General features: G+C 71.9%; 91 protein-coding genes and 1 pseudogene (1 of these 92 only partly in view). 40 read left to right on the top strand and 52 right to left on the bottom strand.

Going from position 1 to position 115,343, the window contains the following annotated elements; all coding sequences use genetic code 11:
* Positions 1–41: 41 nt before the first annotated feature.
* From ACZ6KO_RS01325 to ACZ6KO_RS01305, 5 genes are all read left to right on the top strand, one after another.
* Complete coding sequence (locus ACZ6KO_RS01325; RefSeq protein WP_469298526.1) at positions 42–476, top strand: hypothetical protein; 435 nt, start codon at positions 42–44, stop codon at positions 474–476.
* A 92-nt stretch (positions 477–568) separates the two neighbouring features.
* On the top strand, positions 569–1,120 hold the full coding sequence (locus tag ACZ6KO_RS01320) for a glycine-rich domain-containing protein (RefSeq protein ID WP_469298523.1): 552 nt from the start codon (positions 569–571) through the stop codon (positions 1,118–1,120).
* Positions 1,121–1,153: 33 nt separating this feature from the next.
* Complete coding sequence (locus ACZ6KO_RS01315; protein ID WP_469298520.1) at positions 1,154–1,360, top strand: hypothetical protein; 207 nt, start codon at positions 1,154–1,156, stop codon at positions 1,358–1,360.
* Positions 1,361–1,500: 140 nt separating this feature from the next.
* On the top strand, positions 1,501–2,892 hold the full coding sequence (locus tag ACZ6KO_RS01310; RefSeq protein WP_469298517.1) for an MbnB/TglH/ChrH family RiPP precursor modification enzyme: 1,392 nt from the start codon (positions 1,501–1,503) through the stop codon (positions 2,890–2,892).
* Positions 2,889–3,893, top strand: a complete 1,005-nt coding sequence (locus ACZ6KO_RS01305; protein WP_469298513.1) for a TIGR04222 domain-containing membrane protein — start codon at positions 2,889–2,891, stop codon at positions 3,891–3,893. Before ACZ6KO_RS01310 ends, ACZ6KO_RS01305 begins: the two co-directional genes overlap by 4 nt.
* A 246-nt stretch (positions 3,894–4,139) precedes the next feature.
* Here ACZ6KO_RS01305 and hemQ read toward each other — a convergent pair whose 3' ends face one another.
* Together hemQ and hemG are read right to left on the bottom strand one after the other, a co-directional pair.
* On the bottom strand, positions 4,140–4,853 hold the full coding sequence (hemQ, locus tag ACZ6KO_RS01300; protein ID WP_469298511.1) for a hydrogen peroxide-dependent heme synthase: 714 nt from the start codon (positions 4,851–4,853) through the stop codon (positions 4,140–4,142).
* A 23-nt stretch (positions 4,854–4,876) separates the two neighbouring features.
* Positions 4,877–6,376, bottom strand: a complete 1,500-nt coding sequence (gene hemG / locus ACZ6KO_RS01295) for a protoporphyrinogen oxidase (protein ID WP_469298509.1) — start codon at positions 6,374–6,376, stop codon at positions 4,877–4,879.
* A gap of 138 nt (positions 6,377–6,514) precedes the next feature.
* On the opposite strand from hemG, the gene ACZ6KO_RS01290 reads away from it, so the two are divergent.
* Both ACZ6KO_RS01290 and ACZ6KO_RS01285 read left to right on the top strand, forming a co-directional pair.
* Positions 6,515–7,645: a DUF4349 domain-containing protein gene (locus tag ACZ6KO_RS01290; RefSeq protein WP_469298505.1), complete on the top strand. Its 1,131-nt coding sequence runs from the start codon at positions 6,515–6,517 to the stop codon at positions 7,643–7,645.
* 136 nt (positions 7,646–7,781) lie between these two features.
* Entirely contained in the window at positions 7,782–9,167 is a 1,386-nt protein-coding gene (locus ACZ6KO_RS01285; protein WP_469298503.1) for an FAD-dependent oxidoreductase, read from the top strand.
* Between the two features lie 21 nt (positions 9,168–9,188).
* On the opposite strand, the gene hemE is transcribed toward ACZ6KO_RS01285, so the two are convergent.
* Positions 9,189–10,253, bottom strand: a complete 1,065-nt coding sequence (gene hemE / locus ACZ6KO_RS01280) for a uroporphyrinogen decarboxylase (RefSeq protein WP_469298501.1) — start codon at positions 10,251–10,253, stop codon at positions 9,189–9,191.
* Between the two features lie 90 nt (positions 10,254–10,343).
* Between hemE and ACZ6KO_RS01275 the strand changes: the two genes are divergently transcribed.
* From ACZ6KO_RS01275 to ACZ6KO_RS01250, 6 genes are all read left to right on the top strand, one after another.
* Complete coding sequence (locus ACZ6KO_RS01275) at positions 10,344–10,994, top strand: DUF3000 domain-containing protein (protein ID WP_469298498.1); 651 nt, start codon at positions 10,344–10,346, stop codon at positions 10,992–10,994.
* A gap of 377 nt (positions 10,995–11,371) precedes the next feature.
* Entirely contained in the window at positions 11,372–12,034 is a 663-nt protein-coding gene (locus tag ACZ6KO_RS01270; protein WP_007267191.1) for a helix-turn-helix transcriptional regulator, read from the top strand.
* 150 nt (positions 12,035–12,184) lie between these two features.
* A complete protein-coding gene (locus tag ACZ6KO_RS01265) occupies positions 12,185–13,468 on the top strand; it encodes an HRDC domain-containing protein (protein WP_469298495.1) in 1,284 nt (427 codons plus the stop codon).
* Positions 13,469–13,714: 246 nt separating this feature from the next.
* Positions 13,715–14,935: a thiolase family protein gene (locus tag ACZ6KO_RS01260; RefSeq protein ID WP_401454053.1), complete on the top strand. Its 1,221-nt coding sequence runs from the start codon at positions 13,715–13,717 to the stop codon at positions 14,933–14,935.
* Entirely contained in the window at positions 14,932–17,061 is a 2,130-nt protein-coding gene (locus ACZ6KO_RS01255) for a 3-hydroxyacyl-CoA dehydrogenase NAD-binding domain-containing protein (RefSeq protein ID WP_469298491.1), read from the top strand. Before ACZ6KO_RS01260 ends, ACZ6KO_RS01255 begins: the two co-directional genes overlap by 4 nt.
* Before the next feature lie 153 nt (positions 17,062–17,214).
* The gene (locus ACZ6KO_RS01250) at positions 17,215–18,264 is read left to right on the top strand and encodes an LCP family protein (protein ID WP_469298487.1); all 1,050 of its coding nucleotides are present in this window, start codon (positions 17,215–17,217) and stop codon (positions 18,262–18,264) included.
* 12 nt (positions 18,265–18,276) lie between these two features.
* On the opposite strand, the gene ACZ6KO_RS01245 is transcribed toward ACZ6KO_RS01250, so the two are convergent.
* The 6 genes from ACZ6KO_RS01245 to ACZ6KO_RS01220 form a co-directional block, all read right to left on the bottom strand.
* Entirely contained in the window at positions 18,277–19,791 is a 1,515-nt protein-coding gene (locus tag ACZ6KO_RS01245) for an amino acid permease (protein WP_469298484.1), read from the bottom strand.
* Between the two features lie 140 nt (positions 19,792–19,931).
* Complete coding sequence (gene dxs, locus ACZ6KO_RS01240) at positions 19,932–21,848, bottom strand: 1-deoxy-D-xylulose-5-phosphate synthase (RefSeq protein WP_469298481.1); 1,917 nt, start codon at positions 21,846–21,848, stop codon at positions 19,932–19,934.
* A gap of 253 nt (positions 21,849–22,101) precedes the next feature.
* A complete protein-coding gene (locus tag ACZ6KO_RS01235; protein ID WP_469298477.1) occupies positions 22,102–23,403 on the bottom strand; it encodes a sugar ABC transporter permease in 1,302 nt (433 codons plus the stop codon).
* Positions 23,400–24,188: an ATP-binding cassette domain-containing protein gene (locus ACZ6KO_RS01230; RefSeq protein WP_469298474.1), complete on the bottom strand. Its 789-nt coding sequence runs from the start codon at positions 24,186–24,188 to the stop codon at positions 23,400–23,402. The genes ACZ6KO_RS01235 and ACZ6KO_RS01230 overlap by 4 nt, the downstream gene beginning before the upstream one ends.
* Positions 24,189–24,568: 380 nt before the next feature.
* Complete coding sequence (locus tag ACZ6KO_RS01225; RefSeq protein ID WP_469298471.1) at positions 24,569–25,684, bottom strand: substrate-binding domain-containing protein; 1,116 nt, start codon at positions 25,682–25,684, stop codon at positions 24,569–24,571.
* Positions 25,685–25,802: 118 nt separating this feature from the next.
* Entirely contained in the window at positions 25,803–27,005 is a 1,203-nt protein-coding gene (locus ACZ6KO_RS01220) for an ROK family transcriptional regulator (protein ID WP_469298469.1), read from the bottom strand.
* Positions 27,006–27,539: 534 nt separating this feature from the next.
* On the opposite strand from ACZ6KO_RS01220, the gene mgtA reads away from it, so the two are divergent.
* Positions 27,540–30,287, top strand: a complete 2,748-nt coding sequence (gene mgtA / locus ACZ6KO_RS01215) for a magnesium-translocating P-type ATPase (protein WP_469298467.1) — start codon at positions 27,540–27,542, stop codon at positions 30,285–30,287.
* A gap of 12 nt (positions 30,288–30,299) precedes the next feature.
* Positions 30,300–31,019, top strand: a complete 720-nt coding sequence (locus ACZ6KO_RS01210; protein WP_469298465.1) for an MgtC/SapB family protein — start codon at positions 30,300–30,302, stop codon at positions 31,017–31,019.
* Here ACZ6KO_RS01210 and ACZ6KO_RS01205 read toward each other — a convergent pair.
* The 5 genes from ACZ6KO_RS01205 to ACZ6KO_RS01185 form a co-directional block, all read right to left on the bottom strand.
* Positions 31,012–31,935, bottom strand: a complete 924-nt coding sequence (locus ACZ6KO_RS01205; protein WP_469298463.1) for a carbohydrate ABC transporter permease — start codon at positions 31,933–31,935, stop codon at positions 31,012–31,014. The two genes, ACZ6KO_RS01210 and ACZ6KO_RS01205, sit on opposite strands and share 8 nt — an antisense overlap.
* Before the next feature lie 13 nt (positions 31,936–31,948).
* Positions 31,949–32,893 carry a carbohydrate ABC transporter permease gene (locus ACZ6KO_RS01200; protein WP_469298461.1) on the bottom strand — a complete coding sequence of 315 codons (945 nt, stop codon included), beginning with the start codon at positions 32,891–32,893 and terminating at the stop codon, positions 31,949–31,951.
* A 37-nt stretch (positions 32,894–32,930) separates the two neighbouring features.
* Complete coding sequence (ngcE, locus tag ACZ6KO_RS01195; protein ID WP_469298458.1) at positions 32,931–34,358, bottom strand: N-acetylglucosamine/diacetylchitobiose ABC transporter substrate-binding protein; 1,428 nt, start codon at positions 34,356–34,358, stop codon at positions 32,931–32,933.
* 202 nt (positions 34,359–34,560) lie between these two features.
* Complete coding sequence (gene acnA / locus ACZ6KO_RS01190; protein ID WP_469298456.1) at positions 34,561–37,290, bottom strand: aconitate hydratase AcnA; 2,730 nt, start codon at positions 37,288–37,290, stop codon at positions 34,561–34,563.
* 579 nt (positions 37,291–37,869) lie between these two features.
* Entirely contained in the window at positions 37,870–38,760 is an 891-nt protein-coding gene (locus ACZ6KO_RS01185) for an aminoglycoside phosphotransferase family protein (RefSeq protein ID WP_469301441.1), read from the bottom strand.
* Between the two features lie 246 nt (positions 38,761–39,006).
* Here ACZ6KO_RS01185 and ACZ6KO_RS01180 point away from each other — a divergent pair, with 246 nt between their 5' ends.
* Complete coding sequence (locus ACZ6KO_RS01180) at positions 39,007–39,945, top strand: MerR family transcriptional regulator (protein WP_469298453.1); 939 nt, start codon at positions 39,007–39,009, stop codon at positions 39,943–39,945.
* Positions 39,946–40,233: 288 nt separating this feature from the next.
* Here the strand turns inward: ACZ6KO_RS01180 and ACZ6KO_RS01175 are convergent, their stop codons facing one another.
* Positions 40,234–40,746, bottom strand: coding sequence for an immunity 21 family protein (locus ACZ6KO_RS01175; RefSeq protein WP_469298451.1), 513 nt, complete (start codon positions 40,744–40,746; stop codon positions 40,234–40,236).
* A 148-nt stretch (positions 40,747–40,894) separates the two neighbouring features.
* Between ACZ6KO_RS01175 and ACZ6KO_RS01170 the strand changes: the two genes are divergently transcribed.
* From ACZ6KO_RS01170 to ACZ6KO_RS01160, 3 genes are all read left to right on the top strand, one after another.
* Positions 40,895–41,488 (top strand): hypothetical protein, encoded by a 594-nt coding sequence (locus ACZ6KO_RS01170; RefSeq protein ID WP_469298448.1) that lies wholly within the window; start codon positions 40,895–40,897, stop codon positions 41,486–41,488.
* Between the two features lie 118 nt (positions 41,489–41,606).
* Positions 41,607–41,996, top strand: coding sequence for a toll/interleukin-1 receptor domain-containing protein (locus ACZ6KO_RS01165; protein WP_469298446.1), 390 nt, complete (start codon positions 41,607–41,609; stop codon positions 41,994–41,996).
* Positions 41,993–45,658 (top strand): tetratricopeptide repeat protein, encoded by a 3,666-nt coding sequence (locus ACZ6KO_RS01160; RefSeq protein WP_469298444.1) that lies wholly within the window; start codon positions 41,993–41,995, stop codon positions 45,656–45,658. The genes ACZ6KO_RS01165 and ACZ6KO_RS01160 overlap by 4 nt, the downstream gene beginning before the upstream one ends.
* A 12-nt stretch (positions 45,659–45,670) precedes the next feature.
* Here ACZ6KO_RS01160 and ACZ6KO_RS01155 read toward each other — a convergent pair whose 3' ends face one another.
* Positions 45,671–46,663, bottom strand: coding sequence for a LacI family DNA-binding transcriptional regulator (locus ACZ6KO_RS01155; protein ID WP_469298442.1), 993 nt, complete (start codon positions 46,661–46,663; stop codon positions 45,671–45,673).
* A 97-nt stretch (positions 46,664–46,760) separates the two neighbouring features.
* Between ACZ6KO_RS01155 and ACZ6KO_RS01150 the strand changes: the two genes are divergently transcribed.
* A complete protein-coding gene (locus ACZ6KO_RS01150; protein ID WP_469298440.1) occupies positions 46,761–48,740 on the top strand; it encodes an amidohydrolase in 1,980 nt (659 codons plus the stop codon).
* Between the two features lie 194 nt (positions 48,741–48,934).
* On the top strand, positions 48,935–50,464 hold the full coding sequence (locus tag ACZ6KO_RS01145; protein WP_469298438.1) for a helix-turn-helix domain-containing protein: 1,530 nt from the start codon (positions 48,935–48,937) through the stop codon (positions 50,462–50,464).
* 233 nt (positions 50,465–50,697) lie between these two features.
* Here the strand turns inward: ACZ6KO_RS01145 and ACZ6KO_RS01140 are convergent, their stop codons facing one another.
* A complete protein-coding gene (locus ACZ6KO_RS01140; protein ID WP_469298436.1) occupies positions 50,698–51,276 on the bottom strand; it encodes an HD domain-containing protein in 579 nt (192 codons plus the stop codon).
* Between the two features lie 16 nt (positions 51,277–51,292).
* The gene (locus tag ACZ6KO_RS01135) at positions 51,293–52,291 is read right to left on the bottom strand and encodes an XRE family transcriptional regulator (RefSeq protein WP_469298433.1); all 999 of its coding nucleotides are present in this window, start codon (positions 52,289–52,291) and stop codon (positions 51,293–51,295) included.
* A 287-nt stretch (positions 52,292–52,578) separates the two neighbouring features.
* Here ACZ6KO_RS01135 and ACZ6KO_RS01130 point away from each other — a divergent pair, with 287 nt between their 5' ends.
* The 10 genes from ACZ6KO_RS01130 to ACZ6KO_RS01085 all read left to right on the top strand — a co-directional run bounded on the left by ACZ6KO_RS01130 (position 52,579) and on the right by ACZ6KO_RS01085 (position 59,315).
* Positions 52,579–52,788, top strand: a complete 210-nt coding sequence (locus ACZ6KO_RS01130; RefSeq protein ID WP_469298431.1) for a hypothetical protein — start codon at positions 52,579–52,581, stop codon at positions 52,786–52,788.
* A gap of 396 nt (positions 52,789–53,184) precedes the next feature.
* The gene (locus tag ACZ6KO_RS01125; protein WP_469298428.1) at positions 53,185–53,787 is read left to right on the top strand and encodes a hypothetical protein; all 603 of its coding nucleotides are present in this window, start codon (positions 53,185–53,187) and stop codon (positions 53,785–53,787) included.
* Positions 53,784–54,431 (top strand): dTMP kinase, encoded by a 648-nt coding sequence (locus ACZ6KO_RS01120; RefSeq protein ID WP_469298426.1) that lies wholly within the window; start codon positions 53,784–53,786, stop codon positions 54,429–54,431. Before ACZ6KO_RS01125 ends, ACZ6KO_RS01120 begins: the two co-directional genes overlap by 4 nt.
* Positions 54,424–54,903 carry a hypothetical protein gene (locus tag ACZ6KO_RS01115; protein ID WP_469298424.1) on the top strand — a complete coding sequence of 160 codons (480 nt, stop codon included), beginning with the start codon at positions 54,424–54,426 and terminating at the stop codon, positions 54,901–54,903. The genes ACZ6KO_RS01120 and ACZ6KO_RS01115 overlap by 8 nt, the downstream gene beginning before the upstream one ends.
* Positions 54,900–55,739, top strand: coding sequence for an STM4013/SEN3800 family hydrolase (locus tag ACZ6KO_RS01110; RefSeq protein WP_469298422.1), 840 nt, complete (start codon positions 54,900–54,902; stop codon positions 55,737–55,739). The genes ACZ6KO_RS01115 and ACZ6KO_RS01110 overlap by 4 nt, the downstream gene beginning before the upstream one ends.
* Positions 55,714–56,142 (top strand): NUDIX hydrolase, encoded by a 429-nt coding sequence (locus ACZ6KO_RS01105; RefSeq protein ID WP_469298419.1) that lies wholly within the window; start codon positions 55,714–55,716, stop codon positions 56,140–56,142. Before ACZ6KO_RS01110 ends, ACZ6KO_RS01105 begins: the two co-directional genes overlap by 26 nt.
* A gap of 64 nt (positions 56,143–56,206) precedes the next feature.
* Positions 56,207–56,842 carry a class I SAM-dependent methyltransferase gene (locus tag ACZ6KO_RS01100; protein WP_469298417.1) on the top strand — a complete coding sequence of 212 codons (636 nt, stop codon included), beginning with the start codon at positions 56,207–56,209 and terminating at the stop codon, positions 56,840–56,842.
* Positions 56,839–56,970: a hypothetical protein gene (locus ACZ6KO_RS01095; protein ID WP_469298415.1), complete on the top strand. Its 132-nt coding sequence runs from the start codon at positions 56,839–56,841 to the stop codon at positions 56,968–56,970. Before ACZ6KO_RS01100 ends, ACZ6KO_RS01095 begins: the two co-directional genes overlap by 4 nt.
* A gap of 220 nt (positions 56,971–57,190) precedes the next feature.
* Positions 57,191–57,823: an excalibur calcium-binding domain-containing protein gene (locus ACZ6KO_RS01090; protein ID WP_469298413.1), complete on the top strand. Its 633-nt coding sequence runs from the start codon at positions 57,191–57,193 to the stop codon at positions 57,821–57,823.
* A 115-nt stretch (positions 57,824–57,938) separates the two neighbouring features.
* Positions 57,939–59,315, top strand: coding sequence for a cytochrome P450 (locus tag ACZ6KO_RS01085; protein ID WP_469298411.1), 1,377 nt, complete (start codon positions 57,939–57,941; stop codon positions 59,313–59,315).
* A gap of 16 nt (positions 59,316–59,331) precedes the next feature.
* On the opposite strand, the gene ACZ6KO_RS01080 is transcribed toward ACZ6KO_RS01085, so the two are convergent.
* A complete protein-coding gene (locus ACZ6KO_RS01080) occupies positions 59,332–60,879 on the bottom strand; it encodes an MFS transporter (protein ID WP_469298410.1) in 1,548 nt (515 codons plus the stop codon).
* 85 nt (positions 60,880–60,964) lie between these two features.
* Here ACZ6KO_RS01080 and ACZ6KO_RS01075 point away from each other — a divergent pair, with 85 nt between their 5' ends.
* Complete coding sequence (locus ACZ6KO_RS01075) at positions 60,965–63,031, top strand: S9 family peptidase (protein WP_469298409.1); 2,067 nt, start codon at positions 60,965–60,967, stop codon at positions 63,029–63,031.
* A 78-nt stretch (positions 63,032–63,109) separates the two neighbouring features.
* Here the strand turns inward: ACZ6KO_RS01075 and ACZ6KO_RS01070 are convergent, their stop codons facing one another.
* The 5 genes from ACZ6KO_RS01070 to ACZ6KO_RS01050 all read right to left on the bottom strand — a co-directional run bounded on the left by ACZ6KO_RS01070 (position 63,110) and on the right by ACZ6KO_RS01050 (position 69,039).
* Entirely contained in the window at positions 63,110–64,054 is a 945-nt protein-coding gene (locus tag ACZ6KO_RS01070; protein WP_469301438.1) for an ABC transporter ATP-binding protein, read from the bottom strand.
* A gap of 98 nt (positions 64,055–64,152) precedes the next feature.
* On the bottom strand, positions 64,153–65,241 hold the full coding sequence (locus ACZ6KO_RS01065) for an ABC transporter ATP-binding protein (protein WP_469298407.1): 1,089 nt from the start codon (positions 65,239–65,241) through the stop codon (positions 64,153–64,155).
* Positions 65,241–66,227 carry an ABC transporter permease gene (locus tag ACZ6KO_RS01060; protein WP_469298404.1) on the bottom strand — a complete coding sequence of 329 codons (987 nt, stop codon included), beginning with the start codon at positions 66,225–66,227 and terminating at the stop codon, positions 65,241–65,243. Before ACZ6KO_RS01060 ends, ACZ6KO_RS01065 begins: the two co-directional genes overlap by 1 nt.
* Positions 66,224–67,261, bottom strand: a complete 1,038-nt coding sequence (locus ACZ6KO_RS01055) for an ABC transporter permease (protein WP_469298401.1) — start codon at positions 67,259–67,261, stop codon at positions 66,224–66,226. The genes ACZ6KO_RS01060 and ACZ6KO_RS01055 overlap by 4 nt, the downstream gene beginning before the upstream one ends.
* A 23-nt stretch (positions 67,262–67,284) precedes the next feature.
* A complete protein-coding gene (locus ACZ6KO_RS01050) occupies positions 67,285–69,039 on the bottom strand; it encodes an ABC transporter substrate-binding protein (protein WP_469298399.1) in 1,755 nt (584 codons plus the stop codon).
* A 240-nt stretch (positions 69,040–69,279) separates the two neighbouring features.
* Between ACZ6KO_RS01050 and ACZ6KO_RS01045 the strand changes: the two genes are divergently transcribed.
* Together ACZ6KO_RS01045 and ACZ6KO_RS01040 are read left to right on the top strand one after the other, a co-directional pair.
* A complete protein-coding gene (locus ACZ6KO_RS01045; protein WP_469298395.1) occupies positions 69,280–70,170 on the top strand; it encodes an SDR family NAD(P)-dependent oxidoreductase in 891 nt (296 codons plus the stop codon).
* 58 nt (positions 70,171–70,228) lie between these two features.
* Complete coding sequence (locus ACZ6KO_RS01040; RefSeq protein WP_469298393.1) at positions 70,229–71,116, top strand: helix-turn-helix transcriptional regulator; 888 nt, start codon at positions 70,229–70,231, stop codon at positions 71,114–71,116.
* A gap of 33 nt (positions 71,117–71,149) precedes the next feature.
* Here ACZ6KO_RS01040 and ACZ6KO_RS01035 read toward each other — a convergent pair whose 3' ends face one another.
* The 9 genes from ACZ6KO_RS01035 to ACZ6KO_RS00995 form a co-directional block, all read right to left on the bottom strand.
* On the bottom strand, positions 71,150–71,863 hold the full coding sequence (locus ACZ6KO_RS01035) for a GntR family transcriptional regulator (RefSeq protein WP_469298390.1): 714 nt from the start codon (positions 71,861–71,863) through the stop codon (positions 71,150–71,152).
* Between the two features lie 68 nt (positions 71,864–71,931).
* The gene (locus ACZ6KO_RS01030; RefSeq protein ID WP_469298388.1) at positions 71,932–72,882 is read right to left on the bottom strand and encodes an ornithine cyclodeaminase family protein; all 951 of its coding nucleotides are present in this window, start codon (positions 72,880–72,882) and stop codon (positions 71,932–71,934) included.
* Complete coding sequence (locus ACZ6KO_RS01025; RefSeq protein WP_469298385.1) at positions 72,879–73,907, bottom strand: proline racemase family protein; 1,029 nt, start codon at positions 73,905–73,907, stop codon at positions 72,879–72,881. Before ACZ6KO_RS01025 ends, ACZ6KO_RS01030 begins: the two co-directional genes overlap by 4 nt.
* Positions 73,904–74,908, bottom strand: coding sequence for a proline racemase family protein (locus tag ACZ6KO_RS01020; RefSeq protein ID WP_469298382.1), 1,005 nt, complete (start codon positions 74,906–74,908; stop codon positions 73,904–73,906). Before ACZ6KO_RS01020 ends, ACZ6KO_RS01025 begins: the two co-directional genes overlap by 4 nt.
* Positions 74,909–75,017: 109 nt before the next feature.
* A complete protein-coding gene (locus tag ACZ6KO_RS01015; protein WP_401454013.1) occupies positions 75,018–75,941 on the bottom strand; it encodes a dihydrodipicolinate synthase family protein in 924 nt (307 codons plus the stop codon).
* Positions 75,942–76,147: 206 nt separating this feature from the next.
* Positions 76,148–77,653: an FAD/NAD(P)-dependent oxidoreductase gene (locus ACZ6KO_RS01010; protein ID WP_469298379.1), complete on the bottom strand. Its 1,506-nt coding sequence runs from the start codon at positions 77,651–77,653 to the stop codon at positions 76,148–76,150.
* Complete coding sequence (locus ACZ6KO_RS01005) at positions 77,634–77,984, bottom strand: (2Fe-2S)-binding protein (RefSeq protein ID WP_469298377.1); 351 nt, start codon at positions 77,982–77,984, stop codon at positions 77,634–77,636. Before ACZ6KO_RS01005 ends, ACZ6KO_RS01010 begins: the two co-directional genes overlap by 20 nt.
* Positions 77,981–79,237 (bottom strand): NAD(P)/FAD-dependent oxidoreductase, encoded by a 1,257-nt coding sequence (locus ACZ6KO_RS01000; RefSeq protein WP_469298374.1) that lies wholly within the window; start codon positions 79,235–79,237, stop codon positions 77,981–77,983. The genes ACZ6KO_RS01005 and ACZ6KO_RS01000 overlap by 4 nt, the downstream gene beginning before the upstream one ends.
* A 139-nt stretch (positions 79,238–79,376) precedes the next feature.
* The gene (locus tag ACZ6KO_RS00995; protein ID WP_469298372.1) at positions 79,377–81,773 is read right to left on the bottom strand and encodes a collagenase; all 2,397 of its coding nucleotides are present in this window, start codon (positions 81,771–81,773) and stop codon (positions 79,377–79,379) included.
* 251 nt (positions 81,774–82,024) lie between these two features.
* On the opposite strand from ACZ6KO_RS00995, the gene ACZ6KO_RS00990 reads away from it, so the two are divergent.
* Complete coding sequence (locus ACZ6KO_RS00990; RefSeq protein ID WP_469298370.1) at positions 82,025–83,395, top strand: aminopeptidase P family protein; 1,371 nt, start codon at positions 82,025–82,027, stop codon at positions 83,393–83,395.
* 254 nt (positions 83,396–83,649) lie between these two features.
* Here ACZ6KO_RS00990 and ACZ6KO_RS00985 read toward each other — a convergent pair whose 3' ends face one another.
* The 9 genes and pseudogenes from ACZ6KO_RS00985 to ACZ6KO_RS00945 form a co-directional block, all read right to left on the bottom strand.
* The gene (locus tag ACZ6KO_RS00985) at positions 83,650–84,501 is read right to left on the bottom strand and encodes a helix-turn-helix domain-containing protein (RefSeq protein ID WP_469298368.1); all 852 of its coding nucleotides are present in this window, start codon (positions 84,499–84,501) and stop codon (positions 83,650–83,652) included.
* 130 nt (positions 84,502–84,631) lie between these two features.
* On the bottom strand, positions 84,632–84,955 hold the full coding sequence (locus tag ACZ6KO_RS00980; protein WP_469298366.1) for a hypothetical protein: 324 nt from the start codon (positions 84,953–84,955) through the stop codon (positions 84,632–84,634).
* Between the two features lie 96 nt (positions 84,956–85,051).
* Positions 85,052–85,306 carry a hypothetical protein gene (locus ACZ6KO_RS00975; protein WP_469298364.1) on the bottom strand — a complete coding sequence of 85 codons (255 nt, stop codon included), beginning with the start codon at positions 85,304–85,306 and terminating at the stop codon, positions 85,052–85,054.
* Positions 85,307–85,615: 309 nt separating this feature from the next.
* Positions 85,616–86,503: a hypothetical protein gene (locus ACZ6KO_RS00970; RefSeq protein WP_469298361.1), complete on the bottom strand. Its 888-nt coding sequence runs from the start codon at positions 86,501–86,503 to the stop codon at positions 85,616–85,618.
* 145 nt (positions 86,504–86,648) lie between these two features.
* Positions 86,649–86,876, bottom strand: a complete 228-nt coding sequence (locus ACZ6KO_RS00965) for a hypothetical protein (RefSeq protein ID WP_469298359.1) — start codon at positions 86,874–86,876, stop codon at positions 86,649–86,651.
* 369 nt (positions 86,877–87,245) lie between these two features.
* Complete coding sequence (locus ACZ6KO_RS00960; protein WP_469301436.1) at positions 87,246–87,443, bottom strand: transposase; 198 nt, start codon at positions 87,441–87,443, stop codon at positions 87,246–87,248.
* 11 nt (positions 87,444–87,454) lie between these two features.
* Positions 87,455–87,682 (bottom strand): hypothetical protein, encoded by a 228-nt coding sequence (locus tag ACZ6KO_RS00955; protein ID WP_469301606.1) that lies wholly within the window; start codon positions 87,680–87,682, stop codon positions 87,455–87,457.
* Positions 87,683–87,861: 179 nt separating this feature from the next.
* Positions 87,862–88,047 (bottom strand): annotated as a pseudogene (locus tag ACZ6KO_RS00950) (helix-turn-helix domain-containing protein); the annotation flags it as partial.
* Between the two features lie 721 nt (positions 88,048–88,768).
* Positions 88,769–95,707, bottom strand: a complete 6,939-nt coding sequence (locus ACZ6KO_RS00945) for a polymorphic toxin-type HINT domain-containing protein (RefSeq protein ID WP_469298357.1) — start codon at positions 95,705–95,707, stop codon at positions 88,769–88,771.
* Between the two features lie 661 nt (positions 95,708–96,368).
* Here ACZ6KO_RS00945 and ACZ6KO_RS00940 point away from each other — a divergent pair.
* Positions 96,369–98,846 carry a hypothetical protein gene (locus ACZ6KO_RS00940; protein ID WP_469298354.1) on the top strand — a complete coding sequence of 826 codons (2,478 nt, stop codon included), beginning with the start codon at positions 96,369–96,371 and terminating at the stop codon, positions 98,844–98,846.
* Positions 98,774–99,250: a ricin-type beta-trefoil lectin domain protein gene (locus tag ACZ6KO_RS00935; protein ID WP_469301433.1), complete on the top strand. Its 477-nt coding sequence runs from the start codon at positions 98,774–98,776 to the stop codon at positions 99,248–99,250. The genes ACZ6KO_RS00940 and ACZ6KO_RS00935 overlap by 73 nt, the downstream gene beginning before the upstream one ends.
* Before the next feature lie 76 nt (positions 99,251–99,326).
* On the opposite strand, the gene ACZ6KO_RS00930 is transcribed toward ACZ6KO_RS00935, so the two are convergent.
* Positions 99,327–99,725: a RidA family protein gene (locus tag ACZ6KO_RS00930; RefSeq protein WP_401455419.1), complete on the bottom strand. Its 399-nt coding sequence runs from the start codon at positions 99,723–99,725 to the stop codon at positions 99,327–99,329.
* Positions 99,722–100,846: an acyl-CoA dehydrogenase family protein gene (locus tag ACZ6KO_RS00925; protein WP_469298351.1), complete on the bottom strand. Its 1,125-nt coding sequence runs from the start codon at positions 100,844–100,846 to the stop codon at positions 99,722–99,724. Before ACZ6KO_RS00925 ends, ACZ6KO_RS00930 begins: the two co-directional genes overlap by 4 nt.
* Positions 100,847–101,054: 208 nt before the next feature.
* Between ACZ6KO_RS00925 and ACZ6KO_RS00920 the strand changes: the two genes are divergently transcribed.
* Positions 101,055–102,668, top strand: a complete 1,614-nt coding sequence (locus ACZ6KO_RS00920) for an AMP-binding protein (protein WP_469298349.1) — start codon at positions 101,055–101,057, stop codon at positions 102,666–102,668.
* 4 nt (positions 102,669–102,672) lie between these two features.
* Positions 102,673–103,578, top strand: a complete 906-nt coding sequence (locus ACZ6KO_RS00915; RefSeq protein WP_469298347.1) for a PaaX family transcriptional regulator — start codon at positions 102,673–102,675, stop codon at positions 103,576–103,578.
* Between the two features lie 74 nt (positions 103,579–103,652).
* Here the strand turns inward: ACZ6KO_RS00915 and ACZ6KO_RS00910 are convergent, their stop codons facing one another.
* Positions 103,653–105,965: a bifunctional salicylyl-CoA 5-hydroxylase/oxidoreductase gene (locus ACZ6KO_RS00910; protein WP_469301431.1), complete on the bottom strand. Its 2,313-nt coding sequence runs from the start codon at positions 105,963–105,965 to the stop codon at positions 103,653–103,655.
* Positions 105,966–105,996: 31 nt separating this feature from the next.
* Complete coding sequence (locus ACZ6KO_RS00905) at positions 105,997–106,824, bottom strand: enoyl-CoA hydratase family protein (protein WP_469298346.1); 828 nt, start codon at positions 106,822–106,824, stop codon at positions 105,997–105,999.
* Positions 106,825–107,035: 211 nt separating this feature from the next.
* On the opposite strand from ACZ6KO_RS00905, the gene ACZ6KO_RS00900 reads away from it, so the two are divergent.
* The gene (locus ACZ6KO_RS00900) at positions 107,036–107,461 is read left to right on the top strand and encodes an ATP-binding protein (RefSeq protein WP_469298344.1); all 426 of its coding nucleotides are present in this window, start codon (positions 107,036–107,038) and stop codon (positions 107,459–107,461) included.
* Positions 107,462–107,514: 53 nt separating this feature from the next.
* On the opposite strand, the gene argF is transcribed toward ACZ6KO_RS00900, so the two are convergent.
* The 6 genes from argF to ACZ6KO_RS00870 form a co-directional block, all read right to left on the bottom strand.
* Entirely contained in the window at positions 107,515–108,525 is a 1,011-nt protein-coding gene (gene argF, locus ACZ6KO_RS00895; protein WP_469298342.1) for an ornithine carbamoyltransferase, read from the bottom strand.
* Positions 108,526–108,598: 73 nt separating this feature from the next.
* A complete protein-coding gene (locus ACZ6KO_RS00890; protein WP_469298339.1) occupies positions 108,599–109,825 on the bottom strand; it encodes an arginine deiminase in 1,227 nt (408 codons plus the stop codon).
* Between the two features lie 45 nt (positions 109,826–109,870).
* The gene (locus ACZ6KO_RS00885; RefSeq protein WP_469298337.1) at positions 109,871–110,338 is read right to left on the bottom strand and encodes a hypothetical protein; all 468 of its coding nucleotides are present in this window, start codon (positions 110,336–110,338) and stop codon (positions 109,871–109,873) included.
* 208 nt (positions 110,339–110,546) lie between these two features.
* Positions 110,547–113,150 carry a polynucleotide kinase-phosphatase gene (locus tag ACZ6KO_RS00880; RefSeq protein ID WP_469298335.1) on the bottom strand — a complete coding sequence of 868 codons (2,604 nt, stop codon included), beginning with the start codon at positions 113,148–113,150 and terminating at the stop codon, positions 110,547–110,549.
* Complete coding sequence (locus tag ACZ6KO_RS00875) at positions 113,147–114,679, bottom strand: 3' terminal RNA ribose 2'-O-methyltransferase Hen1 (RefSeq protein ID WP_469298333.1); 1,533 nt, start codon at positions 114,677–114,679, stop codon at positions 113,147–113,149. Before ACZ6KO_RS00875 ends, ACZ6KO_RS00880 begins: the two co-directional genes overlap by 4 nt.
* 43 nt (positions 114,680–114,722) lie before the next feature.
* Positions 114,723–115,343: the 3' portion of a hypothetical protein gene (locus tag ACZ6KO_RS00870; RefSeq protein ID WP_469298331.1), read on the bottom strand. It continues 1,404 nt past the right edge of the window; 621 of the gene's 2,025 nt are visible here — the last part of the coding sequence; the start codon falls outside the window, past its right edge; its stop codon occupies positions 114,723–114,725.

Raw genomic sequence — 115,343 nt, 5'->3', positions numbered from 1 at the left:
GGCGTCCTCGCCACCATCGTCATCGGCACCGGGACGCGCGGGTGATCGTCCAGCCCCGGGCCGTCACCCCGGGACCGGAGTTCCTCGCCGAGGTGGCCGTCCACTACGCCCTGCAGGCCGGCTGCCCGTCCGTGATGCTGGGCCACGGCGAGGCGGACGTCCGCCGGCGCGGCGGCATCGACCGGTACCTCCGCGGGATCGCCGCCGGCCTCGGGCTGCACACCGGGACCGCCTACCCGCACACCGCCCACACCCTCTACTACGCCGGCGGCGCCTACTGCCTGGACTACGGACACCCCGACACAGCCCTGCGCCTACCCCAGCCGCCCCGGGACTGGCAGCTGGCGGCCGCGCGGGTCCGTGGGGCGCACGTGGGCGTGTGTCTGGACCCGGGGGTCCCGCCGTCCGCCGCCGATCGCGTGCTGACGGGCGTGGTCGGCTACCGCGCGGACCGCCGCGTCAGCCCGTTCCTCTGACCGCCACAGACTCCCGCCCCGCTCGCGCATTTCCCTGCCAGGACGGCGACCGGGACGGGTTCCAGCACCTCCACCACGACCTAGGAGGCACCATGCCCTGCACCAGCCAGCCCGGAGAACCGGTCCCCCCGCCCTGCTCCCCCGGGGAACCGCCGGCCTCATCCTCGAACAGCCCCCGCGGGCTGCTCACGGACGCCCAGTTCAACGACGTCCGCGCCACGGTCCTCGACAACAACCCTGGGATGGAACCGGAGATAGCCAGCCGACTCCTCGTCGAGGCCCTCAAGTTCGTGTCGGCGGCGTCCCTCTTCCCGACGGTGCGGATCGCCCCGACCCGCGAGGTCGATGAGGGCTGGCACGCTCTGATCCTGCACACTCACCTGTACGCCACCCTGTGCAGCCGACTCGGCCGAACCGTCGACCACTACCCGGAGCGGCCGGACGCGTCCCGCCATGACCCGGACGTCCTGACGCGCACGGTCGCCCTGATCGAGCAAGCCGGATACACGCCGGACGCCGAGCTGTGGGTGGGCCCGGACCGGTCGCTCGTGACGGTGTCCGCGAACTGCTCGCACACCCCGGTCCCTGGCGGCTGCGGCCCGATCAACCCCGGCGGCTGCGCCACGCACGGCGGCGGGGAATAGGATCGGCGACCCAACGGCAGTGAGGCGAGGACCATGAACACCGACCAGGCCTTTGCGGTGCACGCCGCGATGCGGCAGTACGGTATCGCGGGAGCCGTCACCCCCGTGACGCCGGACGATCCGGATAGTACGTGGATCGTGCTGGACACGGACGGCCGTGACGTGACGGCTCTTGTCCTCGCCAGGGTCGCCACCGCGCGCATCCAGCGGCCCGAGCGCGGGTTCGTCGTCGCGCGCTGACCTGCGCGCACGGTCGTGACCTGACGGTGACCGTCGCGCCGCAACCTCAGATGTTGCTCTGAACGTCCCCCTCCGCGGTTGGCCCGGCCCCGCCGGGGTCATCACATCGGCACGGACCGTTGGAAGGGGGCGAGGGGGACATGAAGCCCATGGACCGTCTGGGGGTGGGGATCGGCTGGCGGCCGGAGATCGCGGACGCCGTCGAACGCCTGCCGGGCCTGGACTGGGTCGAGGTGGTGGCCGAGAACGTCTGTCCCGGCCATCTGCCGGAGTCACTGCTGCGGCTGCGCGAGCGCGGGGTGCGCGTCGTACCGCACGGGGTCTCGCTGGGGCTGGGCGGCGCGGACCGGCCCGACCCGGGGAAGCTGGCCGAGCTCGGCGAGCGGGCGGTGGCGCTCGGCGCGCCGCTGGTCACCGAGCACATCGCGTTCGTACGGACGTCCTCGCCGGTGCTGGAGGCGGGCCACCTGCTGCCGGTACCGAAGACGTGGGACGCGCTCGGCGTCCTGTGCGAGAACGTCCGGATCGCGCAGGACGCGCTGCCGGTACCGCTGGCGCTGGAGAACATCGCGGCCCTGCTGTCCTGGCCGGACGAGGAGCTGACGGAGGGGCAGTTCCTGGCGGAGCTGGTCGAGCGCACGGGCGTACGGCTGCTCGTCGACGTGGCCAACCTGCACACCAACCGCGTCAACCGCGGCGAGGACCCGGTCGCCGTCCTGGACCGGCTGCCGCTGGAGGCGCTGGCCTACGTGCACGTGGCGGGCGGCGTGGAGCGCGACGGCGTGTGGCACGACACGCACTCCCACCCGGTGCCGCCGCAGATCCTCGACCTGCTGGCGGAGCTGCGGGCCCGGGTGGACCCGCCGGGCGTCCTGCTGGAACGGGACGACGACTTCCCGCCGGAGGCGGAGCTGGCGGGCGAACTGGACGCGATCCGGGGCGTGCTGGGACGTTCCCCGGCCCGCCGCCCGGCCCCCGTCGGCGAGGCGTCCGCCGGGAACGGCGCGTCCGGCCCGGTGGTGGGCACGGCGGTCCGCGCCGCCGGACCTGAGGGAGTCGAGGGCGCTGACGGAGCCGGGGGCCACCGCGGGGACGGGGCCCGGGGGCGGGTGGCGGTGCGGCAGGCCGCGCTGCTCTCGGCGTTGGTGGCGGGCACGCCCGTCCCGGAGGGGTTCGACGGCCGGCGCGTGAAGGTGCAGGCCAAGGCGCTGGTCGCCAAGCGGGCCTCGGTGGTCAGCAAGGTCGCGCCCGACCTGCCGGAGATCCTCGGCGCCACCGCGTACCGGACGGCGTTCTTCGCGTACGCCCACAACCGTCCCATGACCGGCGGCTACCGCCGGGACGCGCTGGACTTCGCCGAGCACCTGCTGGTCCAGGACCTGCCCGCGGACGCGGCCGCCCGACGCCGGCTCACCGCCTGGTGGGAGTACCGGGCCGGGTCCCGGCCGCCCGGGCGCGCCGCGCGGCTCCTGGGGTGGCTGCGGCCGGTCCGGCGCCGGGCGCGCGAGCTCGCCGGGGGACGCGGCACATGAGCGTCATCGCCCTGCTGGTGTGGGCGGCGGTCCTGTGGTCGTCGCTCGCCCTGGTGCGCGGGGTGCGGCGCGAGCGGCCCGCACCGGCCGCCGCGCCGCCCCGGCTGCACGACCTGTACGAGGCCGCGTTCCTGTCCGGCGGTCCCGGCCGGGTGGTCGACACGGCGCTCGTGTCGCTGCTCGGGGACGGCCGGCTGGTGCTGGGCGGTCCCGGGATCGTCCGGATGCGCCCGGGCGCGCGGGCGGCCGATCCGGCCGAACAGGCCGTCCTGCACGCCTGCCTGGTCGCGTCCTCCGGTGCTCTGCACGTCGTGCGGTACGAGGCCATGTGCCACCCCGCCGTTCAGGAGATCGGTGACGCCCTGGCCGGACGCGGTCTGCTCGCGCCGCCCGGGTCGGGGCGGCGGTGGCGGCGCCGGGCCGTCCGTCAGGCGGTGCTGTGCGCTCTGGCGATCCCGGTCTCGGTCGTGGCGACCGTCGTGCAGATGGTCACGGCGGAGCGGGCCGGGCTGCCGTTCGTCGTGCTGGTGCTGCCGGCCCTGATCGCCGGCCTCGTCGTGGGCGCGGTCCACGCCGCCCGGGCACGCGGCCGGGTCACCGTACCGGGGCTGCGGGCGCTGGCCGAGGTCCGGGCCTTCCACCGGGGCGACCCGGCCGCGCGCGTGGTGACCGCCCTGAGCGGGCCGCGGGCCCTGCCGGACGCGGGGCTGCGCGCGCAGTTGGCGGCCGCGGCCCGGCACACACCGGCGGTGGCGGCGTCGCGCCGCCAGTCGGGTGACTCCGCGTCGGACGACGCCTCGGGCGACGCCTTCGTGCCGGTCGTGTGGTGTGCGGGGACCGACGGCGGTGGGGCCGGTGGGGCCGGCGGCTGCGGTGGCTCCGGCGGTCCGGACGGCGGCGGGTCGGGCTGCGGATCGTCCTCGCCCTCGTCCTCGTCGAGCTGTTCCAGCGGTTCGAGTTGCGGCAGTTCGTCCAGCTCCAGCTGCGGCAGCAGCTCCTGACACCGCGTCGCACCGTCCGGCTTCCGTGCGTCCGGCTTCCGTGCGTCCGGCTTCGGTGCGTCCGCCGCATCCGGAGCCCGCCACGGTGTCGCTGGACGACGGGGCGGCGGCGACCACGGGGGTCGCGGCTGCCGCCGGTCGTCTGAACTTCCGTGCGCGGTCTCCGGCTGCGTCGGTTTCGGGGGCGGACGGCCTCCCGATCCACCGGAGGAGGTCAGTCCTCCGGTCCTTCCCCCAGGGGAGGTATCAGGCGAGTCCGGCCACCAGATCGGCGACGGACTTGCGGCGTCCGGTGAAGAAGGGGACCTCTTCACGGACGTGCATACGGGCCTCGGAGGCACGCAGGTGACGCATGAGGTCGACGATGCGGTAGAGCTCGTCGGCCTCGAAGGCCAGCAGCCACTCGTAGTCGCCCAGCGAGAAGGAGGCGACGGTGTTGGCGCGGACGTCGGGGAAACCGCGGGCCATCTTGCCGTGGTCGGCGAGCATGCGACGGCGGTCCTCGTCCGGCAGCAGGTACCAGTCGTAGCTGCGCACGAACGGGTAGACGCTGACGTAGTCGCGGGCGACCTCGTCGGCCAGGAAGGCCGGGATGTGCGACTTGTTGAACTCCGCGGGGCGGTGCAGGGCCATGTTCGACCACACCGGCTCCAGCGCGCGGCCGAGCCGGGTGCGGCGGAAGAGGTTGTAGGCGCTCTGCAGCTCGTCCGCGGTCTCGGCGTGCCACCAGATCATGACGTCGGCGTCGGCGCGCAGGCCGGAGACGTCGTAGGTGCCGCGGACGGTGATGTCCTTGGCGGCCAGCTGGTCGAACAGCTCCTGGACCTCGTCGGCAAAGCCGGTGCGGTCCTCCGGGAGCACGTCCTTCAGCTTGAAGACGGACCACAGGGTGTAGCGAATGACCTCATTGAGGTCCTTGGCCTTCTTCCCCGCGTTGGGGATCTTCTCTGGTGCAGTCATGTGCCTATTGTCCCGTGTCCGGATCAGTGCTCTGCGCCAGGGGTCCCGATGATCGCGTCGGCGGCCGCGCGGGCGCTCGCGATGCAGGCCGGGATGCCCACGCCGTCGTAGAGGGCGCCGCACACCGCGAGGCCGGGGACGGCGGCGACGGCGTCGCGGATCCGGGCGACGCGGGCGAGGTGGCCCACCGGGTACTGGGGCAGTCCGCCGTCCCAGCGGGTGACGGTGGCGGCGACGGGGCGGGCCGCGAGGCCGACGGCGTCGCCGAGGTCGGCGAGGGAGACGTCGACCAGCTCGGCGTCGTCGCGCTCCAGGTCCTTGTCGTCGCCGTGCCGGCCGACGGAGGTGCGCAGCAGGAAGAGGTCCGGGTCGGCGCCGGCCCAGGCCCACTTGTTGCTGGAGAACGTGGAGGCCTTGACCGTACGGCCGTCCACCGGCGGGACCAGGAAGCCGCTGGCGCCGCCGCCGCTGACGGACTCCGGCAGCTCCGCGCGCCGGAAGGCCATGGTGACCAGGGCCATCGAGGCGTACTCGACGGCGCGCAGTTCGGCGGCGGCCGCGGGCGCGGCATCGTCCAGCAGGCGTGCGGCGGGGCCGGCCGGGGTGGCGACGACCACGGCGTCGGCGTCGAGGACCCGGTCCCCGGCGGTGACCTGCCAGCCGTCCGGCGTACGGCGGATCGCGCGGACCGCGGTACCGGTCAGCAGGGTGGCTCCGGCGGCCCGGCAGGCGTCGGCGACGGCGAGCGGGAGCCGGCCGATGCCGCCCGCGATTCCGGCGAAGACGGGTCCGGTGGCGGCGGCACCGATGACGGTGGCCTCGGCGGCGGCGTCGGCCTGGACGGAGCGGACGCTCTCGGCGAGGGTGCGGTGGGTGCGGATCGCCTGGTAGAGCTTCGGGACGGCGGCGCGCATCGAGATGCGGTACGCGTCCCCGGCGTAGACGCCGCCGAGGAGCGGTTCGACGAGGCGGTCGACGACCTCGTGGCCGAAGCGTGCGGCGACGTAGGCGCCGACGGCGACGTCCTCGCCGACCTCGGTGGGCGGCAGTTCGGCGTCGGCGGCGATCCGGGCCAGCCCCTCGGCGGAGAGCACGCCGGAGGCGGCGAGCGGGCCGGTGTCGCCGGGGACGCCCATCACATGGCCGCGTGGCATGTCGCACAGGACACCGCGGTTCCACAGCCGGGCGGTGGCGGTGGCGGGCGGCTGCAGCGCGTCGCCGAGGCCGACGGCGCGGGCGAGTTCGACCGCCTCGGGGCGGCGGGCGAGCACGGATTCGGCGCCGAGGTCGACCGGGAGCCCGGCGAGCTCACCGGCGTACAGCTTGCCGCCGAGGCGCGGACCGGCCTCCAGCAGGGTCACCCGGGCGCCCGCCGCGAGCAGCCGGTGGGCGGCGGCCAGGCCCGCGATACCGCCGCCGATGACGACGACGTGGCGGGGGCCACGGGGTCCGGGACGGCTGCCGGGACGGGGCTGCCGGCCGGTTCCGGCCGGCTGATCCGTACGCGTGTCCGCTTCGTGCATGGACACATCGTCTCAGACCGATCACCGAGGCCGGACCGTGACCGCATCGGAACCGGCTCGGGACCGCCGGTGCGAAACCCGGGACACGACTCTGGACGTCGAAACGGCGACATCGACGCGTCGGTCCCGGGGGGACTCATGAAGCTTGCGCACAGACACCGTTCCACCACCGCCCTGGTGGTCCTCGCGTTGACGGGGACGCTCGCGCTCACCGCCTGCGCGGCGGACACCACGGATACGGCGGCCGGCTCCGACAAGGCGGCCGTCGCCCCGGCCCCGGCGGACGCGGGCCGGGCCGCACCGGGCGGGGCGGCGCCGGAAGGCGCCAAGGGGGCGGCCCCGGCGACCGGCAAGGCGCCGGGCACGGCGGCTCCGGCGGCCCCGGCCGCGCCCGTCGTACGGCCGCACGTGATCCGCACGGCGACGGTGGGCATCGAAACGGCGGACGGGCAGCAGGCGCTGGCCACCGCCCGGACCGCCGCCGAGGGCGCGGGCGGGTACGTCGGCAACGAGACCACGCAGCGCGGCAAGGACGGCCGGGTGACCTCGACGCTGACCCTGCGGGTGCCGGGCGAGCGGTTCGACGCGGTCCTCGGCGCACTGGAGGGCACCGGCAAGCTGCTGAACCGCAAGGTCGAGGCGCAGGACGTGACGGAGAAGGTCGCGGACGTCGACAGCCGGGTGAAGTCGGCGCAGGCGAGCGTGGTGCGGGTGCGCGAGATGATGGACAAGGCCTCCGCGCTGAGCGACGTCGTCATGCTGGAGAGCGAACTGAGCAGGCGTCAGTCGGACCTGGAGTCGCTGCTGGCCCAGCAGACCGCGCTGAAGGACCAGACCTCGCTGGGCACGATCACGCTCCAGGTCGCGGAACCGGAGCCGGTGGCGGAACCGGAGAAGAAGAAGAAGGAGGACCCCGGGTTCCTGGACACGCTCGCGGGTGGCGCGGGGGTCCTGCTGACGGTGCTGAAGTGGGCGCTGCTGGTGCTGGGCGCGGTGCTGCCCTTCGCGCTCGCGGCGGGTCTGCTGTGGCTGCTGTGGCGGGTGGTGCGCACGCTGCTCCCGGAGCGCCCGAAGCCGCGGCCGGCGCGGCCGGTCCCGGCGTGGCCCCACCAGCGGACCGCCCCGGGCCCGGGGAGCCGCCCCGACGACGGTGCCGGCACGGACGGTCTCGACGACGGCCCCGACGAGGACGGCGACGGCGGCGCGCACGATACGGCCGACGGCTCCGCCGCCGGCCCGGCGGGCGGGCGGCCCGGCGGCCGGGGCTGAGGCCGGCCCGGGCAGCCGGGGCTGAGGCCGGCCCGGGCAGCCGGGGCTGAGGCAGTCCCGCGCGAACTGACCCCGTCCTCACCCCTGCCGTGATCTTCTGGAGTCCGGAGTACGACGGCGGAGGGACGGAGCGGACATGGGTGGGACGCAGCGGCTGGTGGTCGTGGGCGGCGACGCGGCGGGGATGTCCGCCGCGTCGCAGGCCCGCCGGCTGAAGGGGCCGGCGGACCTGGAGATCGTCGCGTTCGAGCGCTCGCACTTCACGTCGTACTCGGCGTGCGGGATTCCGTACTGGATCGGCGGCGGGGTGCCCCGGCGCGACGACCTGATCGCGCGGAGCCCCGAGGAGCACCGGGCGCGCGGCATCGACCTGCGGATGCGGACCGAGGTGGTGGAGCTGGACCTGGGCGGGCAGCGGGTGCGCTCGCGCGACCTGGAGTCCGGAGCCGAGGCCTGGACGGGCTTCGACCAGCTGGTCCTGGCCACGGGCGCCCGCCCGCTGCGCCCGCGGCTGCCCGGTATCGGTGCGCCCGGGGTGCACGGGGTGCAGACGCTGGACGACGGTCAGCGGCTGCTGGACACCCTGGAGTGGACGGCGGGCCGGCGGGCGGTGGTGGTCGGCGCGGGCTACATCGGCGTGGAGATGGCCGAGGCCCTCGTCGAGCGCGGCTACGAGGTGACGGTGCTGCACCGCGGCGAGCAGCCGATGGCCACCCTGGACCCGGACATGGGCGGGCTGGTGCACTCGGCGATGAACGCGATGGGCATCGTCACGGTCGCCGGCGCCGAGGTCACCGGGGTCCTGACCGACGAGGAGGGCCGGGCCCGGGGCGTGGCGACCGCCAAGGGCGAGGAGTACCCGGCGGACGTGGTGGTCCTCGGGATCGGCGTCGAGCCGCGGACCGCGCTGGCCCGCGCGGCGGGCCTGCCGCTGGGCACGTCGGGCGGGCTGCTGACGGACCTGGCGATGCGGGTGCGCGGATACGAGAACGTCTGGGCGGGCGGGGACTGCGTGGAGGTCCTGGACCTGGTCTCGGGCCGCGACCGCTACGTCCCGCTGGGCACGCACGCGAACAAGCACGGCCAGGTGATCGGCTCGGGCGTGGGCGGCGGCTACGCGACGTTCCCCGGGGTGGTCGGCACGGCCGTCAGCAAGGTGTGCTCGCTGGAGATCGCGCGGACGGGGCTGCGGGAGAAGGACGCCCTCGCGGTGGGCCTGCGGTTCGTGACGGCCACGATCGTCTCGACGAACACCGCCGGCTACTACCCGGGCGCCGAGCCGATGACGGTCAAGATGATGGCCGAGCGGCGTACGGGCCGCCTGCTGGGCGTGCAGATCGTCGGCGGGGCGGGCGCGGCCAAGCGGGTCGACATCGCGGCGGTCGCGCTGACGGCCGGGATGACGGTGGAGCAGGTCGTCTCCCTGGACCTGGGCTACGCCCCGCCGTTCTCGCCGGTGTGGGACCCGGTCCAGGTGGCGGCCCGCAAGGCGGTGACCGCCGTACGGGCGGCGGGGGTCTGACCCGGCCGCCGCCCGCGCGGGTCAGCGTGCGGTGCGGGTGTGGACGTAGTCCACGAGGCGGGTCAGCGCGTCCGGGTCCGTGGTGGGCAGGACGCCGTGGCCCAGGTTGAAGACGTGGCCCTCCAGGGCGGAGGCGGCGGCCAGGACCTCGTCGGTCTTGGCCTCCACGGCCTCGGTGGTGGAGAAGAGGACGGCGGGGTCGAGGTTGCCCTGGAGCGCCTTGCCGGGGCCGACGCGGCGGGCGGCCTCGTCGAGCGGGACCCGGTAGTCCACGCCCATGACGTCCGCTCCGGCCTCGCCCATCAGGCCCAGGAGCTCGCCGGTGCCCACGCCGAAGTGGATGCGCGGGACTCCGTAGGAGGCGACGGACTGGAGGACCTTCGCGGAGGCGGGCATCACCGAGCGGCGGTAGTCGGCCGGGGCGAGGGCGCCGACCCAGGAGTCGAAGAGCTGGACGGCGGAGGCGCCGGCCTCGATCTGCACCTTCAGGAAGGCGCTCGTGATCTCCGCGAGGCGGTCCAGCAGGTCGGCCCACAACTGCGGGTCGCCGTACATGAGCGCCTTGGTGTGCTCGTGGTTGCGCGAGGGGCCGCCCTCGACGAGGTAGCTCGCGAGGGTGAAAGGCGCGCCGGCGAAGCCGATCAACGGCGTGGCGCCGAGTTCACCCGTGAGCATGCCGATCGCCTCGGTGACGTAGGAGACGTCCTCCGGGGTGAGGTCGCGCAGCTGTGCGAGGTCCTCGCGGCGGCGGATCGGCTGGGCGACGACCGGGCCGATGCCCGGCTTGATGTCCAGGTCGATGCCGATGGCCTTGAGCGGGACGACGATGTCGGAGAAGAAGATCGCCGCGTCGACCTTGTGGCGCCGCACCGGCTGCAGCGTGATCTCCGTGACCAGGTCGGGCCGCATGCAGGACTCCAGCATGGCGGTGCCCTCGCGGACCTTGCGGTACTCGGGGAGGGAGCGCCCGGCCTGCCGCATGAACCACACCGGGGTGTGCGGGACCGGTTCGCGCCGGCACGCCTTCAGGAAGGCGGAATCGTACGTCTGGCTCGGCTGGCCCGTGGGGCGGTGGTTGGCGCTCACGGCCCAAATCTTCGCACGTACGGCGAAGAGGCCGCCCGGCGGCGGGTGTCTTGCGCCGAACGCCGCCCCGTTCCGCCTAGTCTTCCCCGCATGGCTGCGGCTCAGGGACGATTTTCAGATGGCGCTGACGGTGTGGACAGCGCGAAGGAGACCTCCGTCCCGCTCCCGTTCCGGCGGGCGGTCGACGGCTTGAAGAAGGCCCGGCTCCGTCCGGGGATCGAGATCGACCCGACCAGACCGCCGCAGAGACTCGCGCCGCACGCGTACGCGCTGGAGGCGGCCGTGGTGGACGGCGAGGACGACCTCGCCGACGGCAAGCTGATCCTCCTGCACGACCCGGCCGGGCACGAGGCGTGGCACGGAACGTTCCGGCTCGTGACCCTGGTACGGGCGGAACTGGAAGCGGAGATGGCGACCGACCCGCTGCTGCCGGAGGTGTGCTGGTCGTGGCTGACCGGGGCGCTGGAGGCGCGCGCGCTGGGGTACGGGGAGCCGAGCGGCACCGTGACCATGGCGAGCTCGCACTACTTCGGCGGGCTCGGGGAGCGGCGGCCGGCGACACAGATCGAGATCCGGGCCTCGTGGACGCCGCGCGAGGGCGTGGGCGGGGTGCCGGACACGGGGTCCCACCTGGCGGCGTGGTGCGAACTGCTGTGCCAGATCGCGGGGCTGCCGCCGGTGGGGCCGGCCGAGGCGGGCGTGGTCTCGCTGCCGCAGCGGCGCGGCCCGCACCATCCGTAGCGCGGGGTACGGGGCGGACGGCGTCCGCGGCCGGTGACGTCCGCGGCCGGTGGCCCGGGGCATCCGCGGCCGGCGGCCCGCGTGACGGACGGACGGAAATGACCCCTCTGTCCCCTTGTGCCGCAAGCGCACCCTCATCGGGGCGGGCGGTGCGGGGTTCTGATCGTCACCTGATCGATACCCCGCCGTTCGCACGGCGGCCCCGGATCGTTCGGTGATCGATCGCCCGTCCGAATTGCCCGAATTGTTACTCACCAAATCGTGATCATTCTCTAAAGCCGGGCGGGTGACATGCCGAAGGAGTCAGTGACCATCCGCACGGAGCGCACCGGCTCCTTCCCCAGCCGGCCGTCCCGCCACTCCCCCCAGGAGGCCTGGTGTCCGTTCTTCTTGAGCAGCCTGCAAGCCTGGTCGCCTACCGCCCCAACAAGCCGACCGCCATGGTCGTCGTGGCCGACCCCCGCGTCCGTTCCACCGTGACCCGCCACCTGTGGGCCCTCGGGGTGCGTGACGTGATCGAGGCGTCGTCCATCGCGGAGGCCCGTCCCCGCGTCGGCAGCCCGCGCGACATCTGCGTGGCCGACGTCCACCTGCCCGACGGCTCCGGTCTCACCCTCCTGTCCGAGACCCGCGCCGCGGGCTGGCCGAACGGCCTGGCCCTGTCCGCCGCCGACGACATCGGCGCGGTCCGCAACGCCCTCGCGGGCGGGGTGAAGGGCTACGTCGTCACCGGAACGCGTACGAACATCGGGCTGCCCACCCGGCCCGGCGCCGCCCCCATCGGTGCCGCCGCCGCCCGTATGCACCGCCGCCCCCCGGGTGCCCCGAGCCACCCGGGCGGCTACCGCGAGCTCTCCGGCCGCGAGGTCGAGGTCCTGCGCCTCGTCGCGGAGGGCCAGTCCAACAAGGCCATCGGCGTCTCGATGGGCCTGTCCGCCCTGACCGTCAAGTCACACCTCGCCCGGATCGCCCGCAAGCTGGGCACCGGCGACCGTGCGGGAATGGTCGCCGTCGCCCTGCGTACCGGGATCATCCACTGAGCCCGGCCCGCGGCCCCCGGATAGCCCGCCCCCGGACCGCACGCGGGGGACCGCCGGGCAGACACCCGGAAAACTCCCCGCAACCTGACCGCGCCCGTCGACGGAACGTTCCGGCGACGGGCGCGCCGTATCCACGGATACCCTTGACCGGTGACCGACGCCCAAGAGACCGCAGCAGACCTGCGCACCACCACCGGGGGCGGCCCCCCGGACGATGTCGTTGTTCCGTCCGATGGGCTGCCGATCCCCTTGCTCGAACCCCGTGAGGGGATCCCTCCGGTGGTCGCCGACAACGATGCCCTCGCCCGGGTGATCGCGGCCTTCGCCGCGGGGACCGGGCCCGTCGCGGTGGATGCCGAACGCGCCTCCGGATACCGCTACGGACAGCGCGCCTATCTGGTGCAGCTGCGCCGCGAGGGGGCGGGCTCCGCGCTCGTCGACCCGGTGGGCTGCCCCGACCTGTCCGGGCTGGGCGAGGCCCTGTCCGGCACCGAATGGATCCTGCACGCCGCCACCCAGGACCTGCCGTGCCTGCGTGAAATAGGCATGGTGCCGACCTCGCTCTTCGACACGGAGCTGGCCGGCCGGCTCGCCGGTTTCCCGCGGGTCGGGCTGGGCGCGATGGTCGAGAGCGTGCTCGGGTACGCGCTGGAGAAGGGCCACTCGGCCGTGGACTGGTCCACGCGCCCGCTGCCGGAGCCGTGGCTGCGCTACGCCGCGCTGGACGTGGAGCTCCTGGTGGACCTGCGCGACGCGCTGGAGAAGGAGCTGGACCGCCAGGGCAAGCTGGAGTGGGCCCGGCAGGAGTTCGAGGCCATCGCCTCGGCGCCGCCCCCGCCGCCGCGCAAGGACCCCTGGCGCCGCACGTCCGGGATGCACAAGGTGCGCCGCCGCCGTCAGATGGCCGTGGTGCGCGAGCTGTGGGAGACCCGCGACCGCATCGCGCAGCGGCGTGACGTGTCACCGGGCAAGGTGCTCAGTGACAGCGCGATCGTCGAGGCCGCCCTCGCCGTGCCCGCCAACGTGCACGCCCTGTCCGCGCTGTCCGGTTACGGCCAGCGGATGGGCCGGCGGCAGCTGGAGCAGTGGATGGCCGCCGTGGACCGGGCCAAGGCCCTGCCGGAGAACGAGCTGCCGCAGCCCGGCGCGACCCCGGCCGGTCCGCCGCCGCCGCGCTCCTGGGCCGACAAGGACCCGGCTGCCGCGGCCCGCCTGTCGGCGGCCCGTGCCGCGGTCTCCGCGCTGGCCGAGCAGCTGAACCTGCCGCAGGAGAACCTGATCACCCCGGACACCGTGCGCCGGCTGTGCTGGGAGCCGCCGTTCCACCTCTCGGCCGCCTCCGTGGAGGAGGCCCTGGCCGGGTACGGCGCCCGCCCGTGGCAGATCGAACAGGTCACCGTCCCCCTGGTCACCGCCCTGGAGGCCACCGCCTGACGGGATGACGTACCCGTCGAGGAGCCCCCGAGCCCGCCCCGCGGCCGGGGGCTCCCGCGCGTCCCGCACCCGCGGGCCGCACCGGGGCGGAGTGCCCCGGGGAGTGTGACCTTCGCCGCTGTTCGGGGAGGGGGTGTGCACATTGGTTACCCGCAAGTAGCATGGGCCGGGTGAGCGCGCGCTCAGCCCAGTCGAGGCGGCGCCGCCGCGCAGCAGTGCACACCCGCACCCTGGAGGAGAGCCATCGTGCCTCGTACCGTCAGGGACGTCGTCTTCGTCGACGGCGTCCGCACCCCGTTCGGCAAGGCGGGCCCGAAGGGCATCTACCACGAGACCCGTGCCGACGACCTCGTCGTGAAGGCGATCCGGGAGCTGCTGCGCCGCAACCCGGACCTCGACCCGAAGAAGATCGACGAGGTGGCCATCGCCGCCACCACCCAGATCGGCGACCAGGGTCTGACGATCGGCCGTACCGCGGGCATCCTCGCCGGTCTGCCGGAGACCGTCCCCGGCTACGCCATCGACCGCATGTGCGCCGGCGCGCTGACCGCCGTCACCACGGTGGCCGGCTCCATCGCCTTCGGCGCGTACGACATCGCCATCGCGGGCGGTGTCGAGCACATGGGCCGCCACCCGATGGGTGAGGGCGTGGACCCCAACCCGCGCTTCGTGAGCGAGAAGCTGGTCGACGAGTCCGCCCTGTTCATGGGCATGACGGCGGAGAACCTGCACGACCGCTACCCGACCATCACCAAGGAGCGCTGCGACGCGTACGCGGTGAACTCCCAGGAGAAGGCCGCCAAGGCGTACGCCGACGGCAAGATCCAGCAGGACCTGGTGCCGGTCGCGGTGCGCCGCACCAACGCGGACGCCGGTGAGACGGGCTGGGGCCTGGTCACCTCCGACGAGCCGATGCGTCCGGGCACCACCATGGACAACCTGGCGAACCTCAAGACGCCGTTCCGCGTGCACGGCCGGGTCACCGCGGGCAACGCCGCCGGTCTCAACGACGGCGCCACCGCCTCCCTCATCGCCTCCGAGGACTTCGCCCGCGAGAACAACCTCCCGGTCAAGATGCGCCTCGTCTCGTACGCCTTCGCCGGCGTCGAGCCGGAGGTCATGGGCTACGGCCCCATCCCGGCCACCGAGAAGGCCCTGGCCCAGGCCGGCCTGTCCATCGAGGACATCGGCCTGTTCGAGCTGAACGAGGCCTTCGCCGTCCAGGTGCTCGCCTTCCTGGAGCACTACGGCATCGCCGACGACGACGCGCGCGTCAACCAGTACGGCGGCGCCATCGCGTTCGGCCACCCGCTCGCCTCCTCCGGCGTCCGCCTGCTGACGCAGCTGGCCCGCCAGTTCGAGGAGCAGCCGCACGTCCGCTACGGCCTGACCACCATGTGCGTGGGCTTCGGCATGGGCGCGACGACCATCTGGGAGAACCCGCACTTCGCCGGAGGCAACAAGTGAGCACCACCGCTGAGCTCCTGAAGGGCGCGGCCGAGCTGTTCCCGGACGAGGTCGTCACGCAGGCGCACGTCCGCCACCTCGACCTGCCGTTCGGCGCCGGGCGCTTCGCGCTCGTCACGCTGGACAACGGCTTCGACCACACCAAGCCGACCACGTTCGGCCCGCAGTCGCTGGCCAACCTGAACGCGGCGATCGACCAGGTCGAGCAGGAGGCCATCGCCGGCTCTATCGTCGGCGCGGGCATCACCGGCAAGCCGTTCATCTTCGCGGTCGGCGCCGACCTCAAGGGCGTCGAGCTCCTCAAGCAGCACGACGAGGCGCTGGCCATCGGCAAGGGCGGCCACGACGTCTTCAAGCGGCTGTCCTCGCTGGGCGTGCCCACCTTCGCGTACTACAACGGTGCGGCGATGGGCGGCGGCGTCGAGGTCGGCCTGCACTGCACGTACCGCACCGTCTCGAAGGCCATCCCGGCCTTCTCCCTGCCCGAGGTCTTCCTCGGCCTGGTTCCGGGCTGGGGCGGCTGCGCCATCCTCCCGAACCTGATCGGTGCGGAGCGCGCGGTCTCGGTCATCATCGAGAACTCGCTGAACCAGAACCGCCAGCTCAAGGGCAAGCAGGTCTTCGAGCTCGGCATCGCCGACGCGATCTTCGAGGGCGCGGACTTCCTGGAGCAGTCCCTGCTGTGGACCGCGCGGGTGCTGACCGGCCAGACCGAGGTCGTACGCGCCGAGATCGACCGCGGCGAGGCGTGGGACGCGGCCGTGGCCAAGGGCCGTGTCATCGCCGACTCCAAGGTGCACGGCGCGGCCCCGGCCGCCTACCGCGCGCTGGACATCATCGCGGCGGCCAAGGACGGCGACCTCCAGGCCGGCTTCGACGCCGAGGACACGGCGCTGGCCGACCTCATCATGGGCGGCGAGCTGCGCTCGGGCATCTACGCCTTCAACCTGGTCCAGAAGCGCGGCAAGCGCCCGGCCGGTGCCCCGGACAAGAACCTGGCCCGCCCGGTCACCAAGGTCGGCGTCGTCGGCGCGGGCCTGATGGCCTCGCAGCTGGCGCTGCTCTTCCTGCGCCGCCTGGAGGTGCCGGTGGTCCTCACCGACATCGACCAGGAGCGCGTGGACAAGGGCGTGGGCTACGTCCACGCCGAGATCCAGAAGCTGCTCGGCAAGGGCCGCATCAACCAGGACAAGGCCAACCGCCTGACCGCCCTGGTGAGCGGTGTCCTGGACAAGGCCGAGGGCTTCGCGGACGCGGACTTCATCATCGAGGCCGTGTTCGAGGAGATGTCGGTCAAGCAGAAGGTGTTCGCGGAGGTCGAGGCGGTCGCCCCGGCGCACGCGATCCTCGCCACCAACACCTCCTCGCTGTCGGTGTCGGAGATGGCCTCCAAGCTCCAGCACCCGGAGCGCGTGGTCGGCTTCCACTTCTTCAACCCGGTCGCGATCCTCCCGCTGCTGGAGATCGTCCGCGGCGAGCAGACCGACGACGCCTCGCTGGCCACGGCCTTCGGTGTCGCCAAGAAGCTGAAGAAGACCGCGGTCCTCACCAAGGACGCCCCGGCGTTCGTCGTGAACCGCATCCTGACCCGCTTCATGGGCGAGATCCAGAACGTCATCGACGAGGGCACCCCGGTCGTCACGGCGGAGAAGGCCATCGAGCCGCTCGGCCTGCCGATGTCCCCGCTGGTGCTGCTGGAGCTCGTGGGCCCGGCGATCGGTCTGCACGTCTCGGAGACCCTCAACGGCGCCTTCCCGGAGCGCTTCACCGTCTCGCCGAACCTCAAGCGGGTCGTCGAGGCCGGCAAGCGCGGCTTCTACGTCTACGACTCCGGCAAGCCGGAGCTGGACCCCGAGGTCGCCGCCCTCCTGGTGCAGGGCGACGTCGTCCTGACCGAGGAGCAGGTCCGCGCGCGCGTCCTGGACGCGGTGGCGCAGGAGATCGGCCTGATGCTGGAGGAGGGCGTCGTGGCCGAGGCCCAGGACATCGACCTCTGCCTCATCACGGGCGCCGGCTGGCCCTTCCACCTGGGCGGCATCACGCCGTACCTGGACCGTGAAGGTGTCTCGGAGCGCGTGAACGGCAAGAAGTTCCTCGCCCCGGGCGTCGCGAGCGTCCCGGCGTAACACCCGGCGCGATCGCGAGAGAGGCCCGTCCGCACCTGGTGCGGGCGGGCCTCTCGGCACGTGGCGGGACCGTATCGCCGCAATCGAGCGCGCGTACGTTTATCTTGTAGCCCGCGAGACTCCACCCACCCGTTCGGAAGGCCGGTCCCGGGCATGACTGCTGACACTCCGGAAACGAAGCCCCGCTCCCGGGGGCGGCGTGCCCTGCGGATCGGCCTGCTGGTCCTGGCCCTGCTGGTGCTGGGTACGGCGGGCGCCGGCTGGTGGGCGTACCACCGGCTGGACAGCAACCTCGCCAGCGTCGACCTGGACGCGGCGATCGGCGACAACCGGCCGCCGAAGGTGGTCGCGGGCGCCCGGAACATCCTGGTGATCGGCTCCGACTCGCGCGCCGGGGCCAACGCCGAGCTGGACCACGGGCAGGTCAGCGGCGCCCGTTCGGACACCGCGATGCTGGTGCACATACCCGAGGGCCGGGCCAGGGCGACCGCGGTGAGCATCCCCCGCGACACCCTGATCACCCGGCCCGAGTGCAAGGACGCCGACGGCGCGACGGTGCGCTCCGCGAACCGGGTCATGTTCAACTCGGTCTACTCGCTGGCCGGTCCGGCCTGTGTGGTCAAGACGGTCGAGCAGATGTCCGGCGTCCGTGTCGACCACTTCGTGGAGGTGGACTTCGCCGGCTTCAAGGGGCTCGTGGACGCCCTCGGCGGGGTCACCGTCACCCTGGACAAGCCGATGTCGGGGGCCAAGGGCAGCCTCAAGCTGGACGCGGGCACGCACCGGCTCAACGGTGAGCAGTCGCTGCGGTTCGTCCGCACCCGCTACGGCTACGGCGACGGCAGCGATCTGGGCCGGATAGGCCTCCAGCAGCAGTTCATGATGGCGCTGCTGGCGGAGCTGAAGAAGCAGGACGCCCTGTCCAACCCGGCGCGGCTCTACAAGCTCGCCGACGCCGGCACCAAGTCGCTGACCACCGATTCGGGTCTGGGCTCGCTGAGCGCGCTCGCCGAGTTCGCGCAGAGCGTGCAGGGCGTGGACCCGAGCACGATGGAGACCATCATGCTGCCGGTCGCCTACGACCGGATCGACCCCAACCGGGTGGTGGTGGCCGAGCCGCAGGCGACCCAGCTGTGGGAAGCGGTGCGCAAGGACGAGAAGATCCCGGCCTCGGCGAAGGACTCCCCCGCCAAGGCCGGGTGACGCGCTCGTGGTTCAGGTGTGCGGCACCTGCTCCTCGCCGCGTTCGAGGCCGCGTCCGAGCCTGCTGTGCCGGCGGCCGTACGCGTAGTAGACGACGATGCCGATGACCATCCAGATGCCGAACCGCACCCAGGTGTCGGCCGGCAGGTTGAGCATCAGCCACAGGGAGGCCGCGATCGAGACGATCGGGAGCACCGGCACCCACGGGGTGCGGAAGGAGCGGTGCAGGTCGGGGCGGGTCCGGCGCAGGATGATCACGCCGAGCGCGACGACCACGAAGGCGAACAGGGTGCCGATGTTCACCAGTTCCGCGAGCTTCTCCAGGCTGGTGAAGCCGGCGAGGAAGGCGATGGCCACACCGAGCAGGACGGTCGCACGGTACGGGGTGCGGTACTTCGGGTGGGTGACGGAGAAGAAGCGCGGCAGCAGGCCGTCGCGGCTCATCGCGAAGAACACCCGGGTCTGGCCGAGCAGCAGGATCATGCTGACCGTGATCAGGCCGACGGCGGCACCGAGACTGATGGCGCCGGCGAAGAACGGCTGGTTCACGGACTTGAAGGCCTCGGCCAGCGGTGCGGTCGCCGACATCTGCGTGTAGTGCTGCATACCGGTGACGACCAGGGTCACGGCGACGTAGAGCACGGTGCAGACGAGCAGCGAGCCCAGGATGCCGCGCGGCATGTCGCGCTGCGGGTTCTTGGTCTCCTCGGCCGCCGTCGCCACGACGTCGAAGCCGATGAACGCGAAGAACACCAGCGCGGCGGCGGTGAAGATGCCCATGACGCCGAAGTTGGTCGGCTCGTAGCCGAACACCAGCTGGACCAGCGGGGCGTGCCAGCCGCTGACGCTCTCCTCCTGGGGCTTGGCCGGCGGGATGAACGGCGAGTAGTTGTCGGCCTTGATGAAGAACAGGCCCGCGACGATGACCAGCAGCACCACGGTCACCTTGATGGCGACCACGATGGCGGTGATCCGTGCCGAGAGCTTGGTGCCGACCACCAGGATCGCGGTGAGCGCCAGGACCAGCAGGAAGGCCATCAGGTCGAAGGAACCGCCCGCATCGGGTCCGGCCAGCGCCTTGGGCAGCTCCCAGCCGAGGTTGGTGTCCATCAGATGGCGTACGTACCCGGACCAGCCGACCGCGACCACCGCGGTGCCCAGGGCGAACTCCAGCACCAGGTCCCAGCCGATGATCCAGGCGGGCAGCTCGCCGATCGAGGCGTAGCTGAACGTGTACGCCGATCCGGCCACCGGCACCGTCGAGGCGAACTCGGCGTAGCAGAGGGCCGCGAGGGCGCAGACGACACCCGCGGCCACGAAGGACAGGGCGGTGGCGGGTCCGGCGTTGTTCCGGGCCGCGATGCCCGTGAGGACGAAGATGCCCGTGCCGATGATGACACCGACACCGAAGATCATGAGGTCCCACGCGGAGAGCGACTTCTTGAGCTGGTGCTCCGGCTCTTCCGTGTCACGGATGGACTGCTCGACCGATTTCGTACGGAAGGGGCTGTTGATATCCGTAGTCACGGACACACCTCCGAACTGAGGGTCCCCCCGGCGCAACCGGGAGGTGCCGGCATACGCGAACGGGCCGGGTGAACCACTCTTCAAGAGTGATCTCCCGGCCCGGTCCGTGCAACAGGGCGCCCCCGCGAGGGGCGCCGGAACTAGTCGACCGCGGCGGCCGGCTCGTTGTCCAGACGGCCGTCCAGCTTGGCCACCAGGCCCGTGACCTGCCGTGCGATGTCCGGAGCGGTCAGGCCGATCTCGGCCATGATCTCCTTGCGCAGGGCGTGGTCGAGGAAGCGCTGCGGGATGCCGAAGTCACGCAGCGGTACGTCGACGCCCGCGTCGCGCAGGGCCTGCGCGACCGCGGCGCCGACACCGCCGGTACGCCCGTTGTCCTCGACGGTGACGACCACGCGGTGCCGCTCGGCGAGCGGCGCCAGGGCCTCGTCGACCGGCTTGACCCAGCGGGGGTCGACCACGGTGGCGGAGATGCCCTGCTTGTCGAGCAGGTCGGCGATCTCCAGGCACATCGGGGCGAGCGCGCCGACCGAGACGATGAGTACGTCCGGCCGGGTGACCTCGGGGGCCGGGGCGCGCAGGAGGTCCATGCCGCCGATCCGCCCGAGGGCCGGGACGGCGGGGCCCACGACGCCCTTGGAGAAGCGGACCACGGTGGGGGCGTCCTTGACCTCGACGGCCTCGCGCAGCTGCGCGCGCAGCTGCTCGGCGTCGCGCGGGGCCGCCAGCCGCAGGCCGGGGACGACCTGGAGGATGGACATGTCCCACATGCCGTTGTGGGAGGCGCCGTCGTCGCCGGTGATGCCGGCCCGGTCCAGGACGAAGGTGACCCCGCACTTGTGCAGGGCGACGTCCATGAGGACCTGGTCGAAGGCGCGGTTGAGGAAGGTGGCGTACACGGCGAAGACCGGGTGGACGCCACCGGTGGCCAGGCCCGCGGCGGAGGTCGCGCCGTGCTGCTCGGCGATGCCGACGTCGTAGATGCGGTCCGGGAAGGCCTCGGCGAACTTGTTGAGGCCGACCGGGTGGAGCATGGCGGCGGTGATGCCGACGACGTCCGCGCGCTCGTGGCCGATCTTGACCATCTCGTCGGCGAAGACGGAGGTCCAGCTGGCGGCGGCGGTCTTGACCGGCAGGCCGGTGTCGGGGTGGATCACGCCGACCGCGTGGAAGCGGTCCGCCTCGTGCTCCAGGGCCGGGGTGTAGCCGCGGCCCTTCTGGGTGAGGCAGTGCACGATGACCGGGCCGCTGAAGCGCTTGGCGCGGATGAGGGCGGACTCCAGGGCCAGGGCGTCGTGGCCGTCGATGGGGCCGATGTACTTCAGGCCCAGGTCCTCGAACATGCCCTGCGGGGCGATGAAGTCCTTCAGGCCCTTCTTGGCGCCGTGCAGGGTCTCGAAGAGCGGCTTGCCCACGACCGGGGTGCGCTCCAGGATCTCCTTGCCGCGGGCCAGGAAGCGCTCGTAGCCGTCGGTGGTGCGCAGGGTGGCCAGGTGGTTGGCGAGGCCGCCGATGGTGGGGCCGTAGGAGCGCTCGTTGTCGTTGACGACGATGACGAGCGGGCGGTCCTTGGCGGCGGCGATGTTGTTCAGCGCCTCCCAGGCCATGCCGCCGGTCAGCGCGCCGTCGCCGATGACGGCGGCCACGTGGTGGTCGTCGCGGCCGAGCACCTGGTTGGCCTTGGCGAGGCCGTCGGCCCAGCCCAGCACGGTGGAGGCGTGGCTGTTCTCGATCACGTCGTGGTCGGACTCGGCGCGCGAGGGGTAGCCCGACAGGCCGCCCTTGGAGCGCAGGTTGCCGAAGTCCTGACGGCCGGTGAGCAGCTTGTGCACGTAGGCCTGGTGGCCCGTGTCGAAAAGGATCTTGTCCTTGGGCGAGTCGAAGACCCGGTGCAGGGCGATCGTCAGTTCGACGACGCCGAGGTTGGGGCCGAGGTGCCCGCCGGTCTTGGAGACCGCGTCGACAAGGAAGGACCTGATCTCCGCGGCCAGCTGGTCCAGCTGCTCCGGGCTGAGCCGGTCCAGATCTCGCGGTCCCTTGATGCGGGGCAGCAGCACCCGTGCCTCCTTGCAGTTGCTTGCTGGTCTGTCGAGTCTAATGTTCCGCTCGCGGCGGGCGTCATCGGGCGGTCCCGGGTCGGTCACACCATTGTCATACGTGTACACATCGGTACGAGGTCACACACCACGAGTGGGTGAGGGAACGCACTGACGTACGCACCGGCGGACGCGTCGGGACACGCAGGTGCCCGGCACCACCGTGAGGTGGCGCCGGGCACCTGGAGGACGCCGGTCGCTAGGCCCTGTCGGCCTAGGCGCGGCCCGCCGTCTTCTGGGTCTTGCGGGTGACGGAGTCGATCACCACGGTGGCCAGCAGCACCGCACCGGTGATCATGTACTGGATCGGGGTGGCGATCCCCTCCAGGGCGAGACCGTACTGGATGGAGGTGATGACCATGACACCGAGGAGGGCGTTCCAGGTCCGCCCGCGCCCGCCGAAGAGGCTGGTGCCGCCGATCACGGCCGCCGCGATGACGTTCATCAGCAGGTCACCGGCGCCGGCGCTCTGGTTCGCCGCCGCGATCTTGGAGGCCCAGAACAGGCCGCCCACGGCCGCGAAGGTGCCCGCGATCGCGAAGACCGCGATGCGTACGCCGGCCACGTTGATGCCGGCGCGGCGGGAGGCCTCGACACTGCCGCCGAGGGCGAAGACCTTGCGGCCGAAGCCCGTACGGCGCAGCAGGAAGTCCGTGCCGACCAGCACCAGCACGAAGAGCAGCACCGCGAGCGGCAGGCCCTTGTACTGGTTGAAGACCGCCGCGGGCCCGAACGTGACGAGCGCGAGCAGGCCGGTGCGCAGCAGGATCTCGTTCAGCGGCCGGGAGGGGACGCCCGCGGCCTGGCGGCGGCGGTTGTCGAAGAAGGTGGCGAGGAAGTACGCCACCACGGCCAGCAGGGCCAGTCCGTAGCCGGCGGCGACGTCCGAGAAGTAGAACGTGGTGAGCTGCCCCACGACCCCCTCGGAGTCGATGTTGATCGTGCCGTTGCTGCCGAGCAGCTGGAGCATGAAGCCCGACCAGAACAGCAGGCCCGACAGGGTGACCGCGAAGGCCGGGGCGCCGATCCTGGCGAAGAAGAAGCCGTGGATGGCGCCGATCACCGCGCCGCCGGCGACAGCCGCGAGGACCGCCAGCCACTCGTTGATGCCGTGGGTGACGGCGAGGACGGCGAACAGGGCGCCGGAGACTCCGCTGACCGAGCCGACCGAGAGGTCGATCTCGCCGAGCAGCAGCACGAAGATGATGCCGACGGCCATCATGCCGGTGGCGACCATCGTGATCGCGATGTTGTTGAGGTTCTCCGGGGAGAGGAAGTTGGAGTTCAGCCCCTGGAAGATGCTCCAGATGACGATCAGGCCGATCACGACCGGGAGGGATCCCAGGTCGCCGGCGCGCATCTTGCGCCGGAACTCGCTCAGGTAGCCGGACAGGCCCTGCTCGCGCACGAGCAGGCGCGGGTCCACGGCCGGGATGGCGTCGTGCGGGGCGGCGGGGTTGGCGAGTTCGGCGACGGCCTCGGTGCCGTGGTCCGCGGCGTGGTGTTCGGTGCTCACTTCTGAGCCTCCCCGGTGCGCGCCGCCCGGCGGGTCACGGCGTTGTCCGTGGCGCCCGTGATGGCGGAGATGATCTCTTCCTGCGAGGTGTCGGCGACGGTGAAGACGCCGTTGTTGCGGCCGAGCCGCAGCACCGCGACCTTGTCGGCGACGGCCTTCACATCGGCCATGTTGTGGCTGATGAGGATGACGGCGTGGCCGCGCTCGCGCAGCCGCTCGACGAGGTCGAGGACCTGGGCGGTCTGCTCGACGCCGAGGGCGGCGGTGGGCTCGTCGAGGATGACGAGCTGGGGCTCGCCCAGCATGGAGCGGGCGATGGCCACGGTCTGGCGCTGACCGCCGGAGAGCGAGGCGATGGGGATCCGGACACTGGGGATCCGGATGGACAGGGTGGTGAGCAGCTCGCGGGCGCGGCGCTCCATCTCCACCTCGTCCAGGACCCCGCGGCGCTTGAGCTCGCGGCCGAGGAAGAGGTTGCCGACGACATCGATGTTGTCGCACAGCGCGAGGTCCTGGTAGACCGTCGCGATGCCCAGGTTCTGGGCGTCGTGGGGCTTGGTGATCGACACCGGGCGGCCCTCCCACTCGATGACGCCGTCATCGATGGGGTGCACGCCGGCGATCGTCTTGACCAGCGTGGACTTACCGGCGCCGTTGTCGCCGACGAGGGCGACCACCTCGCCGGAGTGGATCTCGAGTTCTACGTCGGTCAGGGCCTGGACGGCGCCGAACCGCTTCGAGACCCCTCGCAACGCCAGCACGGGCGCAGCGGACACATGAACCATCTCCTTCGCCGCCTGACCAGCGGGGATGTCGTGCAAAGAAGTGCGGAAGGTGGGGTGGGGTGGGGTGGGACAGAGTGGGGTGGATCGTTTCTGCCCGGCGCCCCCGCGGTGGCGGGGGAAGAGGGGCGGGGGCGCCGGGCAGGCGGGAGGTGTCCCCCCGGGGCGGGGGGACGGGGGCCTTCGTGCGAGGGCCGGGGCCTTCACTCGAGGGCCGGGGCCTGCGCGCCGGGCCGGGGCCTCGCGTACGGCTCGCCCGGAGCCTTGCGGGGCCTTCGTGGCCCCGCGGCGGCCCGGGACCGTACCCGCGGGGGCCCGGGGGACCCTGCGGGCGGGCCCGGGGCCGTACGGAGGGCCGACGGGCCCCACCGGGCCCGGGGGGCCTACTTCAGGCCGACCGTGGCGCAGGCGGCCGCGTACTTGTCGGAGCAGATCTCGTCCACGGTGTAGACGCCGTCCTTGATGACAGTGTCCTTGATGTTGTTCTTCGTGAGCGAGACGACGGGGACCAGGACCGAGGGGACGCCCTTGGTGGTGGGGCTGTCGACCTTGGAGGTGGTCACGGAGTCGACCTTCTCGCCCTTGGCGAGGGCGACGGCCATCTTCGCGGCGGCCTCGGCCTCCGGCGCGTACGGCTTGTAGACGCTCATGAACTGCTCGCCCGCCACGATCCGCTGCACGCCGGCGAGTTCGGCGTCCTGACCGGTGACCGGGGGCAGCGGGTTCAGACCGGCCGCCTTGAGGGCGGTGATGATGCCGCCGGCCATGCCGTCGTTGGCGGAGTAGACGCCGACGATCTTGTCCTTGCCGAGCGCGGAGATGGCGCCCGCCATGTTGGTGTTGGCGTTCTCCGGCTTCCACTCGACGGTGTCGTACTCCTTGCCGACGTTCACCTTGCCGTCGAGCACGGAGTGGGCGCCCTGCTTGAACAGCTTGGCGTTCGGGTCGGTGACCGAGCCGTTCATCATGACGATCTGGCCGTCCTTGGCCTTGTCGCCCAGGGCCTCCAGGAGCGCCTTGCCCTGGACGCGGCCGACCTCCTCGTTGTCGAAGGAGGTGTAGGCGTCGATCGGGCCCTCCGCCAGGCGGTCGTAGGCCACGACCGGGATACCGGCGTCCTTGGCCCGCTTGACCGCGCCCGCGATGGCCTTGGAGTCGACGGCGTCGAGGATCAGGACGTTCACCTTGTTGGTGATCATCGCGTCGACCTGCGAGTTCTGCGCGGTCGCGTCCTGCTTGGCGTTGGCGTAGACGACCTCGCCCTTGCCGCCGGTGAGCTCGGCGATCTTCTTCTCGATGAGCGGCTTGTCGAACTTCTCGTAGCGCGCGGTCTGGTTCTCGGGCAGGAGCAGACCGACCTTGATCGCGTCGCCCTTGGCGGCGGAACCGGACGCCGCGGGCTTCTCGCCGGCCTCCTTGGCGCTGCCACAGGCGGCGAGCGAGGCGGCCATCGCGGTGGCGGCGACGGCAACGGCGGCTCTACGCATACGCGTGTTCATTTCTTGAACCTCCCTGACGAGGCCGCAACACTGCGGCCGAGGTGGGTGTGAGTCAACCTCGGCCGCAACTTTGTCGTCAAGGAGTGAATCCTTAACGAGATGACAACGGAGTCATCCGTTATCTAACTGAAGACAACAGGGCGGGGGTCGAAGTCCCGCCAAGCAGGGTGGAATCGCCCATTTCGCTGAGGACGAGGGCGAGCGCGCCCAGCACCTCGGCACGGCTGCCCAGCGATCCGGTGACCACCGACAACTGCCGGGCGGCGCTGGGGATCGCGTACCTCCCCACTGATTCACGTATGGGAGCCAGCACGAGTTCACCCGCCTCCGCGAGCGAGCCGCCGAGCACGATGCGGCTCGGGTTCAGGAGGTTGCACAGGCTCGCCACCCCGCTGCCCACGTGCCGGCCGACGTCGGAGACCACCCGGCGGCATCCGGGGTCACCCGAACGGGCCAGTTCGACCACCCGTTCCATCGTCAGTTCCGGTCCGTGGGTGCCCTGCAGGAGCGGCAGCACGTAGCGGGCGGCGGCGAAGGTCTCCAGGCAGCCCCGGTTGCCGCAGCGGCACACCGGGCCCGACTCGTCCAGGGTGATGTGCCCGATCTCGCCGGCCGTGCCGCCGGGGCCGCGGTAGATCTGGCCGCGTATGACCAGGCCCGCGCCGACGCCGCTGGCCACCTTGATGTACGCGAGGTCCTTGACCCCGCGGCCGCTGCCCCACACCAGCTCGCCCAGCGCGCCGAGGTTCGCGTCGTTGTCGACGTACACGGGGACGCCGAGCCGCTGCGAGAGCTCCTGGCGCGGGTTGATGCCCGCCCAGCCCGGCAGAATGGAGGTCGAGCCGAGCGTGCCGGACTCGACGTCGATGGGGCCTGGGACGCCGAGTCCCACCCCGATGATCTTGTCGCGGCCCACCCCGGTGTCCTCGATCAGCTCCCCGACCAGCGCTTCCGCCCGGTCGAAGCCGTCCACCCAGGACGCGTCCACGTCCAGCGGCTCGGCCTCCTCGGCCAGCACCTGGTGGGCCAGGTTCCCGACCGCGACCCGCAGGTGCGTGTGCCCGAAGTCGACGCCGATGACGATGCCCGCGTCACCGCTGAGGGAGACGCTGCGCGCCCGCCGGCCGCCCGCCGAGGTGGGCGTGACCTCGACCGTCCCGCCGTCCTTCAGCTCCCGGACGATGTTGGAGACCGTGGCCGCCGACAGTCCGGTGGTACGGGCGATCTCCGCCTGGGTCAGCGAGCCGGCGAGCCGGACGGCCCGCACGACCCGTTCGAGATTCGCGCGGTGCAGTGAGGACTGCGAACCCGGAGTCTCCACGACTCATCCACTCCTGCCTACAAGCGACGGCCTGCCGTCGCCCCCCGGCCGAGGTCGCGGTGTCGAGACCTCGGCGTCTCCAACTTGTGAACCCTAAGTCGAGCCTTTGGCCCTCCACACGTCAAGAGGCTGAGCCAGCACGAATCGTCTCCTTGGGGCCGAAAGTATGAGAGAACCACCGGCCGGGTTCGTGTTACGGTCGCTGAGGCGCCGGTCATCTGCGGCTTTTCGGCCGGACCGGGCGCCTGCCATGACAGCGCGACGCAAGGAGGTGTTCGGGATGAGTCCCGACCGAAGTTCCTGCCGCGCCCTCGTCGGCTGATCACCTTCCGATCGCATCGTGATCGTCAGCTGAAGCGCTGACTCCTCTTTTCCTCATCTTCCTTCCGCATGCCCGCTCGCGCCTCGCGTGGGCACCTCAGGCATGCCGACCCGCGGGTCCGGCCGCCTCGCGCCGCCGCCTGCCGGTCCATGACCACTCCGCGTGACCGTACGGCTCCGTGCTGTCCGGATCGCGTGGAGGGAGGCTTCGTCATGACCATGCTCACCCCCCGTACCCCGGCGAAACTCGCGCCGCCGGGCCGTACCCGACGCGAGCGAAAGGCCGCCGAGCTGGAGGCCCGCACCCGTGCGGCCGGCGACCGGCTCACCGCCCTCAGCGCCCGCCCGGGCGCCCAGGTCCTCGAGGAGCTGGGCGCCGGCCGCAACGGCCTCACCCACGACGAGGCCCGGCTGCGTCTGGAGCGGCACGGCGCCAACGCCGTCGCCCACGACCGGGCACCGCACTGGACCGTCCAGCTGGCGAAGGCGTTCGCGAACCCCTTCATCGGCGTCCTGGTCTTCCTCGCGGCCGTCATGTACTGGCAGGACCCCGCGGATCCCGGTGTCGTCATCCTCTCCGCGATGGTGGCGATCAGCGGCCTGCTGCGCTTCTGGCAGGAGTTCCGCTCCGGCCGCGCCGCCGACGCCCTCAAGCAGCTCGTGACCACCACCTGCGCGGTGCAGCGGCGGGCCGGCAGCGGCTCGGGGCCGACCACCTTCGAGATCCCCATGGACCAGGTGGTCCCGGGCGACGTCGTCAAGCTCGCCGCCGGCGACCTGATCCCCGCCGACCTGCGGCTGATCACGGCCAAGGACCTGATGGTCAGCCAGGCGGCCCTGTCCGGCGAGTCGCTGCCGGTCGCCAAGGCCGACACGCCCGCCCGCTCCGCCGGGGGGTACGCCGTCGCCGAGGACCTCGGCCAGCAGCTGACCACCGACCCGGTCGAGGCCGACAACCTCTGCCTGATGGGGACCTCGGTCACCTCCGGCACCGCCACCGGCGTGGTGGTCGCCACCGGCGCCGGCACCTACTTCGGCTCGATGGCCGGTTCCCTGGTGGGCGAGCGCCCGCAGACCAACTTCGACACCGGCGTGCGCCGGGTCAGCTTCCTGCTGATCCGCTTCATGCTGGTCATGGTCCCGGTCGTGTTCGCGATCAACGGCCTGACCAAGGGCGACTGGGACGAGGCGTTCCTCTTCGGCATCGCCGTCGCGGTGGGCCTGACCCCCGAGATGCTGCCGATGGTGGTCTCCGCCAACCTGGCGCGCGGCGCGGTCGCCATGTCCCGGCGCAAGGTGGTCGTCAAGCGGCTGAACGCGATCCAGAACCTCGGCGCGATGGACGTGCTGTGCACCGACAAGACCGGCACCCTCACCGAGGACCGGATCGTCCTGGACCGCTACCTCGACGTGCACGGCGACGAGGACGACGAGGTCCTGGAGTACGGCTACCTCAACGCGCACTTCCAGACGGGCCTGCGCAACCTCATGGACCAGGCGGTCATCGACCGCGTGGGCGAGGCCGAGGAGGTTGTCGTCGACGCACGGTTCTCGATGGTCGACGAGATCCCCTTCGACTTCGCCCGGCGCCGGATGTCCGTGGTGCTCAGCCGCAACTCCCTGCTGGGCGGGGTGGGCCGGCCCGAGCACGTCATGATCACCAAGGGTGCGGTCGAGGAGGTCCTGGACCTGTGCACCCACATGACCGACGGCGGCGAGCGGGTGGAGCTGACCGCGTCCCGCCGGCTGCGGGCCACCGCGACGGCGCAGGCCATGGGCCGTGACGGCCTGCGGGTCCTGGCCGTGGCCACGCGCACCCTGGACACCCCGCGCGACACCTACGGCGTGGCGGACGAGGAAGGGCTGACCCTGGTCGGCTTCCTCGCCTTCCTCGACCCGCCGAAGGCCGACGCGGCCGCCGCCCTGCAGGGGCTGGCGGACAAGGGCATCGCGGTGAAGGTGGTCACCGGCGACAACGAGCTGGTGGCCGCCCGGGTCTGCGCGGACGTCGGCATCCACGTCGGGCACGTCGTCTCCGGCGCCGAGACCGACCGGCTCGACGACGCCGAGCTGCGCGCGCTGGCCGCCCGTACGACCGTCTTCGCCAAGGTCAACCCGGTGCAGAAGGCCCGGATCGTCCGGGCCCTGCAGGCCGAGGGACACACGGTCGGCTTCCTCGGGGACGGCATCAACGACGCGGCCGCGCTGCACGACGCCGATGTCGGCATCTCCGTCGACACCGCCGTGGACATCGCCAAGGAGTCGGCGGACATCATCCTGCTGGAGAAGGACCTCACCGTCCTGGAGCAGGGCGTGGTGCAGGGCCGCACCACCTTCGGCAACACGATCAAGTACATCAAGATGACGGCGTCGTCGAACTTCGGCAACGTCTTCTCGGTCCTGGTGGCCAGCGCCTTCATCCCGTTCCAGCCGATGCTCGCGATCATGCTGCTGGTGCAGAACCTGGTGTACGACATCGCCCAGCTGGCCACGCCCTGGGACCGGATGGACGAGGAGTACCTGCGCAAGCCGCGCAACTGGGACGCCAAGGGCATCGGCCGGTTCATGGTGACGATCGGCCCCGTGAGCTCGATCTTCGACATCGCCATGTTCGTGATCATGTGGAACGTCTTCGGGGCGAACAGTGAGGCGAACCAGTCGCTCTTCCAGTCCGGCTGGTTCGTCGAGGGCCTGCTCTCGCAGACCCTGATCGTCCACATGATCCGTACCCGGAAGATCCCCTTCATCCAGTCGCGGGCCTCCTGGCCGGTGATGGTGATGACCGTCCTGGCGGTGCTGACCGGCCTGTACCTGCCCTTCTCGCCGCTGGCCGGCTCCCTGGGCTTCGTACCGCTGCCGGCGAGCTACTTCCCGTGGCTGATCGGTGTGCTGCTCGCGTACTGCGCGCTCACGCAGGCCGTGAAGACCTGGTACATCCGCCGGTTCCACACCTGGCTGTGAGGAGTCGGACCGGTGGTGGACCAGTGGATGATGGCCGGGCACCTGGCCGCGGCCCTCGGCTTCGGGTCCCTCATCGGCCTGGAACGGCAGTGGCGGGCCCGGATGGCGGGCCTGCGCACCAACGCCCTGGTGGCGGGCGGCGCGGCGCTCTTCGTGCTGCTCTCGCAGTACGGCTTCCTGAGCGAGGTCCCGCAGGTCGGGTACGACGGCTCGCGCGTCGCCGCCCAGATCGTCTCCGGGATCGGTTTCCTGGGCGCGGGCGTGATCATGCGGGACGGGCTGAGCGTGCGCGGCCTGAACACGGCGGCCACCCTGTGGTGTTCGGCGGCCGTGGGCTGCCTGGCGGGCGTGGGCCTGTTCGTGCTGGCGGCCCTCGGCACGGTGGGCGTGGTGGGGACCAACCTCCTGCTGCGCCCGCTGGGCCGGCGCCTGGACCGGGAGCCGCGCGGCGGGGCGGAGGTCGCCACCGACTACCACTTCGAGGCGGTGTGCCTGGAGGCGGAGGAGGCCCACATCCGGCACCGGCTGGTGGACGCCCTGGGCCGGCCCGGCTACCAGCTGCGGGAGATCCGCAGTCAGGACGGGCCGGTGCCGGGCCGGGTGACCGTCTCGGCACTGCTGACCGCCGAGGGCGAGGGCTGCAAGGCCCTGGAGGAGGCGGTCAGCAACCTCTCCCTGGACCCCTCGGTCTCGGCGGTCAGCTGGGCGGTCGTACCGGAGGGGGCTACTTGAGGGTGGCGGAGGTCAGGCCCGCCTGGATCTGGCGCTGGAAGGAGAGGTAGACCACGAGCATCGGGATCATCGCGATCGTCACGCCGGCGAACAGCACCGGCAGGTCGGTCGCGTACCCCTGCTGCTGCTGGAGCTGGATCAGGCCCTGGGTGAGCAGGTAGCGCTCGGGGTCCGATCCGGTCTGCGGCTGCATCAGCACCGAGGGCAGGATGTACTGGTTCCACTGGCCGAGCGTGTTGAATATCCCGACGCTGATCAGGCCGGGCCTGGCCATCGGCACCATCACCTGGAAGAAGATCCGGGTGTGGGAGGCCCCGTCGATGACCGCCGCCTCGTGGACCGCCGTGGGCAGCGTCCGGAAGAACGCGTGCATGAAGAAGACGGTGAACGGCATCGAGTAGGCCACGTAGACCAGCACCAGGCCGTGGTACGTGTTCAGCATGTCGAACCGCTTGACCATGAAGAACAGCGGGACCAGCGCCAGGAAGACCGGGAACATCGCCCCGCTGACGAAGAAGTAGTAGATGAACCGGTTGCCCCGGAAGGGGTAGCGGGCCAGGACGTACGCCGCCATCGACCCGAAGAGCATGGTCAGCGGGACCGAGAACACCATCACGATCAGCGTGTTGGCGAAGTAGTCGCCGATGCCCTTGTCCCAGGCCCGGCCGAATGCGTCGAGGTTCCATCGGGCGGGCCAGGTCAGCGCCGAGCCGCCGATCTGGGCGTCGGTCTTGAAGGAGCCGAGCACCAGCCAGACCAGGGGCAGGACGATCAGGGCAGCCCACACGGCCAGGAAGCCGTGGGAGAAGACGTTGAGGACCACGCCGTCGGGGCGGCGGCCCCGGTCCTCCCCCGGGTCGCCGCCGCCGGACCGCTCGGCGGCGGCCTCGCCCGGTGCCTTGACGACTGTGGTCATGGAGGCCTCCGGCTCAGAACTCGATGCGCTCGCGGCGGGTGGCGCGCAGCGTGACGATGGAGAGGATCATGGTCAGGACGAGCATGACGACGCCCATGGCGCAGGCGTAGCCGCTCTTGCCGAAGTACAGGAAGTTGCGCATCAGCACCGTCGCCATGACCTCGCTGTGGTGGTCGGGGCCGCCGCCGAACTGTCCGGACGTCATCGTCGAGACCAGCACGAACATGTCCATGGCGGCGATGCCCAGATAGACCGCGGAGGTCTGCACAGAGTCCCACAGCAGCGGCAGCGTGACCCTGAAGAAGGTCTGGGCGCGCCCCGCGCCGTCGAGGAGGGCCGCCTCGTAGATGTCCTTCGGGATGGACTGCATGGCGGCGGAGAAGAGCACCAGGTAGAAGCCGACGCCGTGCCAGACGACCACCAGGAGCAGGCACCAGAGCACGAACCTCGGCTCGTTGAGCCATTCGATGGGCGCCTGCCGGTCGACCAGGCCCGTCCGGATGAGGACCCCGTTGAGCAGGCCGCCCTCGTCGCTGCGGTACACGGCGCCGAAGAGGACGGCGAGGATGGCGAGCGAGAGGACCTGCGGGAAGAAGTAGACGATCTTGTAGAAGCCCGATCCCCGCACGCCCTGCACGCCGCCGGCGCCGCCCCGGCCGCCCGCGTTCACCATGAAGGCGAAGAACAGGGCGAGCAGGATGGTGAGCACGGGGACGAACACCAGGAGCAGCAGGTTGTGCCACAGGGCCCCGCGGAAGACCTCGTCCTTCATCAGGGCCGCGTAGTTGTCCAGGCCGACGATGTCGAACGTCGGCGACTGGCCGGTCCAGTTGGTGAAGGAATAGCCGAACGTCTGTACGTACGGCCAGATGACGAAGGTCAGGTACAGCGCGAGGGGTACGAGGAGGAAGCCGGCGATGAAGCCGCCCCGCCCCTTGCCCTGGGCTACATGGCTCATGGTGTCCGTCCCTGGTGGTCCCCGGTCCCCGGCGGTGTCAGGCCCGGCGGTTGTTCTTGGCGCTCGGGTCCTGCGCGGCCTTGTTCACCGCGATCTGGGCCCTCTTGATCCACTCCCTCGGCTGAATCCGCTTGGCCATGAGCTCATTGGACGCGTCCTGGATCGCGGTGTCCATCTCGCTGTACCACTCGGTGTACAGGTAGTTGAACGTGTTCGGCCCGGCCGCCTTCAGCGCCGCGACCGCCGACCGGGTGCCCGGCCGCAGCTTCACGCCCGGGTCCACGCCGTCCTTGACCACGGTGAGCGAGTTGGCCTGCTGGGCGAAGATGGTCGACCATTCGCGGGACAGCATCGAACGGATGAATTCCAGGCCGCCGGGCTTGTTGGCGGCCTGCTCCGGGACGATGAAGGGCTCGCCGGCGCCGGCCCTGACGGCCTCGAAGGGCAGTTTGCTGCCGGGCAGCAGCGGCATCGGCAGGAACTGCATGTCGAAGTCGTCCGGGGTCTGCTTGAGCTGCTCGTTCTCCAGCCAGGAGCCGGAGGGGATGAACGCGGCCTTGTACTGGTTCCAGGCGGTCTGGGACTCCGTGTGGGTCAGTCCGTTGGTGCCCGGCATCAGCAGGCCCTTCTCGACGACCTCGTAGACCGCCTCGACGGCGGCGAGTGCGTCCGCGCTGCCCTCGAAGGCGTTCGGCTCCAGGTTGTCGATCGCCTTCATGGCCTCCAGACCGCCCTTCTTGGCGATCAGGTCCATGATGACCACGTTGATGTAGTAGGGGAATTTCCCCTGATGGGCGAGGCCGCCGATACCGGCGTCCTTCGCCCGGGTGCACACGGCGAGGAATTCCTCCCAGGTCTTCGGCGGGGTCCAGCCCTTCTCCTTGAAGAGCTTGCCGGAGTACCAGAACCCGAAGAGGGTGTAGACGTAGTTCAGGGAGACGAATGTGCCGCCCTGCATGCCCTGTTCGACCGTGCCCGGAATCAGCAGGTCCCGGATCTTCTTGTCCGGGTCGTCGAGCGAGGGCGCGTCGAGCACCGGAGTGAGGTCGGCGAGCTGGTTGCTCCTGAAGAGCACGTCCAGCTTGATCTTCTGGGCGCCGGAGTTGTCGACGACGTCGGGCGGGTTGCCGCCGTTGAAGCGCGTCTGGAGCTTTCCGGTGATCTCCTGGGTGCCGAGGTGGGAGCTCTTGGTGCCCCACTTCTTGTCGAAGGCGGCCTCCCAGGCCTTGGCGTAGTCGTCGCCGAATCCGCCCTTGAAGACGACCACGTCCAGCTTGGTGCCCTTGGCGACCCCGAACGGGTTCTCCTTGGTGATCGGCGCCTTGGCCGGGCCGCTGGTGCTCGCGTCCCCGCCGCCCGAGGCGCACGCGGACAGGAAACTCATCGTCGGGACGGAAATCAGGCCGAGTGCCGCGGAGCGCTTGATCAGGTCCCGGCGGCCGAGGCCCTCACCCGTGGATCCCATGCTGTGTCCTCGCCTTCGTCGGATATGTGAAGGAGGGCCCGGGGGGCCGCTCGAACCGCGGCGGCCCGGACGCGCACAGGTATAGTCCACTCGCGCTGGGCTCAGCAAGGCATGCGCCACACGGAAAAAGCGGAAGGGCCGTACCCCCTTAACGGGGATACGGCCCTTTGGTGCTGCTTCGTCGCCTCGGCGACTTCGGCCCTTAGCCGCGGATCAGGTTCCGCAGGACGTACTGCATGATGCCGCCGTTGCGGTAGTAGTCCGCCTCACCGGGGGTGTCGATGCGGACGACCGCGTCGAACTCCACACCGGTCTCGGTGGTCACCTTGACCGTGCGCGGGGTGGTGCCGTTGTTCAGCTCCTCCACACCGGTGAAGGAGAAGGTCTCCTCGCCGGTCAGACCCAGGGAGGCGGCCGAGGCGCCCTCCGGGAACTGGAGCGGGAGCACGCCCATGCCGATCAGGTTCGAGCGGTGGATGCGCTCGTAGGACTCGGCGATGACGGCCTTGACGCCGAGCAGCGCGGTGCCCTTGGCGGCCCAGTCGCGGGACGAACCCGAGCCGTACTCCTTGCCCGCCAGGATGACCAGCGGGATGCCGGCGGCCTGGTAGTTCTGGGAGGCGTCGTAGATGAATGAGACAGGAGCCGCGCCCTCGCCCTCACCAGCACGAGTGAAGTCGCGGGTGAAGCCGCCCTCGGTGCCCGGCGCGATCTGGTTGCGCAGGCGGATGTTGGCGAACGTACCGCGGATCATGACCTCGTGGTTGCCGCGGCGCGAGCCGTAGCTGTTGAAGTCACGGCGCTCCACACCGTGCTCGGTGAGGTACTTGCCGGCCGGGGTGTCGGCCTTGATCGCACCGGCCGGGGAGATGTGGTCGGTGGTGACCGAGTCGCCCAGCTTCGCCAGCACGCGGGCGCCGGCGATGTCGGAGACCGGGGTGGTCTCCATCGTCATGCCCTCGAAGTAGGGGGGCTTGCGGACGTAGGTGGACTGCGGGTCCCACTCGAAGGTGTTGCCGGTCGGGATCGGCAGCGCCTGCCACTGGGCGTCGCCCGCGAAGACGTCCTGGTAGGACTTGTTGAACATGTCCTCGCCGATGGCGTTGGCCACGACGTCGTTGACCTCGGCCTCGGAGGGCCAGATGTCCTTGAGGAAGACCGGGTTGCCCTCGGTGTCGATGCCGATGGCGTCCTTGGTGATGTCCACCTTCATGGAGCCCGCGATGGCGTACGCGACGACCAGCGGCGGGGAGGCCAGGTAGTTCATCTTGACGTCGGGGTTGATGCGGCCCTCGAAGTTGCGGTTGCCCGAGAGCACCGAGGTGACGGCCAGGTCGGCGTCGTTGATCGCCTTCGAGATCTCCTCGTCCAGCGGACCGGAGTTGCCGATGCAGGTGGTGCAGCCGTAGCCGACGAGGTTGAAGCCGATCTTGTCCAGGTACGGCGTGAGGCCGGCCTTGTCGAAGTAGTCGGTGACGACCTTCGAGCCCGGGGCCAGGGTGGTCTTGACCCACGGCTTGCGGGTCAGGCCCTTCTCGACCGCCTTCTTGGCCACGAGCGCCGCGGCGACCATGACGTAGGGGTTCGAGGTGTTGGTGCAGGAGGTGATCGCGGCGACCGTGACGGCGCCGTGGTCGATCTCGAAGGAGGAGCCGTCGGCCAGCGTGACCAGGGTCGGCTTGGTCGGCACGCCGTTGGAGGTGGCCGGGGCGTCGGACGCCGGGAAGGACTCCTTGCCGGCCTCCTCGTCGTCGCTGACGTAGTTGCGCACGTCCTGCGCGAACTGCTCGGCGGCCTCGGCCAGGACGATGCGGTCCTGCGGGCGCTTGGGGCCGGCGATGGAGGGGACGACCGTGGAGAGGTCGAGCTCCAGCTTCTCGGAGAAGTCCGGCTCGGCGGCCGGGTCCAGCCACAGGCCCTGCTCCTTGGCGTACGCCTCGACGAGCGCGACCTGCTGCTCGGAGCGGCCGGTGAGCTTGAGGTACTTCAGCGTCTCGCCGTCGATCGGGAAGATCGCGGCGGTGGAGCCGAACTCGGGCGACATGTTGCCGATGGTGGCGCGGTTGGCCAGCGAGGTGGCGGCGACGCCCTCGCCGTAGAACTCGACGAACTTGCCGACGACGCCGTGCTTGCGCAGCATCTCGGTGATCGTGAGCACCAGGTCGGTGGCGGTGGTGCCGGTGGGCAGCTCGCCGGTCAGCTTGAAGCCGACGACGCGCGGGATGAGCATGGAGACCGGCTGGCCGAGCATCGCGGCCTCGGCCTCGATGCCGCCGACGCCCCAGCCGAGCACACCGAGGCCGTTGACCATGGTGGTGTGGGAGTCGGTGCCGACGAGGGTGTCGGGGTACGCCTGGCCGTTGCGGACCATGATCGTGCGGGCCAGGTGCTCGATGTTGACCTGGTGGACGATGCCGGTGCCGGGCGGGACGACCTTGAACTCGTCGAAGGCGGTCTGGCCCCAGCGCAGGAACTGGTAGCGCTCCTTGTTGCGGCCGTACTCCAGCTCCACGTTCTGGGTGAAGGCGTCCGGGGTGCCGAACTTGTCCGCGATGACGGAGTGGTCGATGACCAGCTCGGCCGGGGCCAGCGGGTTGATCTTCGACGGGTCGCCGCCGAGCGCCTTGACGGCCTCACGCATGGTGGCGAGGTCGACGACGCAGGGAACGCCGGTGAAGTCCTGCATGATCACGCGCGCGGGCGTGAACTGGATCTCCTGGCTGGGCTGGGCCTGCGAGTCCCAGCCACCGAGCGCCCGGATGTGGTCGGCGGTGATGTTCGCGCCGTCCTCGGTACGCAGCAGGTTCTCCAGCAGGACCTTCAGGCTGTAGGGCAGACGGGCGGAGCCCTCGACCTTGTCCAGCCGGAAGATCTCGTACGACTCGTCGCCCACCTGCAGCGTGCTGCGGGCGTCGAAGCTGTTCGCCGACACGACAGTCTCCTTCATGCATGAATTCGCGCGTTCAACCGCATCCTGCCGCCTGGCACTCTGGCCAATCCGCTAAGGTAGGGCTAAGTTAGGTAACCCTTACCTGCGGCGCGGCTGCGGGACGCCTTAGGCAGTTATCTCGATGTCGAGATAACTCTAGTACATGGCTGCCCCCGAGGTCTGCACGCGCCTCCCGGTGTCCGCTGTCATCCACTCGAGGCGTTTGACAGCGAACCCAGTCGCTTCGCCTGCCTTGCCAGCGAACCTAGTCGTACGAGGGGACGCGCTGGGGGTGCCGAGTGGCCGTACCGGTCGGGGCAGATCTTGCGGAGCCGCACGTCGAGCTGTCGTACACGGATGCCGTACGCGAGTGTCGGCGGCGTCCGCTGCTGGACTGCGTGACGGCTCGGTTCGAGGACGTCCGAGCGGGGTCGGGGTTCCGGAGGAGGTGCTGCTGGCGAACGTGCGGTGGCTGTCGCGCTACCGGCACCCGCGGTGCCGGCGCGGGCCGTTGTGGACCGGCTCTGTTTCGGTGGGGGCGGCAAGTGATCCTCTCTGTCACGGCCTACGATCGGGGCGACATCACTTCGTCGACTCCAGAATGCGGTCGAGTGTCCGGCGCCCCGTTCGGCTCATCGTCGGATTGCTCTCGACGTAGTACCAGACGAGCCCCATCGCCTGTTCGAACGCCCATGCCTTGCCGCGCTCCCACTCCAGATCGTCACAGGCCAGTGTCTGCCGGAGCACGTCCCGTGGGCCCGGCTGCAACAGGTGCCAGGCGCTGACCAGATCCAGCGCGGGGTCGGCCGGGCCGAATCCGCCGGTGTCGAGGACGCCGCCGAGACGGTCTCCCGCGACGAGTACATTGCCGGGAATCAGGTCGCCGTGGCTCATCACGTCGGCACTCGTGCGCGGCAACTCCCGGAAGTGGCTCCACAGTCGGCGCAGCCGGGGCACGTCGAGCAGCCCCTGGCTCTCCTCGAAGCACTTCTCCATCCAGGCGTCGTGGTGAGCGAGAACGCCGCCGCGATTGTCGCCGCTGAAAAGCCGACCCCGCGTCTCGGCTTCCCGCAGGGCCGCGATGAAGGCCGCAAGGTCCTCGGCGAAAGCGTCCGACCCACTCGGGTCGGCATCGAAGGCGACGGTTCCCGGCAGCCACGTCTGGACCGACCACGGCATGGGATAACTCGCTCCAGGCTTTCCCAGGGCGACGGGTTCCGGAACGGGAAACCGAGACACCTGTGCCAGCTCCGCGCTCGCCTGGGCTTCCCGTTCCAGAACCGCCAGCGCCTCCGCGGCATCGGTCAGACGCAGCGGGAAGCGCGCGGAGAGGTCGTCCCCGATGCGGAAGATGGCGTGGACCGTCCCGGTCGACGACAGGAGTCGGATCGCCTTGCCGCTCCACTGAGGGAACTGTTCTTGGATCAAGGTCGCAACGATGTCGGTGGTCACGTCCACTTGGTCATCGTGCATGGTCAATCTCGCAGGCCCTTCCACTAGATGATTGAGTCCAAGGGCTCGTAGCCATAGGCCGCCAGCGAGCTGTGGCGCATGTCGCTGCCATCGCTCGCCGACCGGGTGCAAGGCGTGCCCGTCGTCCTGGCGGTCAGCGGAGAGCACGCGACGCATGCTTCAGCAACTCGGAGACCGTCTCGGTCGGGGGACAGCTGGGCAAACAGCCTTGAGTCTCCAGTGACTGGAGACAGCAGAGTGGGGGACATGGACGTTACGACCCTCTACTCGATCGGGGAGCTTTCCCGGCGAACCGGTTTGCCCGTGAGGACCATCCGGTTCTACTCCGATTCGGGGGTGGTAGCGCCGACCACCCGAAGTCCCGCCGGTTATCGGCTCTACGACCTCGACGCACTGCTTCGTCTGGAACTCCTGCGCACACTGCGCGAGCTGGGCATGGACCTGGCCACGATTCAACGGGTGCTGGACCGCGAGCTCTCGGTGGCGGAAGTCGCTGCTGCGCACGCCGATGCCATGGACGTCCAGGTCCGGGTGCTGCAACTGCGTCGGAGCGTTCTGCGAGTCGTGGCCAGATGCGGGTCCGATCCCGAGGAGATCAAGCTCGTGCACAGGCTCACACAGTTGTCCGGCGAGGAACGCCGACGGTTGATCGACGATTTCGTGGATGGCACCTTCGGCACAGTGGGTGCCGACCCGGCCGCGGTGGCCATGGTTCGCGCTGCCACTCCCGACCTCCCCGATGATCCGACCAGCGAGCAGGTCGCCGCGTGGGTGGAACTCGCCGAGCTGATCGGCGACGAGGACTTCCGGGCTCGGATGCGCCGGACGGCCAGGTGCCAGGTCACCGGACGCACGCCCGACATCGAGAGCGAGGCCGGCGAGGAACTGATGGAGTTCACCCGCCAGAAGGTAGCCGAGGCGATGGAGTCGGGCATCGACCCGCTCAGTGGTGGGGGCGCACCCGTCATCGACGACCTCGTGCACCGCTTCGCCGAGGTGTTCGCGCGTACCCCTGACGCAGAATTCCGGGACTGGATGGCCCAGCAGTTCGAAGAAGCACACGATCCCCGGGTGGACCGATATTGGCGGCTGGTGTGGATCGTCAACGGCTGGCAGGTGGTACCGAAGCTGATCCCGGTGTACCCCTGGCTCATCCAGGCCCTGCGAAATGACCGTGCCGCATAGTCACCACGGTGGGTACCGCGCCAGATCCCTGAATGAATCCCAGGGATCGCCTGCGGACATGAGACGAGGGCGTCCAACGTCGATGTGTGACGAAAGACCTGGACACCCTCGCAACGGCACTCTTTTTTCGGCCACCCAGGTGTCTCAACCGTTCCGGTCGCCCCAGGTCACAGCTGCGGCTTCGGAGCAGATCACCTGAGACGGGACACGAGAGGCACCGAGGACGTCGCTCGCGCGGATGACAGAGCAGCCGGACGGCTTTCCGGGACCACCAGTCCTGGGCGATCGCTAGGGAAGGCGCCGAAGCTGAACCAAGTAGAGCCAGGTATTCGAGTTCGGTTCCACATACGCGGCACGAACCGAATACCTCCCTGGCCTCAGTTCCACCCGCAGATGGTTCTCCGGCTCCAACTCGTCACCTGGCCAACCCGAGTCGAACAACACCACTGGCCCCGGCACGTCCCAACGCTGGTCGGGCTCCCAGGCGGCATCAGCGAGCGCGGCATCAACGCTGCCGAGAAGCTCCTCCTCCGATTCGGCGGCGCACCACCGCACGAACAGGCAATGTTCCGGGAGGAAGGACGTCGAGGCGGGGTCATCACCGAGGACCAGGGCCTGCCACTGCCCGACCGTCACCAGGCCGGCGTACCCATCGACGCCACAGGCTCTGTCGTAGTCGGTTTCAGACCCGTCGCTGTCTGCGCCGGACCACGAAGACAAGACCGCTTCGGGCACAACGATCAACGGCCCGCCACCGGACTCCACCCACTCGACCGCACCTGGATCTGCATACCTCGCCATGCGAGGAAGCTACAGGCCGCCGGTGACAATGATCACGGCCAGGGGACGTCCTGGCACACAGACAGGCCTGATCGTTTGACATCCAACCCAGTCAGGCCAGCACACCGCACCGGACTGACTCTGCTGTCAAAGGACACGAGGAGACAGGTTGATCACGGAGTACCAGGAGCGGCTACGGGAGCGCTACCTTGCCGCCCCCGTCATGCCGGCCCCGACGCCATGGCAGGCCGTCCTGGACCACAGGATCGCCATCGGGGGCCTGCTCGGCATCGGCTTCGCGGTCCACCCGGACACCGGACACGACCTCGTCATGGTCGTATCCAGCAACGGACACGGACTCTTCGACGCGGTCACCGGCGAGAAGATCGCACGCGACCGGGATCCCGATCCCACCACCAGCACCCCCGACGCACACCCGGACCTCACCTGCCCCGGCCTCGGTCCCGTCGCCGGCACCCCGGTCCGCATCGCCGGCCTCTTCGGCGGCGGTCTGCACCGCACCACCCCGGACGGTTGGACACTGGACGTCGTCAGCCCCGAATGGCCCCACGACCGCGTCATCCTCTCCGCCGACCACGGAGCGCACAAAGGACCGGCGGGGGGCACCTGGTGGCACGTCTTCCACGGCGAGTACTCGGAACTGCGCGCATCCGGTTTCTCCCCGTCCGGTCTCACCCTGGCAGTCGCCACCAGCAGCGACCTCACCCTCTGGACCCGACCGGAACTCCACTTCGAGGACTGAGCGCGCCCCGGGACGTCCCGGACAGGGTGGCCTCGGCCATTCGGGGGACCCGGCGTGCTCCCCGTCCGTATGCTGCTGCGCGACCGACACAGGGGCGCGGAAGCTCGGGGGGCGGCACATGGCCGGCGTGTTCATCAGTCACCGCAGCGTGGACGGGTGCGAGGCCGAGGCGCTGGCCACCGCCCTGGTCGGCCTGGGGCACCAGGTCTGGCTGGACCTGTGGGAGGTCGGGGTCGGCGTGTCGATCGTGGGCGCCATGGAGCGCGGCCTGGCCGACGCCAGCCACCTCGTCCTGTGCCTGTCCGACGCCGGGGTGCACGCCCCCTGGACGGCCCGCGAGTGGATGTCCGCGCTGGCCCGCCAGCTGGACGGCGCCGGCGTCACCCTCCTGCCGGTCCGCCTGACCGGCGGCTCCCCGCCCGCGATCCTGGCCGACATCCGGTACGCCGATCTGGTGACGGACTGGGAGGCGGGGGTCGCCGAGCTCGACCGCGCGCTGCGCCGATGAGCACCTCGACGGCGCAGCAGGTCTACATCGTCGCGGCGCCCGGCGAGGAACCGCACGCCGAGACGCTCGCGGGGCCGCTGCGCGAGGCCGGGTACGACGTCACCCACAACGGCACGGTCCTGGTGGGCGACTCCATCGTCGGCGAAGCCACCCGGGCCCTGGGGCGGGGGACGCCCGTCGTGCTGTGCGCCACCTACAAGGCCGTGGGCAGCGAGTGGACGCACAAGATCGTGAACGCGGCGCACACCGGTCCACCGCGGGTGTTCGTCGTCCAGATGGACGAGGGGGTCCACATCGCCCCGCTCGCGGTGAACACGGTGGTGGCCCGCTACGACCAGGACCCGGGGCATGCGGTGGCGCAGCTGCTGACGGCGCTGCGCAGCCGCTTCCCACCGCTGCCGCCGCCTGCGCCGCCGCCCCCACCGACCGGCGCCGGCGCCGCCTCCGAGGAGTCCCCGCTCCAGTTCCTGGACCGTCCCAGCGGCGTGACGGTCCATGACCACGAGGCTCTGCAGGCCTTCCGTGCCGATCTGCGGGAGGAGGTCCTGGCCCGCTACCCGGCGGGCCTCACCGGGAGCGAGTTCCTCAGCCGGGCCGCCGTATCGGTCGATGGCGTCCTGACCCGGACCGGCGCCCTCCTCTTCGCCCGCCACCCGGGCCCTGAATCCGTCCGGTCGATGGTCAAGTGCGTCCGGTACTTCGGTACGGACCGTTCCGCCGCCCGGGACTCGCTCACCCTGGAGGGCCCGGTGGCCGAGGTGATCGTCGCCGCCCGCGCCTTCGTCGCCGACCGGGTACGCGTGGGCGAGCGGCCCTCGGCGGACCTGGCCCGCGCCGAGCCGTTGTACGCGTACCCCATGATCGCCGTCCGCGAGATCATCGCCAACGCCGTCGTGCACCGCGACTACGCCCGTGACGACGCCTGTGTCCACGTACGCCTCTTCGAGGACCGCCTGGAGATCAGCAGCCCCGGCGGCTGGTACGGCCGCGCGGTCGGCGTGCGCCCGCTGGACCTGGGCGCGCTGGAGGGGCAGTCGGCCAAACGTAATTTCCAGCTGGCCCGGCTGCTGGCGTGGACCCGGCTGGTCGAGGGCGAGGGCAGCGGCATCCCCACGGCGCTGGCGGACTGCGCGGAGGCCGGGACGACCCGGCCGAGCGTGGTGGAGGCCGACGGGTTCGTGACCGTGACGATCCGGCCGCTGGAGGGGCCCGCGGTCCCGCCCGGTCCGACCGCCGCCGCCTTCCCCTTGCAGATCGGGGTCATGCCCCGGCGGGCGGACAGCTACCAGGTCCGCGCCGTGGAGGAGGAGGTCCACACGGCCCTGGCCGACGGGCTCGACGTGGTCCTGACCGGCCTCGGCGGCATCGGCAAGACCCAGCTGGCGGCCAACGCGGCCCGTGAACTGGCGGCGCGCAGGCGGCTGGACCTGCTGCTCTGGGTCGCGGCGGGCAGCCGGGAGGCGATCGTACGCAGCTACGCGCAGGCGGCCGCCGCGCTGCTGCCGCACGCACCGGCCGGCGATCCCGAGGCGGCGGCCGCCCTGCTCCTGGCCCACCTGGCCTCGGAACGGCTGAACTGGCTCGTCGTCCTCGACGACGTGGTGAATCCGGCCGACCTGCGGGAACTCTGGCCGCCGGACACACCCTGCGGCAACGTCCTGGTCACCACGCGGCGGCGGGACGCCGCCCTGGGCGGACAGCTGCGCCGACTGATCTGGCCCGGTCCCTTCACCCCCAAGGAGTCCCGCGCCTACCTCACGGGCAAACTCGCAGCGGCAGGCCGGCTGCCCGAGCCGGCGTCCCTGGACGAGCTCGCCGCTCAGCTGGATCACCTGCCGCTGGCCCTGGCCCAGGCCACCGCGTACATGATCGACGCGGACCTCGACGTCGGCACGTACCTCGCGCTCCTGGCCGACTACCGGCTGGTGGACGTCCTGCCCGACGACTCGGCACTGCCGGACGGCCAGTTGGCAACCGTGTCGACCACCGTGGTGCTGTCCATCGAGCAGGCGGACCGGATGCGGCCGGCGGGGCTGGCCAGGCCGCTGCTGGAGCTCGGCTCGGTGCTGGCCGCCGGGGGCACGCCCGTCGCCGTACTGCTGGGGGAATCGGCCCGCCGGTACCTCTCGGCGCGGTCCGGGCAGCAGGTGGACCGGCTCTCGGCCCAGCTGGCGCTGCGCTCGCTGCACCGCCTGGGACTGGTCACCCTGACCGCCGAGTCCGTCGAGGTGCACGGCATCGTGCAGCGCGTGACGGCGGAAAGCCTGTCGGAGGAGGTCTACCAGCAGACGGCGGTGGCAGCCGGCGACGCCCTGCTCGAGATCTGGCCGGAGATCGAGAACGACACCGACCTGGCGCAGGCGCTCCGGGCCAACGCGCACGCCCTGGTCGCCCAGGCGCTGGCCGTGCTGTGCCGGGAGGAAGCGCATCCGGTGCTGCTCCGGCTGGCGCGCAGCATCGGGGAGGCCATGCCCGCCAGCGCCGCCGCCTACCTGCGCCCGGTGTGCGTGTACGCCGCCGGTCAGCTGGGTGCCGACCATCCCCTGACGCTCGCGCTGCGGGGGTGGGAGGCCCTGTACCGGCTGGTCGGCGGGGACGTGGCCGCGGCGGCGGACACGCTGGCCCGGCTGGTCGCCGACGAGACGCGGGTGCTGGGGCCCACGCACCCCGCCACCCTGACGGCCGCGCACAACCTGGCGTGGGCCACGGGGCAGTCGGGCGACGCCGCCGGGGCCGTCGGCATCCTGGTCGCGATGCTGCCGGACACCGAACGGGCTCTGGGGCCGGACCACCCGGAGACCCTGTCCGTGCGCCACAGCCTGGCCTACTGGCGCAGCGAGGCCGGCGACACGGCGGGGGCGGCACGCGAGTACGAGGAGGTACTGGCCGCCCGCCGGGCCGTCCTCGGCAACGACCACCCGCAGACCTTCGCGACCCGCGGCAACCTGGCCATGGTCCTCGTCCAGAGCGGCGACACCGCACGGGCCGTGGCCCAGCTGAAGGCGCTGCTGGCGGACGAGATCCGGGTGCTGGGGCCGGAGCACCCCTCCACCCTCCTCACCCGGGGCAACCTCGCCAACGCGCTGGGCGGGCAGGGGGACTACCCGGCGGCCGTCCGGCTCCAGAGGCAACTGGTGGCCGAGCAGACGCGGGTGCTGGGACCCGAGCACCCCAACACCCTCACCTCCCGCAACAACCTGGCCACGTGGCTCGGGGCCGCCGGGGACGGCGTCGAGGCCGCGCGCACCCTGATCCCGCTCGCGGCCGACCAGATCCGGGTCCTGGGAAGCGTCCATCCCGAGGCCGTCGGGACGCGCCGCAACCTGGCCCGGTGGCTGGGTGCGGTGCTGGAGGAGCACGGTGCGGCGCCCGACGCGGCCGCCGGGATCGTCACAGAGCTGGATCCGGTGCTGGCCCGGCGGGTGCGCAGGCGGCTGGCCGGAGCGACGGCGGGCGCACCGCCGTGGGAAGAGCTGGTGGAGCGGGCCTTCGGGGTCGGGGCGGTGCACCTGCTGGAGCAGCTGATCCGGCTGCAGGGCGAGTCCGACCCGTCCCTGCGGATGCACGGGGGGAGCCAGAACACCGGCATCCTGATCACCGGTGCGCACAGCTCCGCGATCACCGGCGTGGGCAACACCGGAGTCGTCTTCGGCGGCGACTGAACGGCACGGCCGTCACGGCCGACACGAGGACGCCCGCACCAGCAGGCCGGCGGGCACGGTCGGCGGGGAGGGCGCCTCGCCGGTTCCGGACTCCACGATCGCGATCAGGGCCGCCACCGCCGTTTCGGCGATGAGGGCCGGGTTCAGGGTCACCGTGGTGACCGGCGGGGCGGACCGCTCGTACGCCGGGTCCTCGCTCGCGCAGACCAGGAGCAGCCCGTCGGGGACGGTCAGGCCGTGGCGGGCGGCCGCGGCCAGGGCCTGGCGGGCGCCGGGGTCGTAGAGGCAGTAGACGGCGTCGGCGGCGCGCGCGGCGAAGGCCCGGTCGAAGGCGTGGCCGGGTGCGTCGTCGGGCGCGAAGGGGATCACCAGCGGCGCGCGGCCGTGCTCCGCGCACCACTCCTCGTACGCCCGGGTCACCGCGTACGTGTAGTGCTCGTCGCCGAAGCCGCCGTGCAGGGCGATCCGGCGGGCGCCGGCCGCGGCGAGGTGGCCGAGGACCTCACGGGTGGTCGCGGCGTGGTCGTTGTCCACCCAGACGTCGCCGGGACGCGGATCGGCGGGGCGGCCGTCGAAGACGACGGGCATGCCCCGGGCGCGCAGGGCGCTGAGCACCGGGTCGCCGTGCGGGCTGTCGAGCAGCAGCATCCCGTCGACGGCGAGGGTGTGCCACGGGGTCCCGGCCCCGCGGTCGGCGGGCAGGGTGGTCAGGGCGTACCCGCGGGCGTGGGCGGCGGCGGTGGCGGCCGTCAGCCACTGGGAGAAGTAGGACACCGCGACGAAGTTCCAGGCGGACCCGGCGAACGTGGTGACGGCCAGGCCCAGGCTGCGGGTGCGCGGGGCGCCGGGCGCCGCGTACCCGAGTCCGGTCGCGATCTCGCGGACCCGGCGGCGGGTGGCGTCGGCGAGCCGGCCGGTGCCGTTCAGGGCGTGCGAGACCGTCGCGGTGGAGACCTCCGCGGCGCGCGCGATGTCGGCGAGGGTGGGTCCGGGCGCGCGGTTCATCGTCGGGCCATCGTACGGATTCCGTCGTCGGCGGCGGGTTCTGGTTAAGGACTTAATCAAACAGTGTCCTGGCCACAGCCGAGAGTTTGGAGTGGTCATGACGGAATCCTCGTCCTTCCCCGGGTCCTCCCCGCGGTCTTCCGCGGCCGACGGGTCCACCGGGCCTGCCGGGTCCGCCGGATCCGCCCGGGCCTCGCTCTCGCGGCGCGGCGTGCTCGTCGCGGCCGGGGCCGCCGGTACGGCCGGGCTGCTGGCCACCGCGGGCGCCGGTACGGCGGCCGCTGCGGGCGGCCGCACCGGCGCGGCGCTGGTGTTCCACAACGCCCGGGTGTTCACGGGCACCTCCGGCGGCGCCCCCGTGACGGCCGTGGCCGTGGGCCGGGACGGCCGGATCCTGGCGACCGGGCGCGACGCCGACGTACGCCGGCTGGCCGGCCGCGACACCGAGGTGGTCGACGCGCGCGGGAACACCGTGATGAGCGGCATCCACGACGGCCACGCGCACCCGCTGGGCGCGGGCGACCGGTCGCTGCGGCCCTCCCTGGACGGCGCCGAGACCACCCTCTCCCAGCTCACGGAGATCCTCACCGGCTTCCTCGCCGAGACCGGCGGTGCGGGCGCGGAGCCGGACCGGTGGCTGGTGGTGGAGGACTGGAACCCGGTCGGGCTGCTGCCCACCGGCACGGTCCCGCACCACACGATGCTCGACGCGCTGCCCACCCGGCGGCCCCTCGTGCTGGTCGGCGGCGACGGCCACAACCTGTGGGCCAACCGGCGCGCCCTGGAGATCGCGGGCATCACGGCGACGACGCCCGACCCGGCCGGCGGCAAGATCGTCAAGGGTGCGGACGGGCAGCCGACGGGGGTGCTCAAGGACGACGCGCAGGAGCTGGTGAAGCGGCACATCCCGGCGCCGACCCGGGAGCAGCTGGTCACCGCGTGCGCCCGGGTGCTGGCCGAGGCGGCCGCCTCCGGGATCACCACCTTCATGGACGCCTGGGCCGGGCGCCACGAACTGGAGCTCTACCAGGCACTTTCCGCCGCCGGGCAGCTCCCGCAGCGGATCGTCGCGGCCGTGCGCCTGGACGTGGAGCAGACCAAGGATCCGGCGGCCTCGGTGGCGTACGCGCGGGGGCTGGAACGGGAGTTCCGGGGGGTGTCCGGGCTCCGGCTCGGGATGATCAAGGTGTTCCTGGACGGGGTCATCGAGTACCCGGCGCAGACGGCGGCGCTGCTGGAGCCGTACCTGGACGGTGACGGCAGGCCGACCGGCAACCGCGGCGAGCTGTACACCTCGGCCGCCGACTACGGGAAGCTGACGGCCGCCTTCAACCGGATCGGCTGGCAGATGCACGCGCACGGACTGGGCGACCGGGCGGTACGGACCGCTCTGGACGGATATGCGTACGCGCGCCGTGTGACGGGGCAGCGTGACGCGCGCAACGCGATCGCACACCTCCAGATCGTCGACCCGGCCGATCTGCGCCGGTTCGCGCAGTTGGGGGTGGCCGCCTGCATGCAGTTGCAGTGGGCGGCCGAGGACACCTGGACGCAGGAGGCGCTGCTGCCGTACATCGGGCCGCGCCGGCACCGCTGGATGTACCCGGCGCGCAGCCTGGAGCGGGCGGGCGCCCGGCTGTCGGGCGGCTCCGACTGGCCGGTGGACGCGCTCCAGGTGTGGAACCAGCTGCGGACCGCCGTCGACCGGCAGGGCGCGTACGGCAGGGGCCCGCTGTACCGGGAGCAGGAGGGCCTCGACCGGACCTCCGCCCTGCGGGCGCACACCCTGGGCACGGCGTGGCAGCTGCGCCAGGACGGCCTGACGGGCACCGTCGAGCGGGGCCGGGCGGCGGATCTGGTGCTGCTGGACCGCGATGTGACGCGCTGCCCGGTGGCCGACATCAGCGGTACGCAGGTACGGATGACGCTGGTCGGCGGGCGCGTCGTGCACGACGCCGGGTCGGCGTCCGGCCGGGCCGCCGCGGACCGGGTGGCGCGCGGCGCGGCGTCCCGCCCGGCGTCGTACGGCGCGGTGCACGGCGACCGGCACGCGGCGTGCGGCCACGGCACGCACTGACGTTCCGAACCCCCTTCATCCACTCCGAATCACCCCGATCGCCCCCATCGTCCGGAAGGAGTACAAATCCCACCATTCTCCCGGCCGGCGGTCATCTCGCCGCGAGGACCGGCCCGATGGAATCTGACGGTCGGTAACACCCGTCCGCCACGCCCGATGCGAACGACATCTCATATCTGAGATACCGTGCACCCATGGCAGACGACTACCTCGTACGCATCGGCAAGCTCATCCGTGACGCCCGGCAGCACCGGGGCTGGACACAGAGTCAGCTTGCCGATGCGCTCGGCACCAGCCAGAGCGCAGTGAACCGGATCGAGCGCGGCAACCAGAACATCAGCCTTGAGATGATCGCCCGGATCGGCGAGGCCCTCGACAGCGAAATCGTCTCTCTGGGCTACTCCGGCCCGATGCACCTGCGCGTCGTCGGCGGCCGCCGGCTGTCCGGTTCGATCGACGTCAAGACGAGCAAGAACGCGTGTGTCGCGCTGCTGTGCGCCTCGCTGCTCAACAAGGGCCGCACGGTGCTGCGCCGGGTGGCGCGCATCGAAGAGGTGTACCGCCTGCTGGAGGTCCTGAACTCCATCGGCGTGCGCACCCGCTGGATCAACGACGGCGTGGACCTGGAGATCGTCCCGCCGGCCGAGCTCGACATGGACGCCATCGACGCGGAGGCGGCCCGCCGCACCCGCAGCATCATCATGTTCCTCGGCCCGCTGCTGCACCGCATGGACCGCTTCCGGCTGCCGTACGCCGGCGGCTGCGACCTCGGCACCCGCACCATCGAGCCGCACATGATCGCGCTGCGCCGGTTCGGCCTGGACATCACCGCGACCGAGGGCATCTACCACGCACAGGTCGAGACGGGCGTGCACCCCGACCGCCCGATCGTGCTGACCGAGCGCGGGGACACCGTCACCGAGAACGCGCTGCTGGCGGCCGCCCGGCACGACGGCGTCACCGTCATCCGCAACGCCTCCTCCAACTACATGGTCCAGGACCTGTGCTTCTTCCTGGAGGCGCTGGGCGTCAAGGTCGAGGGCATCGGCTCCACCACCCTGACCGTGCACGGTGTGCCCACCATCGACGTGGACGTGGACTACTCGCCGTCCGAGGACCCGGTCGAGGCGATGAGCCTGCTGGCCGCGGCGGTCGTCACCGAGTCCGAACTGACCATCCGCCGGGTGCCGATCGAGTTCATGGAGATCGAGCTCGCGGTGCTGGAGGAGATGGGCCTGGACCACGACCGGTCGGCGGAGTACGTCGCCGACAACGGCCGTACCCGCCTGGTCGACCTGACGGTCCGCCCGTCCAAGCTCGAAGCCCCGATCGACAAGATCCACCCGATGCCGTTCCCGGGGCTGAACATCGACAACGTCCCGTTCTTCGCGGCCATCGCGGCCGTGGCCCAGGGCCAGACCCTGATCCACGACTGGGTGTACGACAACCGGGCCATCTACCTGACCGACCTGAACCGCCTCGGCGGGCGCCTGCAGCTCCTGGACCCGCACCGCGTCCTGGTCGAGGGCCCCACCCGCTGGCGCGCGGCGGAGATGATGTGCCCGCCGGCCCTGCGCCCGGCGGTCGTGGTCCTGCTGGCGATGATGGCGGCGGAGGGCACCTCGGTGCTGCGCAACGTCTACGTCATCAACCGCGGTTACGAGGACCTGGCCGAACGCCTCAACTCGGTCGGCGCCCAGATCGAGACGTTCCGGGACATCTAACGCGGGGAGCAAAACGGGACCAGTCGGGACTCAGCGCCACTCCCCCGAATCCAGCCCCCTGACCTGCGGAAACACCTTCCAACACCTCTCGACACCTCCCAGCGTTTTCCATCGACCATCCCCTGTGGGAGGCGGAAGGCCCTGAGGGGGCACAACTGACCCGTACAACGCCCGAAGCCCCCGCACCGGTACCGGCACCCAGCCGGCCCCGCGGGGGCTTCTGTACGCCAGGATCAGCCGAGGAAGGCCTGCCGCCACTCCAGTGGGGACATCGTCAGGGCCTTCTCGGCCAGAGCCTGCGCGGACGCGGTCTTGAGGCTGGCCAGCGAGGTGTCGATCCAGTCCTGGACCAGCGTGTTGCCCTGCGCCCGGTACTCCACGGCCTGCACGAGGCACTCCAGCTTGTCCGCATCCTTGGCGACAATCGCCTCGGGGGTGTCGTTGGCCTCGTACGCCTCGACCACACGCAGCACACCGGAGCGGACGGCGGGGTGTACGCGGGCCACCTGATCCGCGGTGACGTCCACGTTGTCGGCGACGTCGATGTAGCGGCGGCCGATGTGCGGGATGTCCCCGATCCGGGTCTCCTGGGTGTCGTGGAAGAGGCACATCAGGGCGACCTTCGCCGGATCCACGCCCTCCATCATGGCCAGCACGGCACCGATGATGCCCACGCGGAACGAGTGGTCGGCGATCGACTCGGGGTTGTTGTTGCCGGTGAACCACCACCCGGTCCGCTTGGCCTGCTTCATGACGCCCATCTCGAAGATGAACGCGGCCGTTGCCTGCGCGTTCGCCGTCTCGTCTGCCATGTGGTGACCTCCGCTCTCAGGTGCGATCACGCAAAACGTAATGCACCGCGCTCAGTTCGTGCCGCGACCTTTCGGAGATCCCCCGCCCGTCCAGTAACCGCCCAGTACGCTCCTCCAGCTCCCTCACCAGCACCCCCGATGCCCGAGGCAGCCAGGGATGCGCCGTCAGCAGGGCCCACAGCGTGTGGGCGTACAGGTCCGCGTACCCGGGTGCATAGTGCAGCCCGTAGGTCAGCCCCCGCAGCAATGTCACCGGATCCCAGCCGGTCAGATCCCGGTCGCGCATGAACCCGTCGTCAGCCTGCGGAAGGCGGACTCCGCCGAGCCAGTACGCCCAGTAGTTCAGGTTCGCCGCTTCCGCCGTGTCGTCGCCGGCCAGCGAGCGCTCGATGAAATCGAGCAGCGGCTGCGGGTCGCCCAGCCGGGCCAGTGCCGTTGCCGTGGACCGCGCTTCCGCCCAGTGCTCCGACCATCCCCGGCGGCCCAGCACTCCCCGCCGGGCGTGCAAGGCGTGCGCCGTCCACGAGACCGCCTCCGGCCCCCGGTCGTACGACGCCAGATACAGGGCCTGCCGGTGCAGCAGCACCCTGCCCTCGCCGCGCCGGGCCGACTCGGCGGTCTCCCGCAGGTGCTCGAAGAACTCCGCCCGCTCGCCCGCGCCCAGCAGCGGAGCCGACGCCGACGGGCCACGGCGGGGAGCCGGAACCCGCCCCGCCAGAGCAGGCGGCGGCGTACCGGTCAAGGCCCACGCCAGCATGTGCGCGGTCTCCCTGGTGTGCACCCACGACGCCAGCGGATGAAGCGCGATCTCCTCGGGCGGATCGAGGGCGGCCCCGATGATCAGGTCTGCGTCCATCGCCGGATCGAGCAGCCCCACCAGACCCGCGTCCGCACCCAGGGCCCCAAGACGTCGCCGCAGATTCAGCAGCGCCCCGGCCTTCATGTTCGCCAGCGGGCGCCGGCCGGACTCCCAGCCCTGCAAGGTGCCCAGGTCCACGCCCAGGGCCTCCGCCATGGCCACCTGCGTACGCGGGATGCTCTCCCGCGCCAGCCTCAGCACAAAGCCGGCAATCGCTCCTGTGGCCGCACGTCCCCGTGCGGGCGGTGCACCCGCCATGCCCAGCTCCCCGACGACGCTCCGTCCCCCAACACGTACTGCCAGTCAGTCCTATCGCGTCTCCAGCGACCGTACGTTCAAGACGCGGAAACGGACAGCACCCGGAAGGGGAAAGGCCGTTGACGTCCCCCACGCAGCGGGCTGAAGCTCCTGCGCCGCTCCGAGGTGCCGCGGGAGGAAGAGACGTGAGCAGGCGGCCCGGCTGGCTTCACGAGGGCGCCCGCGTTCTGGACCCCGCCAAGGACCGCGAGGGCATCGAGCAGTTCATCGGCGAGTGGGAGGACCCCCAGACCCGACGGGTCATCCCCGAGGCCGTCTTCCTGCGGCCCCCCGGCGGTGGAGTGGAGTGGGTCATTGCCGATCACCAGGCGCTCCGCGAAGCCGACCCCCGGTAGCACCCCACAGGCACCCGCCCCGCTTCCTACGGCCCGGGGCGGGCCGCACCACTCGCACCACTCGATACGACCGAGAGGCGCACCACGTGACCGTCGCATCCACCCTTCCCGCCCCGCCTTCCGTCGACTGGACCGCGTTCCGGAACTTCGCGGCCCTGGGCGGCCAGTTCCGGGTCTCGCTCACGCCCCGCTGCAACATCGCCTGCTGGTTCTGCCACAACGAAGCCGACGTGCCGCCGCCCCTCACGCGCCGGGACCGCACCCGCCAGCCGCGCACTCGGCACTACAGCGCCGACGACTTCCTGACCGTCGTCAACGCAGTCCAGGACCACCAACGGCACCCACGTCCGCACCCACCAGTCGTGGCTCGCGAAGACCCCGCTGGACACGGTCAAGGTGTCGCTGCACTACTTCTCCGACGAGAGCGTCAAGGCCATCGCCGGCACCCGCATCGGAATCGACTGCGTGCTGGACGGAATCGAAGCCGCCCGCGAGATCTTCGACAACGTAGAGCTGAACTGTCTGCTCCAGAAGGAGAACGCGCACGAGGTCCGCGACATCCTCGGCTTCGCCCTGGACCGCCGCATGCCCGTGCAGTTCATCGAGCTGGTCGGCACCGACTTCAACGAAGACCGCGCCGCTTCCGCGGTCCCGGCCGACGACATCATCAGCCACCTGCGGACGCTGGCCACCGACGAACGCACCGAGATCGCCGGGGTCGGGCAGGGCCGCCGAGTCTTCGGCATCGACGGTGTGGAAATCGACGTCATCCACCGCGACCTCGGCCGCCACCACGTCGGCCAGTGCGGCACCTGCCCCGTCCGTCCCAAGTGCGTCGAAGGACTCTGGGCCCTGCGCGCCGACCACGCCGGCGGCATCCAGCCCTGCCTCCTGCGCGACGACCTGCGCCTGGACATCAAGCACCTGCTGGACGACCCGGCCCGACTCGCCGAAGCCATCGCCGCGCACGTCACCGCCTTCACCGAGGGGACCCTGTGACCGAGACCATCGCTCTCCCCGCCGCGTTCGAACCCATCACCTATGACGAGTACGACGACCACTCGTTCGTCGCCCTGGAGGGCTTCTCCGGCGTCGGCAAGACCAGGCTGGCGGCTCTCCTCGCCGAACGCTGGAGCGGCATCGCCCTGCACACCCTGGCCCCACCCCACTCCGGATGGTCCGACGAAGCCCACCGCATGAACCCGCTCCCCGGCCTCGCGTTCTACCTCTCCGGCCTCCTGCACGTCTCCGACCGCATCCGCCGTGCCCTGGCCGTCGGCCCGGTCATCGCCGACCGCTACGCGCCGTCGGTCACCGCCTGCCAGGCAGCTGTCCACGGCGCCGACCCCGCCGAAGTCGACCGGCTGATCGCTCCGTTCCGCCCCTATCTCGTCGCGCCTACCCTCACCTTCTACCTACGGTGCTCCGAGGCCACCCTCCGCCAGCGCATGGCCGTCAAGCACGACAAGAAGCAGGACGACACCGACCTATTCGGCGTCCCCGGCCGGCTCAAGCAGCTCGTAGCCAACTTCGAGACCGTTGCCGCGGACGACCCCACAGCGATCGTCCTGGACACCGACGACCTCACGCCCAACGACATCGCCGACATCATCACCGCTCATGTGGAGAGCGCCCGTGCTTAACCCCATCGACACCGAGGCCGTCATCCGCGACGGTGGCGCCACCGGACGGTTCCCGGAGGAGATCCATCCCGGCGTTGCCTGGTGGATGGGCGCCTGCTTCGTCGTCACCACCCGCGCAGACCGGCTCCTGGTCGCCCACGACGGACAGCCGACCACCGCCGAGTTCTTCGACCGTATGTGCCTGGGCGCCATCAACGCCCAGCACTACGCGTGCACCGTCCTCGACCTCGGCACCGCCGACGAAGGCCAGCTGCTGGCCGCGATGAAGGAGGCCGACGGTATCCCCGGGATGCGGGTCGCCACGGCCGGCAGCACGGTCACCGTCACCCTGTACGACCGGTACGGCTCCCGCTTGACCGAGGACACCGGGATCGCCCTGATCCGCTTGATGATCGCCGAAGACCGCGTACCCATCCCCGTGAACGCGGGCTGCAAGGGCCGCATCCAGCGGTACCCCGAGGAGACTCTGTGATCAACACCGCCGAGATCATCCACGCCGGGACCAGCATCCTCTTCGTCACCCTCGACTCCCTGCGCTATGACGTCGCACGGGCCACCACACACGCCGGGAAGACCCCGCACCTGGCCAAGATCCTGCCCGGCGGCCAGTGGGAGGAGCGCCGGACCCCGGGAACCTTCACGCTGCCCGCGCACATGGCCTTCTTCTCCGGCTTCCTGCCCAAGCTGCCGCGGCCCGAGCAACCCCCGCGGCTGTGGGAATGCCGCCCGCCCGCGTTCAAGGACGTCGCCTCGCAGACGTTCGTCTTCGACGCGCCCAACCTGCTCGCCGGCCTCGTGGACCACGGCTACCGGACCGTCTGCGTCGGCGGGGTCACCTACTTCTCCCGCGAGACTCCGCTCGGCTCCGTCCTGCCCGATCTCTTCGACGAAGACCACTGGCGCCCCGAATTCTGCTCGCCGGAGCCGGACTCAACCCGCCACCAAACCGACGAGGCCCTCGCCATCGCGGCCAAGTACGAAGGCCGCCCGCTGTTCCTGTTCGTCAACGTCTCCGCCACCCACGTCCCCCACGGCCACTACCTCGGCCAGAGCACCGACACGTGGGAATCCCAGAGCGCCGCCCTCGCCTACGCCGACGAGCACCTCGGCCGCCTGATCACCGGCTTCACCACCAAGAAGCGGTGGCTGGTCATCATCTGCGCCGACCACGGCGACGCCTTCGGCGAGGACGGATACTACGGTCGCGGAATCGTCCACCCCACGGTGATGAACGTGCCATTCGCCGCGTTCACGGCCGGCCCCCGGAGTAACCTCCGGGCACATGGAGATCCTTCCCGAACAGCGTGACGCAGCTGTCATCGTCGCCCGCGACAGCCAGGGACTCATCGCCCTGCTGACCAGCCGGACCGCCAAGCACGGTGACCTCTTCCTTCCCGGAGGACGTCTCGACCGCGGCGAGACACCGCTGGAAGGCGCACGCCGGGAACTCCGCGAAGAAGCCGGAATCTCCGCCGGCGCATGGACCGAACTCGGCACCTACGCCATCACCCTCGCCTCGCCCGCCCGCATGTCTCTCTTCCTCGCCGAAGACCTCACCCTCGGCCCCCAGCAGCTCGCCGAGGGGGAAGAGGACTTCAAGCTCATGTGGTGGCCGATGGAGGATGCCGTCAAGGCCGCGGAAGGAGGCCGTTTCCTCCTCCCGGGCGGCCCCCTTGCATTGCTGCTCGCCCAGCGGCGCCTCTGCCCTTAAGACCGTCACGCCACAGGAGCACCATCCCCATGCAGCGCACCTCGGCCACAAAGGAGACGACCACATGGGCGAGCCGTCCTGGGAGAAGTTCGGAGAATGGCCGGCTTCCGAGGAACCCTGGGGCCGGTTCGCATGGACGCAGTACAGCGCCCACGGACCCGGCCTCGAACTCCTCCACACCGGCCCCGGCAAGCGCGTCCTGGACCTCGGCATGGGCAAGGGCGACAACCTCTCCCTCGTGGCGCGCACCGGGGCTGTAGCGGTCGGTGTGGACGTCTCCGCAGTGCAGGCCGCAGCGGCCCGCGAGAGGTTCGGAGAGCTGATCGAGGTTCACTGCGCGAGGGCCGAGGAGTATCTGGCCGAGCACGCGGCGGAGTTCGACTCGGTGTACTCCGTCTTCGGCGCGGTCTGGTTCACCGACCCCGCCGTGCTGCTGCCGCTGGTCCGCCGCGCCCTCAAACCAGGGGGACGCTTCGTGTTCTCGCACCTCCCGCCGTCCGGCGAGTGCCCCGGCCCGCACGAGTACGACATGTATACGCCGGGCGAGGAGTTGGTGACCATCACCCGCTGGTGCTATCGGCCCTACATGTGGGAGAAGAAGCTGCTGGACGCCGGATTCACGTCGGCGACGGGGCGCCGGCTCCCCTGCCCGAAGGACAAGCAGACGATCGGCACGTTGATCGTAGAGGCCACGGCGTGACCGACCTCCAGGCCGAGCTCTGCGACACGATCGTGGCCGCGATGGTGGCCCTGCGCGCCACAACCCCGGACGCGGCCACGGTGCTGTCCGACCACCTGGCAGCGTGGAACCCGGAGGCGCTGGCCTGACCGGCCGTGCCCAGACACAGCAGTGCCCCCTCTCCCGGCACCAGGAGCAGGGCGTCCGTACGGCGTGCCCCGGTCGTCGCCGGACATACCGGAAAAGCCCCACGTCCGCGGCGATGGGCGCATATGCTGCGGCGGTTTCGCGGAGTTCCGGTCCTGGGGGGGCTTGATCGTGTTCGGTGGATTCGGTGGGTTCGGTGGTTTCGGTGCTCGAAGAGTCGCCGTGGTGGCCGTGGTGGGGGCGGTGGTGCTGCTCGGGGCCGGCTGCGGGGGCGGCACGGGGAAGGGGTCCGGCACCAAGGGCGCGGACAAGGCCGCGGCCGCGCCGAGCGCGCCCACCGCACCGGTGATGCCGCAGGTCGTCGGGCAGGGGTTCACCGACGCCGCGGCGGCCGTGAACAAGCTCGGCGTCGCGGTCACGCTCGAACCGCGCAGCGCGTACGCGGACGTACGGCTCCCCGGGGACCACGCGGCGTGGACCGTGTGCTTCCAGACGCCGGCGGCAGGGGCCGAGGTCACGCCCGGCGGCCGCGTCGAGCTGTCGCTGACGGCGCCCGGGACGCCGTGTCCCGAACAGGCCGGGGCCACCCTGAAGCCCGGAAAGGGTCCGAGCACACCGCCACCGGCGAAGGGGCCGTCGGCCGCGGCCTCGAAGGCCCCGTCGAAGGCACCCGCGCCGGCACCCTCCACGAAGGCCCCGGACGCGCCGACGACGACGGGCGGGGGCGGTGGCAGCGTCTCCTACAAGAACTGCGCCGAGGCCAAGGCGGCCGGCGCGGCACCCATCCGGCGCGGTCAGCCCGGCTACGGCAGGCACCTCGACCGCGACAACGACGGCATCGCCTGCGACAAGTAGCCACCGTCGGAATTCAGCCGGACGGGTGACCGCACGCTCGCCCGGTCCGGCCCGGCGGGGGCAGAATCGACGCGGCGGAGCAGTGGTACGGCAGCGGGTCGAGGGGGCGGCGGGCATGGCAGTGGACGCGACGATCGGTACGGAGGTCCCCGGCCCGGCCGGAACACCGCTGCTCGGGTCGCTGCTCGACCTCCGGAACGACTCCCTCGGCACGTTCCTGCGCGCCCAGCAGGCGCACGGGGACGTCGTACGGATCGCCGCGGGGCCGCCCGGGCTGCGCGCGCAGATGTACTGCGTCTTCTCCCCGGAGGGCGCCCAGCAGGTGCTGGCGTCGGAATCGGCCAACTTCCGCAAGGACAACATCTTCTACCAGGAGGTCCGCGACTCCTTCGGCAACGGCCTGCTGACCAGCCAGGACGAGGACTACCTGCGCCAGCGGCGGCTGGTGCAGCCGCTGTTCACCCGCAGGCGGGTGGACGGGTACGCCGACGCGGTCGCGGCCGAGACGGCGGCCTCGATCGGCGGCTGGCACGACGGCGCGGTGGTCGACGTGTCCGACGAGATGATGCGGCTGGCGCTGCGCGCCGTCGCCCGGATCCTGTTCGGTACGGACGTCGACGAGACGGTGGGGGTCGTCGACCGGTGTTTCCCGGTCATCGCCGCGTACGTGATGCGGCGCGGCTACTCCCCCGCCAACCTCCCCCGGCACTGGCCGACTCCGGGCAACCGGCGGGCCGCGGCGGCGATGGACGAGCTGTACGGGGTGTGCGACCGGATCGTCGCCGAGCGGCGGGCGGCCGGTGAGGCGGGCGAGGGCGGCCAGGACCTGCTGGCGCTGCTCGCCGCCGCGCGCAGCGACGGCGACGCCGGCTTCGACGCCACCGAACTGCGCGACCAGGTCCTCGTCTTCCTGCTCGCGGGCCACGAGACGACGGCCACCTCACTGGCGTTCGCCCTGCACCTGCTGGCCCGCCACCCCGAGCAGCAGGCCCGGGCGCACGAGGAGGTCGACCGGGTGCTGGGCGGCCGTCCGCCGCAGGCGGCCGACCTGGACCGGCTGCCGTACCTGACGCGGGTGCTGAAGGAGGCGATGCGGCTGTACCCGGCCGCGCCGGTCATCGGGCGGCGGGCGGTCGCCGCCACCGAGATCGGCGGGTACACCGTGCCGGCCGGGGCGGACGTGATCGTGTCCCCCTGGGTGACCCACCGCCACCCGCGGCACTGGCCCGACCCGGACCGCTTCGACCCCGACCGCTTCACCCCGGAACAGGAGGCGGGCCGCCCGCGCTACGCCTGGTTCCCGTTCGGCGGCGGCCCGCGCGCGTGCATCGGCCAGCACTTCTCGATGCTGGAGTCGGTGATCGCCCTGGCGATGATCCTGGACCGCTACGCGTTCGACGCCGTCGACCCGGAGGTCCCGGTCACGACCGGCATCACCCTGCGCCCCACGGGCCCGGCCCGCTGCCGCCTGCGCGCCCGCCCGCGCCCCTGATCCGCGGACGGGACCCTCACACCCCGACCGCGGTGTGGTTGCCCTTCAGCCGTTCGATGTCCGAGGAGCGGACCTGGATCACGAACAGGGCGATCAGGGCGGCGGCCAGCGTGAAGCAGGAGCCCATGACGAAGGCCGCCGAGACGCCGGAGGCCAGGACCTGGTCGCCCCAGGGGTCGGGGAGCCGGCCGGTGCGGGCGAAGAGGACCTTCTGCGCCGGGCGGGCCTCGGCGAGGAAGGCCGGCACCTGCTCCCTCGCCTCGTTGCGGCCGGCCGTACCGAAGACCGTGACCAGGATGGACAGTCCCAGCGAGCCGCCCACCTGCTGCGTGGTGTTCAGCAGGCCCGAGGCCGCGCCCGACTCGCGGTCGGGGACGCCGGAGAGGGCCATCAGGGTCAGGGACACGAACTGCATGCCCATACCGCAGCTGAACACCAGCATCGGGCCCAGGATGCTGCCCAGGTACGTGGAGTGGACGTCGATCCGCGTCAGCCAGGCCAGGCCCCCCGCCGCGCACAGCGCGCCGGCCACCATGAACGGTTTGGGCCCGAACCTCGGCAGCATCCGCGAGGTGAAGCCAGCCGTGACCGCGACGACCACGCTGACCGGCAGGAAGGCCACACCCGCCCGGAGCGGGCTGAAGCCGAGGACGTTCTGCACGAACAGCGTCAGGAAGAAGAACATGCCGAAGACCGAGCAGGCGAAGAAGAGCATGATGCCGTACGTCCCGGCACGGTTGCGGTCGGCGAACATGTGCAGCGGAGTGATCGGCTGCCGCGAGTGCCGCTCGACCAGGGCGAACGCGGCGAGCAGGACGACCGCCGCGCCGAACGAGGCCAGGGTGACCGGGTCGCGCCAGCCGTCCTGGGCCGCGCGGATGAACCCGTAGACCAGCGCGACCATGCCGAGCGTGGAGGTCAGGGCGCCGGCGAGGTCGAAGTGCCCGGGGTGGCGCGCGGACTCCGTGATCACGCGCGGGGTGGCCAGCGCGATCAGCGCGGCGATCGGGACGTTCACGAAGAGGACCCAGCGCCAGTCGAGCCATTCGACGAGGATGCCGCCGGCCAGCAGCCCGATGGCGCCGCCGCCCGCCGAGACGGCCGAGAACACGCCGAACGCGCGGTTGCGGTCCGGCCCTTCACGGAAGTTCGTGCTGATCAGCGCGAGCCCGGTCGGGGAGGCGATCGCGCCACCGGCGCCCTGGAGGGCGCGGGCCGCCATCAGCTGGCCGGAGTTCTGCGCGAGGCCGCCGAGCAGCGAGGCCAGCCCGAACAGCAGCACGCCGAAGACGAAGACCCGCCGCCGGCCCAGGATGTCGCCGGCGCGGCCGCCGAGCAGCAGCAGTCCGCCGAAGGTGAGGGTGTAGGCGTTGACCACCCAGGACAGGCTCTCGGTGGAGAAGCCCAGGGCCGTCTGGATGTGCGGCAGCGCGATGTTCACGATGGTGACGTCGAGGACCACCATGAGCTGGCACGAGGCGATGACGAACAGCGTGAGGCCGCGCCGGGGCGGCCCGGCCGTACCGGCGCTCCCGTGCCGGGTCGGCCGGGGGCTTTGATCCACTCTTACGACGCTATGCCCGGCCCCTACGGGTCACCACTCGAATGGCCTAGGCGATGTGCCATTTCACATGTCACACTACAGAGTCATGGATGACTTCCTTGACCTCTCGGCCCGGACCGCACGCTTCTCCTACGGCTCCCCGCGTGCCTTCGCCTTCGGGGACGGGGCCCGGCTGCTGTACTTCCTGCGCTCCACCGGCCCCACCGACCCCGTGGAGAGCCTGTGGGTCCTCGACACCGCCACCGGCGCCGAGCGCCTGCTCGCCGACGCGGCCGAACTGGCCCCCGAACCCGGTGAACTGCCGCTCGCCGAACGCCGGCTGCGCGAGCGGATCCGGCTGGTCGCGGCCGGCATCGGAGCGTACGCCCTGTCCGGCGACGGCCTGCGCGCGGTGTTCGCGCTCCACGGGCGGCTCTACGAGGTCCCGGGCGACGGCGGCGCGGCCCCCAAGGAGGTCCCGGCCGCCGGACCCGTCGTCGACCCGCGCCCCAACACCGACGGCTCGCGCGTCGCGTACGTCTGCGGGGACGCCCTGTACACGGCCCCCGGCGGCCGGGTCAGCCCGGCCGACGGGGCCCGCTGGGGCCTGGCCGAGTTCGCCGCCGCCGAGGAACTCGGTCGCGCCCGCGGCCACTGGTGGTCGCCCGACGGGGTCACCCTGCTCGCCGCCCGGGTCGCCGAGGGCGCCCTGCCGCGCCGTCACTTCGCCGACGCCGCCCACCCCGAGCGGCCCGCCGAGGACTTCGCGTACCCGCAGGCCGGCGGCCCGAACGCCGACGTCCAGCTGTGGGTGCTCGGTCCCGGGGGCCGCCGGGTCCGGCTGGAGTGGGACGCGGAGACCTTCCCGTACGTCTCGGACGCCGGGTGGGAGTCGAGCGACGAGATCCTGCTGACCGTCCAGGACCGGCTCCAGCAGAACGTGGTCCTGCTCGGCGCCGACCCGGCCACCGGCCGCACCCGCGAACTCTCCCGCACCACCCACCCGCAGTGGGTCGACCCCCTGGTGCCGGGCACCCCCGCCCGGCTGCCCGACGGCCGGATGCTCACCGCCGCCGACCACCCGGGCGGAGCCGCCCGCGCGCTGGCCGTGGACGGCGCCCTGATCACCGGCGACATGGTGCAGGTACGGCGGGTGGCCGGCGTGCACGAGGGGAAGCTGCTGATCGAGGCGGGCCTGCGCGACCCCTCCGAGCAGCAGGTGCTGCTGCTCGACCCGGACTCCGGGGAGCTGACGGCGCTCGCCGACGCCCCCGGCGTGCACACGGTGACGGCGTCCGAGGGGGCACTACTGCTGACGGCCGCCGGCGCCGGCGGCTTCCGGCGCACCGTACGCACCGCGGACGGCCGCGAGTTCACCCCGCGCGACCTCGCCCGGCCGCTGCCGTACCGCGTGGCGCCGGTGCTGGAACGGGTCACCGAGCACGGGGTGCCCACCGCGGTCGTCTGGCCGCGCGGCCATGTCCCCGGCCGCCGGCTGCCGGTGCTGATGGACTCCTACGGCGGCCCGGGCTTCCAGGACGTCTGCGCCGAACCGCGCCGCTGGCAGGCCCGCCAGTGGTGGGCGGACCAGGGCTTCGCCGTCGTCACCGCCGACAACCGCGGCACCCCGTACGTCTCCCCCGCCTTCACGCACGCCATGTTCCGCGGGTTCTCCGCGGTGACCCTGGAGGACCAGGTGGCCGCCCTGCGGGCGCTCGGCGCCCGGCACGCCGACCTCGACCTCGGCCGGGTGGGGGTGCGCGGGTGGTCGTACGGCGGCTACCTGGCCGCGATGGCGGTACTGCGCCGCCCGGACGTCTTCCACGCGGCCGCCGCCGGGGCCGCGCCGACCGACTTCCGCGCCTACGACACCGCCTACACCGAGCGCTACCTGGGCCTGCCGCAGGAGAACCCGGAGGTCTACGAGCGGGACTGCCTGATCGGTGACGCGCCCGCGCTGACCCGGCCGCTGCTGCTGATCACGGGCCTGGCCGACGACAACGTGCACCCCTCCCACACCCTGCGGCTGTCGCAGGCGCTCACCGACGCGGGCCGCCCGCACCAGCTGCTGGCGCTGCCCGGGGTGACGCACATGACGCCCGGTGGCGTCCGGGAGAAGCTGATGTGGCAGGAGCTGGCCTTCTTCCGCCGGGAGCTGAGCGCGGGGAGCTGAACGCAGGGAGCCGCACGAGCGAAGGGCCCCGCGGGCATCGTCGGCCGCGGGGCCCTTGCTCCTTCCCGGGTTTCCCCGTCAGTCCCCCGGGAAGTGACAGGCCACCTCGCGGCCGGCGCCGGTCCCGGCGATCCGCAGCAGCGGACGCTCGGTCCGGCAGATCTCCTGGGCCTTGGCGCAGCGCGGGTGGAAGGTGCAGCCGGGCGGCGGCGCGGCCGGGCTGGGCGGGTCGCCGAGCAGGGTGATGCGCTCGCGGCGGCGCTCGGCGGCCGGGTCCGGCAGGGGCACGGCGGACAGCAGGGCCCGGGTGTAGGGGTGCTGCGGGTTCTCGTACAGGGACTTCTTGTCGCCGATCTCGACGATCCGCCCGAGGTACATGACCGCCACCCGGTCACTGACCCGTTTGACGACGGACAGGTCGTGGGCGATGAACACGTAGGCCAGGCCCAGTTCGGTGCGCAGCCGCTCCATGAGGTTGACGATCTGCGCCTGGACGGAGACGTCGAGGGCGGAGACCGGCTCGTCGGCGACGACCAGGCGGGGGCTGGTGGCCAGCGAGCGGGCGATGCCGATGCGCTGGGCCTGGCCGCCGGAGAACTCGTGCGGGTAGCGGTCGATGTGCTCCGGGATCAGCCCGACCAGGTCCATCAGTTCCGCCGCGCGGCGGCGGGCGTCGGCGGCCGTCCAGCCCTGCACCAGCAGCGGGTCGGAGATGATCCGGGCCACGGTCTGGCGGGGGTTGAGCGAGGAGTGCGGGTCCTGGAAGACCATCTGCAGGTGGCGGCGCAGCGGGCGGAGCCGGCCCTGGGGGAGATGGGTGATGTCCCGGCCGTCGAAGGTGATGCTGCCGGCGGTGGGTTCCAGCAGCCGTACCAGCATCCGGCCGGTGGTGGACTTGCCGCAGCCCGATTCGCCCACCAGACCGAGGGTTTCGCCGGCGGCGAGGTCGAAGGAGACGCCGTCGACGGCGCGCACGGACGGGCCGCGGCGGCCGGTCGCGCCGCGCCGGCCGGGGAAGGCCATGGTGAGCTCGCGGACGCGCAGCAGGGGCCGGTCGCCGCCCTCCGCAGCGGGGGCGGCCGCGGCCGTGGCCTCGGGGGCCTCGGTGGGGTTCGCCGTGGTCATCGGGACACCTCCTGGACGGGGTCCGCGGCGGACCCGGCGGCGGGGCCGGCGCCGGCCGGCGGGTCGTGCGGACCGGCGAAGTGGCAGGCCGCGGTACGGGCGGGAGCGGCGGCCGGGGAGGCGGCCGCGACCGGGTACGGGCGCAGCGCCGGGCGGAGGGTGGCGCAGCGGGCGCGGTCCTCGTCCGTGCCGGCGGCGGCGCGGGCGCAGCGCGGGGCGAAGGCGCAGCCGGGGGCCGGTTCGCGCAGGGAGGGCGGGGCTCCGGGGATGGCCCGCAGCGGCTGGTCGTCGCTGTCGTCGAGGCGCGGCAGCGAGTCGAGCAGCCCGCGGGTGTAGGGGTGTGCGGGGTCGGTGAACAGGTCGTCGACCGCGGCCTGTTCGGCGGCCCGGCCGCCGTACATGACGAGCACCTCGTGGGCGACGCGGGCGACCACGCCCAGATCGTGGGTGATCATCACGACGCCGAGGCCGCGCTCCTGCTGGAGCCGGGCGATCAGTTCCAGGATCTGGGCCTGGACGGTGACGTCCAGGGCGGTGGTCGGCTCGTCCGCGATCAGCAGGTCGGGTTCGCAGGCCAGGGCCATCGCGATCATGGCGCGCTGGCGCATGCCGCCGGAGAACTGGTGGGGGTACTCCCCCGCCCGCCGGGCGGGTTCGGGGATGCCGACCTCGCCGAGCATGTCGATCGCGCGCCGGCGGGCGGCGGCCCGCCCGGCGCGGAAGTGCACCCGGTGGTGCTCGGCGATCTGCTCGCCGACGGTGTAGTAGGGGTGCAGGCTGGAGAGCGGGTCCTGGAAGATCATCGCCATGCGGCGGCCGCGCAGCCGGGAGAGTTCCTTCTCCGCCATCCCGGTCAGTTCCCGCCCGTCCAGGGCGATGGATCCGGTGACCTCGGCGCCGCGGTGCAGGCCCATCACGGCGAGCGAGGTGACGGACTTGCCGGAGCCGGACTCGCCGACGATGCCGAGGGTGCGGCCGGCCTCGACGGTGAAGGAGAGGGAGTCCACGGCTCGGACCCGGCCGCGCGGGGTGGTGAAGGTGACCTGGAGGTCGCGCACGTCGAGCAGGGGTGCGGGGTGCGTCATCAGTACCTCACTCTCGGGTCGACGACGGCGTACAGGAGGTCGACCGCGAGGTTGGCGACGACGATGAAGAAGGCGGCGAGCAGCGTGACGCCGAGGACGACGGGCTGGTCGGCGCCGACCAGCGCGCCGTAGAAGAGCCGTCCGACGCCGGGGAGTCCGAAGATGGACTCGGTGATGACGGCTCCGGCGAGCAGGCCGCCGAGGTCCATGCCGAAGATGGTCAGGACCGGGGTCATGCCGGAGCGCAGGCCGTGCTTGACGACGACGGTGCGCTCGGGCAGGCCCTTGGCGCGGGCGGTGCGGATGTACGGCTCCGCCATCGCCTCGATCATCGAACCGCGGCTCTGGCGGGCGTACATGGCGGCGTACAGCAGGGCGAGGGCGGTCCAGGGCAGCAGCAGGTTCGAGGCCCAGGCGGCGGGGTTCTCGGTGAAGGGCTGGTAGGTGGGGTAGGGCAGCAGGCCGGCGACGCGGATGACTCCGTAGATGAGCATCACGGAGGTGAAGTAGACGGGCAGCGACGCGGCCGCGACGGCGCCGACCATCAGGGCCTTGTCGGTGACGGTGTCCTTGCGCAGGGCGGCGGTGACGCCGGCGCCCAGGCCCAGCAGCAGCCAGAGGGCGGCGGCGCCGACGGCCAGGGAGGCGGAGACCGGGAGCCGGTCCATCAGCAGGTCCCAGACGGGCAGGGAGTTCTCGTACGAGTAGCCCAGGCACGGGAAGTCGCAGGCGACGGCGTACGGGCCGGTGCCGAGCGTGCGGCCGGTGAAGATGCCGGTGAGGAAGTCGGCGAACTGCCGCCACAGCGGCTGGTCCAGGCCCAGGTACGCGCGGACGTCGGCGATCCGCTCCGGGGTGCAGGTCTTGCCGCAGGCGGCAGCGGCCGGGTCGGCGGGCAGCACGTAGAAGACGAGGAAGGTGACGGCGGCGATCGCGAGCAGCACGCCCGCGAGGGCGAGCAGCCGGCGGACCAGATAGAGGATCATGTGCGGCCGCCCCGGGGGTCGAGGATGTCGCGCAGGGCGTCACCGAGCAGGGTGAAGGCGAGCACCGCGAGGAAGAGGAAGGTGCTGGGGATGAGGAAGTACATGGGGTCGGTCTCGTAGAAGGCGACGGACTCGGCGATCATCTGGCCCCAGGACGGGGTGGGCGGGCGGACGCCCACGCCGAGGTAGCTCAGCGCCGCCTCGGTGCTGATCATCCCGGGGATGAGCAGGGTCGTGTACGCGATCACGGGGCCGGCGACGCCGGGGAGGATGTCGCGGGTCAGGATCCGCCAGGGGCTCGATCCGCCGACGCGGGCGGCGTCGACGTATTCGCGGTGTTTGAGGGAGAGGGTCTGGCCGCGGACCACGCGGGCGACGCCGGGCCAGCCGAACAGGCCGATGACGGCGGTCATCAGCACGATCCGGTTGACGTCCTTGGCCACCGACATCATCGCGATCATGAAGATCAGCGACGGGAAGGACATGGTGAGGTCCATCAGGCGGGACAGGACGGCGTCGGTGCGGCCGCCGAAGTAGCCGGCGGCGATCCCGGCGGCGGTGCCGGCGAGGACCACGATGGCGGTGGCGGCGAAGGCGATGAGGAGGGAGACCTGGGCACCGTGGACGACGCGGGCGAACAGGTCGCGGCCGCTGACGGGTTCGACGCCGAGCCAGTGCTCGGAGCTGATGCCGCCGAGCGGGCCGATCGGCAGGCCGCCGAGGTAGGGGTCGACGGCGCTCTTGTCGAACGCGTCGGGGGACCAGCCGCCGAGTGCGCCCAGCCAGGGGGCGGTGACGGCCATGAGGACGAAGAGGAGGACGACGGCGAGGCTGACGCGGACGGCGGGGCGGCGGCGGAGCTCCCGCCGGGCGAGCTGCCAGGGGCTGCTGCCCGGGGGGAGACCGGCTGCCCGGCCGTCCGCCGGGCCCTTGGCGGGGTCCGTGGCGGGGTCCGTGGCGGGGTCCGTGGCCGGGTCCGTGGCCGGGTCCCCGCCCGGGGCCGCTGGACCTGCGGCCGGTGCGGTGGCGGTCATGACGGGATGGGCCTCGTCCGCTCTCAGCCCTGGCCCTGGCTCTTGGCCGGGTCCTTGAGGCCGACGGTGGCGTAGTCGATGCTGCCGGTCCACACGGGGTGGCCGAAGGCGCCCGCGATGTTGGTGCCGACGAGGAGGGGCTTGCGCTCCAGCAGGACCGGGATGGAGGGGGCCTTCTTCATGATCTCGGCGTCGAGGTCGATCCAGGCCTGGCCCGCCTGCTTGGCGTCGGACATGGCGTTGATCTCGTCGATCCGCTTCTGCACGGCCTCGTCGCGGAACTGGCTGTAGTTGCCCTGGTTGCCCTTCTCCTTGATGGTCCGTCCGTCGAAGACGAACGGGATCCAGGTGGAGCCGGAGGGGTAGTCCGGGCACCAGCCGGTGAACGTCATGTCCGGGGTGGTGGACAGGTCGCCGATGGAGTCGTAGTAGGCGCCCGGGTCGACGGTGTCGATGACGACCTCGACGCCCGCGCGGGCCAGGCCCTGCTGGATGGCCTCGGCGCGGTTCTTGTCGCCGGTGGAGACGGCGAGGGAGACCTTGAGGCGCTCCTTGCCGGCGGCCTTGAGGAGTTCCTTGGCCTTGGCGGGGTCGCCGGCCGGGGCGGTCTTCAGGGTGTCGGCCTGCTTGCCGCCGGTGAGGGCGGGCGGCAGGTAGGCGGTGGCGACCTCGTTGAGGGCCGGGCCGCCGGCGGCGGTGATGACGGCCTCCTTGTCGAGGGCGTAGTGCATGGCCTCGCGGACCTTGGGGTCGTTGAAGGGGGCCCGGGAGTTGTTCAGGTGCAGCATCGTGGTGCAGCCCTGGGACTCGGCGAGCAGGCGCGCCTTGACGTCGGGCTTGGGCAGCACCTTGGGGGCGCTCTCCGGGCGCATGTTGGAGTACTCCACGGCGGAGGCGTCGGCGCCGTCGCTGGCGATGATCCGGTCGTCGATCTGGACCCCCTTGAGGCCCATGACGACCACGAACCGGTCGGGGTAGGCCTTGCGGACGGTGTCCGTCTTGGGGTCCCAGTGCTCGTTGCGGACCAGGACCAGCTTCTTGTCGCGGTCGTAGGTCTCGATCTTGTAGGGGCCGGAGGAGAAGGGGCGGGCGTCGTACTGGGTGCCCTTCTCCTGGGACTGCGGGACCGGCGCGAAGGTGGGCAGGGTGGCGGTCGCGGAGAACTCGGCGACGGGGCGCTTGAGTTCGAACACGATGGTGCGGTCGTCGGGGGTCTTGACGGAGTCGAGGTGCTTGCCCTGGAGGGGGCCCTTGTAGCCCTCGGTGCCGGCCAGGTACTGGGCGGCGTAGTCGGGGCCGCCGGTGAGGTCGGGGGCGAAGGAGCGCTCGACGTTGTACTTGATGTCCTGGGCCTTGATGGGCGTGCCGTCCTCGTACTTCACGCCCTCCTTGAGGGTGAAGGTCCAGGTGCGGCCCTCGTTGGAGGGGGTGCCGAGGTCGGTGGCGAGGTCGGGGACCAGCTCGCTGCCGGCGGCGCCCGGCTCGGCCTTGAAGGTGACCAGGGTGCGGTAGAGCAGCCGGGTGCCGAAGTCCATGGCCGGCATGGTCCAGTTGCGGGCCGGGTCGAGGTGGGAGAAGTCCTGGTTGGACAGGACGGTGAGGGTGCCGCCCTTGACCGGGGTCCCGCCGAGGGTCTTGCCGTCGTTGGCGGCGGCCGGATTGGCGGCGCCCGCCCCGCCGCCCGCGCCCTTGGTGGTGCCACCGGAGCAACCCGTGACGCCGAGTCCGAGTGCGGCCACCAGGGCGGTGGCGAGGGCGAGTTGGGTGCGCTTGGTCATGGTCACTCCAGGGAAGGGCGGCACTCTGTGATGTGACCGGTAACATAGTAATGTGAAATTGCACTGACAAGGGGTCGGGCTCCCTGTTATCCAGCCGTGTCCAAAACAGGGGTGGGCGGGGCGAGTTGGGGGGCCACGGGAAGGCGGGCCGCCGGGGGGCGGGTCGCGAGGGTGGCCCTGGTGGACCCAGGGTCACGGCGGGCCTGGCCGGGCCGGCGGGACGCGGGCGAGGCTACGGGCATGACGAACCACCACACCACCGAAGTCACCGCGACCGCCACGGAAGCCACCGCGACCGCGACCGCCACCGAGTTCCGCGACCGCGTCGTCCTGATCACCGGAGGGACCAGCGGTATGGGTCTGGCCACGGCCGGCCGGCTGCTGGACGCCGGCGCCCACGTCGTGGTCACCGGCCGCGACGACGCCCGTCTCCAGCGGGCGGCCGACCGGCTGAAGGCCGCCTCCGACGGCGGCGAACGGCTGCTCACCGTACGGGCCGACGCCGCTTCCGTCACCGACCTGGACCGGCTGACCACCGTGATCGGCGAACGCCACGGGCGGCTCGACGGGGTCTTCGCCAACGCCGGCGTCGGGGTCTTCCAGCGCGCGGCCGAGGTGAGCGAGGCGGACTTCGACCACGTCATCGGCGTGAACTTCAAGGGCGTCTTCTTCACCGTGCAGAAGTCCCTGCCGCTGCTCGCCGCCGGAGGCGCCGGAGCTGCCGGAGGTGCCGGAGGTGCCGGAGGCTCGGTGGTCATCAACGCCTCGTGGACCCTGCACCGCGGCATGGCCCACGCGCCGGTGTACGCGGCGAGCAAGGCCGCCGTCCACAACCTCACCCGTACGCTGGGCAGCGACCTCGCGGAGCGCGGCATCCGGATCAACTCGGTCAGCCCCGGCTACATCGTCACCGAGATGTTCCACGCCAACATCCCCGACGTCGCCGCGCACGAGGCGATCCGGGCCGAGGTCCCGCTCGGGCGGCTGGGCGAGGCCGAGGACGTCGCCGAGACCGTGGCCTTCCTCCTCTCGCCGCGCTCCTCGTACATCACCGGCCAGGACATCGCGGTCGACGGCGGGCTGGTGACCGTCATCCCGGCCGTCCCGTGGACCCCGGTCGCGGCCGTGTGACCTTGCCTGGTCCTGGCAGGGCCAGGCAGCGCCCCGCCCCGTCGGCCAGAATCGGGGCATGCCCGCCTCCACGAGCCTGAGCGATTTCCTGCGCACCCGCCGCTCCCGCCTGCACCCGCAGGAGATCGGCCTGCCCGACTACGGCGGCCGGCGACGCGTCAGCGGTCTGCGCCGCGAGGAGGTCGCCCAGCTCGCCGGGGTCAGCGTCGACTACTACACCCGCATGGAACAGGGCCGCGTCCCCCACCCCTCGGACTCCGTGCTCGACGCGCTCGCCCGCGCCCTGCGGCTGACCGAGGACGAGCGGACGCACCTGCGCCACCTGGCCGGGCCGCGGCGCACCGTCCGGCCCGCGGCCGGGCGCGCGCCGGCCCGGCCCCAGCAGGTGCGGCCGATGCTGCGGCGGCTGCTCGACGAACTGCGGGACGTGCCCGCGGTGGTGATGGGCCGGCGGATGGACATCCTGGCCTGGAACTCCGCCGCCAGTGCCCTGTTCGGCGACTACGGCGCCCTGGCTCCCGCCGAGCGCAACATCGCCCGGATCACCTTCCTCGACCCCGCCTCCCGCGCGCTGTTCGGGGACTGGGAGGGATGCGCGCGCGAGAACGTCGCCTACCTGCACCTGGAGGCGGGACGGCACCCCGACGATCCGCGGCTCGCGCAGCTGATCGGCGAACTGTCCCTGCGCAGCGAACGGTTCCGCACGTGGTGGGCGCAGCACCCGGTGCAGGACAAGACCTCGGGCACCAAGCTGTACCACCATCCGGTGGTCGGCGACCTGGAGCTCTCCTACGAGACCCTGCGCGCCGCCGACGACACCGAGCAGGCCCTGATCACGTACGCCGCCGAGCCGGGCACCCCGTCGCACGACGCGCTGCGGATGCTGCTGGCCTGGGAGGCTCCGGCCGCCACCGCCTCGGCGGCGGCCGGCGGACCGGGCCACTGAGGGCGGCGGCCCGCAGGCGGCTGTCGCAGCCCGCTACCGCAGCCCGCTGCCCAGGCCGCCCTCGATGCGGCCCACCGGTTCGTCGCGGCCCTGGGCCCACAGCGAGCGCACGTGGCCGAGGTGGCGGAGCATGCAGGCCTCCGCCGCCTCGGCGTCACCGGCGATCATCAGGTCCAGGAGCTCCAGGTGCTCCTCGGCGGAGGAGACGAGCTTGCCGGCCTCGTCCAGGCCCGTCAGTCCGTACAGCCGCGACCGCTTGCGCAGGTCGCCGACCGTCTCCACCAGCCGCTCGTTGCCCGCCAGGCCCAGCAGGGTGAGGTGGAAGCGGCGGTCGGCCTCCAGGTAGCCGATGAGGTTGTGCTCGCGGGCGCTGGTGACGATCTCCTCGGCGATGGGCCGCAGCTCCTCCAGCTGCCCGGCCGTGGCGAGCCGGGTGACCCGGCCGATCATCGGCACCTCGATCAGCGTGCGCAGCTCGGTGTACTGGTCCAGGTCGCGCTCGCTGACCTCGGTGATCCGGAAGCCCTTGTTGCGCACCGGTTCGACCAGGCCCTCGCGGGCCAGGTCGAGCATGGCCTCGCGCACGGGGGTGGCCGAGACGCCGAGCTCGGTCGCCAGGCCCGGTGCCGAGTAGACGTTGCCGGGGCGCAGTTCGCCCGCTATCAGGGCGGCACGGAGGGCATGACCGACCTGGTCACGAAGCCTTTCCTGGGCCTTGATGAGACTGTGTTGCTTCAGGTCGCCCATCGCATGTCCTCCGAAGATCCCCCAGCTACCGCTGGGCGGTGCCCCCAGCAGAGGAACAGCGTACAATGTCACGTTTCGCTGTTCTCCCCGGCCGCCGCGTACACCGCCACCGCCACCGCAAGATCCTCCCAGGCCATGCCCACACTCTTGAAGAGCTGTGGACAACTTCCCGGTTGTGGAGGACGCACCCGGCCGGTCACCAGATCGGCCAGCGTCCCGGTGATGTGACCGGGCCCGATCGCCCCCTCCGCCTCCGGCACCAGCAGGTCCCCGGCCTCGCGCAGCGCCGCCGCCCGCGACTCGACGTACACGGCCGCCCGCCGCACCAGCGCCGTGTCGGTCTCGCGGGCGTCCGGCTCGTGCGAGCCGACCGCGACGACCGTCGCGCCCGCCGGCACCAGCCGCCCGTCGAACAGCGGTTCGCGCGCGGTCGTGCAGCAGACGATCAAGTCTGCCCCGGCCACGTCCTCGGCCGTACCCGTCCGGGCGGGGACGCCCAGCGTACGGGCGTGGTCGGCCAGCTTCCCGGCCCCGAACGGGTTGCGCGCGACGACCAGGACCTCCGCCAACGGCCGCACCGCGAGCACCGCTTCGAGGTGCCCGTACGCCTGCGGCCCCGACCCGAACAGCACCAGCCGCAGCGGCCGGCCGGCCGGCGCCAGGTACCGCAGGGCGAGCGCGGAGACCGCCGGGGTGCGCAGCGCGGTCAGCGCGGCGCCGTCCAGCAGGGCCAGCGGCCGCAGGGACGCCCCGTCCAGCAGCAGGTAGGACCCGGTGATCCGGGGCAGCCCGCGCGCGGCGTTGCCCGGCGCGACCCCGGCGATCTTCACGCCCGCGTACGCCCCCGTCGCGGCCGGCATCAGCAGCAGCTCGCCGCCGGGCACGGCCACGGAGGTGCGCTGCGGGCAGGCCTCCGGGTCGAGGCCCGCCCGCAGGACGCCGGCCAGCGCGTCGGCGGCACCCGCCGGGCCGAGGAGCCGCAGGACGTCCCCCTCGCCCAGCTGCGGCAGCGCGGTCACAGCTGGAACCCGGCGCCCAGGGCGTCGTAGGGGTCCACGACGAAGGCGTGCTCGCCGGTCCGGTACGCGGTGCCGGTGACCTCGGTGACCCCGCCGGCCAGGATCCGCCCGGTGAAGACGGAGCCCACCACGGACTCGTGGAGCAGGTCCTCGCCGCTGCCGAGCCGGCCGTCCTCGGCGAGCAGGGCCAGCCGCGCGGAGGTGCCCGATCCGCAGGGCGAACGGTCGATCTGGCCGTCGGCGAACACGGTCACGTTGCGCTGGTGCGGTCCGAAGGGAGTGTCGGGCAGTTCCTCGTAGAGGATCACCCCGTACACCCCGGACAGCAGCGCGCTGTCGGGGTGCCAGGTGCCGGGGTGGGTGGCGAGCGCCGCGCGGATCTCCTGGCCGGCCCGGGTCAGTGCGGGCAGCGCGGCGCGCGTGACCTCCAGTCCGAGGTCACGGGCGGCGACCGAGGCGTAGCAGGCGCCCGCGTGGGCGAGGTCCACCTCGGCGACGCCGGACGACGTGGCGACCGGCACCTTGCGCGCGCTCACGCGGGCGGGGACGTTGCGGAAGGTGATGCCGGTGGTACGGCCGCCGTCGCGGTGGACGGTCGCGGTGACCCGCCCCGACGGCACGTCGACGCGCACCTGGACCTCGCCGTCGTCGGGGGCCGCGACCCGGCCGGTGTCCACCGCCCACGCCCCGAGCGCCATCGTGCCGTGCCCGCACGCGGTGGAGTAGCCGTCCTTGTGCCAGAACAGCGCCCCGAAGTGGGCGCCGTCGTCGTCGGGCGGCACCACGAAGGCGCCGTACATGCCGGCGTGCCCGCGCGGCTCCTGCACCAGCAGCCGCCGTACGTCGTCCAGCCCGCCCCGGCGCGGCGCGGTGCCCGAGCCGCCCGGGCCGATGACGGTGGCGCAGCGCTCGGCCACGGTGTCCCCGGGCACCGGCGGCAGCCCGCCGGCCGCGGCGTCGACGATCCGGAAGGGCTCGCCGGCGGTGTGGTAGTCGGTGGTGCGGACGGTACGGATGGTGCTCACAGCAGGAACCCTCCGGGGAAGGGGTCGGACGGGTCGAGGAAGTACTGTGCCGTGCCGGTGATCCAGGCCCGCCCGGTGACGGTGGGCACGACGGCGGGCCGGCCGCCGACGGTGGTCTCCTCGACCAGCCGACCGGTGAACTCGGTGCCGATGAAGGACTCGTTGACGAAGTCCCGGCCCACGGGGAGCAGGCCGCGGGCGTGCAGCTGGGCCATGCGCGCGCTGGTGCCCGTACCGCACGGGGAACGGTCGAACCAGCCCGGGTGGATGGCCATGGCGTGGCGCGAGCGGGTGGCGTCGGAGCCGGGGGCTGCCAGGTAGACGTGCTTGACGCCGGCGATGGAGGGGTTCTCGGGGTGGACGGGGCGGTCGGGGCCGGCGTTGATGGCGTCCATGACGGCCAGCCCGGCCGCGAGGAGGTCGTCCTTCCGGGCCCGGTCGAAGGGCAGCCCGAGGGCGTCGAGGTCGACGAAGGCGTAGAAGTTGCCGCCGTAGGCGAGGTCGTAGGTGACCGTGCCGTACCCGGGGACGTCGGCCTTCAGATCGAGCCCGACGCAGAAGGACGGCACGTTGGTGAGCGTGACCGCGCGGGCCTCGCCGTCCTCGACCCGGACGTCCACGCTCACCAGCCCGGCCGGGGTGTCGAGGCGGACGGTGGTGACCGGCTCGACGGCGGGCACCATGCCCGTCTCCACCAGGACGGTGGCCACCCCGATGGTCCCGTGCCCGCACATCGGCAGCAGCCCCGACACCTCGATGTACAGCACGCCGAAGTCGGCGTCGGGGCGGGTGGGCGGCTGGAGGATCGCGCCGCTCATGGCCGAGTGGCCGCGCGGCTCGTACATGAGCAGCGTACGGACGTGGTCCATGTGCTCGATGAAGTGCAGCCGCTTCTCGGCCATGGTGGCGCCGGGGATCACCCCGACTCCCCCGGTGATCACCCGGGTCGGCATGCCCTCGGTGTGGGAGTCGACCGCGTGGTAGACGTGACGGGTGCGCATGGGGATCCCCCTGTCGGCTGTGCGTGGACGATCGGTCGGGTACGGGTCGGGCCGGTGCGGGTCGGTCGCGCCGGTGCGGGTCGCCCGGCGCGGATCCGGTGCCCCGGCCCTAGTTGTGCCCCTCGGCCAGGGCCTTCTCGGTCGCGGCGCGGACGGCGGCCTCGGTCTCCCCGGTGAGCGGGAAGCGCGGCGGCCGGGTGGCCCCGCCCGGACGGCCCGCCAGGTCCATGGACAGCTTGATGGCCTGGACGAACTCGGTCTTGGAGTCCCAGCGGAGCAGGCTGTGCAGGGACTTGTAGAGCGGCAGGGCGGTGGCGAGGTCACCGGCGACGGCGGCCCGGTAGAGCGTGGCGCAGGAGTTCGGCAGGGCGTTGGGGTAGCCGGCGATCCAGCCGACCGCGCCGGCGAGGGCGAGTTCGAGCAGGACGTCGTCCGCGCCGATGAGCAGGTCCAGTCCGGGGGCCAGCTCGGCGATCTCGTACGCGCGGCGGACGTCGCCGCTGAACTCCTTGACGGCCACGATGCTGCCGTCGGCGTGCAGCCGCGCCAGCAGGGCGGGGGTCAGGTCGACCTTGGTGTCGATGGGGTTGTTGTACGCGACCACCGGCAGGCCCGCCCGCGCCACCTCGGCGTAGTGGGCGCGCACGGCGTCCTCGTCGGCCCGGAAGGCGTTGGGCGGCAGCAGCAGGACGGAACCGGCGCCCGCCTCGGCGGCCTGCTCGGCCCAGCGGCGGGCCTCGGCGCTGCCGTAGGCGGCGACGCCCGGCATGACGCGGTCGCCGTCCCCGCCGGCCGCCTCGACGGCGGTGCGCACGACGCGGGCGCGCTCCTCGTCGGTGAGGGTCTGGTACTCGCCGAGGGAGCCGTTGGGGACGACGCCGTCGCAGCCGTTGGCGATCAGCCAGGCCACGTGCTCGGCGTAGGCGTCGTAGTCGACGGACAGGTCCTCGCGCAGCGGGAGGGCGGTGGCGACCATGATGCCGTGCCAGGGGCGGGTGCGGGGACGGGGCGCGGGGGTGGGCGCGTGGGTCATGGGTGACTCCCTAGTGTGGTGTGTGACATTTTACTAGTGGGTTCGATGTGGCCACAAGGGCCACGCCCGGGCGGATCGAGGGCGATCGAGGACCAATCGACAGGCATTCGACGGGCATTCGACGGGCATCGGCCGGGCATGGCCGGACATCGGCCGGGCATGCGCCGGTCGGCCGGCGGAGGTCCGCCCGGCGCTCCGGCGGCTGATCAGCCGTCAGCGGGCAGGTCCGCCAAGTGCGCCAGCGGTACCGGACAGGAGAAGGGCCGGCGGTCGGCGGCGGGATCCTGCCCGGTCAGGGCGGCCACGGCCGGACCGCACATCCGGCCCTGGCACCAGCCCATACCGGCGCGCGTGAGGAGTTTGACGGTACGGGCGTCCCGCGCGCCGAGGTCGGCGACCGCCTCCCGGATCCGCCCGGCCGGGACCTCCTCGCACCGGCAGACGTCGGTGTCGTCGTCCAGCCAGCCGGTCCAGCCGGGGCCGGGGCGGTGGGCGGCGGCCATGGCGTCGGCGAACCCCCGCAGCCGGGCGCGGCGGCGGCGCAGCCGCGCGGCGCGGCGGTCGTCGGCCGTGGCCGTGACCGCCGGCGGGGCCGCGGTCGCGGACGGCCGTACGGTGCAGGCGACCGCCAGGGCCGCCAGCTCGCCCTCCACCAGGGCCAGTTGCGCGCCCCCGATGCCGCCGGTCTCACCGGCCGACCAGATGCCGGGCACGGAGGTGGCCTGGTCGTCGTCGAGGACGAGGGCGGGGGTGCCGTCGGCCGAGGTGAAGGTGGCGCAGCCCAGCGAGGTGGCGAGCTCCAGCTGGGGCACCAGCCCGTGCCCGACGGCGACCGCGTCGCAGGGGATCCGGCGTCCGGTGCCCGGGACCGGCCGCCAGTCCTTGTCCAGCCGGGCCACGGTCACCGCCTCGACGCGGGTCCTGCCGTGCGCCGCGGTGACGGCGTGCCGGGTCAGCAGCCGTACGCCGTGCCGCAGCAACGCCCCGCCGTACGTGGCGCCTTCGGCGAGCTTGCCCGGGTTGCGCAGCAGCACCGGCACCCGGCCGGCGTACCCGAGGTAGGACGCGCCCTCGACGACGGCGGGCACCGTGGCCCCGGCGGCGGCGAGCGAACCGGCCACGGCCAGCAGCAGCGGCCCGCTCCCGGCGACGACCACGCGCCGGCCGGGCAGCACCAGCCCGCCCTTGAGCATCGCCTGCGCGCCGCCGGCGCCGATCACCCCGGGCAACGTCCAGCCGGGGAAGGGCAGCTGGCGCTCGTACGCCCCGGTGGCCAGCAGCACGGCGCGCGCCCGGACGCGGGCGGCGGTGTCGTCGGGGCCGACGGCGTGCAGCAGCCAGCCGTGGGGACCGCTCCCGGCCGGTACGGCCGGGACCAGCGTCCAGACGTGGTGGCCGGGCAGGTAGTCGATCCGGCCGGCCGCGATGTGCGCCCGCAGGGCCGCCTCGCGGCGCGCGAACGCGGACCAGTCGTGGTGCAGCGCCTCGGGGCGGGCGGCGCCCAGGGCGGGGTCCGGGTGGCGGTAGTACTGCCCGCCGGGCCGTGTCCCCGCGTCCAGGAGGGTGACGCGCAGGCCGAGTCCGGCGGCGGTGACGGCGGCCGCGAGCCCGGCCGGCCCGGCACCGACGACGGCCAGATCGGCGAGATCGGTGAGGTCGGCGAGGTCGGTGGGCTCGCTGGGACCAGTGGGCTCAGACGGCGAGCTCGGCATGGCCCGTCCCTTCCTGGGTGGTGACGGTGTCCCCCGCCCGCGCCGGGACGAGGCAGGCGCGCTGGTTGGGGCGGCCGTTGACGGTGACCAGGCAGTCGTAGCAGCTGCCGATCCCGCAGAACACGCCGCGCGGAGCGGCCCCGTCGCGGGTGGTCCGCCAGGACAGGATCCCGGCGCCCCACAGGGCGGCGGCGATGCTCTGGCCCGCGAGCACGGGGATCTCGCGGCCGTCGAACTCGATCGCGTACGCCGCCTGCGCGGCGCCGCCGACCAGCGCGCGCGGGGTGCGCGACGTACCCGTGCCGCCGGCCGGTTCGGTGGGGCGGTTCATGGGGCGGCCTCCTTCGGGGCGGCGGGACCGGCGGAATCGACCGGACCGGCGGGATCGACCGGATCGTGGGGGTCCCCCGGCCCGTCCGGCCCCGCGCCGTCGCCGAAACGGTCCGGCCGGAACGGCTCCGGGTCCAGGGCGGGGGCGGTGCCCGCGAGCGCGGCCGCGATCAGCAGGCCCGTGCCCGGGGCGAGTCCGATGCCGGCGCCCTCGTGGCCGCAGGCGTGCAGCAGGCCCGGGACGCGCGGGTCGGGGCCGATCGCCGGGAGATGGTCGGGGAGGTAGGGGCGGAAGCCGTGGTACGTGCGCAGCACGCGGACGTCCGCCAGCACCGGGAACAGCGCGGCCGCCTGCCCGGCGAGGCGGCGCAGCGCCTCGGTGGACAGCGAGCGGTCGAAGCCGACGCGTTCGCGGGTGGCGCCGATGAGCACCGGGCCGGCCGGGGTGCCCTCGACGACGGCCGAGGACTGCAGCGCGGCGGATCCGCTGGCGACGTCGGCGATGTAGTCGGCGGCGTAGACCTTGTGCCGCACCACGCGCGGCAGGGGTTCGGTGACGAGCACGAAGCCGCGGCGCGGCAGGACGGGCAGGGTGACGCCGGCGAGACCGGCGACCGTCCCGCCCCAGGTGCCGGCGGCGTTGACGACGGCGGGGGCGAGGAGCTCGCGCCGCGCGGTGCGGACGCCCCGTACCGCGCCGGAGGCGTCGCGCAGGATCGCGGTGACCTCCTCGCCCAGGTGCAGGGTGGCACCGGTGGGGGCGGCCGCGGCGGCGGCGAGCAGGCGCGCGGCCGCCTGGGCCGGCTGGACCTGGGCGTCCTGCGGGTAGTGGAAGCCGCCCGCGAGGCCCCGCGCCAGGTGGGGTTCGAGGTCGTGCAGGCCGTCGGCGCTCACCTCGGCCGCCTCGACGCCGGCCGCCCGCTGGCCCTCGGCGAACGTCCGCAGGGCCTTGAGGGTGGTCTCGTCGGGTGCGACGACGAGGCCGCCCTTGGGCTCGTACTCGGTCTCCGGCGGGAGCACGTCGGCCAGTTCGCGCCACAGCCGCGCGGACAGGAGGGCGAGGTCGAGCTCGGGGCCCGCCTCCTTGTCGGAGACGAGCAGGTTGCCCTCCCCGGCGCCGGTGGTGCCACCGGCGACGGGGCCCCGGTCGACGACGGCCACGGAGAGTCCGGCGCGCGCGGCGTAGTAGGCGCACGCCGCTCCGACGACGCCGGCGCCGATGATCACGGCGTCCAGAGGGTGTCTGTTGAGCACGGCAGTAATATGTCACATTCTTTAGAGGGTGCCTAGGGTCCGCCCAGGGTCCGCCGCACGGGTCGGCGGACCGGTGCAGGGGGCCGGCCCCGCCCCCCGTTCGCGTATCGGGGCCGGCCCCGGTACTGCCTGCCGCCGCTCAGCCGCGCAGCGGGCCCTCGCAGCTGTAACCGGAGGTACCGGCCACCTTGTTCGACCAGATCTCTACGGGTCCGAAGCTGCAGTTCATGTCGGCGAGGTTGTTGGAGGCCGCGCCCGCCCGGTCGAGGATGAAGTAGTCGACCGTCTCGCTCATGTCCTTGAAGTTCTGGTCGTCACTGCGCCAGTCCTTCAGGTTCGCGGTGATCCGCCCGGTACAGGTGAAGCGCCGCTTGCCGGGCTCGCCGTTCTCCACGCAGTCGGGGGTGTTGTACGTGGCGGTGGCGAACGAGGACTTCACCGAGGCGAGCGCGGAGTCGCGCAGCTGGTCGCCCGGCGTGAAGGTGGTGTTCGGGACGAACAGCTGGTCCACCTTGGCGATCTGCGCGTCGAGGAAGCGGTCGTAGTCGCGCTGGAGGTACGTGTCGGCGGACAGCCGGTGCCGCCAGGCGTCGTACCCGGCCACGTTGTTGGTGCGCAGGTGCGTGTACATCTCGCGCAGCAGCGAGGGCTCCTCGGTCCACAGGAACTCGAAGAAGGTGCCCGCGTAGCTGTAGAAGCGGAAGCCGTCGCCGTCGTAGGTGGCGTTCAGCACCTGCTCCACCGTCATGCGCGGGCCGCCGCCGGCGGTGTCGTTGATGATGCTCTTGACCAGCGACTTGCGGACGGCGATGCCGTTGTCGCGGGTGGCGCCGTCGAAGAACTCGGCCGTGCCCTCGTCCATGGCCGTGGTGCGGTCGCCCTCGTACCAGGGGCCCTCGCCGAAGAAGCCGGGGACGGCGAAGCGGCCGTTGAGGTAGTGCACGTACTCGTGGCGGAAGAGCTCCTCGAGGGTGAGGGAGGAGTCCTGCGGCACCCGGCGCTGGTAGGTGTAGAAGGTGGCGCCGCGCTCGATGTAGATGCCGCCGTTGTTGGTGCCCATGCCGGTGAGGATGGGGTGGTAGTTCTCGTAGTCGGCACGGGAGGCGTACAGCACGATGTTGAGCGCGGCATTGGGGTCGCCGGCCAGCGGCTGGTCGGTGCCCAGGACCCGGTGGAACTGCGCCTTGACCTGCTTGCTCGCGTAGTAGAGCTGGTCGACGGTGGCCCGGTCGAGGGCGGTGCGGACCTTGATGGCACCGTTGTCGTAGGTGTAGGTGTGGGGGAAGATCTGCTTCTCGATGTCCTCCTTGCACACCCCGTACGGCTTGCAGGCCTCGTAGAAGTTGAGCCAGGAGACCACCTTCGCCCACGGCTCGCTGCCGTTGCCGAAGGTCGCCTTGACCGGCTCCAGCAGCCCCCCGAGGTCGGCGGCGATCTGGTCCTTGAGCCCCGCGACCTGCCCGAAGCGGGCGTACTCGCTGAGCGCGTCGCGCACCACCCAGGCGTTGCCCGTGCCCTTGAGGTGCGCGTACGACGCGAACGCCTTGAACGCGGCCCGGTACGCCGGGTCGGCGGCGACCGCGGCGTGGAAGGCGGCGTCCTGGTTGCCCGGGTAGACGCCCAGGTAGTTGACGGAGAGGGCGGCCAGCGCGGCGCCCGCCCAGCCGGCGTCGAGGTGGGTGGCCGGGTGGGCCGGGTCCATGGTGGCCAGGACCTTCGTGATCAGCGGGAGCTGGTGCTGGCGCAGGCCCGGGCCGCTGGCGGCGTAGAGGGCCTCGCGCAGGGTGCTGGCGTTGCTGGGGGTGGCGTCGAAGGTGCGGGCGGCGTTGCCGAAGTCGGCGACGGCGCGGCGCATGGCGTCGACGGTCGGGGCGTCGGTGACGTCGATCTCACCGCGCGAGAAGTCGTGGTACACGACCGCGTGCAGGTAGGTGAACATCTCCTCCAGGTGGGAGGAGTTCTTGCCGTCGTGGGAGGCGGCGAGGCCGGATATCCGGCGGGAGACGGCCTGCACGTGGGCGTCGGACATGACGGGCGCCAGGCGGGCGTCCCAGGTCCAGATCAGCCCGCGCAGACAGCCGTTGGCCAGGACGGCCGGGTCGGCGAGGAAGTCCGCGAACTGCTCGGGTGACAGGCCCGTGATCCCGTCGAGGGTGCAGGGGACGCCGGCGGCGACGGAGCGGGCGGTGGGCGCGCCCTGCGCGAGCTTGCGGCTGCTCTCCTTCTCGGCCTGCGGGGTGAGCGGTACGGCGCTCTGCTCGGCCGGGGCGGCGCCGGGCACCTGGCCGGCCGCCTTGCCGGGCGCGGTCCCGCCGGGGGCGAAGGCGGGGGCGGGCAGCACCTCGGGGGCGGAACCGAGGCGGTCGACCTCGTCGAAGGGGTTCTCGCCATGGGCGTGTTCGGCCTGACTCCCCTGGGTGAAGGTGGCGGGGACCTGCGGGGCGGCCTGGGTGGTGGCCTGTCCGGCGCCGGCGAGGAGGGTCACGGCGATGGCGGAGGCGAGGAGGGAAGAGCGTACGGCTCTGTGCTTGGACACCAAGAACTCCTGGTTGGGGAGGAAACGTGGGGGTTGGTGCGCGAACGGACGGGCGAAGTGCTTGCCCTGATAGACGAACCGCCCGGACGGGCGAACCGCCTGGATGGACGAACCACCCTGCGCCACAAGGCATTTGACGGGGATTAACGTGCCGGTGTGTGAGCTGTAACATAGTAATGTGAAATTGCACTGACAAGACCTGTGCACCCACCAGTTCTCGCCCTCTTCTCACCCACCCCCGGGGAGCCCCGATGGCCGAAGCCCCTCCCACCCTCAACATCGGCAGCCACGACCTGCCGGTATCAGCCGAGTTGTCCCGCTTCATGGCGGGCGACTGGGCCCCGTCCCCGCTCCCCGCCACCGCGCGGGCCGCCGCGTACGCCGTCACCCCGGCCCGCCGCGACCGCCTCTCGGCCCGCTTCCCCGGCGAGCGGCTGATCGTCCCGGCCGGCGAACTGAAGGTCCGCTCCAACGACTGCGACTACCGCTTCCGCCCGCACAGCGCGTACGCCTGGCTGACCGGGCTCACGGGCGAGGACCAGGTCGGCCACGTCCTGGTGATGGAGCCGAACGGCCCGCACGGCCACGAGGCGGTCTTGTACCTCCGTCCCCGCTCACCGCGCGCGGACGGCAACGAGGAGTTCTACCGCGACCGTCGCTACGGCGAGTTCTGGGTCGGCCGCCGCCCCGACCTCGCCGAGACCGAACGCCTGACCGGCATCCGCTGCGCCCACCTCGACACGCTCGGCACCCCGCCGGCCCGCAACGCGGCAACTGATGCCGCCCTCGCAACCACCCTCTCGGAACTCCGCCTGATCAAGGACCCATGGGAGGTCGCCCAGCTCCAACTGGCCGTCGACCACACGGTCTCCGGCTTCGAGGACGTCGTCCGCGCCCTGCCCCGGGCGCTGGCCCACCCGCGCGGCGAACGCTGGATCGAGGGCGTCTTCGGCCTGCGGGCCCGCGCCGAGGGCAACGGCACCGGCTACGACACCATCGCCGCGTCCGGCGCGCACGCCTGCGTCCTGCACTGGATCCGCAACGACGGCCCGCTCGACCCCTCCGAACTCCTCCTCCTGGACGCGGGCGTGGAGACGGACACCCTCTACACGGCCGACATCACCCGCACCCTCCCCCTCTCCGGGCGCTTCTCCCCGGTCCAGCGCCAGGTGTACGAACTGGTCCTGGCCGCCCAGGAGGCCGGCATCGCCGCCCTGCGCCCGGGCGCGAGCTTCCGCGACTTCCACCGGGCGGGCATGCGGGTCATCGCCGAAGGCCTCGCCGAATGGGGCGTCCTGAAACACGCCGAGGGCGACCTGCACCGCCGCTACACCCTGTGCAGCAGCGGCCACATGCTGGGCCTGGACGTCCACGACTGCGCCAAGGCCCGCGCGGAGACGTACCTGGACGGCGTCCTGGAGGAGGGCCAGGTCCTCACGGTCGAGCCGGGCCTCTACCTCCAGCCCGACGACGAAACCCTCCCCCCGGAACTGCGCGGCATCGGCGTCCGCATCGAGGACGACCTGGTCATCACGGCCACGGGCGCCCACCTGATGTCATCAGCCCTCCCCCGCACCCCGACGGCGATCGAATCCTGGATGTCCAACCTCCTGGAGCCCTGACCCTTTCCCCCTGACCGGCCCCCAATAGGCACAGGAAGAAGGGCTCACCCACCTTCACGGACTGCCGCACATCCCCCGGTCCCCTCAGAGAGGGGACCGGGGCAGGACCTGAAGCCCGGCAAGGGCCGGACCTGGTCGCGACGCGGGCGGACGCCGCTGATCAGGGTGATCACCCGTCAGACGCTTGGCCTCTCCCCGACTCCAGTACGGGCCAGGGTGTCGGCATCGGCGGGGCTCAAGGGGGCTCGGGTCCGTCAGGTGTACGTCTTGATCATGTCGTTGATGAAGTGGCGTGTGTCGTGGGGGTTGAGGGCTTGTGCCTGAAGGTGGTCGTACATGATGTGGTACTGGCGCCGGTCGGAGTGTTTCTCCAGGTAGAGATCCCCGGTGAAGCGCTCCAGATAGACCACTCCCGCGTCGGTATCGGGAAACGTGAGGATGGAGAACTGGCCTGTGGCCCCGGGATGGGCGCCGGCGCTGTGCGGGAGCATCTGAACGGTGATGTGCGGCTGTGCACCGAGGGTGTTCAGGTGCTCCAGTTGCTCACGCATGACGTCGCGGTTGCCGACGATGCGGTGCAGTACGGATTCGTCCAGGACGACCCATAAGCGCAGTGGCCGGGCGGGGTGATGCGCGCGGTGCTGGCGCCGTAACCGCACCTCGAGACGGACCGAGGCCTGATCGGTCGGAGGGCAAGGGAACGATTCCGCGATGACGGCCGCCGCGTAGGCACGGCTCTGCAGCAGGCCGGGAACCACCAGCGGCTCGTAGGAGTGGATGGCGGCGGCCTCTGTCTCCAGCCCGATGTACACGCCGTAGGGGACATCGCCGCAGGCAACCCACCAGCCCTGCCGGGCCGATTCCTTCGCCATGCGCATCAGCGAGTCGACTAACTCCCGCTCGGTGACTCCGTAGAGCCGGCACAGATCGCGCACATCACGCGGATTGATGGGGCGGCGACCGGTCTCGATGAGGCTGATCTTGGACTGTGACACGAGCAGGTGCTTCGCCACCTGCACGGACGTCATTCCCGCTGCCCGGCGGAGCCGGCGAAGCTCCGCGCCGAGGCGGCGCCTTCTGACCGTGGGACTTCCGTTCGCCGTCACGGGCGGTGCACCTCCAGCTCAAGGACCTCACGCAGGCCCCCCGCACCCCACGGCCGACATCGGCAGAAGGCATTCTCCATACCCGGCCTGTGACGTGACGCATCTGCACCACGAGCACCACCTGTTCGGACTAACCCGGTGGCGGGGTTCGCAGCCGTGAGGCGAAGAAGGAGCCGGGGGCACTGGTGATCCACCGTCGGATGACCGCGTTGGTGGCGTCATCGAGCGTGGAGAGCACTGCGATGGCCCGGAGGTCACCGGCCGGCGGCGAGATGCCCGCGGCGGTCAGGCAGGCGTGCAGGTCAAGGCGGCGGCGGTCGGCGGGACTCAGGCTGCCCGGCGGACAGTCCGGCGCGGGGAGGGGGGCGCGGGGGGCCCGGGCGGCCGGTTCCTCCGCGTCCGGATAGCCCCGTATGCCCGGGAACCGGTAGGGGTCGAGTGTCGTGCTGGGCACCTTCGGGACCTGGGATAAGTGCCGCCACGCATTCATGCAAGAACCTCCGCGAGTGTGTCACTTGTGGTAAGGAGGCTGCGCTGCGCCTCTTCACCGTTACTGCTCCTGCAGGGCGTGGGCGCCGGCGGCGATGACTTCTGCGAGCCGGTGGGCAAGGTCCGTGCTGCACCCCCCGAGCCGGACCAGGCCACGGCAGCCCACCGGTCCGTCGTTGCTGAGGGAGGGAAGGACCAGGCCGGCGAGGGCCAGGGCGGCCCCGAGGCGTGCGACGGCTTCCTCGCCGGCCTGGTACGCGGCGGCCTGGCGCCGCTCGTACCGGATCCGCTCGGCGCGGGCGAGATCGTGCAGCATGACGTGTTTCTCTCTCCATGGACGGGGAACGGAGCGCTGAAGCGCGGCGCCGATCAGGTCGGTTGGGCGCGGTTCGGTCAGTGATGTCCAGGTTGTGGCTGTTCAGCGCGGCAAACCCGTAGGACTGAGACCGTGCCCAGACCGTGACCTATCGGTTTCGATCTTCGTTCCTGAGATGCAAGTGATCACGCTCGTGGAAATCCGGGAAGGGACCGAGTTGTCCGAGAAGTCAGTGACGCTCGACTGCCGTTCGGCAACGGGTGCCCGGCTGCTGCCCGGGCAGAACCGCACGGCCCCCTCACGGCCCCCTCATGACCCGTAGCGGAATCTGTAGCCGGAGACGGAATGCCCGGCGGCCTTCTGATCCACCGCCGGGTAGTCGGGATGCGGGGTACCCGGGCCGCTCGGCGTGGCCGGGTGCCGGAGCGGGGGGATCGTCCGGTTGCGATGGCGCGGGACGGGATGGCGGGGTGGTCGTGTGAGTGTGATCTGGCGGACGAGTTGCTGGAAGCAGGCCAGGGCCGCGATGGGAGGCAGGGTGGCTGCCGCCAGCGCGGCGAATGTCCGGGGCGCCTGAGCCACGCAGAGAAGGGTGGCGAGGGTGGAGAACAGAAGGACGATGGACCAGGAATGGATGGCACGGCGTTGGTGTAGGGCGGCCCGGAGGATCGACAGGGAGGCGACCATCCAGGGTCCGTAGATCAGCAGGGGCCACCAGTTGACCACGTCGTGCGCGGTGCCCGGTCCGGCGCTGTGGCGCAGGGCGTCGGAGACGGCCAGACCACTGAAGATGCTCACCACGGCGGCGATGACGGCGACCAGCAGGGCGGAGAAGAGGCTGCCCGTCCGAAACAGGGTCATCACCGGGGCCTTCGGCGGAACCCGCCGGTGCCCGTGGGAGGCTTCCGGACGCGGCCCTTTGAGGGTGCCCTGGGGCAACCCGGCGGCGAAACCGGCGGCGGCCGGGTCGCCGCTGTCGGCGAACCCGATGGCACCGGCCGGGTCGCCGGCGTCGGCGAACCCGATCCGGCCGGGCGGCTCCGGCTGCCCCGGTCCCCTGGCTTCCTGAAGGAGACAGGCGAGTTCCTCCGCCGGATCCCACGCGGAGTTCACCTCGCCCAGCCCGGGGAACGGCTGTCCGAGGGCTGCGAGCTGTTCGGTGTCCGGCCCCGCCCCCGGACCGGTATGGGCGCTCACCCCTGGACCGGTATAGGTGCCCGCACCCGGTCCGATACGGGTGCCCGTGCTCGTGCTCGTACCGGAGTTGGTGCCGGTACCCGGCCAGAAAGCCGCGGCTTCCGGCCGGATGTGGAAGCCGTTCGCCTCGTAAGGGCCGTACTGCTCATACAAGGGAGGGCCGCCCGGAGCGCTCGCCGAGGGACGGCTGGACCGCGGCCATCTCCTGGGACCGTCGGACGAAGTCGCTCTGGATCGCGCTCATCGCCTCCAGGAAGTCCTCGAGAACCGAGGACGAGTAGTGAAGGTCCACGTCCCGCCCCTCATGGTGCAGCGTCGCGTTCCCGTCCGGGTCCCAGTCCTTCGAGACCGGCGTATACGTCCACTTCCCCACTCTCGTGGCCCCTGCACGGGCGTGGTGTCCGTCGTCTTCAGGACGCCCCGGAAACATTGCCGAGTGGTTTGCTGTTGTCATAGTCCACCCAACGCTCGGGACGCCGGGGAAGGTGTGCTCCATGCAGGTGAGGGTGGCGGAACAGGCACGTGTTGACCGGGTTTTTTATCGGTTCTGCACATACGGCGAACATTCCGCGACCGTTGTCCGCACCCCGCACCAACTGCGGTTCCTCCGGTCCCCGGCAGGAAGCGCCACGGGGACAGATGCACCCCTCGGCGGGTGCGGCCCGCACGAACACACGGCCGCCGCGCCGCACGACGACGCGCATTCGGGTGCCGCTGAGGTTGAAAGGGTGGGGTGACAGGGCTACGGAGGCTCCAGCCCGAGTCCGGTCTCGGCTATGCAGCCGTCGAGGATCTCGGGTCGGCGTTGGATGCCTCGTAGGCGGTTCTTCACGAGTGGGATGAGGTCGTCGATCGTGCGGGGTGCGAGGTTGGTCAGGGACTTCTTCAGCTGGGCCCATACGCCTTCGACGGGGTTGAGGTCGGGCGCGTAGGGCGGCAGCTTGCCGATGGTCAGCCAGTCACCGTTGCGTTCGCAGAACTCCGCAAGGGCTTGGCGTGGTGGGTGCCGGCGTTGTCCCGCACCACGATCAGCGGGGCACCGCCGAGTTGCCGACGGGCAGAGGTCAGCAGGTCCGCGAACTCGTGGGCCCGGAAACCCTTCTTCTCGCCGGTACGGCCCCGGTACGTCTGGGTCCGGTAGATCAGCCTGGTCTCGCGTCCGGGTCTGACGCAGATCATCCCGGCCATCAAATCCCGGCCGGAACCCTTGCCCGTCACTCTGATCAGCGGCGTCCGCCCGCGTCACGACCAGGTCCGGCCCTTGCCGGGCTTCAGGTCCTGCCCGGCCTCGCCTTCGAAGACCATCCACGCCCAGGAGCTGGGCCGTCTTCTTACCCGTGACCACTGCTCCGTCCGCCACCGCTCGAGCCTCCCTCGCGCCAGGCGGCGTGCCAGGCGTACGCGGACTTCCGAGACACCCGTAACAGGTGGGCCACCTCCGGCGGCCGCACCCCCTGCCCGAACATCTCCGCGGCCTCAAAACGCACTGCTTCACGCCTCGCCCGCCCCGCAGCGGTCAGGCCGCCGCCATCCGCGTACCTCATGACGAGGATGTAACACCGCCAACGCCCGCTGACACCCCACCCTTTCAACCTCAGCGGCAACGTTGCCGTCAAGCACCCCGAAAGCCCCGCCGAAACCTAATCCGGCGGGGCTTCCTTGGAATGTCACGTCTCGCCCTAGAACTTGCCCTTGGGAGGTCGTTCACCCTCCTCAGGGGATAACTACAGCTGCCCGCTTTCGCCCCGCCCCGCTTTCAGTCATCACCTAAACCCGGGAACAATAGACACCCACTCAAGGGGATTGACAGTTTCTCATTGCGGGCTCAAATAACACTCCCGGGGAGTTCCCTGAACGCCGAGATCGCATTATTGAGCTCAACTTTGAGAGCCTCGCGACTCGCCTCTAGATTTCGACGAATCTCCTCATCGGGGCCATCTTCCTCTGCAATCGACCTGAACCTCTCCCACGCTTCAAACGTACGTCGCGTGTGCCGGGTCAGTACATCGGCAAGCAGCGCTTGCTCCCGGAAGCCCAACCCCTTTCCGGATGGGCGGAGGTATAGCAGAGAGTGCTCTGCGATGAATCTACCTACGAGCGCCGAGATCTCATGCCCCAGGAAGTCACAGGAGAGCATCGCGATGGCGAGATTGGATGGAGTTGACCTGACAGGACCCCGTAGGGAATCCGGAACCGTCCACTGCTCTCGCGGTTCGTCCAGCCACTCCCAACCATCAGGACGAGACATGATTCGCCTTCCACTCGTTACCCATAGCGCTGAATCAGCCAGGCTTGCGCCTCGTGATTATTCTTTGGAATCCCAGCAACTCCACCCGCCTCCAATACTTGCGCACAATAAGTGACGCATGCTTGATTCGGCATGTCGTACGCTGGATAGACTCCGCGCCGCGTCTTAGCCATCGCCGACTCGGCATAAGCCATAGCGGCCTGAGGGTTAGACAGAGGGATCCTCAAGTTGATCGTGATGGCTGGGAGATCTGCGGGAGTGAATTCAGCAACTCCATTGTCCGGGTTGCCGAGACTGCCATACTGGTGAGTACTGAGGACCTCGCCGCCATCCCGAACCGTGATCAATGCGTGCTGCCTGCCATCCGGGTAATTAGCCAAGTGGACCGTGGCTTCACCACCGCAGTTATGGACGAGAACCGGCGTGGCTCCTGCGAGCACATAGTACGTGTGGAAGTCGGCGACGGTGAGGTTGTGAGTGGTGACGGCGAAGGGGTAGTTGCGGGTGGCCTGGACCGTGAGGGTCGTGCCCGTCGACTGGCGGAGTTGTTCGCCCGCCTTGAGTTCGCCGGCGTCGACCCACTGGTTGCGGGTTTCGCTCCAGTAGGGGTGGTGGTAGGTGGAGGTGATCTTGGCGGGCGGGCCGCGGGGGTTGGCGTCGTCGGTCAGGGTGAGGTCGGTGAAGTCCTTGTCGTCGGGCGTGGTGATCGTGGTGGTGACCAGTTGGGCGCGGGTTTCACCGGTCTGCGGGTCGGTGGCCTCGACCTTGTCGCCGTCCTTGACCTCCTCGATGGCCTTCGACGTGCCGTCGGCCATCAGGACACGGACGCCCGCGGGGAAGCTGTTGCACTTGGTCGGGGCGGCCTCGCCCCCGCCGTCGCCGCGGCTCTTGGCCTCGCCAGCCTCAGCAGACGATTTGGCGTCCGCCTCCGCCTTCGCGGACTTGGCTTCGGTTCCGGCACTATCGCTCTCGGATCTTGACTCTGTTTTCTCCTTGGCTGATTTGGCAGCCTTGGCCTCGGCATCGCGGGCTTCCTCTACCGCCTTCTTGTGGCGGCTGAGTGCGCCTGCGGCCTCGGACGCCTTGCGTTCCGCCGCGTGTACGGCGTCGTAGGCCTTGTTGAGTTCCCTGTAGATCTTGAAGGCCTTGATGCCGGCCTTGATGGCCTTGGCGATCTTGCCCCACGGGACAGCGCCCAGAGCTGTGTTGATGCAGGCCATGACATCGCCCTTGGTGAAGCAGTCGCGGGCGTCGTTGTAGCCGATGAGGTCACCGATCAGGTTGACGACCTCGTGCTTGAGCTGGTCGGTCCGCTGCCTTGCCTTGGTCAGCTGGCGGTCAGCTCGGTCCGACTGCTCTTGCAGCTCACCGCCACCACCGCCACCACCGCCATCACCGCCACCGTCGTCGCCACCACCGCCGACGAAGCCAGGGTCGACCAGGTCCGCGTCACTGATGCGGCCGGTCTGGGAGTTGTAGTTGCAGGCCGTGGAGTTGTCACACATCTGCTTCAGGCCCGACGCGTCCGACTTGTTGATCGGGCTGTTGCCGGAGTACGTGTACGCGTTCCACTGCTGCGGGTCGCCCGCGTCGATGATCGGGTCCGGGCTGATGAAGCGGCCCGTCGTCGGGTCGTATTCGCGGGCGCCCAGGAGGGTGAAGCCAGTGGCCTTCTCCTTGGTGCCGCCCACGAAGCCCTTGTCGCCCGCCCAGGAGCCCGGGGCCGGCTGGGTGCCGCGGTCGTTGCCGAAGGGGTCCGTGTGGCGGCGGACCTGGGAGAGGTCCGTCGCGCTGAACTGGACGCCGCCCGTGCCGTGGTGGTCCGAGCCCTGGTAGCTCAGGGTGGAGGTGCCGCCGGTGGTGGTGCGGGTGATGGACAGGCCACCGGGGGCGCCGTACGTACGGACGTTGGAGACCTTCTTGCTGGCGGTGTCCAGCGTGATCTGGTCGGTGCCCAGATTGAGCGTGGTGCTGCCCGGGTCGCGGCGGATGAGCTGGTTGCCGCCCGTGTCGTACAGGTAGCTGGTGCCGGCGCTCTCGCCCGTGCCCGTGATCTTGTCGAGCTTGCCCTGGTCGTTCCAGGTCAGGGTCTTGGTACCGGGCGTGCTGGTGATCGACGCCGTGTTGCCGGTGGCGTCGTAGGTGTAGGACGTGAGCTTGCTGCCCGACGCGCTGGTCTCGGTGGAGGTCAGCAGTGCGTGCGGGCCGCCCGTGCCGCCGCCCGTCTTGGGGTCGGAGGACGGGGTGTTGGGGCCGGTGCCGAAGGTCTGGGTGACCGTGACGTCCTTGGACGCGTTACCGGTCGGGTCCTTCCTCACCAGCTTCGTACGGTTGCCGAGCTTGTCGTACTCGTACTGCTGCCAGTACGGTGCCGGGCCGCCGACGCTGGGCTTACCGGCGCCGTCGACCGCCGGACCGCCGCCGTTGGCGCAGCCGCCGATCCCGCGGACCGAGGGCTGCGGCGTGGTGGTCTGGGTGCCGGTGTCGGTCCAGGCCTGGGTGAGCCGGCCCAGGTAGTCGTGGGTGAAGCACTGCAGGTCCCGGGCCGCCCCGTCCTGCGTGGTACCGATCGAGGTCAGCGCACCGGCCTGGTTGTACGTGTATTCGGTGACGTCGACGCTGGCCCGCGCCGCCGTCTGCTTGTCGAGGGTGGACCGCACCGGTCGGCCGGTGCCGGCGTCGTAGTCGGTCGTCGAGACGACCTGCTTGCCGGTGGCGCCGACCGTGGTGCGGATGCCGCGGCCGTACGGGTCGTAGCGCACGTCCACGACGTACGGCGCCTGCACCACTCCGAACGAGCCGCCGAGCGAGGTCAGGTTGCCCAGGATGTCGGTGCCGAAGGTGAGCTTCTCGGCCGCCAGGCCCGCCTTGGCGATGGCCGGCAGGGCCGTGGACTTCAGCTGGCCGTAGGCGTCATAGGTGTTGGTGGTCTCGTACGTGCCCGCCAGCTCGCCCTCGACCGTCGGGATGGTGGTCCTGGTGCCCCGGGGGCGGTAGCCGCCGTCGTAGCCGGTCACCTCGCTGGTGTACGCGTGGCCGTTCACACCGCCGACGTATCGGGTGCTCGACGTCGGCTTGCCCACGGCCTTGGTGTCGTACGTGAAGCCGGCGACCTGCTTGGCCGGGTCGGCGACCGTGCCCTCGTAGGTGGCCACGGTGCGGCCGAGGAGGTCGGTGACGGTGGTGGCGCTCTTGTTGCGGGCGTCGGTCGCGGTCGTCTGGTTCTTGGCGTCGTCGTAGACCGTGGTGGCGGTGCCCGAGTCGGGGTCGGTGGTCTTGACGCTGCGGCCGAGCAGGTCGTACTCGAAGGTCCACCGGTTGCCGGCGGAGTCCTTGCGCCACAGCTCCTTGCCCTGCGCGTTGTAGCCGTACGTCGTCTCGTCGTACGGGCCCGTGGGCGTGTTGGCCTTGTACTGGCGCACGGCGACCGTCTGGCCCAGGCCGTCGGTGATCGACGCCGAGGCGTAGCCGCCGTTCGGCGGGATGGAGCGCACCTCGTCGGCGCCGGCGTACTCGGTCTTCGAGCGCCACTGCTCCACGCCGTAGGACTGGAAGACGCTGGCGGTGGAGCGGCCCAGGCCGTCGAAGACCTGGAGGGTCTGTGACGGGACCTTGCTGTCGGGCTGGACGCCGCCGTTCGGCAGGAACAGCGCCGCTGACGGCGCGGCCTCGTCGTTGTAGTACGCCGCGGTGGTCTTGACCTGGCGGCCGTGCGAGTCGAACAGGGCGTCGGTGATGAGGCGCCCGTCGGCGCGGGACGCGGCGGTGGCCTGGGTCTGCCGGACCCGGCCGATGCCGTCGTAGATGGTGTAGCTGGAGGTATACGTGTTGTTGCTCATGAGCGCCTGGCTCAGCACGGCCGAGGGCGCGGAGATGCCGTTCATCGCGTACGAGAACTTGCGTACCGGGAGGAACTGCTTGGCCCGCTCCTGACCGGGCTGCCAGACGGAGACGACACGTCCGAGCGCGTCGTACTCGCGCTCGGCGACGTGGCTGTTCTCGTCGGTGGTCTTCAGCGGCAGCGAGCGGCCGATGTCCAGGGTGTTGACCGACTTCCAGCCCAGCGGGTTGGTGTGGGTCACCTCGGACGGCAGTACGCCGGTGGCCGGCTTGTACTCGGTCGTCGTGACGGCGCCGCCGGGGTGGGCGGCGTCCTTGCGGGTGTGGTTGGTGGTGCTGGTGACCCGGCCGTACGCGTCGAAGGCCGACGTCGCGTTGAGACGGTAGACCGGCTTGCCCTCGGCGTCGTACTTCTCCAGCACCTCGGTGCCGGTCTGCTCGGCGAGCGGGCCCGACTGGCCGTGCGGCAGGCCGTCGAAGTAGGCGCGGGTGTCGGCCACCGTGTTGGCGGCGGTCGCGCCCTTGCCGCACTCGCCCGAGAGGACCAGGGTCCGGGAGGCCAGCTGGGTCAGGAGGCCACCGGGGCCGGTGGCGTACGTGAAGCTGGTGCACAGGCGCTGGTCGGGGCGGGACAGGTCCGCCTGGTCGTCGACCGTCACCGGGCGCGAGAGCAGCGTGTCGTCGTACGTCGAGGTGCGCTCGGAGGTGCGCCAGGTGCCGTCGGCGAGCTTGGCCCGGCTGGTGACCTTGGCCGTGTTCATGGCCCGGGCGGTGATCGGCGGCATGCCGCCCGACTGGGCGCGGGTGGCGGTGACCTTGCCGAGCCAGGGAGTGGTGACCTGGTCGGCGATGACCGTGCCGCCGTCGCGGTCGTAGGTCTCGCTCTGGCGGACGAAGCCGGAGAGGACCTCCTCGTCCTTGATGGTGCCGCCGTGCGTGTCGGACACGCTGACGGAGCGCTTGGTGCCGTTGGCGAGGACGTCGCCGTCCATGCCGCGCAGATAGGTGGCGACGGACTTGGTGCGCGGGCCGTCGGTACCGGTACCCGTGCGGGTGGTGACGGTGGCGTAGCCGCGGAACTGGTCCCACGTGCGGGTCTTGGCGTCGGTGAACTCGGAGTCGTTGCGGTGCCAGGCGATGCCGCCGCCGTACTCGTACTCCGTGACGGTGGCGACCTGGCCCGCCACCATGTCCTGCTGGGTGATGGACTGGACGACGATCTTGTTGAACCAGTCGTTGACCGGGTCCGGGTAGGACTGGCCGGGCAGGTACCACTTGACCGGCATGCAGGCCATCGCGTTGCTGTCCTCAGAGGACGGCATGGTGCCCTTGTCCCGCGAGCACTCGGGGGTCCGGTAGACGACGTTGATCCGGCCGCCGGTCTCCGTGGTGATCGCCTGGATGCGCGGCCGCTTGTACGGGGGCGCGGAGGCCTCGGTCCCGTCCGGGCGCTTGACCACGCCGTCGACGCGGTTGGCCAGCTGGAGCGGCTGGAAGTGGACCGCGGGCAGGGTGACCGGGGTCTTGCCGTTGGAGCCGGTGCGCTGGACGGAGTCCAGCCACAGCGTCGGCGAGGTGCCGTCACCGGGGTCCTGGAAGGACTGGTTCAGGGTGTAGGAGTCGACCTTGCGCCAGTCCGTGCCGGTCCACACCTCGGTGAAGATCTCGGTGAACTTCTTGGTCGTGAAGAACGTCGGGGACAGGTTCAGGCACTGGCCGCTGGCGGCGCACTCCTGGTCGACCGGGGTGTCCGGCCAGGACTTGGCGTTCGCCTTGGTCCGCTGTGCGGGGTCGCAGGTGACGGCCCCGCCCGGGACGCAGCGCTCGGCGGTCTTGAGGGTCACCTGTGCGGCCGGCTTGGCCGCGCCCTTGGCCGCGATCTGCTCCGGCAGCCGCTGGCCGTAGCCGATCCAGGTCGGGTGGCTGGCGCGCTGGTACGCGGTCGGGGTGCCGTTGCCGTTGTTCTGGCCGCCGCTGCGGGCGTAGTGGTTGCCCTCCTGCTCGTACCGGTAGGAGACGAGGTTCTGGTGGCGGTCCACGACGTAGTCGAGGTTCCACTGCCAGCCCATCTGCACCCACGAGCCGTTGGCGGGGGTGTCGGCGCCCAGGCACTTGTCCCGGCCGCTGTTGAAGTAGACGGGAACGGTGGAGACCGACTTGGCCTCCGGGTCCGTGCCGTCGCCGCCGGGCAGGCGGTTGGCACCGAAGTAGTACTGGGTCCCGTCGACCGTGGTGACCTTGAAGCCCTCGCCCTTCCAGGCGGAGTTGCGCTGGCCGGTCAGCCGCTCGATCGTGGTGCCGTCCTCGCCCTGGAGGCGGTACACGCACGTGGTGTCGTCGCGGACGATCTGCCCCGCGTGGCCGGCCAGGTTGAGGGAGAGGATGTCGCCGGCCCAGCACTCGTCGCCCGAGTCCTTGATCCCGGCGTCCTTGCATCCCTTGTACGAGCGCGAGATCGACCCCGGGTGCCAGTCCCAGCCCTCGCCGAAGCCGCCCGCCTGGGCGTTGGTCGAGGCGGTACGGCCGTCGATCGACGACGAGTCGTAGCCCAGCGCGATGCCGGGAACGGGCCCGGCGATGGTGGACGGCAGCTCGACGCTGTAGCCGTACGTGAAGTTGCCCGCGTTCGAGCCGGCCTGCCACGAGGCCGACGGCAGGAGCGGCGTCGCGGTGAAGTCACCGGAGGCGCCGGAAGGGCCCGGCTCGACTGCCACGGCGACCGACTCGGCCGCCAGCACCTGAGGAGCCTGGGCCGGTGCGGACTTCGCGCCCTGGGGCGAGGTCAGCGCCGAGGAGGCCGGGCTCCTGGGAACGTCGATCTCGGCGACCAGGCGGCCGGACGCGTCGCGGTGGGAGGCCACCGGGGTGCGCTCGGTGCAGCCCTGCGCACCGGGGGTGGTCAGCGCGCAGGAGGGCAGCCGGACCAGCCGGGCCCGGTCGGCCCAGTTGGCGCCTGCCGACTTGGCCCAGGCGGTGACGTCGAAGCCGAACCGCACCGTGCCCGATGGCTGCGCGCCCGCGGTGTCGGTGAGCCCGACGAGCGCGCCGTTGACTCCCGCGGCACGGGACTGCTCCGCGTCCTTCACGTCGACGCGCACGGTGCTGTCCGCGGTCACAGCGCCGACAGCGCTCTGCGACAGGGGCACCGAACGGTTTGCGCCATTCCCGGGTGCGATCCAGACGGGAAGCTTTCCGGCCTGAATCGAGGCCGGCCCTTTCTCCGCTCGGTCCGCCACACCATTACCGACGGCCACCGCAAATGAGCCAGATGGCGTGTTCGAATCCTTGGGCGGAATCCATTTCTGGCCAGACGGCACTTGATTGGCCGGGATCTTTGCGTCCGCCCCCTTGACAGGCTTGGCGTCCGGCAGCGGCGTATTCGGCGGAACCCATACCTTGGGCGGCTTTTCCGCCGCCTCGACCAGGGGAAGACCCAGGCCAGAGAAGAGAATCGCGAGTGCGGCCGTGATCGCGACCCGAGCTCGCGCCCGTTTCGAGCGCACGACTGGTCTACCCCGACGAGACAACTGAATCCCCCCACAGGAAACAGGAACACGAAATTCCGGACCGGCTCGGCCCAGATCGAACGCACTGTAAAGAACGAGCGTTCGAGTCGTATAGCGAATTACCAAAACGCTGATACATGATCCATGTCACTCACGGGACAATGCGGCGAGTCGTGGAGCAAAAAGGGCGTGCGCGCCCAGTAGGCCGTTGACAGATTTGCAGAACGGAAGGGAAAACTCGGACGGCACCCTCACCACCGACACGGCGCCCGTGCCGCAACGGGTCCGGACGGCGGCCGGGACCTGGCAGCCGGTCGACACCACCCTGCGCGCGGGCGCCGACGGCACCGTCGCACCGACCGCCGTGCCCTCCAAGGTCAGCTTCTCCGGCGGCGGTTCGGGCCCCATGGCCACGACCACCACGGCCGACGGCAAGAAGCTGGCCGTCAAGGCACCGTTCACGCTGCCCAGGCCCGAACTCAACGGCGACAGCGCCCTGTACAAGTCGGTGCTGCCGGACGTGGACCTCGAACTGACCGCCACGGCCCTCGGTGGCTGGCGGCAGGTCCTCGTCGTCCGTACCCCGCAGGCTGCCGCGAACCCGGCTCTCAAGAAGATCCAGCTGGGCATCGAGGCCGACGGACTGACCGTCTCGGCGGACGGCGCGGGCAACCTCAAGGCCACCGACGGCCAGGGTCGGACCCGCTTCTCCTCCCCGACCTCGATGATGTGGGATTCGGCCACCGACGGGGCGAAGGCGGGTGCGAAGAGCGCCGGTTCACGCGCTCTCGCGTCGGGCTCCGGCGAGGGCGGGGGCGAGGCGCCGCCGGTCTCCAGCACGGACGGCCCCGGCGGCGGCGCCACCGTCCGCCCGATCGGTACGACCGTGGACGCCAAGGGCATCCAGCTCGTCCCGGACGCCAAGCTCCTGACGGAGGGCACCGGCCCCTGGTACATCGACCCGGGCATGAACCCGTCCGCGGACAGCACCACCCAGGCCTGGTCCCAGGTCCAGGAGGCCTACCCCGACACCAACGAGTTCAACGGCACAGCCAACGGCCAGGACCGGCCGGCCACGGGCTACTGCGGCTACAACATCGGCAACCCGCCGTGCACCGGCATCGGCCGTACCCGCGCGTACTTCCAGGTCGGGGTCAACTCCGCGATCCACGGCGCCGAGGTCCTGAACGCCCGGCTGTACGCCACGGTCGTCTCCTCCTCCAGCCCCTCCACCAGTACGCCTCTCGGCCTCTACCACACGCCCGGGATCGGCAACCCGACCAGCTGGAACCGGCAGCCCTGCGGCACCGGCTCCGTCATGGGCGGCTGCGCCAAGATCGGCGGCATCTGGATGTCGGGGTCCGGGGAGATCTCCTACGACGTCACCGCCCAGATGAAGGCCGCGGCCAAGGAACGCTGGGGCACCTTCACCTTCGGCCTCGCCCCGGACGACGAGGGCAACAAGTACTACCGGCAGCGGTTCAACAACACCCCGCACGTGGTCGTCACGTACGACATCACGCCCACCGTGTGGTGGCCGCGCGCCTCACCGACCCCCGGTTTCGCCGGCACCGGTTCCTACGCGGACTGCCGTACGCCGGGCACCGCCAATGCCTTGGACAACCCGGGCTGGGTCGGCGCCAACAGCAACATCACGCTGACCACCAACACCTGGTCCCCCACCAAGCGGCAGCTCCAGACCACCTTCCAGATCTGGGACGACGACACCAACGGCGAGTCCAGGTACGTGCCGACCGGCTGGCTCGGTGACTACGGTCCGGCCGGCGTCGACGTCGGCCCGCTGACCGACGGCCACCAGTACGGCTGGCAGGCCCGCACCACCGACGACACCCTCACCAGTACCCCGACCGAATGGTGCTTCTTCCGCGTCGACCGCACCCCGCCCACCGCCTCGGTCGGCTCCACCGACTTCCCGGCCTCCGGCAGCATCGGCGCCCACCCCAAGCGCGCGGGCGAGGAAGGCGTCTTCACCCTCACCGGCACCGACCCGGCCCCGCCCGCCGGTGGCCGCAGCTCCGGCCTGGCCTGCGCCCGCTGGACGACCGACGCCATCCAGGCGGCGGCCACCAACTGGAAGTGCACCGACACCACCCCGGGCATCGTCAAGCTGGTCGACGGCAAGGCCACCATCAAGGTCACCCCGCCGCGCTGGGGCACCAACTACGTCCACCTGCAGACCCAGGACAACGCGGGCAACCTCTCCCAGCCGGTTGCGTACAGCTACTACGCGCCGTCGAACCCGAACAGCCCCGCCCCGATCTACGGCGACGTCACCGGGGACCGCAAGGCGGACGTGCTGCTCCCCGACTCGGTTGGAAACCTCCGGCAGTTCAACGGCGGCACGGATCCGGCCGCCGCACCCCATGCGCGCAGCCGTCCGTCACCGAGCGGCAACGGCTGGAGCAGCACCCAGATCACGCACCGGGGCAGCCCGGGGTACAAGAACGTGGACGACCTCTTCGCCCACGAGCCGAACCAGCGCGACCTGTACCTCTACACCAACGACGGTGACGGCGGCAGGTTCGACGGACAGGCGCCCCTCACACCGGTCACCACCGGGCGAGCGACAGCCCCGCCCCCGTCGGCCCGCTCGTCGCCGGCCGCTACAAGGTCAGCGGAGAGCCCGACTTCTTCGGTGAGGGGTTCCGGGGCGGCATCAGCAACCTCGCCGTCTACCCGTACGCCGCTCCCCCGGCCGCCCCCGGGGCCGCCGGGAAGATCACGCTGACCGCGGCGAGCGCCCACTGCGCCGACCTCGACGGCGGCACGGCCACCGACGGCAACAGGATCCAGATCGCGCCCTGCAACCAGGACGCCTCCGCCCAGAACTTCGAAGTCCGGGCCGACGGCACCCTCCGCATCCAGAACATGTGCCTGACCACCCAGAACGCCGGCACCGGCAACGCGACGCCCGTCCTGCTCATGACCTGCCAGGGCACCCCCGCCCAGCAATTCCAGCCCCGCGCCGACGGCAGCATCCACCACGCCGCCTCCGGCCGCTGTCTGGACCTGGGCGCCATGAACACCACCCCCGGCACTCCCCTGTGGATCTGGGACTGCAACCGCAGCGACGCGCAGCGCTGGACCGTGCCCGTTCTCGGCACCGCGCCGCTGCCCGTGCCCGCGCCCTGAACCGTTCCCGCAGCCGACAGGCGGCCGTCTCCCGCCCGTCCGGGCGGGAGGCGGCCGCCGGCGTTGTCGGCGACGGTCAGTCCAGGACCGCCAGGCCGTCCAGTTCGACCAGGGCCTCCTCGTCCCAGAGGCGGACCGCGCCGATCACCGCCATCGCCGGGTAGTCGCGGCCCGCCAGGCGGCGCCAGGTGCGGCCCAGGGCCGGGGCGTGGGTGCGGTACGCCGCGACGTCCGTCGTGTAGACGGTGACGCGGGCCAGGTCGGCGGGGGTGCCGCCGGCGGCGGCGAGGGCGGTGAGGAGGTTGGTCAGGGCCACCTCGAACTGGTCGGGCAGGGTGGTGCCGACCACCTTGCCCGCGCCGTCCAGGGCGGTCTGCCCGGCCAGCAGCACCAGGCGGGAGCCGGTCGCGGTGACGGCGTGGGAGAAGCCGGTGGGCGGGGAGAGTTCGGGCGGGTTGACGCGTTCCAGGCTCATCGGGCCGCCTCCTGCCGGTAGAGCTCCTTGGCGATGATCGTGCGCTGCACCTCGCTCGCCCCCTCGTAGATGCGCGGGGCCCGTACTTCCCGGTACAGGTGTTCCAGCAGGTGGCCACGGACCAGCGCGCGGGCGCCGTGCAGCTGCACGGCGTGGTCCACGACGTACTGCGCCGTCTCGGTGGCCAGCAGTTTCGCCATCGCCACCCGCCGGGGTACGTCCGGGGCGCCGCCGTCGTACGCGCTGGCCGCCGCGTAGACCAGCAGCCGGGCGGCCTCGACCCGGGTGGCCATCTCGGCGACCCGGTGCCCGACCGACTGGAGGTCGGCGAGGGTGCCGCCGAACGCGGTGCGGGCCGCGGTGTGGGCGAGCGTGGCGTCCAGGGCGGCCTGTGCCATGCCGACGGCGAAGGCGCCGACGCTGGGACGGAAGAGGTTGAGGGTGTCCATGGCGACGCGGAAGCCGCGGCCCGGCTCGCCCAGCAGGTCGTCCGCGTCGACCCGTACGCCGTCGAAGGCGAGCGCGCCGATCGGGTGCGGGGAGAGCATGTCCAGCGGGCGGCCGGTCAGTCCGGCGCGGTCGGCGGGCACCAGGAAGGCGGTGACGCCGCGCGCACCCGGCGCCTCACCCGTTCGGGCGAACACGCTGTAGAAATCCGCCTCGGGGGCGTTGGAGATCCAGCACTTCTCACCGGTCAGCCGCCAGCCGCCCGCGTCCGGCTCGGCCCGCAGGGCGAGGGCGGCCGCGTCCGAGCCGGCGTCCGGCTCGCTCAGCGCGAAGGCCGCCACGGCCCGTCCGGCGCGCACCGGCCCCAGCCAGCGCTCGCGCTGCGGCGCGCTGCCGGAACGCAGGACGGGGTACGCGCCCAGGCCCTGGAGCGCGAGCGCCGTCTCGGCCTCGGTGCAGGCGTGCGCGAGGGACTCGCGCAGCAGGCACAGCTCCAGCGCGCCGGAGGTGAACAGCCGTTCCAACAGGCCCAGTTCGCCCAGCGCGGCGAGCAGGGGGCGGTTGACGCGGCCCGGTTCGCCCTTGTCGGCCAGCGGCCGCAGCCGTTCGGCCGCCAGGGTCCGCAGCTCCGCGCACCAGCGGGCTTGTTCCGGTTCGAGCGTGAAACCGGGCATCCGTCTGCCTCATTTCTCGTCTCTCGTCGCCAGTCCGACCGCGTCCGACGGCGTCCGACCGCTCCCGACCGCGTCCGTCCCGGTGAGTTCTATCGCGTCTGGTTGACTCCCGTCACCATCACGATACGCTCGTCGCGTACCCGCACGGCCTGCTCCACCTCATCGAAGACTTCTTTGAAGGACCGTTGCGCAAGGGGGCGATCCCGCCTTGGAGCTCAAGCCTTCCGCCCACGCCGACACGTTCGCGCGCGACCACCTGCCACCCGCGCAGACGTGGCCGCGGCTGCTGTTCGAACTGCCCGAACTGGCCTATCCGGACCGGCTGAACTGCGGCGCCGAACTGCTCGACGCCACCATCGCCCGGTACGGCCCCGACCGCCCCGCCTTCCGGGACGCCGCCGGCGAGGTCTGGTCGTACGGCGAGCTGCGCGACCGCGTGGACCGGCTCGCCCACGTCCTGACGTCCGAGCTCGGCGTGGTCCCCGGCAACCGGGTGCTGCTGCGCGGCCCCACCAGCCCCTGGCTGGCCGCGTGCTGGCTGGCGGTGATGAAGGCGGGCGGGGTGGCCGTCACCGTGCTGGCGCAGGCGCGCGCCCAGGAGCTGGCGACGGTGTGCGCGATGGCCGAGGCCCGTCACGCGCTGTGCCACGCGAGCGTGCTGGACGACCTGGTCAAGGCCGAGGTGCCGGGGCTGGCCGTCACCGCGTACGGCGGCCGGACCGGCGACGACCTGCTGCGCCGCGCGCGGCGGGCGCCCGCCGGCCCGTACGAGGCGGTCGCCACCTCCGCCGACGACGTCGCGCTGATCGCCTTCACCTCGGGCACCACCGGCCGCCCCAAGGGCTGCATGCACTTCCACCGCGACGTCCTCGCCGTCGCCGACACCTTCTCGCGGCAGGTGCTGCGCCCCACCCCCGACGACGTCTTCGCGGGCAGCCCGCCGCTCGGCTTCACGTTCGGCCTCGGCGGCCTGGTGGTCTTCCCGCTGCGCGCGGGCGCCTCGGCGCTGCTGCTGGAGCAGGCGGGGCCGAAACAGCTGCTGCCCGCCGTGGCGCGGCACCGGGTCACGGTGCTGTTCACGGCGCCGACCGCCTACCGGGCGATGCTCGACGACCTGAGCGGGAGCGGCGCCGAGGTGTCCTCGCTGCGCCGGTGCGTCTCGGCCGGCGAGAACCTGCCCGCCGCCACCTGGCAGGCCTGGCACGAACGCACCGGCCTGCGGATCATCAACGGCATCGGCGCCACCGAGCTGCTGCACATCTTCATCTCCGCCGCCGACGGCGACATCCGCCCGGGCACCACCGGCCGGGTCGTGCCCGGCTGGCAGGCCCGGGTCGTGGACCACTCCGGCCGGCCGGTGGCCGACAACGAACCGGGGCTGCTGGCGGTGCGCGGTCCGGTGGGCTGCCGCTATCTGACCGACCCCCGTCAGGGTGAGTACGTCCGCGACGGCTGGAACCTGACCGGGGACACCTACGTCCGCGACCCGGAGGGCTACTTCCGCTACGTCGCCCGCGCCGACGACATGATCATCTCGGCGGGCTACAACATCGCGGGACCCGAGGTCGAGGAAGCGCTGCTGCGCCACCCGGACGTGCTGGAGGCGGCGGTGGTGGGCCGCCCGGACGAGCGACGCGGCCAGATCGTCGTGGCGTACACCGTCACCCGTGACGGTGCGGTGGTCACGGAGGACGCGCTGCGCACGTTCATGCGGGCCGAGCTGGCCCCCCACAAGTGTCCCCGCTCCTTCGTCTTCGTCCCCGCCCTCCCCCGGACCGCGACGGGGAAGCTGCAGCGGTTCCGGCTGCGCGATCTAGAGTGATGACGTGGCCGAGCAGCACACCCCGCGATCCCTGATCGTCACCTTCTACGGCGCCTACGGCCGGGCCTTCCCCGGCCCGGTCCCGGTGTCCGCCCTCGTCCGCCTGCTGGGCGCGGCGGGCGTCGACGCGCCCTCCGTCCGCTCGTCGGTCTCCCGGCTCAAGCGGCGCGGCTTCCTGCTGCCCGCCCGGGCCGCGGACGGCTCGGCGGCGTACGACCTGTCGGCGGAGGCCCACCAACTGCTGGAGGACGGGGACCGGCGCGTGTACGCGCCGCCCGGCCGGCCGGCGGACGAATGGCTGATGGCGGTGTTCTCGGTCCCGGAGCAGGAGCGGCACAAGCGCCACCTGCTGCGCTCCCGGCTGGCCCGGCTGGGCTTCGGCACGGCGGCGCCGGGCGTGTGGATCGCACCGGCCCGGCTGTACGACGAGACCCGCCATACTCTGGACCGGCTCCAGCTGACCGGCTACGTCGAGCTGTTCCGCGGCCACCACCTGGGCTTCGCGCCGACCGCCGAGGCGGTGGCCCGGTGGTGGGACCTGACGTCACTGGCCAAACAGCACGAGGAGTTCCTCGACCAGCACGAGCCGGTGCTGCGGCGGTGGCAGCGGCCCGACCGCGCGGCGGCGGGTCCGGCGGGTCCCACGGATTTGGCCGGTCCGACCGGTCCGACGGGGCCGGCCGTCGAGGGTGGTGCCGGGCCGGCCCCGGAGGTGGCGGAGGCCGCCTACCGGGACTACCTGCTCGCCCTGGACAGCTGGCGCCACCTGCCGTACGCCGACCCGGGCCTGCCCCGCGAGCTGCTCCCGTCCGACTGGCCGGGCGACCGCGCGGCGGCGGTCTTCGGCGAACTCCACGCCCGCCTGCGGGACCTGGGCGCCCGCTTCGTGGAGGCGGGCGAGGAGCCGTAGCCCGGGCGGTGGCCGCCCGGCGCGCACCTTTCGGGCGGTGGCCGCCCGGCCGCGCACCAGCCGGGCGGGTGCCGTCAGCCTCGGCCCGTCGGCGGCTTGCGCCGGCCCGCCCGGTACGGGGCCGGCCACGGGGCGCCCGGGCCCTCGTACTCCTGGTCGGCCGCCGCGTGCAGGGTCCAGTGGGGGTCGTAGAGATGGGGGCGGGCCAGGGCGCACAGGTCGGCACGGCCCGCCAGCAGCAGGGAGTTGACGTCGTCCCAGGAGGAGATGGCGCCGACCGCGATCACGGGCACGCCGAGGGCGTTGCGGATCCGGTCGGCGTACGGCGTCTGGTACGAGCGGCCGTACTCGGGGGCTTCGTCGGAGACGACCTGGCCGGTGGAGACGTCGATGGCGTCGGCACCGTGGGCGGCGAAGGCGGCCGCGACGGCGACCGCGTCGGCCTGCGAGGTGCCGCCGGGCGCCCAGTCGGTCGCCGAGATGCGCACCGTCATGGGGCGGTCGGCGGGCCAGACCTCGCGGACGGCGTCGAAGACCTCGAGCGGGAAGCGGAGCCGGCCGGCCAGGCTGCCGCCGTAGCCGTCATCACGCCGGTTGGTCAGCGGGGAGAGGAAGCCGGACAGCAGGTAGCCGTGCGCGCAGTGCAGTTCGAGCAGGTCGAACCCGGCGCGGGCGGCGCGGACGGCGGCCGACGTGAACGCCTGGCGGATCTGGTTCAGGTCCGTGCCGGTCAGCTCGCGCGGGAGCTGGGAGACGCCCGGCCGGTAGGGCAGCGGCGAGGCGGCGACCAGGGGCCAGTTCCCGTCCTCCAGGGGTTCGTCCATGCCCTCCCACATGCGACGGGTGGAGCCCTTGCGGCCGGAGTGGCCCAGCTGGACGCCCAGGGCGGTGCCGGGTGCCGAGGTGTGCACGAAGTCGGCGACGCGGGCCCAGGCGTCTCCTTGCGCGTCGGTCCACAGGCCCGCGCAGCCCGGGGTGATGCGGCCCTCGGGCGAGACGCAGACCATCTCGGTCATCACCAGGCCGGCCCCGCCCAGGGCCCGCGCCCCCAGGTGGACGAGGTGGAAGTCGCCCGGCATGCCGTCCTCGGCGCTGTACATGTCCATCGGGGAGACCACGACCCGGTTGCGCAGGGTCAGTCCGCGCAGGCGCAGCGGCGTGAACATGGGCGGGGTGTGCTCGTCGGGGCAGCCGAAGTCCGCCTCGACGGTACGGGTGAAGCGGGCGTCGCGCAGCCGCAGGTTGCCGTGGGTGACCCGGCGGCTGCGGGTGAGGAGGTTGAAGGCGAACTGCCGGGGGGCCTGGTCGACGTACCCGGCGAGTTCCTCGAACCAGCGCATGCTGGCGGCCGCGGCGCGCTGGGTGGAGGCGACCGCCGGGCGGCGGGCCTCCTCGTACGCGCGCAGCGCCGCCGGAACGTCCGGCTCCGCCGCCACGGCCTCGGCCAGGGCGAGCGCGTCCTCGACGGCGAGCTTGGTGCCCGAGCCGATGGAGAAGTGAGCGGTGTGTGCCGCGTCACCGAGCAGCACCACATTGCCGTGGGACCAGTGGGTGGTGACCACCGTACGGAACGCCGTCCAGGCCGAGCGGTTCCCGGTCAGGGGGCGCCCGCGCAGCGCGTCGCTGAAGATCTTGGCGCAGCGGGCCGCGGATTCGCTCTCGTCGCACAGGTCGAAGCCCGCCTCCCGCCAGACCTCCTCGTGCATCTCGACGATGACGGTCGAGGCGTCCGCGGCGTAGGGGTAGCCGTGCAGCTGCATGACGCCGTGCTCGGTCTCGGCGATCTCGAAGCGGAAGGAGTCGAAGGCGAAGTCGGCGGAGAGCCAGATGTAGCGGCAGCGCCCCGTGGTCAGCCGGGGCCCGAAGTCGAGCGCGCCGTCGGTGCGGATCGCGCTGTGCACCCCGTCGGCCGCCACCACCAGGTCGTACGCCGCCGCGAGGGCGGCGGGCTCCGGGGCGGGCGTGCGGAAGCGCAGCCGTACGCCGAGCTCCGCGCAGCGCGCGTGCAGGATCTCCAGCAGGCGCCGGCGGCCGAGGGCGGCGAAGCCGTGGCCCCCGGAGGTCAGGGTCCGGCCGCGGTGGACGATGTCGATGTCGTCCCAGCGCACGAACTCCGCCCGCAGGTCGGCGTAGACCTGGGCGTCGGCACGTTCGATGCCGCCGAGGGTCTCGTCGGAGAGCACCACGCCGAAGCCGAAGGTGTCGTCGGGGGCGTTGCGCTCCCACACCTGCACCGTGTGGCCCTGGCGTGCGAGCAGGGCGGCCGCGTAGAGCCCGCCGGGACCGCCGCCGACGACGGCGACCCGCAGCGGCGCCGGCCGCGCGCCGCCTTCCGCACCCGCCGCGTCCACCAGGTCCACGGCGTCCACGGCGTCCGAGGGGCTCATCGCGCCGACCGCGCCGTCCGCGTCCACGGCGCTACCTGCCCCGCCACCGCGGCGGCCGCTTCGCCGTGAAGGCCGCGTGGAACTCGGCGTAGTCCTCGCCGTTCATCAGCAGGGCCTGGGTGTTGGCGTCCAGTTCCACCGAGGCGGCCAGCGGCATGTCCAGCTCGGCGGTCAGCAGCGCCTTGGTCTGCGCGTAGGCCAGGGCCGGCCCGGCGGCCAGGTGCTCGGCCAGTTCGGTCGCGCGCGCGTGCGCCTTGCCCTCCTCGGTGAGCTCGGAAAGCAGCCCGATCCGCTCGGCCTCGGGGGCCCGCACCGGCTCGCCCAGCATGAGCAGCCGGGTGGCGTGGCCGAGGCCGACGACGCGCGGGAGCAGGTAGGCGGCCCCCATGTCGCCGCCGGAGAGGCCGACGCGGGTGAAGAGGAAGGCGAACCGGGCGGTGGGGTCGGCGACGCGGAAGTCGGCGGCGAGCGCGAGGACCGCGCCGGCGCCGGCGGCGACCCCGTGCACGGCGGCGACCACCGGGAAGGGGCATTCCCGGATCGCGCGCACGACCTGGCCGGTCATCCGGTTGAAGTCGAGGAGCTGGGCGGTGTCCATGGACAGGGTGGCGCCGATGATCTCGTCCACGTCGCCGCCGGAGCAGAAGCCGCGGCCCTCGCCCCCGAGGACCAGGGCGCGGACAGATCGGTCGCGGGACAGTTCGGAGAGCAGGTCGCGCAGGTCGGCGTAGGCGCCGAAGGTGAGCGCGTTCAGCTTCTCGGGGCGGTCGAGGGTGACGGTGGCCACGCCGTCCTGCCGGGTCACCCGGAGGTGGCGCCACCGTTCGGTGCTGCTTGCGGAACCAAGGAAGGGGCTCACCTCTCGACCGTATCACTGAGATGTGACTGTCGTCATGGATACGCGATACGACGCCACGCGCGGCGCGGGTCCGCCGGCGCCGGGGTACCCCACGGCACCGCGCGCCCCCTCCGTGTGGTTGAATCCCGGATCTCCACGGGATCCGCCCGGAACCCGCACGCATGCCACCCCTCGTCCCTGCCCCTCCCCGCCGGAACGGACGGACCCCGCCATGCACGACGCCGCCGCCTGGCACCTCGCGCTGCCCCGCAGCACGGCCGCGGTTCCGCTCGCCCGCGCCCTGGTCCGCACCGCGCTGGCCCAGGTCGGGACCCCGGCCTGCCCCGACACGGCGGAGCTGCTGACGGCGGAGCTGGTCGCCAACGCCGTGGAACACACCCGCGGCGACGCCCCCATCGAGCTGGTCGTGGAGCTGCTGGCGGACGGCTGCCAGGTCGAAGTGCACGACTCCAGCACGGAGCCCCCCGGTGACCTCGACCGGCGCCGCGCCGGGGACGCACACCCCGACCCCTGGCAGGAGCACGGGCGCGGGCTGCTGCTGATCCGCGCCCTGAGCTCGGCCTGCGGGCACCGCCCCACCGCGCGGGGCAAGGCGGTCTGGTTCACCCTCCCGGCCCGGCCGGCCGCGGCCGTATGAGGCGTTGCCGGAAGCGGCGTATGACCGCGTATGGCGGCATACGCCGCGTATGACTATGCGCCGGGTCCGGCCAGCGTCGCGACGAGCACGGCCTTGATGGTGTGCAGCCGGTTCTCGGCCTCGTCGAAGACCACCGAGTGCGCGGACTCGAACACCTCGTCCGTCACCTCCAGCGACTCCAGCCCGTGCCGCTCGTAGATCTCCCGCCCGACCTTCGTGCCCAGGTCGTGGAAGGCCGGCAGGCAGTGCAGGAACTTCACCTCCGGGTTCCCGGTCGCCCGCAGCACGTCCATGGTCACGGCGTACGGCGCGAGCGCCTCGATCCGCTCGTCCCAGACCTCCTTCGGCTCCCCCATGGACACCCACACGTCGGTGGCGACGAAGTCGGCCCCGTCGACCCCCTGCGCGACGTCCTCGGTCAGGGTGATGCGGGCGCCGCTCCCCCGCGCGAGCTCCCGGGCCCGCTCGACGACCGGTTCGGCCGGCCAGTAGGCGCGCGGCGCCACGATCGTCACGTCCATGCCCAGCAGCGCACCGGTGACCAGGTAGGAGTTGCCCATGTTGAAGCGGGCGTCGCCGAGGTAGGCGAAGGCGATCCGCTCCACCGGCTTGGCGCAGTGCTCGGTCATGGTGAGCACGTCGGCGAGCATCTGGGTGGGGTGCCAGTCGTCGGTCAGCCCGTTGAAGACGGGCACCCCGGAGTGCGCGGCGAGCTGCTCGACGGTGTCCTGGCTGTCGCCGCGGTACTCGATGCCGTCGAACATCCGGCCCAGCACGCGGGCGGTGTCCTTGACCGACTCCTTGTGGCCCATCTGGGAGCCGGCGGGGTCGAGGTAGGTGGTGCGGGCGCCCTGGTCGGCCGCGGCGACCTCGAACGCGCACCGGGTGCGCGTCGAGGTCTTCTCGAAGATCAGCGCGATGTTCCGGCCCTGGAGGCGGCACCGCTCGGCACCGGCCCGCTTGGCCGCCTTCAGCTCGGCGGCCAGCTCGATCAGGCCGCGGAACTCGGCGGCGGTGAAGTCGAGCTCCTTGAGGAAACTGCGGCCGACGAGGTCGGTGGCCATGGGGGCGCTCCAGGGTCGCGCGGACGGGGATACTGGAAGTCTATACGATGCTCTGCATTGATATACAAGCGGTTCATGCCGCGTCCCGTTCGACCGGGCAGCTCATGCACCGCGGCCCGCCCCGGCCCCGCCCCAGCTCGCTGCCCGGGATCTCGATCACCTCGATCCCCTCCTTGCGCAGGTGGGTGTTGGTGGTGACGTTCCGCTCGTACGCCACGACCACCCCGGGCTCCACCGCCAGCACGTTGCAGCCGTCGTCCCACTGCTCGCGCTCCGCCGAGTGCACGTCCTGCGTGGCGGTCAGGACCCGGATCGAGTCCAGGCCCAGCGCCGCCGCGATCGCGCGGTGCATGTGCTCCGGCGCGTGATCGGTGACGTTCAGCTCCCGCTCGTCGTCGCCCGGCTCGATGGTGTACGAGGGGAGCATGCCGAGCCCGGCGTACTGGGTGAACGTATCTTCCGCGACCATCGTCATCACCGTGTCCAGGTGCATGAACGCCCGCCGCTTGGGCATGTCGAGCGCCACGATGGTGCGCGCCGAACCGGCTGCGAACAGGCCGCGCGCCAGCATCTCGACGGCCTGCGGGGTGGTCCGCTCGCTCATCCCGATGAGCACCGCCCCGTTGCCGATGACCAGGACGTCCCCGCCCTCGATCGTCGAGGGGTAGTCGGCCTGGCCCTGCGACCAGTAGTGGAAGGCGCCGGAGGCGGTGAAGAGCGGGTGGTGCTTGTAGATCGCCTCGAAGTGGACGGTCTCGCGCTGCCGGGCGGGCCAGCGCATCGCGTTGATGGACACCCCGTCGTAGATCCAGGCGGAGGTGTCCCGGGTGAAGAGGTGGTTGGGCAGCGGCCCGAGGAGGAAGCCGTCCAGTTCCAGCGCGTGGAAGCGGACGGAGACGGGCTCGGAGTGCCGCTCCAGGAACTCCCGCTTGGTCATCCCGCCGACCAGCGCCTCGGCCAGCTCCGCCGCGGGCAGCCCGTCGAAGACGGTCCGCAGGTGGTCGGTGGCGAGCGGACCGTACTCCTTCTCGTCGAACACCCGGTCCAGGACGAGGCGTCTGGCCTCCGGGATGTCGAGGGCCTCGCGCAGCAGATCGCCGAAGAGGTGGACCGCGACGCCCCGGTCGCGCAGGACGTCGGCGAAGCCGTCGTGTTCCTGGCGGGCCCGGCGCACCCACAGCACGTCGTCGAAGAGCAGTGCGTCCTTGTTGCTCGGCGTGAGCCGCTTCAGCTCCAGGTCGGGTCGGTGGAGGATGACGCGGCGCAGCCGCCCGGTCTCGGAATCGACATGGAAACCCATGCCTACACGTTCGCAGACCGGACGGCTCTTTGACGTGCCGTCGCCTCAGCGCAGGCCGAGGAGGGCCGTCGGCGTGCCCTTCAGCGAGGGGGTGAGGATGCCGAGCTTGGGGTCCACCACGTCCGGCAGCCCGAAGTTGCCGGCGTTCGGCATGGTGAGCGGGGAGCCCACGATCGCGCCCGGTCCGCGCGCGAGCAGCGTGGTGGACGGCGCCTCCACGGAGCCCTCGCCGTCCGTGGCCGGGTCGCCCAGCAGGTTGGGCACCGGCGAGGTGACCAGGGTGCGGCCCAGCTCGCCGCCGACCGGGACCGCGGGGAGCAGCGGCGTGGGCAGCATGTCGCCCTTGTGGAACGTGGGCGCCTCGGGCGCGCCCACCACCGGGAGCGGTACGGCGGTGCCCACCCGCGGGGTGTCCACGCCCAGCGAGCTCTTGACGGCGTCCAGGGGAACCTCCACCGGGACCGCGTCGGCGACGGCCGGGGCCGCCGCCCCCGCCGCGGCCATACAGGTCATGAGGGCCGCAATGCTTCCGCGCGCGGTCATCTTCATATCTGACGTTCCGTCCTTCCAGGGGTCGCATACACTCCGCTGCCCTGGAAGAACGATCCCGCGCGCCGACGGTCACCGCGCCCGCGCCTGAGCCCGCACCTGGGCCCACACGTACGCCCGCGCGGACGCCCACGCCTTCGCCCACGCGGGCGCCCGCCGGCGGCGCCCGCCGTCACAGCCTCGGGTCGACCGGCTCCGACTCCAGCGCGAGCACCGCGAAGACGGCCTCGTGGACCCGCCACAGCGGCTCCCCGGCGGCGAGCCGGTCCAGCGCCTCCAGACCGAGCGCGTACTCGCGCAGGGCCAGCGAGCGCTTGTGCCCGAGGTACCGGGTGCGCAGCCGCTCCAGGTTCTCCGGCCGGGTGTACTCGGGACCGTAGATGATCCGCAGGTACTCGCGGCCGCGCACCTTCAGGCCCGGCTGGACCAGTCGCCCGTCCTTGCCGTGGGCGTACGCCCGCAACGGCTTGACGACCATGCCCTCGCCGCCGGCCTCCGTCAGCTCCAGCCACCAGTCGGTGCCCGCGCGCACGGAGTCCGGGTCGGTGGTGTCGACGTGGATCCGCCCGGTACGGCGCAGCAGCCCCGTGCCGGAGCGCTCGTCGGCCTCGACGAGCCGGTCCAGCCACGCCAGCTGCTCGTCGTGCGGGACGGCGGCGAGGCTGCGGCCCTCGACCGCCAGCAGCTGGAAGGGCGCGAAACGTACGCCGTCCAGCCCGTCGGTGCTCCAGCAGTAGCGCCGGTAGGCGTCGGTGAACGCGGCCGCGTCGGCGGCCCGGGCCCGCTGGCGCTCCAGCAGCTCGCCGGTGTCGACGCCGCGGGCGGCGGCCGCCTCCAGGGCGTCCAGCGCCCCGGGGAAGACCGAGCGGGCGGCGGCGCCCACGGCGGCGTACTGGTGGCGCAGCAGTCCGGTGGACTTCAGCGACCAGGGCAGCAGTTCGCCGTCGAGCAGCAGCCAGTCGGTGCCGAGCTCCTCCCAGAGCCCGGCGCCGGTGACGGCCGTACGCAGCCGCGCGAGCACCTCCTCGGTGACGGCGGGGTCGTCGAAGAAGGGCCGGCCGGTGCGGGTGCACACCGATCCGGTCGGGCCGTCGGCCACGCCGAAGCGCGTCCGGGCGGCCTCGGCGTCCTTGCAGAGCAGGACGACGGCCCGGGAGCCCATGTGCTTCTCCTCGCACACCACCCGCTCGACGCCCTCGTCGCGGTAGTGGGCGAAGGCCTCCGCCGGGTGCTCCAGGAAGTGCCCATCAGCGGCTCCGCCGCGGGATTCCTCCTTCGAGGTGGCCACCGGCGCCATGGTCGGTGGCAGGTACGGCACCAGGCGCGGGTCCACCGCGAAGCGGCTCATGACCTCCAGGGCGGCGGCCGCGTTCTCCTCGCGCACGCTCACGTTGCCCAGGTGCCGGGTCTCCACGATCCGGCGGCCGTGCACGTCGGCGAGGTCCAGCGGACGGCCCTCCAGGCCACCGGGCGCCTCGGCGGCGAGCGGCTTGGCCGGCTCGTACCAGACCTTCTCGGCCGGTACGTCGACCAGTTCGCGCTCGGGCCAGCGCAGCGCGGTCATCCGGCCTCCGAAGACGGCGCCGGTGTCCAGGCAGATGGTGTTGTTGATCCACGAGGTGTCGGGGACGGGCGTGTGGCCGTAGACCACGACCGCCTTGCCCCGGTAGTCCTCGGCCCACGGGTAGCGCACGGGCAGGCCGAACTCGTCGGTCTCGCCGGTGGTGTCGCCGTACAGCGCGTGCGAGCGGACCCGGCCGGAGGTGCGGCCGTGGTACTTCTCGGGCAGACCGGCGTGACAGACCACCAGCCTGCCCTCGTCGAGGACGTAGTGACTGACGAGGCCGTCGATGAACGCGCGGACCTCGGCGACGAACTCCTCGTCCTCCTTCGCCAGCTGCTCGATGGTCTCGGCCAGCCCGTGGGTGTGCTGGACGTTCCTGCCGTTCAGGTAACGGCCGAGCTTGTTCTCGTGGTTCCCGGGCACGCACAGCGCGTTGCCGGACGCGACCATGCCCATCACGCGGCGCAGCACGCCGGGGCTGTCGGGGCCGCGGTCGACGAGGTCGCCGACGAAGACGGCGGTACGGCCGTCGGGGTGGACGCCGTCGACGTAGCCGAGCTCGGCGAGCAGGGTCTCCAGCTCGGAGGAGCAGCCGTGGACGTCACCGACGATGTCGAACGGGCCGGTGAGGTGGCGCAGGTCGTTGAAGCGCTTCTCCAGGACCACCTCGGCCGTCTCGGCCTCGGCGACGCTGGAGAGCACGTGCACCTTGCGGAAACCCTCGCGCACCAGCCCGCGCAGGGAACGGCGCAGCTCGCGGCGGTGGCGCTGGATGACCTGGCGGGGCAGTCCGGCCCGGTCGGGGCGGGCGGCGTTGCGCTCGGCGCAGACCTGCTCGGGCATGTCGAGGACGATGGCGATGGGCAGCACGTCGTGGGCGCGGGCCAGCTGGACCAGCTGGCGGCGGGCCTCGGACTGCACGCTGGTGGCGTCGACGACGGTGAGGCGGCCGGCGGCCAGCCGCTTGCCCGCGATGTAGTGCAGGACGTCGAAGGCGTCCTTGCTGGCGCTCTGGTCGTTCTCGTCGTCGGCGACCAGGCCGCGGCAGTAGTCGGACGAGACGATCTCGGTGGGCTTGAAGTGCTTGCGGGCGAAGGTGGACTTGCCCGACCCGGTGGCCCCGATCAGGACGACGAGGGAGAGGTCGGTGACGGGCAGCACCCGTCGTCGCTCCGTGGTGGTGTCGGCGGGGGTGGCGTCGGCGGTGGTCATGCGGCCCGGCCCTCCTTCGGGGTCTCGGCGGTGTCGGTGGTGTGCGTGGTGGCGGCGGTGTCGGTGGTGTGCGTGGTGTCGGTGTCGCCCGCGCTCCGGTGGAAGACGGCCATCTGGGTCGGCGGGCCGACCTCGGGGTCGTCGTCGCCGACGGCGACGAAGTCGACCGCGTACCCGTACCGTCCGGCCACCGTGTCCGCCCAGGCACGGAACTGCGCGCGGGTCCACTCGAAGCGGTGGTCGCTGTGGCGGACATGGCCGGCGGGCAGGCTCTCCCAGCGGACGTTGTACTCGACGTTGGGCGTGGTCACGAGGACCGTCCGGGGGCGGGCGGCGCCGAAGACGGCGTACTCCAGGGCGGGCAGCCGCGGCAGGTCGAGGTGCTCGATGACCTCGCTGAGCACCGCGGCGTCGTACCCGGCGAGCCGCTTGTCGGTATAGGCGAGCGATCCCTGGAGCAGGCGCACGCGGCCGCTCTGGCGCTCGCCCATGCGGTCCAGGCGCAGCCGCCGGGAGGCGACGGCGAGGGCGCGCATCGAGACGTCGACGCCGACGACCTCGGTGAAGGCCACGTCCTTCAGGAGCGCCTGGACCAGCTGGCCCTGGCCGCAGCCGAGGTCGAGCACCCGCTGGGCGCCGGCGGCGCGCAGCGCGGCGAGGATCGCCTCGCGCCGGCGCACGGCCAGCGGCACCGGCCGCTCCTCGGTGTCGTGCGTCTCGTCGACGGCGTTGTCGAGCTCCTCGGCCTCGCTGCCGTCGGCCTCGGCCAGCCGGGCCAGCTCCAGGCGCTCCATGGCGTCCTGGGTCAGGCTCCGGCGCCGGGCCAGGTAGCGGTCGGTGATCAGGCGGTGCTCGGGGTGCCCGGCCAGCCAGCCGTCACCGGCGCGCAGCAGCTTGTCGACCTCGTCGGGGGCGACCCAGTAGTGCTTGGCGTCGTCGAGGACCGGCAGCAGCACGTACAGCTGGCGCAGCACCTCGGCGAGCTTCAGCTCGCCCGCCAGGACGAGGCGGACGTAGCGGGAGTCGCCCCACTCGGGGAAGTGCTCGTCCAGCGGCACCGGCGTGACCTCGACCGAGGTCCAGCCCAGCGGGCCGAACAGCCGGTGCACGAGGTCCGCCCCGCCGCGGGCGGGCAGTGCCGGGATCTCGACGCGCAGCGGCAGCGGCCGCTCCGGCAGCTCCGGGCGGGCGGCGCACTGCCCCTTGAGGGCGGTGCGGAACACGGTGCTCAGCGCGACCGCGAGCAGCGAGGAGGCGGCGTACGGGCGGTCGTTGACGTACTGCGCGAGGGCGGCGTCGGGTGCCCCGCCGCGGCCCTTGCCCTTGCCCCGCCTGACGAGCGCGACCGGGTCCACCTCCAGCAGCAGGGCGGCCGTGCAGCGCTGGTCCGTCGCCTCGGGGTAGAGGACGTGGGCCCGGCCGTGGGAGGTGGTGAACGACTGCGCCTTTCCGGGATGCTTGTGCAGCAGAAAGCCCAGGTCAGTGGCGGGACGTTCGGTGGTGCCGGTCGTAGAGATCGTCAGGAACATGCGCTTCAGTATGTGCCGCGCGCGCCCGCCGGCACACTGCTTTTCAGACCGGGTCGATGCCGGTACGCGGCCGCGCGGACAGGCGGGGCAGGAAGGCGATGCCGGGGTTGCAGTCGCCGAAGGACACCCGGCGGCCGAGCGGTCCCGATTCGACCAGGACCAGGCCGGTCACCGGCAGGCCCTGGAGGTGGACGGGCTCGACGGTGAACTCGTAGACGCGGCCCAGCGTCTCGCCCTCGGTGGTGGAGCGGCCGGCCGCGGCCGTGGCCGTGGTGGTGGTCGACTGCTGCCAGCTGCGCGAGAGGGCGGTGGAGAAGGACCGCGAGGCGCCCCAGTCGCGCCCCGGGGAGGTGCCGCCGCCGGTGCCCGCCGTGTGCTCCTGGCCGGTCCGGGCGCCGTAGCTGGTGCCGCGGCTCTCGGTGAACGTCTCGCCGGACTGCCGGGTGAGCCGGCTGACGAGGAACTTGTGCTCCTGGCCGATGAACTGCGCGGCCGCCCGGGCCTCTTCGCCGTTGCCCAGCCGCATGAAGACCGTCGCGCTGTCCGAGCCGCCGGCGACCTGGAGGGCGGCCTCCCGCAGGTGCTCCAGCAGCAGGACGAGGCGGACCCCGGCGGCGCGGGCCTGGCGGGCCATGGACTCCAGGGCCTGGCGGCCGAGGTGGTC

The sequence above is a fragment of the Streptomyces sp. NPDC042102 genome, assembly GCF_055582305.1.
The sequence above is the reverse complement of the archived record's forward strand: the minus strand, read 5'-3'. Positions and strand labels throughout refer to the sequence as shown.

Coding starts and splice junctions, on each gene's coding strand:
- ACZ6KO_RS01320 (WP_469298523.1), top strand. CDS start 569: ATGCCCTGCACCAGCCAGCCCGGAGAACCGGTCCCCCCGCCCTGCTCC.
- ACZ6KO_RS01315 (WP_469298520.1), top strand. CDS start 1,154: ATGAACACCGACCAGGCCTTTGCGGTGCACGCCGCGATGCGGCAGTAC.
- ACZ6KO_RS01310 (WP_469298517.1), top strand. CDS start 1,501: ATGAAGCCCATGGACCGTCTGGGGGTGGGGATCGGCTGGCGGCCGGAG.
- ACZ6KO_RS01305 (WP_469298513.1), top strand. CDS start 2,889: ATGAGCGTCATCGCCCTGCTGGTGTGGGCGGCGGTCCTGTGGTCGTCG.
- hemQ (WP_469298511.1), bottom strand. CDS start 4,853: ATGACTGCACCAGAGAAGATCCCCAACGCGGGGAAGAAGGCCAAGGAC.
- hemG (WP_469298509.1), bottom strand. CDS start 6,376: ATGCACGAAGCGGACACGCGTACGGATCAGCCGGCCGGAACCGGCCGG.
- ACZ6KO_RS01290 (WP_469298505.1), top strand. CDS start 6,515: ATGAAGCTTGCGCACAGACACCGTTCCACCACCGCCCTGGTGGTCCTC.
- ACZ6KO_RS01285 (WP_469298503.1), top strand. CDS start 7,782: ATGGGTGGGACGCAGCGGCTGGTGGTCGTGGGCGGCGACGCGGCGGGG.
- ACZ6KO_RS01275 (WP_469298498.1), top strand. CDS start 10,344: ATGGCTGCGGCTCAGGGACGATTTTCAGATGGCGCTGACGGTGTGGAC.
- ACZ6KO_RS01250 (WP_469298487.1), top strand. CDS start 17,215: ATGACTGCTGACACTCCGGAAACGAAGCCCCGCTCCCGGGGGCGGCGT.
- ACZ6KO_RS01230 (WP_469298474.1), bottom strand. CDS start 24,188: ATGGTTCATGTGTCCGCTGCGCCCGTGCTGGCGTTGCGAGGGGTCTCG.
- ACZ6KO_RS01225 (WP_469298471.1), bottom strand. CDS start 25,684: ATGAACACGCGTATGCGTAGAGCCGCCGTTGCCGTCGCCGCCACCGCG.
- mgtA (WP_469298467.1), top strand. CDS start 27,540: ATGACCATGCTCACCCCCCGTACCCCGGCGAAACTCGCGCCGCCGGGC.
- ACZ6KO_RS01205 (WP_469298463.1), bottom strand. CDS start 31,935: ATGACCACAGTCGTCAAGGCACCGGGCGAGGCCGCCGCCGAGCGGTCC.
- ACZ6KO_RS01200 (WP_469298461.1), bottom strand. CDS start 32,893: ATGAGCCATGTAGCCCAGGGCAAGGGGCGGGGCGGCTTCATCGCCGGC.
- ngcE (WP_469298458.1), bottom strand. CDS start 34,358: ATGGGATCCACGGGTGAGGGCCTCGGCCGCCGGGACCTGATCAAGCGC.
- ACZ6KO_RS01185 (WP_469301441.1), bottom strand. CDS start 38,760: ATGCACGATGACCAAGTGGACGTGACCACCGACATCGTTGCGACCTTG.
- ACZ6KO_RS01180 (WP_469298453.1), top strand. CDS start 39,007: ATGGACGTTACGACCCTCTACTCGATCGGGGAGCTTTCCCGGCGAACC.
- ACZ6KO_RS01175 (WP_469298451.1), bottom strand. CDS start 40,746: ATGGCGAGGTATGCAGATCCAGGTGCGGTCGAGTGGGTGGAGTCCGGT.
- ACZ6KO_RS01165 (WP_469298446.1), top strand. CDS start 41,607: ATGGCCGGCGTGTTCATCAGTCACCGCAGCGTGGACGGGTGCGAGGCC.
- ACZ6KO_RS01160 (WP_469298444.1), top strand. CDS start 41,993: ATGAGCACCTCGACGGCGCAGCAGGTCTACATCGTCGCGGCGCCCGGC.
- ACZ6KO_RS01155 (WP_469298442.1), bottom strand. CDS start 46,663: ATGAACCGCGCGCCCGGACCCACCCTCGCCGACATCGCGCGCGCCGCG.
- ACZ6KO_RS01150 (WP_469298440.1), top strand. CDS start 46,761: ATGACGGAATCCTCGTCCTTCCCCGGGTCCTCCCCGCGGTCTTCCGCG.
- ACZ6KO_RS01145 (WP_469298438.1), top strand. CDS start 48,935: ATGGCAGACGACTACCTCGTACGCATCGGCAAGCTCATCCGTGACGCC.
- ACZ6KO_RS01140 (WP_469298436.1), bottom strand. CDS start 51,276: ATGGCAGACGAGACGGCGAACGCGCAGGCAACGGCCGCGTTCATCTTC.
- ACZ6KO_RS01135 (WP_469298433.1), bottom strand. CDS start 52,291: ATGGCGGAGGCCCTGGGCGTGGACCTGGGCACCTTGCAGGGCTGGGAG.
- ACZ6KO_RS01105 (WP_469298419.1), top strand. CDS start 55,714: ATGGAGATCCTTCCCGAACAGCGTGACGCAGCTGTCATCGTCGCCCGC.
- ACZ6KO_RS01100 (WP_469298417.1), top strand. CDS start 56,207: ATGGGCGAGCCGTCCTGGGAGAAGTTCGGAGAATGGCCGGCTTCCGAG.
- ACZ6KO_RS01085 (WP_469298411.1), top strand. CDS start 57,939: ATGGCAGTGGACGCGACGATCGGTACGGAGGTCCCCGGCCCGGCCGGA.
- ACZ6KO_RS01075 (WP_469298409.1), top strand. CDS start 60,965: ATGGATGACTTCCTTGACCTCTCGGCCCGGACCGCACGCTTCTCCTAC.
- ACZ6KO_RS01070 (WP_469301438.1), bottom strand. CDS start 64,054: ATGGCCTTCCCCGGCCGGCGCGGCGCGACCGGCCGCCGCGGCCCGTCC.
- ACZ6KO_RS01065 (WP_469298407.1), bottom strand. CDS start 65,241: ATGACGCACCCCGCACCCCTGCTCGACGTGCGCGACCTCCAGGTCACC.
- ACZ6KO_RS01060 (WP_469298404.1), bottom strand. CDS start 66,227: ATGATCCTCTATCTGGTCCGCCGGCTGCTCGCCCTCGCGGGCGTGCTG.
- ACZ6KO_RS01055 (WP_469298401.1), bottom strand. CDS start 67,261: ATGACCGCCACCGCACCGGCCGCAGGTCCAGCGGCCCCGGGCGGGGAC.
- ACZ6KO_RS01050 (WP_469298399.1), bottom strand. CDS start 69,039: ATGACCAAGCGCACCCAACTCGCCCTCGCCACCGCCCTGGTGGCCGCA.
- ACZ6KO_RS01045 (WP_469298395.1), top strand. CDS start 69,280: ATGACGAACCACCACACCACCGAAGTCACCGCGACCGCCACGGAAGCC.
- ACZ6KO_RS01040 (WP_469298393.1), top strand. CDS start 70,229: ATGCCCGCCTCCACGAGCCTGAGCGATTTCCTGCGCACCCGCCGCTCC.
- ACZ6KO_RS01035 (WP_469298390.1), bottom strand. CDS start 71,863: ATGGGCGACCTGAAGCAACACAGTCTCATCAAGGCCCAGGAAAGGCTT.
- ACZ6KO_RS01020 (WP_469298382.1), bottom strand. CDS start 74,908: ATGCGCACCCGTCACGTCTACCACGCGGTCGACTCCCACACCGAGGGC.
- ACZ6KO_RS01015 (WP_401454013.1), bottom strand. CDS start 75,941: ATGACCCACGCGCCCACCCCCGCGCCCCGTCCCCGCACCCGCCCCTGG.
- ACZ6KO_RS01010 (WP_469298379.1), bottom strand. CDS start 77,653: ATGCCGAGCTCGCCGTCTGAGCCCACTGGTCCCAGCGAGCCCACCGAC.
- ACZ6KO_RS01005 (WP_469298377.1), bottom strand. CDS start 77,984: ATGAACCGCCCCACCGAACCGGCCGGCGGCACGGGTACGTCGCGCACC.
- ACZ6KO_RS00990 (WP_469298370.1), top strand. CDS start 82,025: ATGGCCGAAGCCCCTCCCACCCTCAACATCGGCAGCCACGACCTGCCG.
- ACZ6KO_RS00975 (WP_469298364.1), bottom strand. CDS start 85,306: ATGCTGCACGATCTCGCCCGCGCCGAGCGGATCCGGTACGAGCGGCGC.
- ACZ6KO_RS00955 (WP_469301606.1), bottom strand. CDS start 87,682: ATGATCTGCGTCAGACCCGGACGCGAGACCAGGCTGATCTACCGGACC.
- ACZ6KO_RS00930 (WP_401455419.1), bottom strand. CDS start 99,725: ATGAGCCTGGAACGCGTCAACCCGCCCGAACTCTCCCCGCCCACCGGC.
- ACZ6KO_RS00925 (WP_469298351.1), bottom strand. CDS start 100,846: ATGCCCGGTTTCACGCTCGAACCGGAACAAGCCCGCTGGTGCGCGGAG.
- ACZ6KO_RS00910 (WP_469301431.1), bottom strand. CDS start 105,965: ATGAGCCCCTCGGACGCCGTGGACGCCGTGGACCTGGTGGACGCGGCG.
- ACZ6KO_RS00900 (WP_469298344.1), top strand. CDS start 107,036: ATGCACGACGCCGCCGCCTGGCACCTCGCGCTGCCCCGCAGCACGGCC.
- argF (WP_469298342.1), bottom strand. CDS start 108,525: ATGGCCACCGACCTCGTCGGCCGCAGTTTCCTCAAGGAGCTCGACTTC.
- ACZ6KO_RS00890 (WP_469298339.1), bottom strand. CDS start 109,825: ATGGGTTTCCATGTCGATTCCGAGACCGGGCGGCTGCGCCGCGTCATC.
- ACZ6KO_RS00885 (WP_469298337.1), bottom strand. CDS start 110,338: ATGACCTGTATGGCCGCGGCGGGGGCGGCGGCCCCGGCCGTCGCCGAC.
- ACZ6KO_RS00880 (WP_469298335.1), bottom strand. CDS start 113,150: ATGACCACCGCCGACGCCACCCCCGCCGACACCACCACGGAGCGACGA.
- ACZ6KO_RS00875 (WP_469298333.1), bottom strand. CDS start 114,679: ATGTTCCTGACGATCTCTACGACCGGCACCACCGAACGTCCCGCCACT.